Genomic DNA, 110,527 nt, shown 5'->3' with positions numbered 1-110,527 from the left:
TACGACCAGACGCAGGCGAACTCCGCCAAGGCGCGGGCCGAGATCGAGCGCATGCTCGACGACGCCCGCCACTACAACGACCTCCTCGAGTCCGGGGCCCTGTTCGCCGGTGGCAGCAACGTCGCGGCCGGGACCGGAGCGTCGACAGCCGAACTCGACTACGGGAGCTTGCTCAACCCGTCGCCGACGGGGATGCTGGCTCGACTGCGCATCCCGACGATCAACGTCGACCTGCCCGTGTATCACGGCACGAGCGACAAGACGCTGTTGAAAGGCGTCGGGCACCTCGAGGGCACGTCGCTGCCGGTGGGAGGCGAGGGGAAGCGGACCGTGTTGACCGGCCACCGCGGTCTCGCGACGGCCACGATGTTCACCGACCTCGACAAAGTGAGCAACGGCGACACGTTCAGCATCGAAGTCCTCGGTGAGGTCTTCACCTATCGCGTGTTCGAGATCAAGGTTGTGGAGCCGGACGCCACGGAGGAGATCCGCGCGGTGCCCGGCCGAGATCTGGCGACTCTCGTCACCTGCACACCGCTCGGTGTCAACACCCAGCGCATCCTCATCACGGGCGAACGCGTCGACCCCACGCCGCAGGGTGACCTGGACGCGGCGGGTAGCCGCCCGAGCGTGCCGGGGTTCCCCTGGTGGATCGTGCTGTACGCGGCCGCGACCGTCGCGCTCTGGGTCTGGTTCTGGCGTTCGGGCTATGCGCCGGTCGCACGCACAGGTGGACCGCGGTCAGGTGCGGCGCGGCCGCGGCGCCGGCGGCGGAGGCACCGGCTTGGCGGCGACGATGTCCGAGCGGCGGATGCGCTCGACGCCGCGCTTGCCGTCGACCACGACGATGTCGTCGTCCGCGCTCAGCAGTTCGCCGAGGGCGTCGGTCGCCTGGCCGTCGGGCAGCAGGTATCGCACGACGACGCGGTTCCCGGGCGCGGGCAGTCTCACCATGCGCCGGGGGAGTAGTCCTTGAGGAAGACGCCGAAGATGTCCTCACCGGCCTCGCCGCGGACGATCGGGTCGTAGACACGGGCGGCGCCGTCGACGAGGTCGAGCGGAGCGTGGAAGCCCTCTTCGGCCAGGCGCACCTTCGTCGGATGCGGGCGCTCGTCGGTGATCCAGCCGGTGTCGACGCTTGTCATGAGGATGCCGTCGGCCTCGAACATCTCGCGCGCGCTCGTGCGTGTCAGCATGTTCACCGCGGCTTTGGCCATGTTGGTGTGCGGGTGGCCCGGGCCCTTGTAGCCCCGGTTGAACACCCCCTCCATCGCGCTGACGTTGACGACGTAGGTCCGCCGCGCCGGGCTCGCGGCGAGCGAGGCGCGCAGCTTCGACACGAGCAGGAACGGCGCCGTCGTATTCGCCAGCTGCACCTCGAGCATCTCGAGGGGATCCACGTCGCCGACGCGCTGCGTCCACGAGTTGACGCCGTCGAGGTCGGGGATGAGCCCGCCCGCGTCGATCGCGGTGCCGGCGGCGAGGCGCTCGAGCGAGCTCGACCCCGCGGCCATCGCCTGCTCGGTCAGCTCGTCGGCGCGGGAGGCCGCGGCGGCGAGGATCGGGTGCGCGTTGACGGAGCGCTCGAGCGCCTGCGGATGCATGTCATTGGTGTGCCCGAACGTGACGAGCTCGGGCAACGGGCCGTCGGGCAGCGGTGACAGCTCGGCGTCGACGAGCGGCTGGTAGGCGCCGGGGGAGCGGCGGACGGTCTGCGTCGCGTTGTTGATGAGGATGTCGAGCGGTCCCGCCGCGGCGACGTCATCGGCGAGCCCGACGACCTGGGCGGGATCACGCAGGTCGATGCCCACGACCTTGAGGCGGTCGATCCACTCGGCCGAGTCGGGCAGGCTCCGGAACCGGCGCACCGCATCGCGCGGGAAGCGCGTCGTGATCGTCGTGTGAGCACCATCGCGCAGCAGTCGCAGCGCGATGTACATGCCGATCTTCGCGCGACCGCCCGTCAGCAGGGCGCGGCGGCCGGAGAGGTCGGTGCGGGCATCGCGCTTGGCGTGGCTCATCGCCGCGCAATCCGGGCAGAGCTGGTGATAAAAGGCGTCGACGATCGTGTACGGCTGCTTGCAGATGTAGCAGGCGCGCGCCTTGATCAGCGTGCCGGCGATCGGCGCCGTCGTCGACGACGAGATGGGGATGCCGCGGGTCTCATCATCGATACGGTCGGGGGCTCCCGTCGCCGTGGCGTGGACGACCGCGCGGTCGGCCGAGGCGACGGCATCCCGGATCTCGCGTCGGCGCACCTTCTTCGCCGCCTTGAACATGGCGGCGGTCGCCTGGCGGACGGTGGCGTAATCGGGATGCCGGTGGTCGACGTCGGCGAGCTGCGCCAGAACGCGCAGGGTCGCGTCGAGATCGGCGGGGTCGATGCCGCTGGGCGCGAGGGAAGACGGGGAGGCCGTGTCGGGGAGCACACGAGATTCTACGTCGACCCGCCCGGCAATCGTCACCGAGGAAAGGGGACGGCCCCGCTGGAGCGAATCACAGCGGGGCCGTCAGTGAGGTCTGGGAGAAAGTGACCCGAACACCGTCTCTACCGAGCCGCTCACGTACAACAGTGAAGCTACGCGGCCGGGACGGTTCTGCGCGGGTCGTTGACTACGTACCCGCGACTCTGATACGCACTCAGCGCATCGCGTCGCCGATGTAGGAGTACTTCACGAAGACCTCCGCCGCCCAGCCCGCTTCGTCGAGGACGCCCTGCACCGCGGTGAGCATGTAGCGGGAGTCCCAGCCCATGTAGAGGTAACTGCCCTCGCCGAGCTCGTCCCACTGGCCGTTCCAGGCCATCGCGGGGTAGACGGGGCCGCCGCGGCGCGCACTGAAGTCGATGACGCTCTGGCGGGAGTCGACCCACAGTCGCTTGAACACACGGTTGAAGAGGTAGCGGACGTCCGGGACCTCCCAGTGCTCGCCGCGGAACTCGACGTAATCGAACTCGCGCTGCCAGCCGCGGGGCCAGCCGCGGCGCAGCTTCGCGTCGAGGATCGGGGTCAGGTTGTCGTCGTCGATCCCGGTCAGCGGCGGGCGACGCCACACCTCGACGAATCGCTGGGCGAGACGCTCGGTGCGCGCTCCGATCGCGCGCGTGTCCCAGGTCTCGCTCTCGGCGACCTCGCGCGACATCGCGACGTCGCTCCGGCGCAGAACCGGTTGCAACTCGGGGTAGGTGGCGTCGAGGGCTCGCTCGGCGAGATCCTGCTCGAGCAGCGTGAGGTTGCCGAGCGTGTGGGCGAGCGCGCGGTGGCTGTTCTGCTCGTCCTCGCTGTAGTCGGCGAAGCGGCGATCGCCGTCGCCCGTCCAGTCGTCGCCGGCGGCGGCGGGGAACACCGGCGAGACGTCGAGCGGAGCCGCGGGATCGACGTCGGCCAGCCGGCCGAGCACGTAGCGCGGATGCGGCAGATCGCCGTACTTCACGCCGACGCGCACGCGCTCGTCCGAGGGGGTGATGCGCGCGATGGCGCGGGTGAGGGCGTCAGCGCCTTCGGCGTAGGCGCGGCACAGGCGCGCGACGAGCCGTTCGGTGGCGATTCCCACGACGGTGCGGCGCAGCAGCAGTGCCTGGACGTCCTCGATCCGCGAGACGAGCTCGGCGCGGGGGAGCAGCCCCGTTCGGGCGTCATGGACGAGGCGCATGACCAGCGGGTACATGTTGCGACCGAGCACATTGAGGTAGCCGAGCTGCCGGGCGAGGTCGGCATCCGTGCGCGTGGCGGGGTCGAGCATCTCGCGGTAGATCTCGGAGTATTCGCGCCAGGTGGCGGCGTGCGCGCGCAGCGTGTCGATGTCGAGTCGCGGGAACTGTTGGCGGAAGACGTCGTAGACCCCGCGCCCGCCGGTCACGAGGACCTCGCGGCCGGTGAGCATGACGAGATAGTGGTTCCAGAACGCGCCGATGGCCTCGCCGGTGTTGTGTTCGATGGGCAGCCAGAAGTCGTGCTCGATCTCGGTCTGCTCGTCGTGCGAGAGCCCCATGAGGACGTAGTTGTGGATGAGCTCGTGGTCGCGCAGCGGCTCACCGGTCGAGTTCAGGCTCTCGAAGATCTGCTGGGCGTTGGCCTGCTCACCGAGTGTGATCGCGACGTGCTCGAGCTTCTGCAGTCCCCGCCAGATCGCCGGAGCCTCGTCGGGGCGGATCTGGCTGCGGAAGAAGGAGTAGTTGTCGTCGAAACGCGACTCTCGATGCTCTTCTCCCGGCGCGCGACGGTCGAGCACGACGCTCTCGAACACCTCGGCCCACGCGCGGTGCGGACGCAGCTTGGTGCGCGCGGGATCATCGGCACGGGCCAGGACACGCTCGAGCTCGCGGGCGAGCCCGGGGTCGTCGTCCCGGAGGGTGTGATGCAGCGCGGCGACGAGCAGCATGAGCGTCGTGATGCGCTGCTGGCCGTCGATGAGCACGAGCTGCGCGTCGTCGTGGGCGCTCGTGCTGGCCGTCGAGAGGATCGAGCCGATGAAGTGGGTGTGCGCGTCGTCGGCGGCCGAGACGGACCGGATGTCGGCGAGCAGCTGCTCGCAGCCGCCGATGTCCCACCGGTACTGGCGCTGATAGACCGGGACCACGATCGTCGTGTCGGATGCCGACAGCCAGCTGATCGTGTTGACGGCGGTCGCTCCGACATTCGTGGCAGTGCTCATGTTCTCCGAAATCGCTCCTCGACAAGCCCGCTCGAGTCTACTGGCGCCCTCGGAAGCGCTCGATAGGCTGACCTTAGTCGGGCCTGTAAAAACTTCGCTTGTCCGACAGAAAGGTCATGATCCGTCATGGGTTACATCAAGTCCGCCGCCCTCGAGGAGACCGGTTACGTCGTCCTCGATCGCTACAACAACGAGATCGATCCGAAGGAATGGCTCGACGTCGAGTACGTCGACTGGAAGTCCTCCGGCGACACCCGGTTCGCCCCGCTCGCTTCGGCGAAGGGTGAGATCGAGTGCAACGGCTTCTGGAACCACAAGCCGCCGCGCACCGACAAAGACGGTGTGTGGATCGACTCGCAGACCGCCCTCGCCCCGACCCTGACCGCTCGCGCGCAGGAGCCGGGCGCCAACGTCGGTCGCTGCCGCATCATCGAGCTGCAGCCGAACACGTATGCCGACTGCCTGTACAACCTGCACCAGGACGACAACAACCGTCTGAACCCGGACGGCACCGGGTGGGTCGTCCGCGGCTTCTTCAACCTGACCGATGACCAGACGAGCTACTTCGTGCTGCGCGAGAACCGCACCGACCCCAGCGAGGAGACGCGCATCGCGCTCCCGGCCGGCGCTCAGCTCATCGTCGACACGCAGCGTCTGTGGCACGCCGCCGCCCACTACGGGGACGAGCCCCGTTACTGCCTCATCACGTCGTGGGAGTCGGGCCCCGAGCTCGACGCCTATATCGCCAAGTACAACGGCGTGAACAAGGTCGACAGCTACCCCGTCGACCAGGAGATCCTGGACGCCGGCCAGATCGAGCAGGAGCGCCGCATCGCCGCGCGCGCCGCCGCCCTCGCGGCGCGCGGTCAGCAGGAGGTCATCGCGATGAGCGAGGCCTGAGCCTCCTTCTCCGAAGGGCGTCGGCATGAGCCGGCGCCCTTCGTCGTTTCCGGCGTCGGCTGCCACCTTTGGCAGTACGTGCTGCGGAATGTTGTTTTCTGTTGATTTGGTTTTGATTGCGTTGTAACGTGTGGGGCATCCGAAGGAGGGTGTCGTGTACGCAACGGAGCGCCAGCAGCTCATCGAGCGGATGCTCGCCGACGACGGACGCGTCGCCGTGGTCGATCTCGCCGCGCGCTTCGACGTCACCACCGAGACCGTGCGGCGCGACCTCGCCGCGCTCGAAGAGGCCGGTGCTCTGCGACGCGTGCACGGCGGCGCGGTGTCGCCCGAGCGCACCAGCACAGCCGAGCCGTCGGTCGCCGAACGATCCCTGCGACGCTCCGAGGCGAAGGAGCGCATCGCCCGGCGAGCTCTGGCGGCGCTTCCCACGGGTGCCGGCTCGATCTACCTCGACGCCGGCACGACGACCGCCGCCCTCGCTGCCGCTCTCGTCGCGCGGACCTCGCCGTCCGGCTGCGAAGTCGTGACGCACTCGATGACGATCGCGCACTCGCTCGCGGGGGTGTCCGGCATCGGTCTCACGGCGATCGGCGGACGCGTCCGCGGGCTGACGGCCGCCGCCGTCGGGTCCGACACCGTCGCCGCGATCGGCCGGCTGCGGCCGGATGTCGCGTTCCTCGGCGCCAACGGCATCGCCGTCGGCGCGGGCCTGACGACGCCCGACCCCGAAGAGGCGGCCGTCAAGCGCGCCGTCGTCGCGGGAGCGCGGCGGGTGATCGTCCTCGCCGACGCCGACAAGTTCGAGGCCGAGCTCCTCGTCTCTTTCGCCGATCTCTCCGATCTCGACGTGGTCGTGACGGATCGGGACCCGGGAACTGCGCTCTCGCGAGCGCTGCGTGACGCTGACGTGGAGGTATGGATCGCATGATCGTGACCCTGACGGTGCATCCGTCGCTCGACCGCACCGTATCGCTCGGCGCGCCGCTGCGCGTGGGCGAGGTGCAGACCGCGAGCGGTGCCCGCGAGGATGCCGGTGGCAAGGGCATCAACGTCGCCCGGGTCATCCGGGCCGCGGGCGTCGACAGCCTCGCCGTGCTGCCCCTCGACCCCTCCGACCCCTTCGCCGCTGTGCTCGCCGATGCCGATGTCTCCGTGCGCCCGGTGCCGGTCGCCGGGCGCGCCCGAGCCAACATCACGGTGACGGATGCCGCCGGCGAGACCACGAAGATCAACCTCCCAGGCGTCGCTCTGAGCGATGACGACCTCGTCGCGCTCATCGACACGGTCGTCGCGGCGGCCCGCGGCGCGGACTGGCTCGTGCTGGCGGGGTCGCTCGCGCCGGGCCTCGCCCCGGACGCCTACGTCCAGGTCATCCGCGCCGTCCGCGACCGGCTGCGCGCCGAAGCACCGCGGATCGCCGTCGACACGTCGGGCCCGGCGCTGCGCGCCGTCGTGCGCGACGCTCGGCCGGATCTCATCAAGCCGAATGACGACGAGCTGGCCGACCTGCTCGGCGCGCCGCTGCCGGAGGCCGCCGACCTTGCCGAGGCGGTGCACGTCGCTGCACGCGGTCTCGTGCCCGAAGCCGTCGGCAGCGCCCTCGTGACCCTCGGGGGTGACGGTGCCGTCCTCGTGACCGGAGAGGGCGCGTGGGCGGCCGCCCCGCCGCCGACGCGCGTGCGCAGCACCGTCGGCGCGGGCGACAGCTCGCTCGCCGGCTACCTGCTCGCGGCGTCCCGGGGCACCGAGCCCGCGGCAGCCCTCGTGTCGGCCATCCGTTACGGCTCGGCCGCGGCGGCCCTCGACGGCACCCAGGCGCCGCGCGAATCCGACCTTCCCACCGCGGACATCCCCGTCCGCGCGCTCACCCGCTGAATCCGACCCTCGAAACACCCGAACCAGGAGGACACCGTGTCCGACACCATCACCCCGGAGCTCGTCAGCCTCGACGTGCCCCTCGGGACCGACAAGCAGGACGTCATCCGCGCCCTCGCCGGCCTCGTCGCCGCGCAGGGTCGCGCGACCGACGCCGACGCACTCGCGGCCGACGCGATCGCCCGCGAAGACAAGGACGAGACCGGCCTGCCGGGCGGCATCGCGATCCCGCACGCGAAGAGCGCCGCGGTGACGCAGGCCTCGCTCGCGTTCGCGCGGCTGCAGCCGGGCGTCGACTTCGGCGCGCCCGACGGTCCCGCCGATCTCGTCTTCCTCATCGCCGCTCCCGCCGACGCGGCCGAAGAGCACCTGGCCGTGCTGTCGCGGCTCGCGCGGAGCCTGATGCAAGACACCTTCACCGCCGACCTGCGTGCGGCCGCCGACGCCGACGGCGTCGTCCGGGTCGTGCGCGCGGCCATCGGAGAAGGGGATGCCGCTGCCGCGAGCGCGCCGCCCGCGGCATCCGCGCCCGCGTCGGCACCCGCGGCCGCGACGTCGACCGACCTGCAGATCGACGGCCGTCCCGCCCGCATCGTCGCCGTGACATCGTGTGCGACCGGCATCGCCCACACCTTCATGGCGGCCGACGCGCTCACCGCGGCCGGGAAGGACGCGGGCATCGACCTCGTCGTCGAGCCGCAGGGCTCGAGCGGCTATCAGGCGCTGCCGGCATCCGTCATCGACGACGCCGACGCCGTCATCTTCGCGACCGACGTCGATGTGCGCGAGATCTCGCGCTTCGCCGGCAAGCCCGTGATCCGCTCGGGCGTCAAGCGGGGCATCGAGCAGCCCACCCAGATGATCCGCGAGGCGGTCGCTGCGGCATCCGATCCGAATGCGGCGCGCGTCAGCGGCACCGCGGGGGCGTCGGCGGGGGAGACGAGCACGCAGAACCTGTCGTGGGGCGCGCGGATCCAGCGCATCCTGCTGACCGGCGTCAGCTACATGATCCCGTTCGTCGCCGGCGGTGGTCTGCTCATCGCCCTGGGCTTCGCGCTCGGCGGCTACGAGGTCACCGCGAACGCGTCGAAGGTCATCATCGACAACGCCCTGTGGAACCTGCCCACGACCGACATCACCTCGCCCTTCGGGCCGCTGGGCCAGTACCTCGGCTCCGTCGCGTTCATGATCGGGTCGACGTCGATGGGCTTCCTCGTCGCGGCTCTCGCGGGTTACATCGCCTATGCGATCGCCGACCGACCGGGCATCGCGCCCGGTTTCGTCGCCGGTGCCATCGCGGTGACCATGAGCGCGGGCTTCATCGGCGGTATCGTCGGCGGCTTCCTCGCGGGCTTCGTGGCCTGGTGGCTCGAGCGGCTGCCCGCGCCGCGATGGCTGCGCGGCCTCATGCCCGTCGTGATCATCCCGCTCGTCGGATCGATCGTCGCCTCGGGTCTGATGATCCTGTTCCTCGGGCGTCCGATCGCCGCGCTCATGGCGCTGCTCACCGACGGCCTCACCTCGCTCACCGCGAGCGGCGCCGGCCTCGTCGTCGTGGGCGTCATCCTCGGCCTCATGATGTGCTTCGACCTCGGCGGGCCGATCAACAAGGTCGCCTACGTCTTCGCCACGACGGGTCTGGCAGCCGCTTCGACCGACAACACCGCTCCGTACCTCATCATGGCCGCCGTCATGACCGCAGGCATGGTGCCCCCGTTGGCACTCGCTCTCGCATCGACCGTGCTCGCACGGCCGCTGTTCACGCCGGTGGAGCGCGAGAACGGCAAGGCGGCCTGGCTGCTGGGTGCGGCGTTCATCAGCGAGGGGGCGATCCCGTTCGCAGCCGCCGACCCGCTGCGCGTCATCCCCGCCTCCATGGTGGGCGGCGCGATCACCGGCGCCCTGAGCATGCTGTTCCAGGTGCAGAGCTATGCCCCCCATGGCGGCATCTTCGTCCTGTTCGCCATCAATCCGGTCTGGGGTTTCGTGGTCGCGCTTCTGGCGGGTACCGTCGTTTCTGCGCTGTTGCTCGTCGTGCTCAAGAAGTACGTCCGCAAGAGCTCCACCGCCCCGGCTCCGGTCGAGGCGACCGCGACCGTCTGAGGAGACACCACCATGGCAGAACGCACCGCCACCATCGCCAGCAGCTCGGGCCTGCACGCGCGCCCCGCGAAGCTTTTCGTGCAGGAGGTGCAGTCCAAGGGCGTGCCCGTGACCATCGCGGTCGAGGGTGGTCCCGACCTCAACGCCGGCAGCATCCTGAGCATCATGGGTCTCGGTGCGTCGAAGGGCGCCGTCGTCACGCTCAAGGCCGAGGGCGAGGGCGCTGAGAAGGCGCTCGACGAGCTCGCCGCCTTCCTCGAGATCGATCACGACGCGGCCTGACGCCGCTCGGAACACACGGATGCCGTGGACCTTCGGGTCCACGGCATCCGTCGTTTCGCGGGAGCGTTCAGAGGTCCACGGAGTCGCCCGGGTCGAGGGCGACGACATCGCCGCCGTGCTGAGCGGCGGCCCACGTCAGCCGCTCGCGCCCCATCGCCAGGCCTGCGGGCGAGAGGGTCATGTCGTGTGTCGCGAAGACGCGGCGGGGCTTGACGGCGAGCACGAAGTCCATGGCGTCGCCGATCTTCAGCCACGGAGCGCCGACCGGCGCCGCGAGCAGTTTCACGTCGGCGCCCTTCGGCACCGCGTACGAGTCGCCCGGGTAGTAGAACTCGTCGTCGACGAGGACGCCGACGTTGTCGATGACGGGGATCGACTCGTGGATCACGGCGTGGCGTCCGCCGAAGAACTCGAGGGTGAACGGGCCGGCCTCGAGCTTGTCGCCAGGAGAGACCTCACGGATGTCGAACCCTGCTGCCGCGCGCGCGACGCCCTCGGGCCCGTAGACGGGGATGCTGGGGAAGGCCTCGAGGATGCTCGACAGGTGCTGCGAGGTCCAGTGGTCGGGGTGCTCGTGGGTGATGACGACGGCGACCACATCGTGCAGATCGGCCAGCGGGGCGGTGAACGAGCCCGGATCGATGATCAGGGTCTTCCCGTCGCGCTCGAGGCGTACACAGGCGTGTTCGTGCTTGGTGACGTGCATGCTTCCAGTCAACGCTCGACACGCCCGAGAGGGCAATGGTGGCCTCGATTTTGCTCGATGTGCGCGGCCGTGGCATACTTTAACGGTTGCCTCCGGAGCCCCGGGGAAGACAAAAAGTACGGCCCCATCGTATAGCGGCCTAGTACGCCGCCCTCTCACGGCGGTAACGCGGGTTCGAATCCCGCTGGGGTCACCACTGCGAAACGCCCATCCGAACGGATGGGCGTTTCGCATTTCCGCGTTCGCTCGGGCTCAGTCCTCGGGCGGGGTGCGACGCGCGCGTCCGCGGCGGACCGTCGCGAGCACGAGCCGCACCAGCAGCCCCGCGATCGCGAGCACCGCGAGCCAGGGGAGGGCGAACCCGAGACCGACGATCACGCCGTTCATCGCTGCCACGAGGCCGTTCCACCCGGCGGCGAGTCCGTCGCCGAATCCCGCGGGGTCCGCGTCGACGGCCTCGGCCGGTGCCTCGAGCTGCACGCTGAGCGACGAGAGGGCGACCTGCGACTCCAGCGCCGCGAGCTGCTGCTGGAGGGACTCGAGGTCGGCCTGTCGATCCGCGAGCGCGGATTCGGCGGCGATGAGATCGGCTACCGACCCCGCCTGGCTCATCAACGCGGTCAGCCGGTCGACCGACGCGCGTCCAGCGGCGACGCGGGCGCGCAGGTCGGTGGTCTGCGTCGTGACGTCTTCGCGTGAGACCTGCGAACTCTCCACGTCGCCCACGTCGGCGAGCCCGGCGACGACGTCCTCGAGGTTGGCGGCGGGGACGCGCACCTGCACCCACGCCGTGCCTGCGGGTGCAGGTCGGGACGCGGCATCCGGTGCCGGCTGCGCGGCGGAGCCGTCCACGCTGAGCGACGCGACGTAGCCCCCCGCGGCGGTCGCGGCATCGGCGATCTGCTGTGCCGCTCGCTGCGTATCGGCCACGGCGACGGTCGCGGATGCCGTCGCGACGACCTCGCGTCCGGCGGGTGCGTCCACGGCGCCCTCGCGGCTCGTCGCCTCGGCTCCGCCCGCGTCCTGGGCGAACGGCGCGAGCTCTTCGGCGGTGATGCCACCATCGGCGGGTAGCGCGGGCGCTGCGGACCCCGCAGACCCCGCAGACCCCATGGAGGTCGTCAGGTGCGGGGCGACCGCGATCCCGGCGACGAGGACCGCCGCGGCGGCACCGGAGGTCAGCCAGGCGGTCCGGCGTCGCCGCCGGCGCCGAGCCGCGGCCGCGGCATCCCGCTCGGTGCGCTCGGCGCGCTCCCGTGCGATCTCGGCGAACAGCGCGTGCTCCATCTCATCGATGCGACGCTCTTCGAGGATCGGTAGATCGGTCATGACTCCTCCGGTTCGACGGCCGCGCGCACGTGGCTGCGGATGCGCGAGAGACGGTTGCGGACGGCGCCGTGGCTGACGCCGAGCCGGTCGGCGGCGGCCTGGTAGGCGTAGCCCTGAGCGGCGCACAGTCGGAAGATCTCCTGATCGAGTGCGTTCAACGCGCCGACGGCGACGAGGATGCGCTCGACGAGGTCGGCCTGCACGATCTGCCGCTCGACGTCGACCGTGTCGACGATGTCGGCGGCATCGTCGTCGGCGAGGTGCCGGCGCTCGAGGCCGCGCCGACGCACGCGGTTCGCGCTCTGGAACCGGCAGATGGTGGCGAGCCAGGGGAGCAGCGAGTCACTCACCAGCTCGAGCTCCGGCAGCTTCCGCCACGCGACGAGGAATGTCTCCTGCGTCACGTCCTCCGCGTCGCCGGGGTCGTGCAGCAGGCCGTGGGCGATCCAGTACACCGGTCGGACGTACGCGCGGTAGAGCGTGCGGAAGGCGTGCTCGCTTCCGCTCGCCGCCGCGGCGACGAGCTCGGCATCGTTGCGTCCGCCCGTGTCGGTCATCGGTCTGCGCCCTTCCCCTCACTCCTCAGTGTCGTGGCTGCGGGAACCGTCTCACCCCGTCGGCCGCGGCTGGGCGCGGGTGTAGTCTCGGGAGGCTTCCTCCCCGAAAGGCTCGCATGGACCTCCCCGTGCCGTTCCAGATCGTCGCGCTCGTCGTGCTGGTTCTCGTACTCATCGCCGACCTGCTCATCATCGTCAAGCGACCGCACATCCCGTCGCCGAAAGAGTCGACGCTGTGGGTGCTGTTCTACGTCGGTATGGCTCTCGCTTTCGCCGGCATCCTGTGGGCCGTCGCCGACATCGAGCACGCCGGCCAGTTCGTCGCGGGCTGGCTGACCGAGTACAGCCTGTCGATCGACAACTTGTTCGTCTTCGTGCTCATCATGAGCCAGTTCTCGGTGCCCCGCCGGTATCAGCAGAAGGTTCTGATGGTCGGCATCATCATCGCCCTCGTGCTGCGCGGTCTGTTCATCCTGGCCGGGGCGGCGATCATCGAGCAGTTCAGTTGGGTGTTCTACATCTTCGGCGCCTTCCTCATCTACACCGCGATCAAGCAGGCGTTCCCGGGCGGCGATCATGACGACGACGTCAAGCGTGAGAGCTTCCTCGTGCGCATCGTGCGGCGGACCGTCGACATCTCGGAGGAGTACGACGGCCCGAAGGTGCGTACCGTGGTGAACGGCAAGCGCATGTTCACGCCGATGATCATCGTGTTCGTGGCGATCGGTGTCACCGACCTGCTCTTCGCGCTGGACTCGATCCCCGCGATCTTCGGCATCACGCAGGACCCGTTCCTCGTCTTCACCGCGAACATCTTCGCCCTCATGGGTCTGCGCCAGCTCTACTTCCTGCTCGGCGATCTGCTCGACCGGCTCAAGTACCTGCACTACGGCATCGCGTTCATCCTCGCCTTCATCGGTGTCAAGCTCGTCCTGCACGCGATGCACGAGAACGAGCTGTTCTTCATCAACGGCGGCGAGCACATCGAGTGGGCTCCCGAGATCTCGACCTGGGTGTCGCTCGGCGTCATCATCGCCTCGATGGCCGTCGCCACGATCGCGAGCCTGATCGCCGCCCGTCGCGAGGGAGCTGCGGCGCAGGACCCGGATGCCGCTGCAGCGGCCGTCGCCGATGAGCAGGGCACGCCCGCGACGGTCGAGCAGCCCCCGGCTCCCGACGAGCGGTCATGACCGGACGGCGGCGCCGAGCCCGGTGGTATCGTGGCCCCATGCGGATCGCTCGCCTTCTCCTTAGCGGCCGCGGCGAGGCCTCGTTCTGAGCCCCTCCTCGCCGCGGAGTCCGTCGCGGGCTTGATCCGGTTCGCAAGGAGAACGACACTCATGAGCATTCCCACCCCGCCCGAGCGCCCGCGCACCCTCGCCGAGAAGGTCTGGGACGACCATCTCGTCGTCAAGGGCCAAAACGGTGAGCCCGACCTCATCTACATCGACCTTCACCTGGTCCACGAGGTGACGAGTCCCCAGGCCTTCGACGGTCTGCGCGCCGAGTCGCGGCCGCTGCGCCGCCTCGATCTGACGATCGCCACCGAGGACCACAACACCCCGACGCTCGACATCGACAAGCCGATCGCCGACCTGACGAGCCGCACGCAGATCGAGACGCTGCGACGCAACGCCGAGGAGTTCGGGGTCCGCCTGCACTCCCTCGGTGACGCCGAGCAGGGGATCGTGCACGTCGTCGGACCGCAGCTCGGCCTGACGATGCCCGGCATCACCGTCGTCTGCGGCGACAGCCACACCTCGACGCACGGCGCGTTCGGCGCGATGGCCTTCGGCATCGGCACGAGCGAGGTCGAGCACGTCATGGCCACGCAGACCTTGCCCCTCAAGCCCTTCAAGACCATGGCCATCACGGTCGAGGGCGAGCTGAAAGAGGGTGTGACCGCCAAGGACATCATCCTCGCCGTCATCGCGAAGATCGGAACGAACGGCGGTCAGGGCTATGTGCTCGAGTATCGCGGCAGCGCCATCCGATCGCTCTCGATGGAGGGCCGCATGACGATGTGCAACATGTCGATCGAGGCCGGTGCCCGCGCGGGCATGGTCGCACCCGACGACATCACCTTCGCGTACGTCCAGGGTCGTCCGCACGCCCCGAAGGGGCAGGACTGGGACGACGCCGTGGCGTACTGGCGCACGCTGCCCAGCGACGAGGGTGCGGTCTACGACGCCGAGATCTTCATCGATGCGGGTGAGCTCGAGCCGTTCGTGACGTGGGGCACGAACCCGGGGCAGGGTGTGTCGCTCAGCGCGTCGGTGCCCTCGCCCGACGATTTCACCGATCCCGACGAGAAGGCCGCGGCCGAGCGGGCGCTGGAGTACATGGACCTCCAGCCGGGCACACCGCTCAAGGACATCCCGGTCGACGCGGTCTTCATGGGATCGTGCACCAACAGCCGCATCGAGGACCTGCGGGCGTTCGCCTCGATCATCGAGGGACGCACGAAGGCGGACGGCGTCCGCGTCATGGTGGTTCCGGGCTCGGCGCGGGTCCGGCTCGAGGCCGAGGCCGAGGGACTCGACCGCGTGTTCACCGAGTTCGGCGCCGAATGGCGCTTCGCCGGCTGCTCGATGTGCCTCGGCATGAACCCCGACCAGCTCGCTCCCGGCGAACGATGCGCGTCGACGAGCAACCGCAACTTCGAAGGCCGCCAGGGCAAGGGCGGGCGCACTCACCTGGTGTCGCCGCTGGTCGCTGCGGCGACCGCCGTGCTCGGCCGCCTCGCGAGCCCGAGCGATCTGCCCGCGCACGAGAAGGTCGAGGCCTGAGCATGGACAAGTTCGAGACCCACACCGGAATCGTCGCGCCGCTGAAGCGCTCGGCGGTCGACACCGACCAGATCATCCCCGCCGTGTACCTCAAGCGGGTCACGAAGACCGGCTTCGAAGACGCCCTCTTCGCCAACTGGCGGCAGGATGCCGACTTCGTCCTGAACCAGCCGCACTACGCCCACGCGTCGATCCTCGTCGCCGGGCCCGACTTCGGTACGGGCTCGAGCCGCGAGCACGCCGTCTGGGCGTTGCGCGACTACGGCTTCCGCGTCGTGCTGGCGCCGAAGTTCGCCGACATCTTCCGCGGCAACGCGGGCAAGCAAGGCCTGCTCGCGGGCGTCATCTCCGAAGAGGATCGCGACGCCATCTGGGCGGCGATCGAGGCCCAGCCCGGCGTCACCATGACGGTCGACCTCGGGGCGCGCATCGCCTCGATCGGCGACCTCCGCGTCCCCTTCGAGATCGACGATTACACTCGATGGAGGCTCCTCGAGGGACTCGACGACATCGGGCTCACGCTGCGCAACGAAGAGGCGATCGCGCAGTTCGAGGCGCGCCGTGAGGCGTGGCGACCTCGGACACTCCCCGTCGCGTAGCCCCGGATCACGCCCTGCACCCGCGGGGAACCGGTCCGTCCCGCCCTCGATGATCAAGTGAGGAACCCCTGGATGAACACTCTTCCGAGTGAGTCGACGCCGCCCGCGAACGGCATCCGTCGAGAAGACGGCGAGATCCTCGAGATCCGCGGCGGACGCCCGCTGGTGGGCCGAGTCGACGTCAAGGGAGCGAAGAACTTCGCGACCAAGGCCATGGTCGCCTCGCTGCTGGGTGGGACCGAGAGCATCCTGCGCGATGTCCCCGAGATCAGCGACGTGGCCGTCGTGCGCTCACTCCTCGAGGTGCACGGTGTGACGGTCGTCGATGACGGCGCGGGCACGTACCGACTCGACCCGAGCGGCGCCGAGTCGGCCGGCTTCGAAGAGATCGACGCGCACGCGGGCGCGTCGCGCATCCCGATCCTCTTCTGCGGGCCGCTCCTGCACCTGCTCGGCCAGGCGTTCATCCCCGACCTGGGCGGATGCCGCATCGGGGACCGCCCGATCGACTTCCACCTCGACGCGCTCCGCAAGTTCGGCGCAATCGTCGACAAGCAGCCCAGCGGCATCCGTCTGTCGGCGCCCGAGGGCCTTCACGGTGCGGACATCGAGCTGCCCTACCCGAGCGTCGGGGCGACGGAGCAGGTCCTGCTGACCGCGGTGCGGGCCAAGGGGACGACGGAGCTGCGCAACGCGGCCATCGAGCCCGAGATCATGGACCTGATCGCCGTGCTGCAGAAGATGGGCGCGATCATCTCCTACGAGCCGAACCGCGTCATCTTCATCGAGGGCGTCGACAAGCTGCGCGGCTACGACCACCGGTCGATCTTCGACCGCAACGAAGCGGCGTCGTGGGCGTGCGCGGCCTTGGCGACCGACGGCGACATCTTCGTGGCCGGTGCCAAGCAGCAGGAGATGCTCACCTTCCTCAACGTCTTCCGCAAGGCCGGCGGCGACTTCGACATCCAGGAGGACGGCATCCGTTTCCGCCGCGACGGCGCGCTGCGCCCCGTCTCGGTCGAGACCGACGTCCACCCCGGGTTCATGACCGACTGGCAGCAGCCGCTCATCGTCGCCCTCACGCAGGCCGAAGGCGTCTCGACCGTGCATGAGACGGTCTACGAGAACCGTCTCGGCTTCACGCAGGCGCTCAACAAGATGGGCGCCCAGATCGTGGTGCACCCCGAGGGCATCGCCAGCCCGGAGCGCCGCGTCCCGCGTCGCGCCCTCGAGCAGGCCGCCGTCATCACCGGCCCCACCCCGCTGCACGGGGCGGACGTCGTCGTGCCGGACCTGCGCGGCGGTTACAGCTACGTCATCGCGGCTCTCGCCGCGGAGGGGACTTCGATCGTCCGCAACGTCGGGATCATCCGCCGGGGTTACGAGAAGTTCTTCGACAAGCTCGAGGCGCTCGGCGCCGACTTCGACGTCATCGGCTGAGCGGTGAGCGAGATGCGTCGTCGCGCTTCCGCCGAGAAGACGAAGCCGACCCCGTTCTGGCTTGCTGCCGCCGTCGTGGTGCCGGCCGTCGGTCTGCTCGCCAAGATAGAGATCGAGGGCGGCGAGCACCTGCCCGAGAACGGGCCCTACGTGCTGGCCCCCAACCACTACAGCGAGTTCGACCCGATCATCATCGCGGTCGCGACGTGGCGTCTGGGGCGCGCCCCTCGGTTCATGGCGAAGGAGAGCCTGTTCCGGGTACCTGTCGTCGGCACCGTGCTGCGCGGCCTCGGCATGATCCCCGTCTCGCGCACGACGTCCGCCTCCGCCGCGGGGCAGGCGATCGCCCAGGCGGCCGAGCTCGTCGCCGACGGTCGCGGTGTCATCGTCTACCCGGAGGGTTCGCTCACCCGGGAGCCCGACCTGTGGCCGATGCGCGGGAAGTCGGGCGCCGTGCGTGTCGCAGTCGCCGGCGACATCCCGATCATCCCCGTCGCCACCTGGGGAGTGCAGGCGATCCTGCCGCGCTACGGCAAGCTCAGCCTGTGGCCGCTGCGCAAGCGCGTGCGCGTTCGCTTCGGCCCGCGCGTCGAGCTGCCCTTCGTGGCCGGCCAGACGCCGGCCCCGGCGCAGCTGGTCGCGGGGACGGATGCCGTCATGGGGCGCATCGCGGGACTCCTCGGCGAACTGCGCGACGAGCAGCCGCCCGCGCAGCGCTGGAACCCCGGCGAGCACGGGCAGAGAGAGACGGGTCGCCTTGAGTCGTAAGCCCGACACCGCCGCTCCGCGCGTCGCCGTCATCGGCTCGGGCAGCTGGGGCACCACGTTCGGCAAGGTGCTCGCCGACGGCGGGGCCCACGTGACGATGTGGGCGCGCCGCGCCGAACTCGCCCACGAGATCCGTGAGGGCAAGCGCAACAGCCAGTACCTGCCCGGCATCAACCTGCCTCGGTCGATGACGGCGACGCACCAGCTGGCGGAGGCTCTCGACGGGGCCGAGCAGGTGTACCTCGCGGTGTCGAGCCAAGCCCTCCGCGAGAACCTGACGGCCATCCGACCCCTTCTCGCCGAGGGGTCGATGCCCGTCGTCTCGCTCATGAAGGGCGTCGAGAAGCGGTCGGGTCTGCGGATGAGCCAGGTCATCGAGCAGGAGCTCGGCTGCGATCCGAACCGCATCGCAGTCGCCTCAGGGCCGAACCTCGCGCTCGAGATCGCGCGGCAGCAGCCGACGGCGGCGGTCATCGCCTCTGCGAGCCAGGAGACGGCCGAGGCGGTGGCCCGGCGCTCGCGCAACGCGTACTTCCGTTCCTTCGTGAACACCGACGTCATCGGCACCGAGTTCGGCGGCGTGCTGAAGAACCTCATCGCCGTCGCCATCGGCATCGTCGACGGTGTCGGCTACGGCGAGAACACGAAAGCGTCCATCATCACGCGCGGACTCGTCGAGATGACCGACTTCGCCGTCGCGCAGGGCGCCCAGCCCGAGACGCTGCAGGGCCTCGCGGGCCTCGGCGATCTCATCGCGACGTGCCAGTCGCCACTCAGCCGCAACAACACCGCGGGTCGCCTGCTCGGACAGGGCTACTCGTTCCAGGATGTCGTCAAGCAGATGGATCAGACGGCCGAGGGCCTCGCGTCCGTCGCGCCCGTGCTGCAGCTGGCCCGCGCGGCCGGCATCCGCATGCCGATCGTCGAGCAGGTCAAGATGGTGCTCGACGGAACGATGAATCCCCGCGACATCGCGCCCCACCTGACCACCGACGACGACAAGCCGACCGGCGAGAGGACCCACCATGGCGACGACAGCAGTAGCGGTGCTTTTCGGCGGGCGTTCCAGCGAGCACTCGATCAGTTCCGCCACGGCCGCGGGGGTGCTGCGGGCGATCGACCGTGACCGCTACCGCGTGATCCCGATCGGCATCACGCGCACGGGTGCCTTCGTCCTCGAGGACGACGACCCCGAGAAGTTCGCGCTGGACCCCGAGCGCATGCCCGAGGTCGCCGACAACGGCACGCGGGTGCTGTGGCCGGAACCGGGCGGACGGCGTGAGCTGCGCGTCCGCCGGGCGGACGGCAGCATCGACACGCTCGGCGAGATTGACGTGGTGCTGCCCATCCTCCACGGCCCGCACGGCGAGGACGGCACCATCCAGGGCTTCTTCGACACTCTGCAGCTGCCCTACGCCGGCGGCGGGGTCCTCGACTCGGCCCTGTGCATGGACAAGCACTTCATGAAGGTCGTCCTGCAGGCGGCCGGCATCCCGGTCGCCCCGTGGGTCACGGTGGACGTGGCGCGCTGGCGGCGCGATCCCGAGGGCGTGCGTGCGGATGCCGCTGCGCTCGGGGTGCCGAGCTTCGTCAAGCCCGCCCGAGCGGGCTCGAGCGTGGGCGTGTCGAAGGTGCACGCGGCCGACGAGCTCGACGCGGCGCTGGAGCTCGCGTTCGCCGAGGATCGCAAGGTGCTGATCGAGCCCGCGATCGTCGGGCGCGAGGTCGAGGTGGCGGTGCTCGAGGGCCGCGGCGACGCACCCGCGCGTGCGTCACTGCCGGGCGAGATCGTGCTGACCACCCGCGAGTTCTACGATTTCGAGGGCAAGTACCTGGGCGGCGACGGCGCCGAGGTCGTGTGCCCGGCCGATGTGACGGCTGACGAGACCGACGCGCTGCAGCGGATGGCCGTCGCCGCGTTCGAGGCGGTCGACGGGCGCGGTCTCGCGCGCGTCGACTTCTTCCAGACCGCGGACGGCCCGCTCGTCAACGAGCTGAACACGATGCCCGGCTTCACGCCGATCTCGATGTTCCCCAAGTGCTGGATCGCATCGGGTGTCAGCTACGGCGAGCTCATCACCGAGCTGATCGAGGTGGCGCTGGCGCGCGAGGCGACCGTCGCCGGCTGAGCCCGCTTCGGCTCGGGCTTCGCCCGGCGCTCGTCAGGGCGTGACGGGCGTCGGGACCGGCGTCGCCTCGACACGATCGACGCAGGCGCCTCCGGTGCGCGGCAGGCGCGCGACGACGGGGGAGAGTGACTCGAGCACGTCGCGGCTCGACACGCCCTGGACGTCCTCCGAGATCTCGGTGTCGAAGAACAGCTCGACCGCGGGCTCGCGTCCGAAGGTCGTGACGCGGAATCGCGGCGCCTCGGACTCATCGATGACCCAGTCGACCCCCGCGACGGACTCGCACCGCAGCGTCGTCGGCCCGGGGGTCGCGACGCCGCACGAGAAGATCACGGTGGTGGGGTCGCCCCAGGCCGCGGTGGACTGGCTGTCGGTCCAGCGGCGTTCGGCGCCGGCCACGGCGTCGGGCAGTCGCACCATGACCTCGGCGCATTCCGGAGCGTTGGCCTGCGGCGCCGCGGGGACCGCCACCGTCCCGGCGCAACCGGCGAGCACGAGCGTCGCCGAAGCCAGGACGAGAGCGGGGATCGTGCGGCGGCGCGGCATCCCTCCAGCGTACTGCGCCGGCGGTGTCGACCCGCCCGCCGCCCAGCCGCACCGAGCCGGAGGGGTAGCGTGAGGGGATGCCCGACCTGCATCCCGCCGCGATCGTCGGCGACCTCTCCGAGGACGTGATCCTGGCGCGGATCCTCGAGCGACTCGGCCCGGCCGACGTCGCGGTCGGGCCAGGGGACGACGCCGCTGTGCTCGACCTCGCGGATGCCCGCGCGGTCGTCACCACCGACACCCTCGTGCACGGGCCGGACTTCCGGCTCGCCTGGTCCAGCGGCCGCGACCTCGGCGCCAAGTCGGCCGCCGTCAACCTCGCCGATATCGCCGCCATGGGGGCGCGGCCGGTCGCGCTGTTCGTGGCGCTCGCGATGCCGCCGAGCACCACTCTCGGCTTCGTCGAAGACCTCGCCGCGGGGCTGCGCGAGGCATGCGACGAGCTCGCGCCCGGATGCCGCGTCGCCGGGGGCGACCTGACGATCTCCGAGACCTTGACGATCGCGGTCACCGCGGTCGGCGAGCTGACGGCGGGGCGACGCCCGGTGCTGCGCTCGGGTGCGCGTGTCGGCGACGTGGTGGCCGTCGCCGGTGACGTCGGAGTCGCGGCCGCCGGTCTCGACATCCTCTTCGAGCGCTTCCGCGACGACGCGGGCGAACCGGTCGCGATCGACGCCTCGACACTCAGCGACGACGAACGCGCCGCCGTCGCGGGGCAGCTGCGGCCGCGGCCTCCGATCGGCGCGGGTGTCGACGCGGCTGCCGCCGGAGCCACCGCGATGATGGACGTCTCGGACGGCCTCGTCCGCGATGCGCGGCGCCTCGCCCGCGCCTCGGGGGTCACGCTCGATCTGCATCGCGCGGCGCTCGAGCCGGACAGTGCGCGTGCCCTGCGCGGCGGTGAGGACCACGCGCTCCTAGCCACGTTCCCGGCCGAGGTCGCGTTGCCGGCGCCGTTCCGCATGATCGGCGCCGTCCGCGACGCGGGCGAGGCGACCGTCACGGTCGACGGGGCCCCGGCAGACGGGCCGGGGGGATGGGATCCCTACCGCGACTGGGACGGCGCGGGCGGCTGAGCGCCGCGCTCGGCTCGCTCGTACCACCACAGCGCGGTGTCGCCGTAGCGCTTCGAGCGCAGCGCCTGCAGAGTCGGGGGGACCGCCGGCTCGGCGGAGCGCGCGGCGCGCTCGACGATGACGAGGGCGTCGTCCGCGGCCACGCCCGCGACGAGGGCGAGCGTCAGCGCGAGGGCCTCGTCGTCGAGGTCGTAGGGCGGGTCCAGGAAGATCAGATCGAATTGCGCCGATGTGGACTGCACGAATGCATCGGCGCTCGCCCGGTGCACACGCACGGCAGCCCCCGGCACCGCTCGGCCGACGGTGCGGGCGTTCCGCTCGGTGACCGCGGCGGCGGAAGGGGCCTTCTCGACGAGGTCGGCGGAGGCGGCGCCGCGGCTGACGGCCTCGAGCCCGAGCGCACCCGACCCGGCGTAGAGGTCGAGGACGCGAGCGCCGGGCAGGACGCCGGCGGCATCCAGTCCGCCGAACAACGATTCGCGGACCCGGTCGCTCGTCGGCCGCGTGCCGCGGTCGGGGACCGTGAGTGCGAGCGAGCCGGCCGCGCCCGAGATGATGCGCGTCACGGCGCGGCCTCCTCGGCGCGGCCCTCCTCGTCGCGCAGACGCGGCTCGCCGCGCAGCTCGGGCCGGAAGCCCGCCTTGTCGGCGTAGAAGGCGCGGATCACGGTCATGTCGGCCGCGACATCGCCCGTCAGCTCGATCGTCGGCCCGAGGCCCGCCGTCATGGTGGTGCGATCGACGTATCCGAGCGTCACCGGCATGCCGGCGGCGCGGGCGATGCGGTAAAAGCCGGACTTCCACCCCGACCGGGACGAGCGGGTGCCGTCGGGCGTGATCACGAGGCCGAACACCTCGCCTGCAGCGATCTTCTCGAGCACGTCGGCCACGACGCGCGAGGGATCATCGCGGTCGACCGGGATGCCGCCGAGCCGGCGCATGGGGCCGCCCCGCCAGCCGCGGAAGAGGCTCTTCTTGCCCAGCCACCGGAACGGGATCCCGAGCCGCCACGCGATGGCGAGCATGAGGACGAAGTCCCAGTTCGACGTGTGAGGCGCGCCGATGAGGACCGTCGGGCGGGTCGGTGCCGGCGTGGTGACCAAGCGCCAGCGGCTGAACGTCCAGAACAGGCCGGCGATCGCGCGTCGAAGCATCCTCTTACCGTAGAGCCTGCCGGGGGCGGCGTACTGTCGGCGGTCCTGCCTAGACTCGTCGACATGCCGCAGTTCGCCCTCGACACCCCTCTGGTGGATGCCGTCGGCGAGAAGGTCGCCGCCACCCTCGCGCGCGCTTTCGAGATGACGACCGTCGCCGACCTCCTGGCCCACTACCCGCGCCGGTACGCCCGGCGCGGCGAGCTGACCCCCATCTCCTCGCTGCCCGTCGGCGAGATGGCAACGATCGTTGCCGAGGTGCAATCCGTGTCGGAGCGCCCGATGCGTCAGCGAAAGGGCTCGCTCATCGAGGTCGTCATCAGTGACGGCGTCGGCACGGCGGCTCTCACCTTCTTCGGACAGAAGTGGCGGCTGCAGGAGCTGCGTCCCGGCCGCCAGGGGATCTTCTCGGGCAAGGTGGGCGTGTTCAAGGGCAAGCAGCAGTTCGCCCACCCCGACTACGAGCTCTTCGACGACGAGGTCGAGGCGCGCGTGACGGCGGTGGCCCGCAGCCTGGAGCCCATCCCGATCTACCCCGCGACCAGCACCGTCACGAGTTGGCAGCTCCGCAAGGTGATCGCCGATGTGATCGCCAAGCTCGGGCCGGTGCCCGACCCGTTGCCCGACGAGCTGCGGCAACGCGAGCAACTGCTCGACGCACGCACGGCGCTCGTGCAGGCGCACACGCCGGTCGTCCCCGAGCACGTCGCTCCCGCGTTCGCCACCCTGCGGATGCACGAGGCCTTCGTCCTGCAGGCGGCGCTGCTGCAGCATCGCGTCCAGGTGCGTCAGCTCGCCGCGACCGGGCGCCCGGCAGGCGAGCTGCTCGAGACCTTCGACGCCGCGCTGCCGTTCGAGCGCACGCCCGACCAGGTCTCCGTCGGCGAGGTGATCGCCGCCGACCTGCAGAACGAGTGGCCGATGAACCGCCTCGTGCAAGGAGAGGTGGGATCGGGCAAGACGCTCGTCGCGCTGCGCGCGATGCTGCAGGTCGCGCAGTCCGGCGGGCAGTCCGCGCTCATCGCCCCGACCGAGGTGCTCGCCGCCCAGCACGTCCGCTCGATCGCCCGAATGCTCGGCCCGCGCCTAGCGCCTGAACTGATGCCCACGCTGCTGACCGGCGCGCAGCCGGCGGCCGAGCGTCGCAAGGCGGCGCTCCGGGCGGCATCCGGTCAGGCGCGGATCGTCGTGGGCACGCACGCCCTCCTGAGCGCGTCGACCACCTTCGCCGACCTGGGCCTCGTCGTCGTCGACGAGCAGCACCGTTTCGGCGTGGAGCAGCGCGAGGCGCTGCGGGCCAAGGGCAGCTCGCCGCACGTCCTCGTGCTCACCGCGACCCCCATCCCGCGCACGGTGGCCATGACCGTCTTCGGAGACCTCGACGTGTCGACGATCCGCACGATGCCCACCGGCCGCGCCGGCATCAGCACCTTCGTCGCGCCGCTCGCCGAGAAGCCCGGCTGGTTCGGCCGCGTGTGGGAGCGTGTCGCCGAAGAGGTCGCGGCCGGGCGGCAGGCGTTCGTCGTCTGCGCGGCCATCGATGCCGAGAAAGCGGTCGTCGACGACACCGACGACCCGGGCATGCTCGAGGACGGTACCCGCACGCGTACGCGGTGGGGGGTTGTGCAGGCGCGGGCGATGCTCGACGAGCACCCCTCCTTCCGCGGGCTGCGTATCGCGACGCTGCACGGGAAGATGCCGGCGGACGAGAAGGATGCCGTCATGCAGGCCTTCGCGCGGGGCGAGATCGACGTGCTGGTGGCGACGACGGTCGTCGAGGTCGGCGTGGACGTGCCGAACGCCTCGACGATGGTCATCCTCGAGGCCGAGCGCTTCGGCGTCTCCCAGCTCCATCAGCTGCGCGGGCGGGTCGGCCGCGGCAGCGTGCCCGGGCTGTGCCTGCTCGTCACCGAGGCCGATCCCGACACCGCGGCCCGTTCCCGCGTCGAGGCGGTCGCCGCGACACTCGACGGCTTCGCGCTGGCCGAGGTGGATCTCGAGCTGCGCGGCGAGGGAGACGTCCTCGGAGACGCCCAGTCGGGGGCGCGGTCGTCGCTGCGCCTGCTGCGCGTCGTCGCGGATGCCGACCTCATCGCGCAGGCCCGCGACGAGGCGGCGCAGGTGCTGCGTGACGACCCCGACCTGTCGCGGCATCCCGGTCTCGCGAGCGCGATCGCCCGACGCCTGGGCGAGGATGAGCGCAGCGCGCTGCACAGGAACTAGGCTCGTGCCATGAGCAACCGGATCGCGGTCGTGCCCGGCTCCTTCGATCCGCCGACCCTCGGCCACTTGGACGTCATCCGCCGCGCTGCCGGTCTCTACGACCAGCTGCACGTCCTCGTCGTGCACAACCCCGGCAAAGAGGCGATGCTCCCCATCGCGCAGCGCCAGGCGCTCCTCGAGCAATCGATCGAAGACGCGGGGATCGAGGGCGAGATCATCGTCGCCGCCTGGAGCATGGGACTTCTCGTCGATTATGCGACGGACGTGGGCGCCGGGATCCTGGTCAAGGGCATCCGTTCCCAGGTCGATGTGGCCTACGAGACCCCGATGGCGATCGTGAACCGCCACCTCGCCCAGATTGAAACGGTGTTCCTGCTGCCCGACCCGGCGCACGCGCTCGTGTCGAGCTCGCTCGTGCGGCAGGTCGCCTCGCTCGGCGGTGACGTCTCGCCGTTCGTCCCCGGCCCCGTCGCCCGTTTCCTCGACACCGGATCGCGCGGTATCTGAGACCGTCTCCGCCGCGGCGACTACCATGGACGATCGTGGGTAGAAAGCACGTCACCGGACCATTCGTCATCCCTGTGCGCGACATCGTGCACCAGCCGGGGGAGATGCGCGAGTTCGCCTTCAGCGTGCCCGCGCCCGAGAAGTGGGGCGAAGGCCTCGTCTTCGTCGCCGCGGCGCAGCCGATCGACATGGCGGTGCGCCTGGAATCGGTCCATGAGGGCATTCTCGTGACCGCCGAGGCCGATACCGTCTACGAAGGTGTGTGCGGTCGATGCCTCACCGAGCTGACACGCCCCCTCCGAATCGAGTTTCAGGAGCTCTTCGGGTATTCTGGGGACGAAGCGTCCGACTTCGAGGTTCAAGACGACCACGTGGATCTTGAAACTCCGGTCAGGGATTCGATCGTCCTGGCGCTTCCGTTCCAGCCGGTGTGTCAGCCGGACTGCCCCGGGCTCGACCCGGATACGGGTGAGAAGTTGGCGCCGGGAACGCAGCCTGCCGAGCAGGAGATCGATCCGCGCTGGGCCGCGCTGACGGCCTACACCCCAGACCACGACGGCGCAGAGAACCGCGTCGCCCCCGACACAGAGAAGAGCTAGCCATGGCAGGTAACCCCCCGAAGCGGAAGGTCTCCCGCTCCAACACGCGTTCGCGTCGTGCGCAGTGGAAGGCTGAGGCGCCCGCCCTCGTCAAGACCATCGAGAACGGCAAGGTCGTTTACAGCCGCCCCCACCAGGCGAAGGTCGTCACCGACTCGCAGGGCACCGAGCTGTTCCTCGAGTACAAGGGTCGCAAGGTCGCCGACGTCTGACGTCGAGCGTCGTGACTGACACTCTGATGGAGCGCGCCGCGCTCACCGACAAGCTCGGGGTCGATATCGACCCCGAGCTTCTGTCGCTGGCGCTCACGCATCGCTCCTACGCGTACGAGAACGGCGGTACGCCGCACAACGAGCGGCTCGAGTTCCTCGGTGACTCGATCCTCGGCCAGGCGGTGACGGTGCACCTGTTCCGCACCCACCCCGACCTCGACGAAGGGTCGCTCGCCAAGCGTCGCGCCAGCGTCGTGTCGACCGTCGCTCTCGCGGAGGTCGCGCGCACGATCGGCCTCGGCCAGCACATCCTGCTCGGGCGCGGGGAGACTCAGACCGGTGGCCGCGACAAGGACTCGATCCTCGCCGATGCGATGGAAGCCGTGATCGGTGCGGCCTTCCTGTCGGCGGGACAGGAAGCGACGCAGGCGCTCGTGCTGCGGCTCGTGGCGCCGCTGCTGGCGGACCCGGCCCGCTACGGCGCGGCGATGGATCCCAAGACGTCGCTGCAGGAACTCGCCGCGCACCTCGAGCTCGCGCCGCCGGTCTACCGCGTCGACGCCTCCGGGCCCGACCACCACCGCGTGTTCACCGCGACCGTCACCGTCGGTGACGTCTCGCGCCAGGGCGTTGGCTCGAGCAAGAAGCAGGCCGAGATGGCCGCGGCGCTCGCGGTGTGGCGCGTGCTGTCGGACCGTGCCTGAACTCCCCGAAGTCGAAGTCGTCCGCGCCGGGCTCGCGCCCGCCGTCGTCGGCGCACGCATCGAGGCCTGCACGGTGCTCGACGCCCGTGCCCTCACCCGCCATGCGGGGTCGCCGGCGTCGTTCGAGCAGGAGCTGACGGGCGGCTCCATCGATGCCGCCGCGCGGCGCGGCAAGTTCCTCTGGTTTCCCCTGCGCGGTAGCGACCGTGCCGTCGTCGCGCACCTGGGGATGAGCGGGCAGATGCTGCTGCGCGAGCCCGGCGCGCCGACCGAACGCCACGAGCGCATCCGCTGGGACATCGTCCATCCCGAGCACGGCGAGCTCTCGGTGCTGTTCGTCGACCAGCGCACCTTCGGATCGCTCGCGGTCGACGACCTTGCGCCGACGCCCGACGGAGCGGCGGGCGGGCGGGGGACCGAGGCGGCGACCGTTCCCACGCAGGTGTCGCACATCGCGCGGGACCCGCTCGATCCCGCATTCGACCAGGGCCGGTTCCACGCGGAGCTGGCGCGCCGAACGTCGGCGATCAAGCGCATACTGCTCGACCAGGCGGTCGTGAGCGGCATCGGCAACATCTACGCCGACGAGGCGCTCTGGGCCGCCCGCATCCATCCCGAGACGTCCGCTGCGTCTCTGTCACGCGTGGCGCGGCAGCGTCTGCTCGACGCGGTCGTCGCCGTCATGACCAAGGCTCTCGCCGAGGGCGGGACGAGCTTCGATGCCCAGTACGTCAACGTCAACGGGCAGGCGGGCTACTTCGCGCATTCGCTCGAGGCGTACGGCCGCACCGGTTCCCCCTGCACCCGGTGCGGCACGCCGATCGTTCGGGTCGCGTTCACGAACCGCTCGTCGCACTACTGCCCGCGGTGCCAGCGCCGTCGGTGACGGCGTCGAGCACCTTCTGCCATGCTCCCTCGTAGGAGAGGGGAGCGAATCCGATGCGTTCGTTGATGTCGAGCATCGGCCGATTCTCCTCGGCGTTGTAGGTGATCACGCGGGGTGAGGCGGGCGCGATGTCGCGCCAGGCGACGAGTGCCGCGCACTTCACGAGGAGGCCGAGCCGGTGCCCGCGGTGGGCAGCCGACACCAGCGTGTCCTCCTGGAACGTCGCGCGGCTCCGGTCCGAGCCGATCATGAGTTCGTTGAACGCGACGAGTTCTCCCGTGGCGACGTGCTGCGCCGCGGTGACGAAGAGGGTCTGGCCGGCCTCAAGGTAGCGCGCATCGTGACGCTGCACGCGCGCGGCATCCCAGGCCTCCTCGTCGATCGCCATGCCTCCCGCGGGGGCGTCGGTCGACATGCGCGATTTGAGCCACGCGTAGCCGTCGACGTGTTCGGCGGGGGTCGGCGCCGTCCACTGCACGACGCGATACCCGCCGGATGCCGCGCGGGCCTCGTCGAGCAGGCGGTCCACCGTCGCCGATGCAGCCCGCAGATCGAGCGCGCTCTTGCGCTCGATCTGCTGCAGCTCGTACCCCTGACGCAGGAAGAAGCGCGCGCGCCGATCCAGCGGGATGTCGCCGAAACCGGTGGGCGCGGCGATCCGAGGGCCTGGCGCGTTCGGGTGTTCCGCATAGCTTTGCAGTGTGCGACGGCCGTGCTCGCGAGCGGCCCCTTCGATCACCGCGTACGCCGCCGTGCCGATGCCGTGCCCGTGGACTTCGGCGAGCAGCTCGATCAGCCACACTCCCGTGTCCGAACCCTGCTCGAGGGGCAGGTCCAGCGCGGCGCGGCCGACGATGCGGCCGTTCCACCGCGCGACCCAGATCAGGCGGATCTCGTCCGGCGCAGGGCGGTAATGGGGGAGCAGCTCGTCAGGCCGCAGGTCGTTGTCGTCCGATCCGGTGATCTCGCGGTAGACGATGTTGCGGACATGCGTCATCTCGCGGAAGTCAGCGGCGTCCGCATCGTCGACATGTGCCGGGATGTGCAGGGGATGCAGCTCGAGCTGCGGGGGCGGGGCGGTCATGATCTCTCTTTCGGAGGGTGCGGGGGCCCGCCGGCGGGCCCCCGCACGATCAACGGTGGGTGGTGAGCAAGAAGGAGCGTTGCCAGGCACGCTCCCGTGCTTCGCGAGCGGCGAGCTGTTCGCGGGCACGTGCCACGGCCGGGGCAGCCGTGGCACGGTGCCGTGCGCTCCAGACGATCAGGCGCAGGGCCAGTCGGAGGGCGAGGCGCTCGGTCAGGGTGAGGCGGCGCGCCGGCGGCACCGCATGGGCGGAGGCGACGGGCGCGACGGAGGGATGTCGTTCGACGACGGTGTTCATGGGGTCCTCGTTCGATGAGGGCGGAATCGCAAGCGACGCTGTGGTCGCGGAGTGCAGCAGAAGCTGCGTCCCGGCCGTGGAGACGGGCCGGGTGAGGGGCGGAACGGGGGCGGGAAGCCGCAGACCTACGCGTTCAGCGGGGCGCCGATGACGGTGGCTCCTCGGAGAACGCGGTCGAAACGGTCGCGGTGCTCGGAACGAGCGGTGACAGCGAACGCGGTGACAGTGATCAACATCGGGGAACCTCCTTCCATCGGGGATGCGGGTTGTGACGCTAGCGGTCCGCGCGGTGCGGCGTCAAGTCCGGGCCGGCATCCTCCGGTAGCGTGTGGACGTTCACCGACCCCCGGGAGGGCCCGACATGCACCTGAAGAGCGTCACGCTCAAGGGCTTCAAGTCGTTCGCCCAGCCGACAACCTTCGTCCTTGAGCCCGGGGTCACGTGCATCGTCGGCCCCAACGGCTCGGGCAAGTCGAATGTGGTGGACGCGCTCGCCTGGGTCATGGGTGAGCAGGGCGCGAAGACGTTGCGCGGCGGCAAGATGGAGGACGTCATCTTCGCCGGCACCGCGACCCGCGGACCGCTGGGGCGTGCCGAGGTGCAGCTGACGATCGACAACCACGACGGCGTGCTGCCCATCGAGTACTCCGAGGTCACGATCAGCCGCACCCTGTTCCGCAACGGCGCGAGCGAGTACGCCATCAACGGCGAGACGTGCCGTCTGCTCGACGTCCAGGAGCTGCTGAGCGACTCGGGTCTCGGCCGGGAGATGCACGTCATCGTCGGACAGGGCCGCCTCGACACGGTGCTGCAGGCCAGCGCCGAAGACCGCCGCGGCTTCATCGAGGAGGCCGCCGGCATCCTCAAGCATCGGCGCCGCAAAGAGAAGACCGTCCGCAAGCTCGAGGCGATGGAGGCGAACCTCACGCGGCTGAGCGATCTCGCAGGCGAGCTGCGGCGGCAGCTGAAGCCCCTCGGCAAGCAGGCGGAGGTCGCGCGCGAGGCCGCCACGATCGCGGCGGTGGTCCGCGACGCGAAAGCGCGTCTCTTCGCCGACGACCTCGTGTCGCTGCGGACGCAGTTGGCCGATCACGCGCGGGCCGAGCACGAACGGCACGCCGAACGTGTCGTCTTGCAGGATCAGCTCGACAGCGTCAAGCAGCGCATCGATGCGCTCGAGGCCGAGCAGCGCTCGGAGGCCGTCGATCGAGCTCGAGCGACCGCATTCGCGCTCGAACAGGTGCAGGAGCGCGTGCGTGGCCTGCACACTCTCACGGCGCAGCGCCGCGCGCTGCTCGAGGACGACGGACAGCTCGCCGTCGACGTCGCCACGGTCGGTCAGGCGACGATCGACGAGGCGCGGAACGAGGTCGACGAGATCGCGGCCGGCGTCGGGGATGCCCAGGATGTCGCCGCCGCGGCCTCCCGCGATGTCATCCGGTCGCGGGCAGAGCTCGACGCGCTCGACTCCGATATCGCCGCGCAGAGCGCCCTGGTGTCGGAGCACGATATGCGGCTGACGAAGCTGCGCGGCCGGGCCGACGCCGCGGCATCCCGGCTCGAAGCGCTGCGCGCCGCCGTGGAGCGGCAGCAGCGCGGGCTGGATGCCGCGCGGGCCCGGCGCGCTGAGGCCGAGGAGGCTCTCGCGGCGGTGCAGACCGAGGCGAGCCCGGAGGCGAGCTCGGCCGAGCACACGGCGGCGTACGAGCGCGCACAGCGCGACGCCGCCGACGCCGAAGCGGAAGTCTCGGGCATCCGCGAACGGCTGCACGCCGCCGAGCGCGAGGCGGAGTCGCTGACGGCTCAGACCGCGGCGCTCGGACGCGCCCTCGAGATCCGCAACGCTGCCGCCGACCTGCTCCACCGCGGGGCCGCGGGCGTGCGATCGCTGGTCTCGGACGCGGTCAAGGTCGAGCCGGGGTACGAGGCCGCCGTGGCGGCCGCCCTGGGTGCGCTGGCCGAGGGCGTCCTCGTGGACGACGTCGCTGCCGCCGTGTCCGCCGCGGACGTCGCGCGCGCCGACGACCTGGGAGTCGTCGACATCGTGCTCGCCGACGCGGCGGGGGGAGAGCCCATCGCCGTGTCGTCGGGCGCGGTCCGCGCCGTCGACGTCACGGCCGGACCCGCCGGCGTGCTCGGGCAGCTGTCGGCCGTCCTCATCGTCGACGACCTCGCCGCGGCCACCACCCTGCGCGAGCAGCTCGACGCCGCCGACCGCGACCGCGCCGTCATCGTCACGACGCAGGGCGAACTCGTCTCGTGGCGCACCCTGCGTGCGGGCTCCGGCGCCGGACGCTCGCGTCTCGAGCTCGCGGCGGAGCGGGATGCCGCTGCCGACCGGCTTTCGGAGCTGACCGTCGTCGTCGACGCCCTGCGCGAATCGCTGACCGACGCCCAGGCCGCGTGGAACGAGGCCCGCACCCGCACCCGGACGACGCTCGAGACCCTGCGCGCGCACGACGCCGCTCTCGCGGCCGACGCCGAGAAGTTCAATCGCGCGACGGTCCGGTTCGAGGCCGCGGTCGCCGAGTGCGACCGGCTCGAGGCCGGTCTCGCACCGGCGACGGCGGCCGTCGTCGACGCTGAGGCCGCGGCTCGCGAGGCCGACGACGCGCTTGCGGCAGCGACGGCGGCACCGCGGCCGATCCTCGATGCCTCAGCCCGGGACGGTCTGCTGGACGCGCTCGAACGTTCGCGTGAGCGCGAGATGCGGGCGCGGCTGGACGTCGAGACGCTGCGTGAGCGCGTGCGTGCCGGCGAAGCGCGCGTCGCGCAGCTCGAGCGGCAGCGCGAGCGCGAGAAGGCCGCCGCGGCCGAGGCCGCACGACGCGCCGTCATCCGCCGCCGGCAGCGCGAGATCGCGGATGCGGTCGCGAGTCAGCTGCCGCCGCTGATCGAGTCGATCGACCGTTCGGTCGCGCAGGCGCGCGTCGAACTGGGACGCGCCGAGCAGTCGCGCAGCGAGATCTCGGCCGAGCTGTCCGAGCTCCGGCAGCGGGACCAGGCTGCTCGCGGTCGCCTGGCGGCCCTGACCGAGTCCGTGCACGGCCTCGAGATGCAGATGCACGAGAAGAAGCTGCACGTGACCAGCCTGCTCGAGCGCGTCTCGTCCGAGCTCGGCCTCGACGAGAGCATCCTCGTCGCCGAATACGGCCCCGACCAGCCTGTTCCCGACGTTGACGGCGACCCCGTGCCGTTCGAGCGCGGCCAGCAGCGTCGACGCTTGGCCGAGGCGGAGCGCAAGCTCGCTCAGCTCGGCCGCGTGAACCCGCTCGCGCTTGAGGAGTTCTCCGCGCTCGAGCAACGCCACGCCTTCCTCACCGAGCAGCTCGCCGATCTGACGCAGACCCGCGCCGACCTCCTCACGATCATCGAGGAGCTCGACGAGCGGATGCAGACGATCTTCCTCGCCGCGTTCGAAGACACGAAGATCGCCTTCGGCGAGGTCTTCCCGATCCTGTTCCCGGGCGGCACCGGCAGCATCTCGCTGACGGATCCCGACCACCCGCTGACGACGGGCATCGAGGTCTCGGTGCGCCCGGTCGGGAAGAAGATCGAGCGGTTGTCGCTGCTTTCGGGTGGCGAGCGCTCGCTCGCGGCCGTCGCGTTGCTGACCGCCATATTCAAGGCACGCCCGAGCCCCTTCTACATCCTCGACGAGGTGGAGGCGGCCCTCGACGACGCGAACCTCGGGCGCCTGCTGGGCGTGTTCGAGCAACTGCGTACATCGAGCCAGCTCATCGTCATCACGCACCAGAAGCGCACGATGGAGATCGCCGACGCGCTCTACGGCGTCTCGATGCGGCAGGACGGCGTGTCGGCCGTCGTGGGTCAGCGCGTGCGCGAGCGCGCGAGCGCCGTAGGCTGAGAGCATGGCCGACAATCCCTGGTCGCTGTCGCGTGCCCTGCGCGGGCTCTTCGTCAAGCCGACCATCGACGAGAACACGTGGGACGACCTCGAGACCGCGCTGCTGACCGCGGACTTCGGTCCCGACATCACCGAGCGCCTCGTCGACGAGCTGCGCGGCAAGGTCGAGCGGTACCGCACGACGGATCCGCGTGACCTCCAGCGGATGCTCAAGGAAGCCCTCGAGGAGCGCTTCGCGGCGTTCGACTCCACGCTCCGCCTCACCGAACGACCCGCCGTCGTCCTCGTCGTCGGTGTCAACGGCGTCGGCAAGACCACGACCATCGGCAAGTTCGCGAAGTTCCTGCAGCGCTACGGCCGCTCCGTCGTGGTCGGCGCTGCCGACACGTTCCGCGCGGCCGCCGTCGATCAGCTCGCGACGTGGGCGGAGCGCGGCGGGGCGCACATCGTCCGTCCGCAGCAGGAGGGGCAGGACCCGGCATCGGTCGCGTTCCAGACGATCGACTACGCCAAGCGCACCGGCACAGAGATCGTCCTCGTCGACACCGCCGGCCGGCTGCACACCAAGGGCGGCTTGATGGACGAGCTGACCAAGATCCGACGCGTCATCGAGAAGCAGGCGCCGATCAGCGAGGTGCTGCTGGTGCTCGACGCCACCACCGGTCAGAACGGGGTCATGCAGGCCGAGGCTTTCCTGCAGCACGCCGGGGTCACCGGACTCGTGATCACGAAGCTCGACGGCTCGGCGCGCGGCGGGTTCGTGCTCGCCGTCCAGGAGCGCACCGGCATCCCCGTCAAACTCCTCGGACAGGGAGAGGGGATCGGCGATCTCACCGGTTTCACCCCCCACGTCTTCGCGTCGGCGCTCGTCGACTGAGTCCTGCGCCGCGCCGCGGCGCCACTTCCCCCGCACCCTCACGGCTGGTTTCATAAACACATGGCGATCGAGCACGACTACTTCGGACTCCTGGAGTCCGGTCCGGACGGATCGATCTTCTGGTCGGATCAGGTCGAGATCGGCGACCAGACGGTGACCGTCGACCTCACGGCACCCGACCAGGAGGATGTCTCCCCGGCTGCCCTCGACGTGGCCGCCGCGATGATCTCGTCGATCGAGACGATCGACCTCTCCGCCCGCAACGCGATGGTCTCCGAGATCAGCGACCGCACGAGCGAGGTGACGGAGTTCATCCTGCAGCAGCAGGAGGAGCTGGGAGAGGACATCGAGTCGTTCCTCGTCGACGTCTCGGGCGACACCCACATGGACGTCATCCGCTCGTTGCAGCTCATCAGCATGACGATTCTCGCCGACGAGCACGGGGGCTCCGACCCGTTCGCCGTGCTGGAATACGCGCTCGACCCCGACTCGACCGACGAGGTGCTCCTGGTCAACCTCACGAGCGACGGCAGCATCCAGTCGGTCACCAGCGCCGACTGATCGTGCAGACCTTCCTTCCCTACGCGTCGTTCGCGGACTCCGCCGCGGCGCTCGACTCGCCGCGGCTGGGTAAACAGCGCGTCGAGACCCTGCAGCTGCTGCGCGCCAACACGGTGCCGGACTACGGCTGGCGTCATCATCCCGCCGCGAAGATGTGGCGCGGCTACCTGCCGGCGCTCGTCTCGTACGGGCTCGCGATGACGGATGCCTGGATCGCGGCGGGTCACGCTGACACCGTCCGTCCCCAGCTCGTGGCGTTCGCCCCCGAGGTGGACGGCCTCGCGCAGGACGACCTCGAGCTGCCGCCGTGGCTCGGCGACGAGGCGTTGCACCTATCGCACCGCTCGAACCTCGTACGGAAGGATCCCGAGTTCTACCGGCCGCGGTTCGGCGACGTACCCGACGACCTGCCTTACGTCTGGCCGCCCGACCCGACCGCTGCCTGAGCTTCCGCGCCGGTTCAGACGGCCTGTGCGAAGCCGGCCGCGCCGGACTCCGACAGGTGCGCGAGGTGCGCGGGGATGGTCCGGCCCTTCGCCGTCATGGACTGCGCCCACAGGCGTCCGGCGCGATACGACGATCGCACGAGCGGGCCCGCGAGCACGCCGAGGAAACCGATGCGTTCGGCTTCCTCGCGGAAGGCCACGAACTCGTCGGGCTTGACCCACCGGTCCACCGGCAGATGGCGGGGCGTCGGCCGCAGGTACTGCGTGATCGTCACGATGTCGGTGCCCGCGTCATGGAGGTCCTGGAGTGCCTGCACGACCTCGTCGGGTGTCTCGCCCATGCCGAGGATGAGGTTCGATTTCGTGATGAGCCCCGCCGCGCGCGCCCGCGTCAGCACGCCGAGCGACCGCTCGTAACGGAACGCAGGGCGGATGCGCTTGAAGATGCGCGGCACCGTCTCGACGTTGTGAGCGAACACCTCCGGTCGTGACGCGAACACCTCGTCGAGCTGCGCCGGGTCGCCGTTGAAGTCGGTCGCCAGGATCTCGACCCCGGTCGTCGGGTTCTCGGCGTGGATGCGGCGGACCGTTTCGGCATGCAACCAGGCGCCGCCGTCGGGCAGATCGTCGCGAGCCACACCCGTGACGGTCGCGTAGCGCAGCTGCATCCGGGTGACGCTCTCGGCGACGCGACGCGGTTCGTCGGTGTCGTAGTCGGCCGGCTTGCCGGTGTCGATCTGGCAGAAGTCGCACCGGCGCGTGCACTGCGAGCCGCCGATCAGGAACGTCGCCTCGCGGTCTTCCCAGCATTCGTAGATGTTCGGGCACCCCGCCTCCTGGCAGACGGTGTGCAGGCCCTCCTCGCGGACCAGGTCGTGCAGGGCACGGTACTCCTGGCCCATGCTCGCCTTCGTCTTGATCCATTCGGGCTTGCGCTCGATGGGCGTCTGCGCGTTGCGGATCTCGAGGCGCAGGAGCTTGCGTCCGCCCGGTCCACCGGCGGCCGGGGTGCCCGCGGGTGCGGCGCAGCCGGTCATGCGGCGACCGCCGTCGCGAGATCTGCGGCGACATGCCGCCGGACGGCATCGACGGCGTCGACGGGCGTCAGCATGCGGCCGAGCACCTCTGAGACGGTCGTGACGTCGGCGTCCGGGATGCCGCAGGGGATGATCTGCGCGAAGGGCGCGAGGTCGTTGCTGCAGTTGAGCGCGAAGCCGTGCATCGTGACGCCCCGCTGCACCCGCACACCGATCGCGGCGATCTTCGCGTCGCGTCCGTCCGCGGCGACCCAGACGCCGCTGCGGCCGCGCACCTGGCGTCCCGTGACGCCGAGGTCGGCGAGAGCCGCGATGAGGAGCACCTCGAGACGACGCACGTGCTGGACGACATCCACCGGCTCAGGAAGGCGGACGATCGGGTAGCCGACGAGCTGACCGGGGCCGTGCCACGTGATCTTGCCCCCGCGGTCGACGTCGACGACGGGCGTGCCGTCGGCGGGACGCTCGTGCGGCGCCGTACGAGCGCCGGCCGTGAAGACCGCCGCGTGCTCGAGGAGGAGGAGGGCGTCGGGCGCGCCGGCCACGACCTCGTCGTGCACCCGCCGCTGCAGATCCCACCCCTCGCGGTAGGGGACGTAGTCAGGGCTCAGACCCACGATCCGCACATCGAGCACGGTGCCTCCTCAGTATCTGGACGGCGTCCAACAATACGCTACGCCTAGGCTGTCACGGTGACCTCCGAGAGTCGAGCCGGCCGTCCTCGCGTGTCGTCGCGCGAGACACTCGCCGAAGCCGCCTGCGAGCTCTTCCTCGAGCGCGGCTACGAAGCAACGACGGTCGCGGACATCACCACCCGGGCCGGTGTGAGTCGGTCGAGCTTCTTCAACTACTTCACCTCGAAGTCGGCCGTTCTGTGGTCCGGGCTCGATGAGCGCATCGCTCTCCTCGAGGGTGGGCTCGACGACGCCGCAGGCGCCGCGGCCGTCGAGGTCGCGGTCGCGGAGCTGGCGCGAGATTTCGCGCCGGACGCGCTGGCGCTCGCAATCGTCAACGACGCCGCGATGGGCGTCGCGGACGAGCTGGCCCGCGAGGCCGCGCTGCGCAGTGCGCGCATCGCCCGGGCGGTGTCGACGGCGCTGGTGCGCGGCGGCGCGGACCAGCTCGAGGCAGACGTCCGGGCCGCGGCGTGGGGCGGGGCGGTGCTTGCGGCGGTCGCGGCGTGGGCCCGGGACGGTGCCGGACGCTCCGAGCTGGCGTCGACGGTGGCACGGGCCGCGCGGATCGCGCGGGACGCCTGAGATCCCGGGCGCTGGGGCAGCCGGTCGCTCGCATAGAATCGAGGGATCATGGCAACTTTCGGCACGCTCTCCGACCGTCTTACCGAGACCTTCCGGAATCTCCGCACCAAGGGAAAGCTCAGCGCGGCTGACGTCGACCAGACGGTCCGCGAGATCCGCCGGGCGCTGCTCGACGCCGACGTCGCGCTCGTGGTCGTCAAGGAGTTCACGGCGAAGGTGCGCGAACGCGCCCTCGGCGACGAGGTCAACCGAGCACTGAACCCGGCGCAGCAGGTCGTGCAGATCGTCAACGAGGAGCTCGTGGGCATCCTCGGCGGTGAGCAGCGCCGCCTGCAGTTCGCGAAGAACCCGCCGACGGTCATCATGCTCGCCGGCCTGCAGGGATCGGGTAAGACGACGTTCGCCGGCAAGCTCGCGAAGCAGCTCGAGAAGGACGGCCACACGCCGATCCTCGTCGCGTGCGACCTGCAGCGCCCGAACGCCGTGAACCAGCTCCAGGTCGTGGCCGAGCGTGCCGGCGCGGCCGTGTTCGCGCCCGAGCCGGGCAACGGCGTCGGCGACCCGGTTCGGGTCGCGCGCGACGGCGTGGAGTACGCGCGCCGTCAGCAGCACGACATCGTCATCATCGACACCGCCGGACGCCTCGGCGTCGACGCCGAGCTGATGAAGCAGGCTGCCGACATCCGCAAGGCGACCGATCCCGATGAGGTCTTGTTCGTCATCGACGCGATGGTCGGACAGGATGCCGTCAACACGGCCAAGGCGTTCCAGGAGGGTGTCGACTTCACCGGCGTTGTCCTGTCGAAGCTCGACGGCGACGCCCGCGGCGGTGCCGCGCTGTCGGTGGCTTCGGTCACGCAGCGCCCGATCATCTTCGCGTCGACGGGTGAGGGCCTCGAAGACCTCGAGCCCTTCTACCCGGACCGCATGGCGAGCCGGATCCTCGACCTCGGCGACATCCTGACCCTCATCGAACAGGCTCAGCAGGCCTTCGACGAGGAGGAGGCCCTCGCGGTCGCGGAGAAGCTCGCGAACGAGCAGTTCACACTCGAGGACTTCCTCGGCCAGCTTCAGCAGATGAAGAAGATGGGCTCGATGAAGAAGATGCTCGGCATGCTGCCGGGCATGGGCCAGATGAAGCAGCAGCTCGAGCAGTTCGACGAACGCGAGATCGACCGCACCGAGGCGATCATCCGCTCGATGACGCCGGCCGAGCGGCGCAACCCGAAGGTCCTCAACGGCTCGCGGCGCCTGCGCATCGCCCGGGGGTCGGGCATGACCGTGACCGATGTGAACCAGCTCGTGCAGCGCTTCGACCAGGCGGCCAAGATGATGAAGACCGTCGCGCGCGGCGGTGTGCCCAACATCCCCGGCATGGGGCCGGTGGGCGGCAAGCCCGGCGCCTCGAGCAAGCGGGGCAAGCAGGCCAAGAGCACGAGCGGTTCGCGATCGGGCAACCCGGCGAAGCGCGCCGCGGAGAACGCGGGGATCGCGACGGCCACCGCGCCGACGGGCTCCGGGTTCGGTCTCGGTGGCGCTCAGGCGCAGCCGAGCGAAGCCGACCTCGCTGAGATCCAGAAGCTCTTCGGTAAGCGCTGATCCCGCGGCGCGGGCTCCGGCTCAGCGCCCGGTGTCGGGCTGGGCGAGATGCTCTCGCAGCGTCGGGCCGTCGCGGAACTCGCGGATGAGGTGCTGCACGACCTCGCGCAGATCGCCGTCCGCGGCGTCGGCGACGCGCGTCTGCCGCAGGTAGCTCGCGCCCTGGTCGAGGATGGTGCGCAGGCCACGGAACTCGCGCCCGCAGTGGAGTTCGACGGCGATGGGCTCGAGCATCTCCATCGTCTCGCGCAGATGCTCGGTGACCGGGCGTTGGGTGCCGTCGGCATCGACGATGACGCGCGCGTCGAGCCCGTAACGCGCCGCACGCCACTTGTTCTCTCGGACGAACCACGGCGGGATGACCGGCAGCGGACGGCCCGCGTCGAGCTCGCGGGAGAGGTATTCGGTGAGCACCTGAACGAGCGCGGCCACGGCCGCGAGCTCCGGGAGGGTCGACATGCCGTCGCACGCGCGGATCTCGATCGTGCCCCACTTCGGCGCGGGGCGGATGTCCCAGCGCACCTCGGAGGCGTCCTCCATGACGCCGGTGCCGACCATGCCGTCGAGGTAGTTCTCGAAGTCGCGCCACTCCGTGAAGCTCCACGGCAATCCCGCCGTCGGCAACTGCTGGAACACCAGGGCGCGGTTCGAGGCGTAGCCCGTGCGTTCGCCTGCCCAGAACGGGCTCGACGCCGACAGCGCCTGCAGGTGGGGGAGGTAGAGCGAGAGCGCGTTGATGAGCGGGAACACCTTATTGACGTCCTCGACGCCGACGTGGATGTGGATGCCCCAGATCATCATGTTGCGGCCCCACCACTGCGTGCGCTCGATGAGCTTGTGGTAGCGGGTCTTGTCGGTGATCTGCTGCTCGTACCAGCGCGCGAACGGGTGGCTGCCCGCGCACAGCATCTCCAGACCCCGCGGTGCGGCGAACTCCCGGACGCGCTGGATGGCGTCGTCGATGTCATCGACGGCTGCCGCGACCGTGTCGCCGACGCCGCTGGTGACCTCGATGGTGTTCGTGAGCAGCTCGCCGGTGATCGTGTACCGCTCGAGGGCCGAGGCTTCCTCGACCGCCGCCAGCACTTCCGGAGCACGGGGGGCCAGATCGCCGCTCTCGCGGTCGGCGAGCATCAGCTCCCACTCGATGCCTACGGACGAGCGGGCAGACGTGGCGAAGGGGACCGTCATGGCCACAGTCTGACATGCGGCGCGGCGCGGTTCGCGACAGCCCGGTTCATCTGGCAAAATAGACCGTTGGACCGCCTGCTCGACCCTCTATCCGGCGGGAAGGTCCGCCCTCAGAGCTCCCGCCGGGTGTGCACCCCACGCTCCAGGCGACGTTCACTTCACATCACACCACTCAGGAGAATTGTGGCTGTCAAGATCCGTCTCAAGCGCCTCGGAAAGATCCGCGCGCCCTACTACCGCATCGTCGTCGCCGACTCGCGCACCAAGCGCGACGGCCGCGTGATCGAAGAGATCGGCCAGTACCACCCGACCGAGGAGCCCTCGGTCATCAAGGTCGACTCCGAGCGTGCCCAGTACTGGCTCTCGGTCGGCGCTCAGCCCACCGAGCAGGTCGCCGCGCTGCTGAAGCTCACGGGCGACTGGGGCAAGTTCAAGGGCGACAAGAACGCCGTCTCGACCGTTCGCACGGCCGAGGCCAAGGGTGACTTCGTCGCCGACGCGTCCAAGAAGTCGGTCATCAAGCCGCAGGCCGCCAAGAAGGCCGACGAGCCCGCCGCCGAGGCTCCGGCCGACGAGGCGCCGGCCGCCGACGCGACCGACTCGGAGTAATCCGTTGCTGTCCGCCGCGCTCGAGCACGTCGTCAAGGGGATCGTCGATCACCCCGACGACGTCGTCATCCGTTCCTCCACGTCGCCTCGCGGCGAGGTCCTCGAGGTGCGCGTGCACCCCGACGACCGAGGACGGGTGATCGGGCGCGGCGGGCGCACCGCCAAGGCCCTGCGCACCCTCATCACCGCGCTGGCCGACGGCACCCGTGTCCGCGTCGATGTCGCGGACGACTGACGTGGGGACCAATCCCGCGGGCACGCAGCTCCGTGTCGGGCGTCTTGTCAAGGCGCATGGCCTCAAGGGAGCCCTCAAGCTCGAGCTCTACACCGACGATCCCGACGGGCGTTTCGTCCCCGGCGCCACCTTCACTCTGCAGGTGCCCGAGGAATCGCCGTGGCACGGCAAGACCGTGACCGTCCGGGAGTTCCGGTGGATGAACTCGCACCCCGTCCTCTTCGTCGAGGACGTCAACGACCGTGACGCAGCCGAAACCCTCGTGAAGGCGATCCTCTGGATCGACCAGGATGCGGAGTCCCCGGCCGAGGACGACGCCTGGTTCGACCACCAGCTCGTGGGCCTGGACGTGGTGCGCGACGGCGAGCGTGTCGGCCGGATCGCCCGCGTCGATCATCTGCCGGCTCAGGACCTGCTGATCGTCCAGCGCGACGGCGACGACGCCGAGATCCTCGTTCCGTTCGTGAAGGCGATCGTGCCCGAGGTCGACGTCGCGGGCGGTCGGGTCATCGTGACCCCGCCCGCCGGGCTCTTCGAAGAGCTGCCGTCGGACGAAGAGGCGACCGGCGACATCGCGGCGCAGCAGGACGGCGACGCCGCGACGACCGAGGACTGACGTGCGCGTCGACGTCGTCACGATCTTCCCCGCATTCTTCGACGTCCTCGAGGTCTCCCTTCTCGGCAAGGCGCGCGGAGCCGGCCTCCTCGACGTGCGCGTCCACGACCTGCGCGAGTACACCACCGACCGCCATCGCACCGTCGATGACACCCCGTACGGCGGGGGAGCGGGCATGGTGATGAAGCCTGAGCCGTGGGGCGCCGCGCTCGACGCGATCGTGGCGGATGCGGCATCCCGTCCGACCTTCATCTTCCCGTCGCCGGCGGGTGAGCTGTTCACGCAGGCGACTGCGCGCGAGCTGAGCGTCGCCCCGCACCTGGTGTTCGGATGCGGGCGCTACGAGGGCATCGACGAGCGCGTGTTCGCGTATGCCGCCACACTCGGCGACGTTCGGCTGATGAGCCTCGGCGATTACGTGCTCAACGGCGGGGAGGTCGCCTCGATGGCGATGATCGAAGCGATCGGCCGGCTCATCCCCGGGGTGGTCGGCAATCCCGAGAGCCTCGTCGAGGAGTCGCACGAGGACGGTCTGCTCGAGTACCCCTCGTACACCAAGCCCGCCGCGTGGCGCGGGTACGACGTTCCCGATGTCCTGCTGAGCGGACACCACGGGCGCGTGGCGGACTGGCGTCGAGACCAGCGGGTCGCACGCACCCGTGAACGCCGCCCGGACCTGTTGCCGTCCGACCCGAGCGCCTGACCGGCCTCAGTCGACGCCGAGGAACGACCGGTCGGTGAGGATGATCGGTCCGGCCTCGGTGACCGCGACCGTGTGCTCGGAGTGGGCTCCGCGCGAACCGTCGGCGCTCCGCAGCGTCCAGCCGTCGGCATCGGTGACGAGCTTGTCGGTGCTCTGCAGGAACCACGGCTCGAGCGCGACGACGAGGCCGGCACGCAGCGGGTACCCGCGCCCCGGCTTGCCGTCGTTGGGGACGTGCGGGTCGCCGTGCATCTCGCGCCCGACCCCGTGCCCGCCGAAGTCGGTGTTGATCGACAGGCCCTCGGCCCGCGCGACCTGAGCCACGGCGTGCGAGATGTCGCCGATCTTGTTGCCGACTACCGCGGCGCCGATCGCCGCGTCGAGAGCCCGCTCGGACGTGTCGATGAGTGCGAGGTCCTCGTCCCGCGGCGTACCGACGACGAATGACACGGCGGAGTCGGCGACCCAGCCGTCGACCGCGACGGCGAAGTCGAGGGTGACGAGGTCGCCGTCGCGCAGAGCGTAGTCGTGGGGGAGGCCGTGGAGCACGGCGTCGTTGATCGAGGTGCAGATGACCTTGCCGAACGGGCTCGCTCCGAAGGAGGGGTGGTAGTCGATGTAGCAGGACTCGGCGCCCGCCTTGCGGATCATCTCGTGCGCCCGCCGATCGATGGACAGCAGGTTCGTACCGACCTTCGTCTCGTCGCGGAGGGTGGCCAGAACCTCGGCGACGAACCGCCCGGCGGGACGCATCGCTTCGATCTCGGCAGGGGTACGCAGCTCGATCATCGTGATCCTCTCTTCAGCTTCTATCCTGCCGGACCGGCGTAGCATCGGGAGCATGTGGCTGCGACGCGCGCTCTTCTCTTGGCTCCTGCCGGCAGCGCTGGTGCTTCCGCTCTGGCTCGTCGTGGGCTGGGCGGTCTCGGGCGCGAGCGGCTGGGTCTTCCTCTGGGTGCTCTTCATCGCGGTCCCCGCCGTGCTGATCGGTCAGCTGATCGTGACCTTCCTCGTGCGGGCCCGCGGCACCGTTCGCCACTCCCGCGCCCTGTCGTGGTGGGACGTCCTGGTGTTCGCGGTCTGGCACGGTCTGATCATCGCGACCGGCTTCTACCCGGCCGGCGCGTTCTGGCCGCTCCTGTTCGCGGCGACCGCCGCCTTCCTCGGGGTGTTCTGGGTCTCGCTCTGGCAGCTCTTCCGCGAGGCCCGTCCGGTGTCGCTGTTCCGGATGCCGATGGACTCGGCGTTCCTCGACGGCGGTCGGGCGCGTCGCGAGCCCGACTCGACCGAGGTCTTCGTCGTCGAGGAAGCGCCGCACCGGGAGCGGTGACGGTTTGGCGGGACTCCGCAGCCATGGCAGAATGAACACTTGTGCCCTGACAGATCTCTGCCTCAGGGGAGCGGCGCCCGGCGGGCGCCCGGGGCACCGCATCCTTATTCAACTCTCTCGTGGTCGACCTGAGGCGGTCGCAGGAAGAAAAGATCATGCAGATCCTCGACTCCGTCGACGCAGCATCGCTGCGTAACGACATCCCCGCTTTCGCCCCCGGCGACACCGTCAAGGTGCACGTCAACATCACCGAGGGCAACCGCTCGCGTATCCAGGTGTTCCAGGGCGTCGTCATCGGCCGCTCCGGCGACGGTGTGCGCGAGACCTTCACCGTCCGGAAGATCAGCTTCCAGGTCGGCGTCGAGCGCACCTTCCCGGTCCACAGCCCCGCGATCGACCACATCGAGGTCGTCACCCGCGGTGACGTCCGTCGCGCGAAGCTCTACTACCTGCGCAACCTCCGCGGCAAGAAGGCGAAGATCAAGGAGAAGCGCGACCGCTGACCCAGCGACGTGTTCTCTGGATGCCCCGGGCTCAGGCTCGGGGCATCCGTCGTTCCGTCGCGCGGCGGACGGTGAAACGCACGGAATGTGCGACCCTGGGATGGGCTCCCCGGCGGGTGAGTCGGATGAGAGGCGAGTATGACCACCGATGACCTTGCCGCGTCGGCACCGGCGCCCGCGCGTTCGCGTTCGCGTCGGCTGTGGCTGCTGGTCCGCGACGTGCTCGTCATCGTCGCGATCGCGCTCGTCGTGTCGTTCCTGGTCAAAACGTTCCTCGTCCGATCGTTCTACATCCCCTCCGGCTCGATGGAACAGACTCTGCGCGAGGACGACCGGATCCTCGTCGATCAGCTCACCCCGCGATTCGGCGGCTACGAGCGGGGCGACGTGGTCGTCTTCCGCGATCCGGGCGGGTGGCTTCCGCCGACCGTCGAGCCGGTCCGTCCGCCCGTCGTCGAGGGCGTGGACTGGGTACTGTCGGTGGTCGGGCTGTCGGCGCCCGATAGCAAGGACCACCTGATCAAGCGCATCATCGGGATGCCGGGTGACCACGTCGTCTGCTGCAACGCGGTCGGGCAGATCACCGTCAACGGCGTCCCCGTCGACGAGCGGCCCTACGTCGCTCTCGCCGATGGACAGTCGGCGCCGCAGGAAGTCCCTTTCGACGTCGTGGTGCCCGACGACTCGCTGTGGGTCCTCGGCGACAACCGCGATCACTCGCGTGACTCGCGCTACAACCAGGACCAGCCCTCGCAAGGGTTCGTGCCCCTCGACAACGTCGTCGGCCGTGCGTTCCTCATCACATGGCCCCTCGACCGTTTCGGCGGCATCGATTTCCATCACGACGTGTTCGCCGGCGTTCCGGCCCCCGACGCCCGATGACCGTCGTCGCTCCTCGGCTGACCGTCGAGCGACGGCTGCTGCGTGAGCACGCGTTCGTCATCGCCCTCGACGAGGTCGGCCGCGGAGCACTGGCCGGGCCGGTCGCGGTGGGTGCCGCGGTGCTGGACGCGCGTTGTGCGCGACGCCGCATCCCCGACGGGTTGCGCGACTCGAAACTGGTGACCGAGCTGCGTCGCCCGGCGCTGGCGGAGCGTGCGGCGGGCTGGGTCGTGGACTCCGCGGTGGGGTGGGCCACCCCGGCGGAGATCGACGAGCGCGGGATCATCCGGGCTCTCGGGCTCGCCGCCGTTCGCGCGCTCGCGGGACTCACCGGCGTCGACCCGATGGCCTCGGACGCCGTGGTCATCCTCGACGGCAACCACGACTACGTCTCACCGGTCGCCGGACCCGGCCTGACGATCCAGACGATCGTGAAGGCCGACCGCGACTGCGCGAGCGCGGCGGCTGCCTCGGTCATCGCGAAGGTGGCTCGCGACGCGCACATGACCGCGCTCCACGACGAGACCCCCGTGTACGAATGGGCCCGCAACAAGGGCTACGCCAGCGCGGTGCACCGCGAGGCGATCCGTTCGCACGGGCTGAGCGGTCATCACCGTGCGTCGTGGGCGATCGCTGATGCTCCGACGCTGTTCTGAGGCTCGTCCGCCCTCCGGCGCCGCCTAGGATGGAGGGACCATGGATGACGAAGTCTTCGAAGACTACGACCGCGAACTGGAGCTGGCGCTCTACAAGGAGTATCGCGACGTCGTGTCGCAGTTCCAGTACGTGATCGAGACCGAGCGCCGCTTCTACCTCGCCAACGACGTCAATGTCGTCCGCCGCGACACCGAGCACGACTTCTACTTCGAGCTCACCATGAAGGACGTGTGGGTGTGGGACATCTACCGCGCCGATCGCTTCGTGAAGTCCGTCCGTGTGCTGACCTTCAAGGACGTGAACGTCGAAGAGCTGCAGCGGCGCGATTTCGAGCTGCCCGACGAGCTGTCGCTCGACAGCTGAGCGCGGCTCCTCCCCAGTGACGTCCCGCGGCGATCGCTCCCCGATCGGCTGAGGACGACACAGGCGCCGACCGTCGGCACGCCAGAGTGCTGGCATGGCAGCGAAGGACGAACGGGGCCGCGCGGGCGAGGAACGCGCCGCGCGCCATCTGACCGACCGCGGGTACGACATCCTCGATCGCAACTGGCGACATCGGCAGGGTGAGATCGACATCGTCGCGGGAACGCGTGATGAGCTGGTGATCGTCGAGGTGAAGACCCGGCGCAGCGACGGCTTCGGTCACCCGTTCGAGGCGGTGGATGACCGCAAGAAGGACCGGCTGTGGCGGCTGGCATGCGCGTGGATCGCGGCGTATCCGGAGCGCGTCCGAGGGCGCCGGGTGCGACTGGACGTCATCGGCATCACCGGCGAAGACGTCGCGACGGCCCGTGTGGAGCATCTCGAGGACCTCCGATGAGCGTCGGACGCACCTGGGCGGTCGCGTTGACCGGCCTGGTCGGCGATCTCGTCGAGGTGGAGGCCGACCTGTCCAACCAGACGCCCGCGTTCCGCATCGTCGGGCTCGCCGACCGCGCCCTCGCCGAGGCGCAGCAGCGCGTGCACAACGCGTGTGCGAACAGCGGTCTGCCGCTGTCGCGTCGGCGCGTGACGGTGAACCTGTCGCCTGCCAGCCTGCCCAAGCAGGGATCGGGATTCGACCTCGCCATCGCGATCGCCGCGCTCGCGACCGAACTGCCCCTGGATGCCGCATCCCTGGCCGGCACGGTCCACATCGGCGAGCTCGCGCTGGATGGACGGCTGCGCCCCGTGCCGGGAGTGCTGCCCGCCGTCATCGCGGCGGCCCGTGCGGGCCACCGGACGGTCATCGTTCCCGAGGCCTGCCGCCGCGAAGCCGCGCTGGTCGACGGCATCCGCGTGGTCGGATGCCGGTCCCTCGGCGCGGTCGCGCGCTGGCACGGGCTCGACATCGACGTCGACGACGTAGCCGAGAGCAGCGACACCGCCGTCCCGCCGCCGCCGGAAGAGGAGCCTCCGGCCGCGGACCTCGCGGACATCCGCGGTCAGGAGGAAGCGGTCGCGGCCGTCGTGGTCGCGGCGGCCGGCGGGCACCACCTGCTCATGACCGGGCCTCCCGGCGCCGGCAAGACGATGCTCGCGCGTCGTCTGCCGGGCATCCTGCCGCCGCTCGACGACGAGACCGCGCTGCAGGTGGCGTCGATCCGCTCGTTGTCGGGCTCGGCCGTCGATCACCTCAGCCGCGTGCCCCCGTTCGAGGCGCCGCACCACAGCGTCAGTGTTGCCGCGCTCGTCGGGGGCGGAAGCCGCATGCTGCGCCCGGGAGCGATCGCCCGCGCGAGTGGCGGTGTGCTCTTCCTCGATGAGGCGGGAGAGTACGGCGCTCACGCGCTCGACTCGTTGCGGCAACCGCTCGAGTCGGGTGCGATCGAGATCCATCGGGCGGGGTTCCGCGCGACGCTTCCGGCGCGATTCCAGCTGGTGCTCGCCACGAACCCGTGCCCGTGCGGACAGTACGGTGTTCGAGGCGGAAGCTGCTCGTGCCCGTCGCTCGCGATCCGCCGATACCTCGGGCGTCTTTCCGGCCCGCTCCTCGACCGCATCGACATCGAACTCGCGCTGAACCGGGTCTCGCTGGCCGACCTCGCCACCGCCGGAACCGGCGGGCTGTCCTCCTCCGCAGCCCGCGAACAGGTCGCAGGTGCGCGACTCCGCGCCGCCGAGCGGTTGCGCGCCACCCCATGGCGCACGAACGCGCAGGTCGCCGGATCGTGGTTGCGCGACGGACCGCTCGCACCCGCACGCGACGTTCGAGCGCCGCTGGATGCCGCCTTGCATCGCGGTGCACTGACATTGCGCGGCTACGACCGGGTGCTACGGGTTGCATGGTCGGTCGCCGACCTCGCCGGTCACGATCGGCTCACCCTCGACGATGTCGGCCGTGCGCTGTTCCTCAAGAAGGGGGTCGATCGATGACCTCGTCTCTGGGGCAGCGGGCGCGCGAGGTGGTGGCTGCCCTCGCGCCGGCATCAGGAGCCGGCGCCGACGAGGTGGAGCGGTATGCGCGTGCGCGATGGTCGGTGCTCACCGAACCGGGAGACGGCGTGGCGGGGCTGGTGATTGCTCGACGGGGCGCGGCGGCGGCCCTCGACCTCGCGCTCAGCGACGGCTCCGTGCCGGACATCCCCGAGCTGTCCGAACGGGACTGGCGTCGAGCGCGTGCGCGGTGGCTACCGCGGCGCGACGACCACCCGTACCCGCTCGAACTCGCGCGCCGTATCGGGGCGCAGTTGGTGGTGCCCGGCGACGAGGCGTGGCCGGTCCGGCTCGATGACCTCGGGGTGCACGCTCCACCCGCGCTGTGGGTCCGCGGCCGGCTCGACGCACTACCGGAGGCAGCCGCGGCGGTGGCGCTCGTGGGCGCCCGAGCCGCCACGGCGTACGGCGTGCGCGTCGCGGCCGAACTGGCGGGAGAGCTTGCCGCCGGGGGAGCGACCATCGTGTCGGGTGCCGCGGTGGGCATCGACGCGGCCGCGCACCGCGCGTGCGTCGCGGTGGAGGGCCGCGGTATCGCGGTACTCGCGGGCGGGGTCGAGAAGTCCTACCCCGCCGGTCACGCCGATCTGCTGGCGAACCTGTCGCGGCAGGGCGTCGTCCTGAGCGAGGTGCCCTGCGGCACGGCCCCCACGAAGTGGCGGTTCTTGCAGCGCAACCGGCTGATCGCCGCCCTCGCAGACGCCACGGTCGTGGTCGAGGCGGGGTGGCGCTCGGGGTCGCTGAACACGGCGGGACATGCTGCAGCGCTCGGCCGGCCGCTCGGCGCCGTGCCGGGTCCGGTGACGTCGGCCGCATCGGCGGGATGCCACCGGATCCTGCGCGACTACGACGGCCGCTGCATCACCAGCGCCGACGACGTCCGAGAGCTCGTGGGGTGGGATGTCGCAGCAAAGACGATGGAAACTCCGATGGACCGGACCGACGACACCACGCGGGTCATCGACGCGCTCAGCCCGCGCTCACCCCGCGACGTCGCCGAGGTGGCTCGTCGCTCGGGCGTCGAAGCCGACCGGGTGAGCTCCCTGCTCGGTCTGCTTGCGCTTGACGGCCGCGTCGTCTCCGATGCGCGCGGCTGGCGACGCGGGATGCCCTGAGCGACGGCGCACCGCACCATTCCGGCGTCGCGATCGAGCCTTCCGTCATGCTGGTGGCATGCGCATCTCCGCGGCGGCGTCGGCCTACGGCGAGCACCTCTCGCGTGTGCGTCGCCTGTCCGAGCACACGGTGCGCGCGTATCTGTCGGACCTCGCCGATCTCTCGGATGCGGCGGGTGATATCGATCTCGCCGAGGTGGACATCGACACTCTGCGCGACTGGATCTGGCGGGCGAGCGAACGGGGCGACGCGCGCTCGACGTTGGCACGCCGGACGGCGACTGCCCGCGGCTTCTTCGCCTGGGCGACCGAGCGCGGCATGCTCGGCGCCGACCCCGCCCTGCGGTTGGCATCGCCCAAGAAGGGGCGGACGCTTCCCCGGGTCGCCACCGCCGATGCCCTCGCCGGCGTCCTCGACGCCCTCCGGGCGGGCGCGGCGAACGGCGACCCGATCCTGCTCCGAGACCATGCAGTCCTCGAGGTGCTCTATGCCAGCGGCATCCGGGTGTCGGAGCTGTGCGGGCTCGATGTCGACGACGTCGACGACGGCCGGCGCACGGCCCGGGTGACGGGGAAGGGCGACCGGGAACGCATCGTTCCCGTCGGCGGGCCGGCGTTCGCCGCCCTGCAGGCATACCTCGTCCGCGGGCGCCCGGTGCTGGCGGCACGCGCGCCCGAGCGCCCGATATCCGAGGCGGCCGCCCTCTTCCTCGGTGCTCGAGGCGGCCGCCTCGGGCCCCGCGCGGTCTACGCGGTCGTCGCCGAACGCGTCGCGCCCGCCTTAGGGGCAGAGACCGCGGGGCCGCACACGCTGCGGCATTCGGCCGCCACTCACCTGCTCGACGGCGGCGCGGACCTCCGCGCCGTTCAGGAGATCCTGGGACACGCCAGTCTCGGCACCACCCAGATCTACACCCACGTCTCGGGCGAGCGTCTCGCCGCCGCATACCGTCAAGCGCACCCGCGAGCCTGATGTGGCCAGCGCCGGATGGCGCGACGTGTCGCCGCGGGCCTAGCGTGGAGGCATGAGAAGAGCGCTCGTCTGGTTCGGCGCCGTCGGCGTCGTGTTCGCCCTGACCGCCTGCGTCCCGGCGGATGATGCACCGGACCGCGTGGTCCGGCCGAGTGCACCGTCGGACGCGTCGGCGACGGCGCCAGCCCCGGTGAGCCCGCAACCGGCAACGCCGTCCTCCTCGCCGTCGACAGGCGGGTCCGACCTGTCCATGTGCATCGCCGGCGTCGTGGCCCTGCGCGGCTCCGACATCGATCTTTCGTTCACCGGCGAGTGCGATCGGGTGGAGATCGAGGGCGCGGGTCTCGATGTCGATCTGTCGGACGCCCGAGTCACGACGGTGGTCGTGCGCGGCGACCGGGTCGAGGTCGATCTCGCCGACGTGAACACCCTCGAGATCACGGGCCAAGCCGCCGACATCGACGCCGACGTGATCGGCTCGCTCAGCGTGGCGGGCGACCGCAACGCCATCGATGGGGACGAGATCAGCGCGGTGTCGGTGGCGGGCAACGACAACCGGGTGCACGCCGACCGGCTGGGCTCGGTCGAACAGGCCGGCGATCGCAACGACATCCGTCCCGACTGACGTCAGCAGCACGGCAGGAGGATCGGGCGCGGCACCTCGGCGAGCAGCAGCAGCGGGTTGATGTAGGCGCCGTCGAGGCGCGCGCCGAGGTGGAGCGTGCCGGGACCGGTGTGACCCTCGGGTGAAAGCGTGCCGATCGGGTCGCCGGTGGCGACTGCACTGCCCGGCGTGAGCGTCGTCTCGACCGGCTCGAGGCTGGAGACCAGCCCACCGCCGTGATCGATCGTCACAACCGGGCGTCCGGCGACGGGGCCCGCGAATGCGATCGTCCCGGCTGCGGGAGCGATGACGACGTCGCCGCCGCCGGAACGCAGATCGATTCCGCGGTGACCGGGTCCGTACTCGTGAGCCGGCGCTTCGAACCCTCGGATGAGCGCCGCGCCGGCGAGCGGATACTCCCAGCGAGCGGATGTGTGGACGCCGTCGCCCGCGTCATCCCGAGCCTCGGCGGCGGGTGGGCCCGCGCTCAGCGTCAGCAGCAGGACGCCGAGAGCGACGAGGCGGCGGCGAAGGGAGGTCACGGGGCGAGTCTGGCCGCGGCGCCGAGATGGTGTTCTGCGCAGCGGAGATCGGTGGACGACTGAGGCTTCGCCCTCGCCGGGGGAGGAGGGTCGTGACTGCTACACTGGGACGGCACCTCGCTCGTCGGGGTGACTACGCGTGCCCACAGTGACCGGCTCACCGGATCATGGCGCATCTTCCCCAGGTCTCCCGCTCCGGCGGCGAGCGGAAGTGCGTCGGGCGCCAGGACACCGGGCCGTCGGCCCGGACAGCAACCGAAACAGAAGGAGAACGGCCATGGCCGTCGTCACCATTCGCCAGCTGCTCGACAGCGGCGTCCACTTCGGGCACCAGACCCGCCGTTGGAACCCGAAAGTCAAGCGCTTCATCCTGACCGAGCGCTCGGGCATCCACATCATCGACCTGCAGCAGTCGCTGTCGTACATCGACCGTGCCTACGAGTACGTCAAGGAGACGGTCGCCCACGGCGGCACCATCCTCTTCGTCGGCACCAAGAAGCAGGCCCAGGAAGTCATCGCCGAGCAGGCGACGCGCGTCGGCCAGCCCTACGTGAACCAGCGCTGGCTCGGTGGTCTGCTGACCAACTTCCAGACGGTGTCGAAGCGACTCGCCCGCATGAAGGAGCTCGAGGAACTCGACTTCGAGAACCCCGCTGCGAGCGGCTTCACGAAGAAGGAGCTGCTGCTCAAGAAGCGCGAGCTCGACAAGCTGCACAAGTCGCTCGGCGGCATCCGCAACCTCCAGAAGACGCCCTCGGCTATCTGGGTCGTCGACGCCAAGCGCGAGCACCTCGCCATCGACGAGGCCAAGAAGCTCGGCATCCCCGTGATCGGCATCCTCGACACGAACGCCGACCCCGACGAGTTCCAGTACCCGATCCCCGGCAACGACGACGCCATCCGCTCGGTGAGCCTGCTCACGCGCATCGTCGCCGACGCCGCCGCTGAGGGCCTGATCCAGCGCCACCAGCCGTCCGACGAGTCGGCCGAGGCCGAGCCGCTGGCGGACTGGGAGCGCGAGCTGCTCGAGACCGCTCCCGCCGAGGGTGCTGCCGCCGAGGTCGCTGCTGTCGAGGGTGCTGCCGCCGAGGTGGCCGCCACCGAGACGCCCGCCGACGAGGCCGGTGCCGAGGCTCAGGCCGAGACCGAGGCTCCGGCCGAGGCCGACGCCGCCGAGGCGACCGAGAAGTAATCAGCGCGTCTTCTTGACCCGCTACGATCGGCGCGGCCGCGGCTGAGCCCGGCCGCGCCGATCGGCATCCACGAGATTTCCCAGAGACAGAAGGAGCCGCCACTCATGGCAAACTTCACCATCGCCGACATCAAGGCTCTGCGCGAGCAGCTCGGCACCGGAATGGTCGACACCAAGAAGGCTCTCGAAGAGGCCGACGGCGACGTCGAGAAGGCCGTCGAGATCCTGCGCCTGAAGGGTGCGAAGGGCAACGCCAAGCGCGCCGACCGCTCCACGAGCGAGGGCCTCATCGTCGCCCGCGAGCAGGACGGAAAGGTCACCCTCGTCGAGCTCGCGTGCGAGACCGACTTCGTCGCGAAGAACGACCGTTTCATCGCGCTGGCCGACAAGGTCGCCGACGCCGCCGCTGCGGCATCCGCCGACTCGGTCGAGGCCGCTCTCGCCGCTGACGCGTCGGGCCAGACCATCGAGCAGCTCATCAACGATGAGGCCGCCATCATCGGCGAGAAGGTCGAGCTCCGCCGCGTGCGCACGCTCACCGGCGACGCGTTCGAGATCTACCTCCACAAGACCAGCAAGGACCTGCCCCCGCAGATCGGTGTCGTGGTGGCGTACTCGGGCTCGGACGCCGAGACCGCTCGCTCGATCGCGCAGCACATCTCGTTCGCGAACCCGAGCTACCTCTCGCGCGAGGACGTGCCCGAGGCCGACGTCGAGAAGGAGCGCGAGATCGTCACGGAGATCTCCCGCAACGAGGGCAAGCCCGAGGCCGCGCTCCCGAAGATCGTCGAAGGCCGCGTCGGCGCGTTCTTCAAGCAGGTCGCTCTGCTCGACCAGGACTACGCGAAGGACAACAAGCAGTCCGTCGCCCAGGTCGCGAAGGACGCCGGCATCACGATCACCGATTTCGCCCGCTTCAAGGTCGGCGCGTAATCACCGAAAAGGCCCGCATCCACGGATGCGGGCCTTTTCCATGCCCGAGCGGGCGATACTCTGCAACACAGCGACGAGAGGGACACGATGAACAACGAGAAGACCGGGCGCCGTCGCGTCCTGCTGAAGCTGTCGGGCGAGGCGTTCGGCGCGGGCCAGCTCGGGGTGAACCCCGACGTCGTCGGCCAGATCGCCCGTGAGATCGCTGAGGCCGTCGATCGTGTCGAGATCGCGATCGTCGTCGGCGGCGGCAACTTCTTCCGCGGCGCCGAGCTCAGCCAGCGCGGAATGGACCGTGGGCGCGCCGACTACATGGGCATGCTCGGCACCGTCATGAACGCTCTGGCTCTACAGGACTTCCTGGAGCAGGCCGGTGCCGCCACGCGCGTGCAGTCCGCCATCTCGATGACGCAGGTCGCCGAGCCCTACATCCCGCGGCGCGCCGAGCGCCACATGGAGAAGGGCCGCGTCGTCATCTTCGGTGCCGGTGCCGGCCTGCCCTACTTCTCCACCGACACTGTCGCCGCGCAGCGCGCCCTCGAGATCAAGGCCGACGAGGTGCTGGTGGCCAAGAACGGCGTCGACGCCGTCTACACCGCCGACCCGAAGATCGACCCGACCGCCGAGCGCATCGACGCGATCACCTACGGCGAAGCGCTGCAGCGCGGCCTCAAGGTGGTCGACTCGACCGCGTTCAGCCTGTGCATGGACAACGGCATCGACATGCGGGTGTTCGGCATGGAGCCGCGCGGCAACGTGACGCGCGCGCTGCTGGGGGATTCCATCGGCACGCTCGTGAGCGTCTGAGCTCCGACGCACCGCAGACTAGACTTGACCGGACGTACCGACGAATTGGAGTGACGGTGATCCCCGAGATCCTCGCTGACACGAAAACCCGCATGCAGCGCGCTGTCGAGGCGGCGAAGGAGGACTTCTCCACCGTTCGCACCGGACGCGCGAACACGGCGCTGTTTCAGAAGATCCTCGTCGACTACTACGGCTCGCCGACGCCGCTCGCGCAGCTGGCGTCGCTGAACAACCCGGAGGCGCGCACGATCATCGTGACGCCCTACGACAAGTCGGCGCTGAAGGCGATCGAGCAGGCCATCCGCGACACCCCGAACCTGGGCGTGAACCCCACCAACGACGGCAACCTCGTGCGCGTCACGATGCCCGAGCTGACGGAGGAGCGCCGCAAGGAGTACGTCAAGCTCGTGCGGTCGAAGGGGGAGGACCACAAGGTCCACCTGCGCGGCATCCGTCGGAAGTCCAAGGACGAGCTCGACGCGCTCAAGAGCGACGTCGGCGAGGACGAGCTGGTGCGCGCCGAGAAGGAGCTCGACGTTCTCACGCGAGCACACGTCGACCTGATCGACGAGGCTCTCAAGCGCAAAGAGGCCGAGCTTCTCGAGGTCTGAGCCGCATGAGCGTACCGGGTGACGACGTCCCGCCGGCTTCCGAACGCGAGCGACACCGCTCGCGGGAGCACGGCGATTCGGCGTTCCACAACCAGGTGCGCGCGGCGCGCTCCGAGTTCGAGCAGCAGATCGGTCGTGCCCGCGCCGACTTCGAGCAGGCGAACGAGCGCATCAACGCGCGGACGGGCCGCAACCTGTTCCTCGCGATCCTCATCGGGCTCGCGATCGGCGCCGTTGTGGTGGGGTCGCTCATCTTCGTGAAGTGGGTGTTCCTGCTTTTCGCGGTGCCGGTGGCGTTGCTGGCCGTCTTCGAGTTCGTCCGTGCGTTGCAGGCGGCTGGGCGCCGCGTAGACGTCGTGCCGCAGCTCGTGGCGGGCGCGGCGGTGCTGGCCACCGGATATTTCCTCGACCCCGGCACGCACTGGGTGGTCGTCTTCGCCGCCGTCGTCGTCGTCATCGTGTGGCGTCTGCTCGCGCAGATGGCCTCGGCGGAGTCGCGCCGCTACGGCGATGTGCTGAGCGACGTGCTCATCAGCGGATTCGTGCAGCTCTACGTGCCGTTCCTCGGAAGTCTGCTGCTGATCCTGCTCCGCCAAGATGGCGGCGAGTTCTGGGTGCTTGCGATGATCGCGATCGTCGTGGGCGCCGACACCGGCGCTTACGCCGCCGGGCTCGCTTTCGGAAAGCACCCGATGGCGCCGCGCATCAGCCCGAAGAAGACCTGGGAAGGCCTCGTCGGTGCCGCGGTCGTGGCGGTGGCCGTCGCGGTCGGTTTCGCCTGGCTGCTTCTCGACCTGCCCATCTGGACCGGCGTCGTGATGGGCCTCTTGATCCTCGGGTCGGCGACCGTCGGCGATCTCGCCGAATCCATGATCAAGCGCGATCTGGGCATCAAGGACATGAGCTCGTGGCTGCCGGGGCATGGCGGCGTGCTCGATCGGCTCGATTCGATTCTGCCTTCCTCCGTCGTCGCGCTCATCCTGTTCCACGTGCTCTCTCCCTGGGTGGTGTCATGACCTCGACCGAGACGGCTGTCGCCTCGACTCCTTTCCCGGACGCTCCGGGACGCAGCAAGGGCTACGACCGCGAGGCCGTGGATGCCTTCCTGGAGCGCGCCCGCGGCGCCTTCGAGGCCTCGCCCGATGACAGCGACCTCGACTCGGCCGAGATCCGGCGCACCGCCTTTCCCGTGGTTCGCGGTGGGTACGCGATCTCCGCGGTCGACGCCGCCGTCGGCCGTATCGAGGATGCCTTCGCTGCCCGGGAACGCGAGTATGCGCTGTCGCGTGCCGGTGCGCGCGCCTGGGTCGGTCGCTCGCGCAATCTGGCGCAAGAAGTCCTCGACCGGCTGTCGCGCCCCGAGCGAGAGCGGTTCGACCGCGTCGGTGCTCTGTCGTACGGATACCGGATCGACGAGGTCGACAAGGTGGCCGACCGCATCGCGCGCTACCTGGAATCCGGTGAGACCCTGACGGTCGAGCAGGTGCGCACAGTGGCTTTCCGCATGCAGCGCGGCGGCTACCGCGAGGCGCAGGTGGATGCCGTTCTGGACGCCGTCGTGTCGGTCATCCTCGCCATCGGGTGATGCCGGATGGAGACAACGCGACCCGGTCGCTAAACTCGAGGACATTGTGACTCCGGGCTCCGAACTGACTCAGCGCACCTCGACCGAGGTCGCCCGTCAGAGCGCCCGTGCCGCCGGTGCCGGTCCGCGCTGGTCGCGCCGCCGGGGCGTCGTGGCGGTCTTCGCCGCTCTCGCCGCGGCCGGCATGGCGGGCGGAGCGCTCGCGCCGCTCGGGTCGAGCCTGGCAGTCGCGCAGGAGAAGCCGGCGGAGGTGGTCTCGCTCTGGGCCGCGTCGCGCGGCGACGCGCAGGCGCTTCCGAACGCCGCGCAACCGGATGCCGCCGTCGCCCTCGACCGCAGCGGGTTCACCGTCTACGTCACCCCGAAGCCGACGCCGACACCGACCCCGACGCCCACCCCGGAGGGTGAGAGCGACGGTGCCGGCGCGGCGCCCTCAGCCTCCGTGCGGTACTCGGGTGGCGGCTCGTCGACCGAATGGCTGACTGCCGCCGGCATCCCTGAGAGCGACTGGGGCTACGTCGACTACATCGTCTCGCGCGAGAGCGGCTGGAATCCCAACGCGACGAACGCGTCATCCGGGGCATGCGGTCTCGTGCAGGCATATCCCTGCAGCAAGGTCCCGGGCAGCGGCTACAACCCGGTCGACAACCTGCAGTGGGCGAACGGCTACGCGGTCGGGCGGTACGGGAGCTGGGCGGCCGCCCACGCGTTCTGGACCAGCAATCACTGGTGGTGACCCGGCTTCTCATGCCCCGGTCCCACCGCCGCCGTCCCGACCCGCCGGACGACTCGCTCGAGCGCCTGCTCAGTGGCTGGAAGCGCAGCGAGACGCGCCGCGGCGCCGAGTGGACGGTCCAGCCGATCTCGGCGGTTCAGGCTCAGAAGACGTACGTATGCCCCGGATGCGGTCGGCAGATCGGCGTGGGTGTCGCGCACCTGGTGGCCTGGCGCGCCGATGGCGTCCTCGGAGATGCCGCCGACCTGGCGGCTCGCCGACACTGGCACTCAGCATGTTGGAGGATCGCATGACGATCGAGATCCGCGGGCCCGTGCAACTGCCCGCTCACCGTGAAGACATCGAACTGCGCACGAGAGACGGCTTGCGCCTCGTGGGCGAGCTCGCGCTCCCCGAGGGTGTGGCTCCGGCTGCGACGCTGGTGACGCTGCATCCGCTTCCGACCGCGGGCGGCTTCATGGACTCGCACATCCTGCGCAAGGCCGCGGGGCGGCTTCCCGCCCTCGCCGACCTCGCCGTGCTGCGGTTCAACACCCGGGGCACGACCTCGCCGCGCGGCACGAGCGACGGCGCGTTCGACGGGGGAGTCGCGGAAGCGTTCGACGTCGCCGCCGCAATGGACTTCGTCCGTGAGCGCGGCCTGCCGCGTCCGTGGCTGGTGGGGTGGTCCTTCGGCACCGAGCTGGCGCTGAAGTACGGCCGCGACCACGACGTGGTGGGCATCATCCTCCTGTCGCCGCCGCTGCACCGCGCGAGCGCGGCCGAGGTTGCCGCGTGGGCGGGCGACGCACGCCGAGTGGTCATCGTCGTGCCCGAGTTCGACGACTACCTGCGCCCCGCCGAGGCGCGCGAGCGATTCGCGTCGATCCCGCAGGCCACTCTCATCGCCGTGGAGGGCGGCAAGCACCTGTGGGTGGGCGAGAACCAGACGCGACGCGTGCTGACCGAGATCGTCGCGGCGGTGAACCCCGACGCCCTGCCGCTCGCCGACGAGTGGCCGAGCGCCTGATCACCGCTCGTTCTGCCGGGGGATGACCACCTGGCGGTAGATGATCAGGATGCTCGCGGCGACGGGGATCGCCACGAGAGCGCCGAGCAGCTGCCCGAGCGCCGCTCCGGCGAGTGCCGCGATCACGACGACGGCGCCGGGGATCGAGACGGCGCGGTTCATGATGCGCGGCGAGATGAAGTACGCCTCGACCTGCATGTACACGATGTACCAGATCGCCGCCCACAGGGCCGTCTGCGGTTCGGACAGTCCGGGGATCAGGCACGTGAGCACGATGATCGCCGAGCCGGTCAACGTTCCGACCAACGGGATCAGCGAGAAGAAGAACGCGATCACAGCGAGGACCGCCGGGAACGGTGCACCGATCACGCTGAGGAAGACGGCGCTGAGGACACCGTTGATGACGCCCAGCGAGACCTGCCCCATGACGTAGAAGCCCACCGACGCGGTGATCTGCTCGGACAACCCGATGAAGCGGGGGCGACGCGACGCCGGCACGAGCTGGTAGACGGCGGCCTTGAGGCTCGGCGTCGACGCGGTGAAGTAGATCGTGAGGATCAGGACGATGACCGCCCCGGTGAAGCCGCTGATGATCGTTCCGCCGATGGTGATGAGCGACTCGGTGATCGAGCCGCCGATCGCGCCGATGTCGAGTGAGGCGTACCAGTCGGAGAGGTACTGGAACAGCTCGTCGACGTCGAGCTGCGGGAACGTCGTGGTCAGCCAGTCCTTGATCGCGGTGACGGGATCCCACTGGCCGCCGGTCACGAGATCCTGGATAGCGGCGACCAGCTGCGAGATCTGCGTCACGATGATCGGGATCACCATGAGGATGATGCCCGCGAAGGCGGCGAGCAGCGCGGCGAAGGTGATCAGGAGCGCCGCCCAGCGGGGAAGCTTGCGTCGCTCGAGCCACGACACCACCGGGTCGAGTCCGAGCGCCAGGAAGAGCGCGGTGCCGACATAGAGCAGGATCGTCGACAGCGTCTGGATGCCGCCGATGATCAGGATTCCGACGCCGACGCCGAGCGTGGCGATGAGCGCCGTGCGGAACGGGTTCTGCAACTTCACGGACGCCTCCCGGGGTCGGATCATCTCACCCTACGATCAGAAGCGGATGTTGCCCGCCAGGCGCCCCTCTCACGACGCTTTCAGGTCATTTTCGATAGTCTGAAACGTCGATCAAGCGTTCGGTGGTCCCGTTCCGGATGTGGAGAGGTGTTTCTTCGTGCGTTTCGTGTGGGCTGTCGTCGCGTTCGTGTTGGCGACCGTCATGATCGGGGCGGGCATCGCCCAGCGGACGATCCTCCGCGGACCGGAGACGGTGAGCGAGTCCGTTGCCGTCGCCGGGGACGCGCCGTTCACGCTGCTGGAAGGCGATGTGCTCACGTCGCGTGCGGGGTCGCAGACCCTCAGCATCCGCGGCGAGGGCACCGTCTTCGCCGCCTACGGCCGGACCGCGGACGTCGAGGCGTGGCTCTCGCGCACCGAGCACAACCGGATCTCGGTCGGCGAGGACGGCGAGGCCACGGTCTCGGAAGTTGCGGCGACGGCGACTCCGGCCCCGAACGAAGACGGCACGGCCGCCCCGATGCCCTCACCGGTCGGATCGGACCTGTGGCTCGAGGAGTTCCAGCAGGAGGACGCCCTGCAGACGTCGTTTCAGCTGCCCGAAGAGATGAGCCTCGTCATCGCATCGGACGGCGCGGCGCCCGCTCCTGCCGACATCGAGGTGACCTGGCCCATCGAGTCGAACACGCCGTGGGCCGGTCCGCTGATCGTCCTCGGCGGTGTGCTCCTGCTGTTCGGCATCGTCATGTACGCGCTCGGGTGGCGGCACCTCCGCCGTTCGCGCGGTCCCCGCCGCAAGGGCATCCCGATGACCGAGACCCAGCCGATCGACATCTCCATCGAGAACGAGGCCAAGGGTGTCATCTCCGCGCGTCCGCCGCGTCGGAAGCTAACCCGCGGGCGGCAGGCGCTCGTCGCTCTTCCGCTCGTCTCGATCGTCGCGCTGTCCGGGTGCTCCGCAGACGCGTGGCCGCAGCTCGCGCCCACGGCGACCCCGTCGCCGACGGCGACGGTCGTCGCGGACCCCGACCAGGCTCCGCCCGCCGTGACCGAGAAGCAGGCCGAACGCATCCTCACACGCATCGCCGAGGACGTCTCGACGGCCGACGGTTCGGCGGATGCCGCCCTCGCGGCGACCCGGCTGAGCGGGCCTGCCCTCGCGGAGCGCGAGACCAACTACACCCTTCGCTCGAAGATCACGGATCGGGCCCCGCTGCCGCCGATCCCGGCCGAGCCGCTCGAGATCCTGCTTCCCGAGACGTTCGAGCAGTGGCCCCGGACGTTCCTCGCGGTGGTCGAAGGCAGCGACGGCGCGGCCGACACCATCATGACCGTCAGCCAGCAGGATCCGTGGTCCAACTACAAGCTCGGCTACATCGCCGAGTTGGCGACCAACACGTTCCCCGAGCTCGCCCCGTCCTACCTCGGCGCGGCGCAGGTCGCCCCGGATTCGCCGTTCCTGGTGCTGGCTCCTCAGGACCTGGCGGCCGCGTACGCGGACCTGCTGACCAACGGCGATGCGAGCCCGTATGCGCAGCTGTTCGAGGCGGAGGGCGACGCATTCCGTGACGGCGTGACGGCGAACCGCGAGCAGATCACGAACGACTTCAATCAGACCGGCGCCGAGACCGGCTCGGTGTCGTTCACGACGCAAGCCGGCAATCAGGCGCCGATCGCGTTGCAGACCCTCGAGAGCGGCGCCATCGTCGCCGTCACGATCACCGAGGATCACACGTTCACGCCGAGCAACCCCGACGCGGTGATCAACGTGCCCGACACGAACCCGGTGGCGAGCGCGCTCACCGGCGTCTCGCAGTCCTCGACCGGCTTCACCACGACGTACGCCGACCAGCTGTTCTTCTTCGTCCCCGGTGCCGGATCCTCCGAGCCGATCCAGTTCCTCGGGTACCGGTCCAACGTCCTCTCCGCGAAGGTTGTCTGAATGAGCGATCCCACCTCCAGCGCTGTGCTCCGCGGCGCCGTCGACCTCTCGACGCTGCGTAACCGTCCGGCTCCGGCCGCCGGCGCTGCACCGGCAGCTTCCCCGGCCGCCGATGGCGCCGGTGCACCGTCGCGACTCATCTTCGATGTGACGGATGAGAGCTTCGGCGAGGTTCTCGAACTGTCGCGCACGGTGCCGATCGTCGTCGATCTCTGGGCCGAGTGGTGCGGGCCGTGCAAGCAGCTCAGCCCCGTGCTGGAGAAGGTCGTGACCGAACTGGCCGGTCGCGTCGTGCTCGCCAAGGTCGATGTCGACGCCAACCCGCAGCTCGCACAGGGGTTCCGTGCGCAGTCGATCCCGATGGTCGTCGCGCTCGTCGCCGGCCAGCCGGTCCCGCTGTTCACCGGCGCCGTGCCCGAGCAGCAGGTGCGCGATGTGTTCGCGCAGCTGCTGCAACTGGCGGCGCAGCACGGTGTCACCGGCACCGTGCCTGTGGGCGAGGACGCCGCCGGTGGCGAGGCGGAGCCGGAAGAGTCGCCTCTGCCGCCGCTGCACGCCGAGGCGTTCGCGGCGATCGAGGCGGGCGATTACCCCCGCGCCGTCGCGGCCTACGAGCAGGCCCTCGCCGAGAATCCACGCGATGCGGACGCGGCCGCCGGTCTCGGCCAGGTCAAGCTGCTCGCCCGGGTGCAGGATGTCGATCTGACCGCTGCCCGCGCGGCGGCCGCCGGCGCGCCGACCGATATCGCGGCGCAGCTCCTCGTCGCCGATCTCGACATCGCCGGTGGACATGTCGAGGACGCCTTCGGGCGTCTGCTCGACCTGTTCTCGGCGACGCAGGATGACGATCGTGCGACGGTCCGCGCTCGTCTGCTGGAGCTGTTCGGTCTCGTCGGCGACACCGACCCGCGCGTCATCGCGGCGCGCGGACGTCTCGCGTCGCTGCTCTTCTGAGCAACGACGAAGGGCCGGCACCCGGAGGTACCGGCCCTTCGTCGTTCCCGTGTGTCAGCGGGCCGGGTTCCGCAGCCAGAGCACGCCGAGCGGCGGCAGCACCATGGTCGCGCGTCCGTCGATCGCCTCGACGGTGCCGAAGTTCCCGACTCCCGAGCCGCCGTAGGCCTCGGCGTCGCTGTTGAGCACCTCGAGCCACGCGCCGTCCTCGGGCAGCTCGAGCGTGAAATCGTGCAACGGAGCGCCCGAGAAGTTGCAGATGACGGCGACCGTGTTGCCATGGTTGTCACGGCGGGCGAACGCCATCACGTTGGTGTTCCAGTGCGGCGCACCGAAGCGGGTGAACGCCTCACCCTCGGAGTCGCGTGACCACAGCGCCGACTCGTCGCGGTAGACGCGGTTCATGTCGGCGACGAAGTCGTGCAGTCCTCGATGAGCGGGCTGGTCCAGTATCCACCAGTCCAGTTCGCGAGCTTCGGACCACTCCGACATCTGACCGAACTCCTGCCCCATGAACAGCAGCTGCTTGCCCGGGTGCCCCCACATGTAGGCGAGGTAGGCGCGCATGTTCGCCAGCTTCTGCCAGTGGTCGCCCGGCATGCGTGTGAAGAGACTGCCCTTGCCGTGCACGACCTCGTCGTGGCTGATCGGCAGGACGAAGTTCTCGCTGAAGGCGTACACGAAGGAGAACGCCAGCTCGCCCTCGTGGTGGCTCCGGTACATCGGGTCGCGCTGGATGTACTGCAGCGAGTCGTTCATCCAGCCCATGTTCCACTTGAACCCGAAGCCCAGGCCACCGTGCTCCGTCGGTGCCGTGACACCGGGGAAGCTCGTGGACTCCTCAGCGATCATCGCGATGCCGGGGTACCGCTTGTAGGCGGTCGCGTTGACCTCCTGCAGGAACGACACCGCTTCGAGGTTCTCGCGTCCGCCGTGGATGTTCGGCTCCCACTGGCCTTCCTCGCGCGAGTAGTCGAGGTAGAGCATCGAGGCGACGGCGTCGACGCGCAGCCCGTCGACGTGGAACTCCTCGAACCAGTAGAGCGCGTTGGCGACGAGGAAGTTGCGCACTTCATTGCGGCCGTAGTCGAAGATGAGCGTGCCCCAGTCGCGGTGCTCGCCGCGACGGGGGTCGGGGTGCTCGTACAGGGGGCGGCCGTCGAACTGAGCCAGCGCGAACGCGTCCTTGGGGAAGTGCCCCGGTACCCAGTCCATGATGACGCCGATGTCGGCTTGATGCAGGCGGTCGATCAGGTAGCGCAGGTCGTCGGGCGAGCCGAACCGGCTGGTCGGCGAGTAGTAGCCCGAGACCTGGTAACCCCATGAGCCGCCGAACGGATGCTCGGCGAGCGGCAGGAATTCGACGTGCGTGAATCCCTGCGCAGCGACGTAGTCGATCAGCTGGTCAGCGGCCTCGCGATAGCCGAGCCCCGCGCGCCACGAGCCGAGATGCACCTCGTAGACCGACATCGGCTGCGAGACCGGGGTCGACGTGCCGCGGTGCTCGAGCCACGCGGCATCCTGCCACTCGTACGAGCTCTCGGTGACGATGGATGCCGTCGCCGGCGGCACCTCGGAGCGGCGGGCCATCGGGTCGGCCTTGTCGATCCACGCTCCGTCGGCGGTGAGGATCTGGAACTTGTAGACGGCACCGGCGGTCAGGCCGGGGACGAACAGCTCCCACACTCCGGAGTCGCCCATCGAGCGCAGTGCGTGGCCCTGGCCGTCCCAGCCGTTGAAGTCCCCGATCACGCGAACGGCCCGCGCATTCGGTGCCCACACCGCGAACGACACGCCGGGCACCCCGCTGTGCACACGAACGTGGGCGCCGAGGACGCGCCACAGCTCCTCGTGGCGTCCCTCGCGGATCAGGTGCAGGTCGACCTCGCCGATCGTCGGCAGGTGGCGGTAGGGATCGTCGGCGACCCACGCGGGCGCGCCGTCGTACGTCGCGACGATGCGGTAGGCCTCGGGACGGGCCTCGAGCGCCGCCTCCCACACGCCGCTGCGCAGGTGTCGGAACGACGCCTCGGGCTGATTCGCGAACACGGCGGTGACCGCGCTAGCGAGGGGGCGCCGTGCGCGGAGGACCCACCCGTCGGCGGTCTCGTGCACGCCGAGCACGTCGTGCGGCGCGTGGTACGAGCCGGTGGCGACCGAGTCGAGGACGTGGTCTGCGAGGGCGTTCATCGGCGTTCCTTCACGTGCAGGATGTGCACCGGTTCGACGAAGGCGTCGAGGCGCACATAGTTGTGGTCGTTCCAGGTCCAGACCGCTCCGCTGAGGAGATCCTCGACCTCGTACGCGTCTCCGGGCGCGACGCCCCAGACCGTGGTGTCGAGGTGGACGGTCGTCTCACGGGCGGAGTGGGCGTCGACGTTCACGACGACCAGGATCGTGTCGGCGATGCCGTCGGCGGTCAGCTCCGCGGGCAGGTGCTTCGAGAACACGACGATGGCCTCGTCGTCCGACCAGTGGAACGAGAGGTTCCGGAGCTGACGCAGCGCAGGGTGGGCGCGTCGGATCTCGTTGAGCCGAGTGAGGAACGGTGCGAGGGACTCGCCCCGTTCCTCGGCGCCGGCCCAGTCGCGCAGCTTGTACTCGTACTTCTCGTTGTCGATGTTCTCTTCGGAGCCCGGACGTGCGACGTTCTCGACGAGCTCGTATCCGGCGTACACACCGTACGACGCGCCAGCCGTTGCGGCGATCGCAGCGCGGATCTTGTAGGCGGGGCGGCCGCCGTACTGCAGGTACTCCGTGAGGATGTCGGGGGTGTTCACGAAGAGGTTCGGACGCATAAAGTCCGCCGTGTCGTGAGCGACCGAGGTGAGGAACTCCTCGAGCTCGTCCTTCGTGTTGCGCCAGGTGAAGTACGAGTAGCTCTGCTGGAAACCGGCCATGGCCAGACCCTGCATGGGGGCGGGGCGGGTGAACGCTTCGGCGAGGAAGACGACGCCCGGCGTTTCGTCCGCGATCGTCGCGATCAGCCACTCCCAGAACTGCAGCGGCTTGGTGTGAGGGTTGTCGACTCGGAAGATCCGCACCCCCTGCGTGATCCAGTGGCGGACGACCCGCAGCACCTCGGCGCGGATCCCGGCGGGATCGTTGTCGAAGTTAATGGGGTAGATGTCCTGGTACTTCTTCGGCGGGTTCTCTGCATAGGCGATGGAGCCGTCCGGGAGCGTCGTGAACCATTCCGGGTGCTCCGCGACCCAGGGGTGGTCGGGGGAGGCCTGCAGGGCGAGGTCGAGCGCGACCTCCAGTCCGGCGTCGGATGCCGCCGCCAGGAAGTCTCGGAAATCTTGGAGTGTGCCGAGGTCGGGGTGGACCGCGTCGTGGCCGCCCTCGGGGCTGCCGATCGCCCACGGCGAGCCCGGGTCGTTCGGTCCGGCTGTGAGGGTGTTGTTGGGGCCCTTGCGGTGGGCGCGTCCGATCGGGTGGATCGGCGGCAGATAGAGCACGTCGAAGCCCATGGCTGCGACACCGGCGAGGCGGTCGCGAGCGGTCACGAAGGTGCCGCTGCGGACGGTGCCGTCGGAAAGCAACTCGGCCCCCTCGGACCGGGGGAAGAACTCGTACCAGGCGCCGACGCCCGCGCGCTCGCGCTCGACGAGCAGCTCGCGCTCGTCGCCGAGGGTGAGCAGCGACTGCAACGGCCGCTCCGCGAAGATGCGCGCCAGGTCGGCGTCGCGCACCACCTCGAGTGCGTCGACGGCGTCGGCTGCCGCATCGCGCAGACGCGCCGCCGCGGCATCCAGGAGCTTGCGCTCGGCCGCGGGGCGAGCCTTGTCGCCGGCCGCCTGCTTCAGCAGCAGCGCGCCGGACTCGCGCATGAGGTCGACGTCGATGCCGGCGGCGATCTTGATGGCAGCGGCGTGCTGCCACGTCGCGAAGTCGTCTCCGAACGCCTCGTAGCGGAACCGCCAGACCCCCTCGGTGAGGGGTGCCACGAGAACCGACCACCGGTCGAACCCGTCGTTCAGGGGCGTGAGGCGATGCAGCGACTCGGCACCGGCGGGGGAGGTCAGCCGCAGGTGCACGCCGATAACGTCGTGCCCCTCGCGGAAGGCCGTCACCCGGAACGGCACGGCCTCACCGGCGAACGCCGAGGGCCGGAAGAGGTCGCCGGGTACCGACGGGGCTGGTCGCTGCAACGGGATGCGTCCCGTCACGGTGTCTCCCGCCCAGGAGGCGGGCTCGGCGGACCGGGCCGGGATCTCGGCGGTGCTGCGGAACGGGACGGATGCGGTCGTGCGCGTCAGTGATGCCACGGCTCGAACCTATCGCGGAGGCCCGGTTCGAAAAACGGGCTTGCGCCTCAGTCCGCTCTGAGCAAATGGAGCGTCGGACCCGAGACGGGGATCCGGTCGCCGGAGGCGAAGCGTGCACCGCCGGCGCGCGGCCGTTCGTCCTCGCTCGACCAGAGCGAGACGAAGGAGCGCACCCCGGCGACGACGGGGAGCGTGACCTCCGTGTCGTCTTCCCGACCGTGCACGACGAGCAGGACGCGGTTCGGCGCCTCGTGAGCCGGGGTGGATGTCGCGAGGTACTGCAGGGTGCGCTGCTCCGGGTCGGTCCACTGCGCCTGCGTCATCCCCTCACCGTTCCCGTCGAACCAGTGCATGACCGAGGCCTCGGGCACGTCATCAGCGGGGTCGGCGTACCGGACGGGCCGGAGGGCGGGGTTCTCGGCGCGCAGGCGCGTCAGCGTCCGGATGTGCTCGAGGATGTCGACCTGCCAATCGGCCAGCTGCCAGTCCATCCAGGTGAGGGCGCTGTCGTGGCAGTAGGCGTTGTTGTTGCCGAGCTGCGTGCGGCCGAGCTCGTCTCCGGCGGTCAGCATCGGGGTGCCGGCGGAGAGCAGCAGCGTGCCCGCGAGGTTGCGGATCGATCGGCGCCGGGACGACGCGATGTGCTCGAGGTCGGTCTCGCCTTCCGCCCCGTGGTTGAACGAACGATTCGTGTCGGCGCCGTCCCGGCCGTGCTCACCGTTGGCATCGTTGTGCTTGACGTCGTACGACACGAGATCGCGCAGGGTGAAACCGTCGTGCGCGGTGATGAAGTTGACGCTCGCCACCGGCCCGCGCTCGGATCCGAACAACGGCGCCGAGCCCGCGAGGTTCGTCGCGAGGCCGCCGACGCCCGCGGGCGAGGTGCCCGCCCGGCGCAGGTAATCGATGTCGCTCAGCCAGAAGTTGCGGATGCCGTCGCGGTAGCGATCGTTCCACTCCTGCCATCCGTCGCCGAAGCCGCCGGTGTGCCAGCCCCCGAGCCCGATGTCCCACGGCTCGGCGATCATCTTGTCGCCCTGCAGGACCGGGTCGTCGATGATCGCGCGCAACAGCGGGTGCTCCGGGTCGAATGCGTGATGGGCGCCGCGCCCGAGGGTGACGGCGAGGTCGAAGCGGAAACCGTCGATCTGCACCTCGGTGCTCCAGTAGCGCAGCGAGTCGAGCACGAGCCGTGCAACGCCTTCCTGGGAGGTGTCGACCGCGTTGCCGCATCCCGTCACGTCGACGTAGGCGCCGTCGTCCTGCTGGCGGTAGTACGCACGGTTGTCGATGCCCCGGAAGCTCGAGCGCGGACCGCCCAGCTCGAGCTCGGCGGTGTGGTTGTACACGACGTCGAGGAGCACCTCGAGCCCCGCTGCGTGCAGGGCGCGAACAGCCGTCTTCAGCTCGTTCAGCACCGCCGTCGGCCCGGCGCGGCGGGCCTCCTCGGTCGCGTAGGCGGGGTGCGGCGCGAAGAACCCGAGGGAGTTGTACCCCCAGTAGTTCGTGAGTCCGAGGGCGAGCAGGCGCGGCTCGCTGTCGAACGCGTGGATCGGCAGCAGCTCGACGCTGGTGACCCCGAGCGAGACGAGGTGCTCGATCATCGCGGGGTCCCCGAGGCCGGCGTAGGTGCCGTGCAGCGCGGGCGGGATGTCGGGATGCCGTTTGGTCAGGCCCTTGAGATGCGCCTCGTAGATGACGGTGCGGTCCTGCGCCACGCGGGGCTTGCGCACGCCGCGCCAATCGAAGGCGGTGTCGACGACGACGGACCGGTGGTCGCCGGGCCCGCCCGAGACGAGGCCGCGGGCGTATGGGTCGAGCAGGAGAGTCTGCGGGTTGAAGACGTTGCCGGGCCCCGGGGGGCCGTCCACGCGCAGGGCGTAGCGGACACCGGGGCGCAGCGCGTCGATCCGCGCCTCCCAGATGCCATCGCCGACGAGGGCGAGGGAACGCTCGTCCACGGCCCAGTCCAGGTCGTCGTCGTCGAAGAGGACGACCGAGATCGCGTCGGCTCGATCGGACCAGACCCGCAGCGTGCCGCCGCCGTCGTGGAGCGTCACGCCGAGGTCGGCGAAACGGGCGTCGTGCAGTCCGGCCGGGCGCGTGCTGTCGGGCATGCGATCTACAGTAATGAGCGACGGTGAACGCTTCGGGAGGATCGAATGGTCGTCTACCTCGATCACGCAGCGACGACGCCCCTTCGCCCCGAGGCTCGCGACGCCTGGCTGGCCGCTCAGGAGGTCGTCGGCAACGCGTCCTCGGTCCACGGCGCCGGGCAGGCCGCACGGCGACTGCTCGAGGATGCGCGAGACGTCGTCGCGCTGAGCCTGGGGTGCGAGCCGATCGAGGTCGTCTTCACCTCGGGCGGGACCGAAGCGATCAATCTCGCCGTGAAGGGACTGTGGCTTGCCGGCAAGGAGGGGGCACCGATCGTGCTGCCCGACGGCGAGCACCACGCCACGATGGACGCCGTGGCCTGGCTCGCCTCGCGATGGCACGCCGCCGTGCGGCCCGTCCCGCTCGACGGGCTCGGCCGGATCGACGCCGACGCCTTCGCTGCGGCGCTCCCCGGCGCAGGGCTCGCCACCGCCCTTGTAGCGAACAACGAGGTCGGCACGCGTAACGACCCGACGACGCTGGCAGCCGCGGCGCGGGATGCCGGGGTGCCGCTGCACCTCGACGCGGTCGCGGCGCTCGGGTCCGTCCCGCTCGACTTCGCCGGCTGGCGCGGCGCGGGTGCGAGCGCCGGGGGCTTGGCCGCTCTGTCGGTCTCGGGCCACAAAGTGGGTGCGCCCGTCGGCACCGGAGCGCTGGTCGTCTCGCGTCACGCGCAACTCACTCCGCTCGCGCACGGCGGCGGGCAGCAGCGCGGCCTGCGCGCGGGCACACCGGATGTCGCCGGGGCCGCCGCCTTCGCCGCGGCGCTCGCCGCCGCCGAGACCGAACGCGAGGTCGAGAGCGCGCGACAGGAGGCTTTGCGCGACCGGCTCGTCAGCGGCATCCGGTCGATCGTTCCCTCCGCCGTCATCCTCGGCGACCCGCGCGACCGATTGCCGGGCAACGTCCATGTGCTTTTTCCGGGCACGATCGGCGAGACGCTGTTGTTCCTCTTCGACACGGCGGGGATCGCAGTCTCGACCGGCTCGGCGTGTCAGGCCGGGGTCACCGAGCCCTCCCACGTCGTGCTCGCCCTGGGACGCGACGCCGACGACGCCCGCGCCGTTCTGCGCCTGACCCTGGGACGCACGAGCACGGTCGACGATGTCGACGCGTTCCTTGCGGCCCTGCCCGAGGTGCACCGCCGCGGGCTCGCGGCCCGAGCCGCCCGTCTCGGCCGCCCGTAGACTGAAGCGATGCGAGTATTGGCGGCGATGAGCGGCGGCGTCGACTCGGCGGTCGCCGCGGCGCGGGCCGTCGATGCCGGACACGACGTCGTCGGAGTGCACCTCGCCCTCTCGCGCGCCGGCGGCACGCTGCGCGCGGGAAGCCGTGGCTGCTGCACGATCGAGGATGCGATGGATGCGCGTCGTGCCGCCGACCGGCTCGGCATCCCGTTCTACGTGTGGGACTTCTCAGAGCGTTTCCGCGACGACGTCATCGACGATTTCGTGTCGGAGTACCGCGCCGGACGGACACCCAACCCGTGCATGCGCTGCAACGAGAAGATCAAGTTCGCGGCACTTCTCGAGCGCGCGCTCGAGCTCGGGTTCGACGCGGTATGCACCGGACACTACGCGCTGCTGGTCGATGGCCCCGACGGGCGCGAGCTGCACCGCGCCTCGGATGCGGCGAAGGATCAGTCGTACGTCCTCGGTGTGCTGACGGCCCAGCAGCTGGCGCACACGTACTTCCCGCTCGGCGCGACGCCGTCGAAGGCCCAGGTTCGCGCCGAGGCAGCCGAACGCGGACTGACGGTGGCGCAGAAGCCCGACAGTCACGACATCTGCTTCATTCCGGATGGGGACACCCGCGGGTGGCTCGCCGACAAGGTCGGCGCGGAGACGGGCGAGATCGTCGACCGAACCGGGGCGGTCGTCGGCCGCCACGAGGGCGCCCACGCTTTCACCGTGGGGCAGCGCCGTGGCCTGCAGTTGGGCGTCCCCGCTCCCGACGGGAAGCCCCGGTTCGTGCTCGAGGTGCGCCCCGTCGACAATCGGGTCGTCGTGGGCCCGAAGGAAGCGTTGGCCACGGCGGAGATCGCCGGCGGTCGCTTCACGTGGGCGGGTCGGGCCCCGCGCGAGGGCGTCTTCGCCTGCGAGGCGCAGATCCGCGCCCACGCCGACCCCGTGCCGGCGCGCGCCGTGCTCGCCGACGACGAGATCGTCGTCATCCCCGAGACACCCTTCGACGGTGTTGCTCCGGGGCAGACCGCGGTCATCTACGACGGCACCCGGGTCATCGGCCAGTTCACGATCGACCGGACCGTCTCGGCCGTTCCGGTCGACGCCTGATAGCCGCGTCCGCGGCTTCGAGCGCGTCCCGCAGGTCGGTGTAGCGGAAACGGTACCCCGCCTCGAGAAGGCGTCCGGGAGCGACCCAACGGCTCTTCAGAATCAGTTCCGGCTCCGTCCGCAGCAGCCACATCGCCGGTTCGAGCATCCAGCGCCAGGACGGCATCCCGACCGGCATGCGTGCGATCGAACGAAGCGTGCGCATGAGCGTTCGGTTGTCGGACGCGCTCGGCGCCGCGACGTTCACGACTCCGGCGATGTCGTCGTGGTCGCGCACGAACCGCAGCACGCCGACCACGTCGTCGACGTGCACCCAGCTGAAGCGCTGCCGGCCGCGGGTGCGGTGCCACGCGGGTCCGCTCGGGGTCGGATGCGCGCCGATGCCGCGATAGCGGCGGTGGGGGATGATGGGGCCGTCGATCTGCGGGCCGCCCAGTCCGATGCGCGCGAGCGTCAGCAGCATCGCCGTGGCGGGCCCGGCGCCGAACACGATCGCCATGCGCAGCGCGACGCGGCGGGTGGCCGGCAGATCGTCGGCGAAGAACGCCTCCTCCCACGCCCGCGCGACGTCTACCGAGAAGCCGGTGCCCAGATCCCCGTCCGTCTCCGTGTGCGGTCGGTCGGTGGTGTGCCGGTAGATGGTCCCGGTCGACGCGTTGACCCAGAGTCGCGGCGGATGCTGCGAGCGGGCGACGGATGCCGCGAGGGTGCGGGTGGTCTCCACACGCGACCGGAGGATCTCGTCCCGGTTGCGATCGGTGTAGCGGCAGTCGACCGACTTGCCGGCCAGGTTGACCAGCAGAGCGGCGCCGTCGACGGCGGCATCGATCGCGGCGTGGTCGTGCCACCGGGTGGCCGTTCGTCGCCCGATCGTGGTCACGGCATAGCCGTCCGTGGTGAGCGCCTCGACGACGGCCGCCCCGATGAGCCCGGACGCGCCGGCGACGACAGCGCGAGGTGGTGTTCCGTCCATGACGTCATCGTAGTAGTTTCTGAACATGTTCAGTAAGCGCGCGCAGGAGGGGGACGGGCTATCGGTCTATCAGCGCGCGCTGGGTGCGCGGTTCGTGCTGCTCGACCCGCTCCTGCAGCGCTACTTCGGCCCCGTGCCGCCCGGATCGACCGGGGTCGGGCACGGCGTCTTCGAGCACGCGGGCTACCGCGGTCCGCGGTGGCTGCGACCCCTGATGGTCATCTTCGCCGCAGCGGAGGTGATGTTCCCGGACGCCGCGTCGAACGTGCCGTTCACGGTGGAGAACACGCCCGGGCCGGGCACGAGCCTGCGCGGCGTGCGCCTCTTTCGCTTCCCGAATCGGGCGCGGCGCATGGTCGACGCCATGACGGCGTCGCGCGGGGGCGAGGTGGTCGACCGCGTCGGGCGGGGCGGCCTGCTCGAGGTGCGGCTGCGGCCGGAGGTCACGCGAGGCGGAATGCGGCTCCGTTCGGTCGCGCTCGCCCTCCGCGCGGGCCGGCTCCGGCTCCCGCTTCCCCCGATGGCCTCCGTGGTGGTGGATGAGCGGGTCGACCGCGTCGACCCGGCCCGGCAACGCGTCGATGGGCGGGTGAGCATGTGGCCGGTGGGCGAGATCTTCCGTTACCGGGGCTCGTTCACGTACCGCATCCAGTCGGCCGTCGGAAACCCCTCTGCCGGCGTCGTACCCCCTGCCTAGACTGACGAGGTGGCACACGGAGAACTCCCCGAGATCACGCTCGACGAGGCCCGCGAAGAGGCCGGCGGCCTGATCGATCGCATCACGGCGGCCCGCGACGCCTATTACGGACGCGACGCCGAGGTCGTCGACGATGCGACCTACGACGCGTGGATGCGCCGCCTCGACGAGCTCGAACGGCGGCATCCCGAACTGCAGACGCAGGATTCGCCGACGCAGACGGTCGGCGCAGCCGAGTCGACGCTGTTCGCGCCGGTCGAGCACGCCGAACGCATGCTCAGCCTCGACAACGTCTTCTCGTCCGACGAGCTCACTGAGTGGTGCGCGAAGGCGGCAGCCTCTGCGGGACGACCCGTGCGGTGGCTGTCGGAGCTCAAGATCGACGGACTCGCGATCAGCCTGCGCTACGAGAACGGCGCGTTGACCTCGGCTGCGACGCGCGGTGACGGCCGTGTGGGCGAGGACGTGACGATCAACGCCCTCCGCGTGACGGGCATCCCGCAGCGCCTCGCGGGCGAAGGACATCCGCCCATCGTCGAGGTGCGGGGCGAGATCTTCATCCCGGTGAAGGAGTTCGCCGCGCTGAACGCGCTGCAAGCCGAGATGCGCGACCGTGTCATCGACGAGGCCCGCGCCCGGTCGCGCGGTTTCGACGAGGAACGCGCGCGGATCAGCGCGGAGCGGCGGTTCCCGGCGTTCGCGAACCCGCGCAACGCCGCCAGCGGCGGCCTGCGCCAGCAGCTCGACAAGAAGAGCGGCCTCGAGCTCGAGGCCGCCGAGGCCCGCGTCCGCTCCCTGCGGCTGTACGTCCACGGCATCGGCGCGTGGCAGAGTCCGCCGGTGGACTCGCAGAGCGAGATCTACACGCTGCTCGCCGAGTGGGGATTGCCGACCAGCCCGCACTCGCAGACCCACGACACCATCGAGGGGGTGCTGGCCTACGTCGAGCACTACGGCGAGAACCGCCACAGCGTCGAGCACGAGATCGACGGCGTCGTCGTCAAGATCGACGAGCTGGCGCTGCACGACGAGCTCGGAGCCACCAGTCGCGCTCCGCGCTGGGCGATCGCGTACAAGTACCCGCCCGAACAGGTGAACACGAAGCTGCTCGACATCGTCGTTTCGGTCGGACGCACCGGCCGGGCGACGCCGTTCGCGGTCATGGCGCCCGCGCGTGTGGCCGGCAGTGTCGTGCGCCAGGCGACCCTGCACAACCAGGACGTCGTCCGCGCCAAGGGCGTCCTCATCGGCGACACCGTCGTTCTGCGCAAGGCCGGCGACGTGATCCCCGAAGTGCTCGGACCCGTCGTCGAACTGCGCGACGGCACCGAACGCGCCTTCGTCATGCCCACCGACTGCCCCGAATGCGGCTCGACACTGCGCCCAGCGAAGGAAGGCGACATCGACCTCCGGTGTCCGAACGCCCGATCCTGCCCGGCGCAGGTCCGCGGACGTGTCGAGCACGTCGGATCACGTGGCGCCCTCGACATCGAGGCGCTGGGCGAGGTGACGGCAGCCGCGCTGACGCAGCCACTCGGAGACGCGATTCCGCCGCTCGTGACCGAGGCCGCGCTCTTCGAGCTCACCCTCGACCAGCTCGTGCCCATCGAAGTGATCGTCCGTGATTCCGAGACCGGGGAACCCCGCGTCGACGAGAAGACCGGCGAGGTCGTCCGTCGCGCGCCGTTCCGACGTAACGCCTCCGCGGCCGAGAAGAGAGAGGGCCTCACCGGCCCGCAACCGTCCGCTCAGGCGCTCAAGCTGCTCGAGGAGCTCGAGAAGGCGAAGACGAAGGAGCTGTGGCGATACCTCGTCGCGCTCAGCATCCGTCATGTCGGTCCGGTCGCCGCGCGCGCGCTCGCGCAGTGGTTCGGGTCGATCGCGGCGATCCGCGCGGCCAGCCGCGACGAGCTGGCGTCCGTCGAGGGCGTCGGCGGCATCATCGCCGATTCGCTGATCGACTGGTTCGACGTGGACTGGCACCGCGAGATCGTGGAGCGCTGGGAAGCCGCCGGCGCGCGCCTCGAGGTCCCGGGGCACCCCGGGCCCGGCGCGGCGGTCGTGGAAGGCGGCGTTCTCGACGGCCTCACCGTCGTCGCGACGGGCTCGCTCGAGGGGTACTCGCGCGAAGGCGCGCAGGAGGCGATCCTCGCCGCGGGAGGCAAAGCAGGTTCCTCGGTGTCGAAGAAGACCGACTTCGTCGCGGCCGGTCCCGGCGCGGGGTCGAAGCTGGCGAAGGCGGAACAGTTGGGTGTCCGCATCATCGATGCCGCGCAGTTCCGAATCCTCGTCGAGCAGGGACCCGCCGCCCTCGATGCATGAAACCTCTCGCGCAGCACCGTGGGTGCGTCAGGCGGGCCCAGCTGGGGACAACTCCTGTCCGGTGCCCGTGACGTGATCTCGGGTGCCGACCGTCACGAGAAGGTCGCGCGTCGGATCAGCTCACCCGCAGGAGATCGCCTGGCTCGACCAGGAGCGCCGTCGGGTTGCCGAGACGATTCGGCGGTGCGTAATCGCCGCCGAGAATGTGATCGGCGACCCGGAGCGGCGTGAACCGAGCTTCGCCTCCTCGATCGGCTTGTTCGGCCTCGCCATCCCGAGGTCCTCGTGTCCGGGCTCAGCGATGGCAACGCCGGCGCTCTCATCACCGACGTCGTCGCGCACGTGCGGGCTGCAGTCGGAGCCGGGCAGCTTCCGGGCCTGAGCGGGCGGCCGGGTCAGTCGGCGAGCAGCCGGTCGCGCACCTGGCGGCGCAGAACCTTGCCGATCATCGACTTCGGCAGCTCGTCCACGACGACGATCCGGCGCGGCACCTTGTAGGCGGTGAGGATGCCGCGGCAGAAATCGCGGACGTCGCCTTCGTCGATCGTCGCGCCGGGTGCGGGCACCACGGCAGCGACGACATCCTCGCCGGAGTGCTCGCTCGGCAGGCCGACGACGGCCGCATCCGCGATCTGCGGGTGTTGCCGCAGCGCGATCTCGACCTCCGTGGGGGCCACGTTGAATCCGCCGGTGATGATGAGCTCTTTGATGCGGTCGACGATGCGCACGAATCCGCCCTCATCGATCTTGACGATGTCGCCGGTGCGGAACCATCCGTCGACGAAGACCTTCTCGGTCTCCTCCGGCTTGCCGTAGTAGCCGCCGAAGACCTGCGGTCCGCGCACGAGCAGCTCGCCGCGGGCGCCGGGCTCGACGTCGCGGGTCGGCTCGTCGGGATCCACGACGCGGCACTCGGTCCCGGGAAGAGGCAGGCCGACGGTCCCCGGTACGCGGTTCTCCGCGACCGGGTTGGCCATCAGCACCGGCGAGCATTCCGACAGTCCGTAGCCCTCGACGAGGTAGCCTCCGGTCGACGCCTCGAACGGCACGACCAGCTCGTGGGGCAGCGCCATCGCACCCGAGATCGCGACCTGCGTTCCGGCGAGCGAGACGCCCGCCGCGTCCGCGGCGGCGAGGAGGCGCTCCGCGATCGGCGGGACGAGGGGCAGCAGGGTCGCCGGGTGACGCTTGTGAACCGCCAGCACGAGGTCCGGGTCGAACTTCGGGAAGAGCACGAGTCGTGCGCCCATCGACATCGCGAAGGTGAGGCACAGCGTGAGTCCGTAGGCGTGGAACATCGGGAGGACGGCGTAGACGACGCATCCCGCGCCGCGCTCGATCGTGGGGACCCACGCCTGAGCCTGGGCGGCATTGGCGAGCAGATTGCGGTGCGTGAGTGCCGCGCCCTTGGGGTTGCCGGTGGTGCCGCTGGTGTATTGGATGAGTGCCAGATCGCCCGTGGTCGGCCCGACGTGACTCGCCGGTAGCGGGTCGTGGCGCTCGGCATCGGACCACAATCCGTGCACGCGGTTGCGGGGGACAGGAGCCGTGAGTGCGTCGCGCGAGGCGCGTGCCTTCGCGATCGGCAGGCGCAGCGCGGCGCGCATGCGCACGGGCATGGCTGTGGTGATGTCGACGGCGATGACGGCACTGAGCGCGAGGTCGTCGGGGAAGTCGAGGAGCACCGAGACGAGCTTGCTCCACACGATGGCGACCTTCGCCCCGTGATCCTCGAACTGCTTGCGCATCTCGCGCGGGGTGTAGAGCGGGTTGTGCTCGATCACGACCGCGCCCAGGCGCAGCACGGCGTAGAAGGCGACGATGTGCTGCGGACAGTTGGGCAGCACGATCGCAACGCGGTCGCCGCGCCGCACGCCGGCGTCACGCAGATACGCCGCGGCACGGTCGATGCGCTCCTGCATCTGCCGGTACGACATCGTGCGTCCGAAGAACTCGAGAGCCGGTGCGTCGGGATGCTCGCGGGCCGAGGTCGCGACGATGTCGACGAGCGAGCCTTCGATGGGTGGCAGGTCCTGGGGGACCCCTTCGGCGTAGCTGGCGATCCAGGGACGCGGCGGGTCGTAGGTCGTCACGGCAACACCCTACGGGTCTCGGGGTTCCGCCTGCCCCAACTAGAATCGACGGGTGTCTGAAATCACCCCCGATCTCGTGCGCCATCTCGGCGTGCTCGCCCGGATCCAGCTGAGCGACGAGGAGGTCGAGCGCCTCACCGGTCAGCTCGACGCGATCGTCGACAACATCGCGAAGGTTGCGGAGGTGGCCACGCCCGACGTGCCCGCGACCAGCCACCCGATCCCGCTCGAGAACGTCTTCCGCGAGGACGTTCCCGGCGACATGCTCAGCCTCGAGCAGGTGCTCCAGAACGCTCCCGAGCGCACCGAGGACCGGTTCCGTGTCACCGCGATCCTGGGGGAGGAGCAGTGAGCGATCTCACCCGCCTGACCGCCGCCGAACTGGCGGCCCGCCTGACTGATGGCAGCATCACGAGCGTCGAGGCCACGCGTGCGCACCTCGATCGCATCGCCGCCGTCGACGGCGACGTTCATGCGTTCCTGCATGTGTCCGACCATGCCCTCGACGTCGCGGCCGACGTGGACGCCCGCCGTGCCGCCGGTGAGCAGCTCGGCGAGCTGGCGGGCGTGCCGCTCGCCATCAAGGACGTCCTGGTCACGACCGACATGCCCTCGACCAGCGGGTCGAAGATCCTCGAGGGCTTCATGTCGCCGTACGACGCGACAGTGGTCGCCCGCGCCCGTGCGGCGGGGCTCGTGCCGCTGGGCAAGACGAACATGGACGAGTTCGCCATGGGCTCCTCCACCGAGCACTCCGCTTACGGGCCCACGCGCAACCCGTGGGACCTCGACCGGATCCCGGGCGGCTCCGGCGGCGGATCCGCCGCCGCCGTCGCGGCCTTCGAAGCCCCGATCGCCCTCGGCTCCGACACCGGTGGATCGATTCGCCAGCCCGCCCACGTCACGGGCACGGTGGGGGTCAAGCCCACCTACGGCGGCGTGAGCCGCTACGGATCGATCGCGCTCGCCTCGAGCCTCGATCAGGTCGGTCCGGTCTCGCGCACGGTCCTCGACTCCGCGCTGCTCCACGACGTCATCGGCGGGCACGACCCGCACGACTCGACGTCGCTGGCCGAGCAGTGGCCGTCGTTCGCGGCCGCTGCTCGCGAGGGCGCGCGCGGTGATGTCCTGCGCGGGCTCAAGGTCGGCGTCATCCGCGAGCTCGCCGACGTGGGCTTCCAGCCCGGCGTGAGCGCGTCGTTCCGCGCGTCGCTCGCCGCGATGGAGGCGCAGGGCGCCGAGATCGTCGAGATCAGTGCCCCCCACTTCGAGTATGGGGTCGCTGCCTACTACCTCATCCTGCCGGCCGAGGCGTCGAGCAACCTCGCGAAGTTCGACTCGGTGCGGTTCGGCATGCGCCTGGACGTGCCCGGCGGCACCGTCGAGGACGTGATGTCGGCAACGCGCGACGCGGGATTCGGCGACGAGGTCAAGCGCCGCATCATCCTCGGCACGTACGCGCTGTCGGCGGGTTACTACGACGCCTACTACGGCAGTGCCCAGAAGGTGCGCACGCTCATCCAGCGGGACTTCGACGAGGCGTTCGCTCAGGTCGACGTCATCGCGACGCCGTCCGCACCGACGACGGCCTTCCGTCTCGGCGAGCAGATCGACGATCCGCTGCAGATGTACCTGAACGACGTGACGACCATTCCGGTCAACCTCGCGGGTGTGCCGGGCATCTCGATCCCGTCCGGGCTGTCCGACGACGACGGTCTGCCCGTCGGCATCCAGTTCATCGCTCCGGCCCGCCAGGACGCGCAGCTGTACCGCGTCGGCGCGGCGCTCGAGGCGATTCTGGTCGACGGCTGGGGCGGCCCGCTGCTCGACCGCGCACCGATCCTGGGAGGGGCACGCTGATGGCTGCCAAGGTCGCACTGATGGACTTCGACAAGGCTCTCGAGCTGTTCGAGCCGGTGCTCGGCTTCGAGGTGCATGTCGAGCTGAACACGCGCACCAAGATGTTCTCGCCGGCGGCGAACCCCGCCCACCCCGACAACCACGGCGCGGCGCCCAACACTCTGGTCGCCCCGGTGGACATGGGTCTGCCGGGAGCACTGCCCGTCGTGAACGCGACGGCGATCCGTTCGTCGATCAGCCTCGGGCTCGCCCTGGGCTGCTCGATCGCGCCGTCGAGCCGCTTCGCGCGCAAGAACTACTTCTACCCCGACCTCGGCAAGAACTATCAGATCTCGCAGTACGACGAGCCGATCGCATTCGAGGGCGAGGTCGAGGTCGAGCTGGCCGACGGCACGACCGTGACCGTCGACATCGAGCGCGCGCATATGGAAGAGGACGCGGGCAAGCTCACCCACATGGGTGGTGCCACCGGCCGCATCCAGGGCGCCGAGTTCTCGCTCGTCGACTACAACCGGGCCGGGGTGCCCCTCGTCGAGATCGTCACGAAGCCGATCTTCGGCGCCGAGCACCGTGCGCCCGAGATCGCCAAGGCGTACGTGCGCACGATCCGCGACATCGTGATCGGCCTCGGTATCTCCGAGGCGCGCCTCGAGCGCGGCAACCTGCGGTGTGACGCAAACGTCTCGCTGCGCCCCCGGGGTCAGCAGAAGCTCGGCACCCGCACCGAGACGAAGAACGTCAATTCCATGCGTTCGGTCGAGCGCGCGGTGCGCTACGAGATCCAGCGTCAAGCGGCGATCCTCGCCGAGGGCGGGACGATCATCCAGGAGACACGCCACTGGCACGAGGACACCGGCACGACCTCGCCGGGACGCCCGAAGTCGGATGCGGACGACTACCGCTATTTCCCCGAGCCCGATCTGCTCCCCGTGGCCCCGTCGATCGAGCTGATCGAAGAGCTGCGCGCGGCTCTGCCCGAGCCGCCGGCCGTGCGTCGTCGTCGCCTGCAGGGCGACTGGGGCTTCACGGATCTCGAGTTCCAGGATGTCGTCAACGGCGGGCTCCTCGCCGAGGTCGAGGCCACGGTGGCCGCCGGTGCAGCGCCGACGGCTGCACGCAAGTGGTGGACGGGTGAGATCACCCGCATCGCGAACACCCGCGGCGCGGAACCGCAGGCTCTGGTCGCGCCGGCGGATGTCGCGGCGCTGCAGCGGCTCGTCGACGCCGGCACCCTGACCGACAAGCTCGCGCGTCAGGTGCTCGAAGGCGTGATCGATGGCGAGGGCACCCCGCAGGAGGTCGTCGACGCCCGGGGGCTCGCGGTCGTCTCGGACGACGGCGCGCTGATCGCGGCGATCGATGAGGCGCTCGCCTCGCAGCCCGATGTCCTCGCCAAGATCCGCGACGGCAAGGTGCAGGCCGCCGGTGCCGTGATCGGTGCGGTCATGAAGGCGATGAAGGGTCAGGCCGACGCAGCACGCGTCCGCGAACTGATCCTCGAACGCGCCGCTCAGTAGCGACAGACGCCCGCGAACCGCGGACCGGCTGCCCAGCCGTTCCGCGGTTCGTCGTCGGGCCGGATGTCGGCGGTCCGGGGGAGAATGGACGCATGGGACGCGGCGACGGATCGGGGCGGCTGGTGTCGGCACCGGATGCCGACGACACCGGCACCCGCATCCTCCACGTCGACATGGACGCGTTCTACGCGGCGGTGGCCGTCCTCGACGACCCGTCGCTGGCCGGCAAGCCGATCATCGTCGGCGGGGTCGAGCGGCGAGGGGTGGTCTCGAGCGCCTCGTACGAGGCGCGCCGCTTCGGCGTCCGATCCGCGATGCCCGTGGGCCGGGCGCTGCAGCTGTGCCCCCACGCGATCGTGGTACCGACGACGTTCGAGCGCTACGCCGAGCTCTCACGCCGCGTCATGGACGTCTTCCGGTCCGTCACGCCGCTCGTCGAACCCCTCTCGATCGACGAGGCTTTCCTCGACGTGAGCGGCGCTCGGCGACTCTGGGGGAGCCCGCGCCAGATCGCTCAGCTGATCCGAGCCCGCGTGCTCGACGAGACCGGCCTCACCTGCAGCGTCGGTGTCGCGGCGACCAAGCATGTCGCGAAGATGGCGTCCACCATCTCCAAGCCCGACGGATTGCTCGTCGTGGCCGAAGCCGACACGCTCCGTTTCCTCGGGGCGCGACCGGTCGGCGCCCTGTGGGGGGTCGGACCGAAAGCGACGGAGGCGCTGCTGGCCCGCGGCATCCGGACCGTTGCCGACGTGTGGGACACCCCTCGTTCGGTGCTGGAGCGGGCGCTCGGTCCTGCGATGGGCGAGCGGGTGTGGCACCTGTCGCGCGGGCTCGACGCCCGTGAAGTGCAGACCGAACGCGTCGAGAAGAGCATCTCGCACGAAGAGACCTTCTCGCACGACGTCGTCGACACGACGGTGCTGCGGTCGGAGCTGCGCCACCTCGCCGACCGGGTGGGTGCGCGCCTGCGCGCCGGCGGCTGGGAGGCCGCGACCGTGTCGATCAAGGTGCGCCTCACCGACTTCTCGACCTACAGCCGGTCGCAGACCCTGCCGCTGCCGACCAACGTCGGCCAGCGCATCGGCTCAGCCGCGATCGATCTGCTGGACAGTGTCGACCTGACGCAAGCGGTGCGCCTCATCGGTGTGCGGGCCGAGAAGCTGCGCCCCGACGGCACGGGCGGCCTGACCCTGTGGGACGACGACGCGGAATGGCGTCGCATAGACGACGCCCTCGACGACGCGCGGGCGCGGTTCGGCCGTGGCGCCGTGACCCGGGCCAGTGTGCTCGGTCCGCGCCGCGATGTGGGAGCGATGCCGACCAACCCGCGCGTCGATCACGAACGGTGACGCCTGTACCCCGGCGGGTGGCGCGGGGTACGGTGGGACCATGCCCAACCTCGCACTCGAACTCGGCAAGCAGACCGCCAACATCGGCGTCACCAGCGTCTACGGTGAGCAGCAGGACGTCGACGGCATCCGCCTCATCCCCGTCGCGCTCAGCTGGAGCGGTTTCGGCGCCGGCGAGGACGGCGACGGCAGCACGGGTGGCGGGGGCGGCGGCTACGCGATCCCCGTCGGTGCGTACGTCCGCAAGGGCGACGACCTGCGATTCGAGCCGAATCTCGTCTCGCTCGTCGCGGTGGCGATCCCCTTCGTGTGGGTCGTCGGTCGCGCGCTCAGCCGTGTCATCCGCGCCCTCAAGAAGTAACCCGCTCCCACGCGCGATCGAGGACGCCGTCGACACGGTCCTCGGGCTCGTGGTGCCCGGCATGGTGATCGTCGTCGACGGTCGCAGCGGGGCCGGCAAGACGACGTTCGCTCGTGAGGTGCTGAGGCGATGGCCGGCGGATGTCGATGTGGAACCCGTCGCCCTCGATGACCTGTACCCCGGGTGGGACGGGTTGGTCGCGGGGTCGGCTTACGCGTATGCACGCGTCCTGGCTCCTCGTCTCGAACGACGCGCGGGGACCTGGCAGCGATGGGACTGGAACGCGGACCGCTACGGCGACGTCCGCGCGTGCCCGCCCGAGCGCGCCGTCATCCTGGAGGGGAGCGGAGCGCTCACCCCGGCATCGGCGGCGCTCTCGTCCGTGCGCGTATGGCTGGATGCTCCCGCGTCGGTGCGCCGCGAACGGGCGCTGGCGCGAGACGGGGAGACGTACCGGCCCCACTGGGAGCGCTGGGCGCTTCAGGAGGACGAGCACGTCGCCCGGCACGATCCGCGTGCGCTCGCGACGCATATCGTCGAGCTCGCCTGATCAGGCCGCCATCGACTGCAGGAGCATCTCCTGGCGGTAACCGAGCCACTCGTAGACGTCGTACCGCGGATCGTCGGGTTTCACCACGCTGTCGTCGTCGACGATGCCCAGCCTCGTCGCGAGGACGATGCGCAGTCCGGCGAGAGTGCGCAGCCACGCCGTCTGCGCCGGCCCATCGAGGATCAGGTCAGGGCGCTCCCGGGATCCCGGCTCCCGTGCGGCTAGCGTCGCGATCACCCGCTCCGCGTCGGCAGCACGCGTCGCCGCGAGATCGTCGCGGGTGAGCGACCGGAACTCCGCGGACGCCTCGGCCTCGTCGGGGTAGGCGTCGGGCGACAGTCGCCGGGTCGCCGGATCACGGTCATCGTCGGGTGCCCGAACGAGCTCGAGGTACTGCTCCACGAGCTCGCGGAGATACTGCCCTTCAGCCTGCGGCAGGGTGAACGTCACCGAGTCCGTCATGACGCCGCCCGCCGGACGGTCGCCCAGAGTCCGAACTCGTGCATGGCGCGCGCATGCGCCTCCATCGCTTCTCGCGGACCTTCGGCGACGACGGCGTGACCGTCGTTGTGCACCGCGAGCATGAGCTCGTTCGCGCGCTCGCGAGGGAAGCCGAAGTACGTGCGGAAGACGTGGACGACGTACGACATCAGGTTCACCGGGTCGTTCCAGACCACGGTCTGCCAGGGGGTGTTCGGGGCGGCGGTGAGTCGCGGCTCTCGATCCAGATCGGGCATCGCGGTGCTCATCAGGCCCATCCCAGTTCGTGCAGGCGCGTGTCGTCGATGCCGTAGAAGTGCGCGATCTCGTGCACCAGCGTCGTATGGATCTCGTCCCGCAGCGCGTCGATGTCGTCGCACGCGTGCAGGTGAGGCTCGCGGTACACGATGATGCGGTCGGGCAGCTCGCCCTGACCGTACCGGTCTCGCTCGGTCAGGGCGAAGCCGTCGTACAGTCCCAGCAGATCGAGGCTGCCGTCCTCGGGCCGGTCCTCGACCACGAAGATGACGTTGTCGAGGCCATCGACCATGTCGTCGGGAAGACGATCGAGCTCGTCCGTGACGAGGGTCTCGAATGCCACGGCATCCATCTCGATCATGTTCACTCCCGAAGCGGGGTGCTTCTTGGGGTGGCTAACGGGACTTGAACCCGCGACCCCCGCGACCACAACGCGGTGCTCTACCAACTGAGCTATAGCCACCATGTCTCCCGGAAACCGGGCAACCAGACGATTGTATTACACGGATGGGGTGTACGACGACACGACGGCCTCGGCGGTCGCGCGCGCCTGGTCGCTGGTGGGTCCGGGCTCCGGCACGAAGACCGCGGCCCGGTAGTAGGCCAGTTCGCGGATGGACTCGCGGATGTCGGCGAGCGCCCGGTGTCCGCCGTCCTTGGCGGGTGCCTGGAAGTAGGCGCGGGGGAACCAGCGGCGCGACAGCTCCTTGATGCTCGAGACGTCGACATTGCGGTAATGCAGCCACGAGTCCACGCGCGGCATGTACTTCGCGAGGAACATCCGGTCGGTGCCGATGGTGTTGCCGGCGAGCGCGGCCTTGCCCTCGGGGACGAAGCGCTGGATGTACGCCAGCACAGACTCCTCGGCCTCGGCGAGCGTGACGCCGCCGTCCAGTTCGTGCAGCAGCCCCGAGCTCTCGTGCATCGCGGTCACGAACTCGCCCATGTTCGCTCGAGCGGCCTCGCTCGGCGCGATGACCAGCTGGAAGCCGTCGTCGAGGGGACGCAACTCGTAGTCGGTCACGATGACCGCGACCTCGACGAGCTCGTCGATGCGGAGGTCGAGCCCCGTCATCTCGCAATCGATCCATACGAGACGGTCGTTCTCGGCTGTTCCCACCATGCGGCCCATCCTAATGACCGCGTGCGACGCGTGAGCCCGGGTAGCCTGGAGGCGACGGTCCGCTGCGTGCGGACCCGGCCTCCGTAGCTCAGTGGATAGAGCAGCGGCCTTCTAATCCGTTGGTCACAGGTTCGAATCCTGTCGGGGGCACCGTCACGACACTCGTTGCCGCCGTCGAACGCGGCGATGGGATTCGCGTGCGCTCGTGCCCTTGGTGACACAGCTGTGCTAAAAAGGAGGCGGTCGTCAACTCGGCGATCGTCGACACGAGGGAGCACCGTGATTCTGCTGGCCATCATCGCCTGCGAGGTGGGCTTCTGGGTCGCCATCATCGCGGGGCTGCTCGTACGCTACGTCGCTCGCAAACCGCGCTTGGGCGCGGCCCTGCTGATCGCCGCGCCGGTCATCGACGTCGTGCTGCTGATCCTGGTCGCGACCGACCTCATCGGCGGCGCCACCGCGTCGTGGCATCACGGCCTCGCCGCGCTGTACATCGGCATCTCGGTGGCGTACGGGCACCGCATGATCGCGTGGGCCGACCGCGCCTTCGCCGTACGTTTCCGCGGCGCGTCGCCCCGGCCTCGCGTCACGGGCTGGGCTTATACCCGGAAGTGCTGGATCGACGTACTGCGCACGCTCCTGGCGGCCGTGATCGCCGCGGGCATCATCCTGGGCCTGACCTTGGTGGTCGATGCGCCCGCCCGCACGGAGGAGTTGCAGGGGTTCCTGCCCGTGCTGGGGCTCATCGTCGCGATCGATCTGCTGTGGGCGGTCAGCTACACGCTCTGGCCGAAGAAGGCCCCGACGCCGACGCCGGTGAGAGGATGACAGGATGCCGCGCCTGATCGATCACGACGAACGGGACCGGCAGATCGGCGATGCGGCGATCCGCGTCTTGGCGGCAGAGGGACTCGCGGCGCTCTCCGTCCGCAAGGTCGCCGACGAGGCGGGGATCGCGACCGCGTCGCTGCGCCGAGCATTCCCGACCCAGGAGGCGCTGCGGCGCTTCTGCGTCGGACGCATCCGCGATGACGTCGCGGCGCGCATCGCCGGATTGCAGGGGGAGGGGCGACCGCTCGTCCTGCGACTGCTGGCGGAGCTGCTGCCGCTCGACGACGCCCGCCGGCGCGAGCTCGCGGCACAACTGCAGCTCGCCGTGCTCGCCCTGACGGATCCGGACCTCGGCGACAGCGTCGCCCAGATGCACGACGCCGTCCATAGCGTGTGCGCGTCGGCGCTGCACGAGCTCGTGCGCACCGGAGGGATGTCGCCCGATGCCGACCTGCCCCGCGAGGCGGCCCGGCTGCACGCGCTGCTCGACGGGCTGGCACTGCAGCTTCTCAGCACCCGCCCGGCGGATCCGCGGCAGGTCGCGGACGCGGTGCTGGAGCACCATATCGACGCACTGCCCGGAGGCGCTGCTCGGATGTGAGCGGGGCGGTGGTGCCGCGCCGGGGTGCGGAGTAGCCTGCGGGTGTCGGAAGGGGTTCGATGATGAACACGCAGACACGTCCGTCAGCACTGTGGGTCGCGTACGGCGGCCGCGGGGTGGTCGGCATGGTCCGTCACACCGACGGACGGTACATCGTGACGATGGCGGGAGCCGACGCCGAACTCGGCGCCTACCCGACGATGGAGATCGCCAAGGCCGCGCTCCATGCGCACCTCGGGCCGGGCGCAGACTGGCCTACGTTCCGGGAGCACTGAGCCCCACAGGCGGGGCTTCGCTGTCGGCCGAAGCCTTCCCGGGTGTTCGGGCGCGGCCCGCCGCGCGGCGCCGGTCGAAGAGGGCCACGCTGACGTGCACGATCGGGCCGATCAGCACGGCGAACAGGACGGTGCCGAGCCCGACGGTGCCGCCCAGCAGCCATCCGGCCAGCAGAACCGTCGCCTCGACGCCGAGCCGGCTCGCCCAGATGGGCCATCCGAAGCGCTCGTGCAGGCCGGTCATGAGCCCGTCTCGCGGCCCGGCGCCCCAGCGAGCGCCGAGGTAGATGCCCGAGGCGATCCCCACCAGCAGGGTTCCGGCGAGGAACATGGCCACGCGCGCGAGCCACGGTTCCGGCGTCGAGAGGAGCGGAAGCGTCAACTGGATCGCGGTGCCCACGAGCAGGATGTTCGCGACGGTGCCGAAACCGGGACGCTGCCGCAGGGGGATCCAGGCGAGCAGCACGACGAAGCCGGTGAGGTTCACGACCCACCCGATGCCCAGGCCCGTGCGATTGCTGATGCCTTCGGCGAACACGGTCCACGGATCGAGGCCGATTCCGGCCTCGATCATGATGGCGCAGCCGACTCCGAAGAGGGCGAGGCCGACGATGAGCTGAGCGATGCGAACGAACACCGTCTCATTCCACCCGACGATTGGCTTCTGCGGAAGAGGCCAATTCCGTTACGGTGGCTGCATGCACTCCCGCATCTCGGCTCGTGCGCTCGATGTCGCGCTCGGCGGCTGGCGGACACGCGAGCCCGCCTACGAGGCGCTTGCCGACGGCATCCGGCTGTTGTGCCTCGACAACCGCATCGCGGCCCGTACCCTGCTTCCCGCCGAACGCGTGCTCGCCGAGACGCTCGGCGTCAGCCGGACGACGGTCGCGAGTGCGTACGCGAGTCTGCGCGCCTCCGGGCACATCGACAGCGTCCGCGGCTCGGGCAGTGTGACGACCGCGCAGCCGGTCCGGGGCGAGGGAACGGTTTTCGCCGCCCCCGGTTCGGTCGACCTGCAGCAGGCGAGTCCCAGCGCCTGGCCCGGCCTCGCGGGCGTCATCGCTGAGACGGCGGCGGACGCGGCCACCCTCGTCAGCCGCACCGGATACGACACGCTCGGCTCGCGGCGCCTGCGCGCGGCCATCGCGGATCGTTACACCGCCCGCGGGCTTCCGACCACGGTCGAGCAGGTGCTGGTGACCGCCGGCGCACAGTCGGCGATCCACCTGGTGGCGGAGGTCCTGCTCGCACGCGGCGACCGTGTCCTCATCGAAACGCCGACGTACCCGCACGCCGCCGAAGCGCTGCGCGAGGCGGGAGCGCGACTGGTCGCGGTGCCCGTCACCACCGACGGCGGATGGGACGTCGATCGGCTGCGCGAGGCGGCGCGGCGCACGCGCCCGGCGATGGCCTACCTGATGCCCACGTTCCAGAACCCGACCGGCCGGTCGATGGACGAGGCGGAACAGAACGCGGTGCGCGCCGTCGCGGCATCCGGCTGCGCGATCGTCGTCGACGAGACGACCGCCGAGCTGCATTTCGGCGACGGGATGCCGCTGGCCCTCGCGGACGCCGAGGTCGTCCGGCTCGGGTCGTTGGGTAAGACCGTGTGGGGCGGCCTGCGCGTGGGGTGGGTGCGCGCACAGCCGGAGATCATCCGTCGCCTGCACGCCGGACGCCCGGCGCGCGACCTCGGGACGCCGGAGTTCGAGCAGGCCGTGGCCACGCGCTTGCTCGCTCGTATGCCGGAGATCCTTCCGCAGCGCGGCGAGCTGCTCTCGGCGGGTCACGACACCCTGATCGGGGCTCTGCGTCGCGCGCTGCCCGAGTGGCACGTGCCGCACGTCGCCGGGGGAGTGTCGCTGTGGGTCGGGCTGCCGGCGCCGCTGAGCGCGCCCGTCGTCCTGGGTGCCCGCGCCGCGGGGGTGTATCTGAGCCCGGGACCGAGGTTCGCGGTCGGAGGCGGACACGAGAACCGCTTGCGCATCCCGTTCACCGCACCGCCGCCGGCCCTCGAGCGCGCGGTCGCGGTGCTGGCGGACGTCTGGAGCCAGGTGAATGCGGGGATTGCGCCCTCGGGGCCGCCGCCCGTCGACGCCCTCGTCTGACGGCCCGATCGTCGCGCTCGGGTCAGCGGGACAGGCGGAGGGTTTCGGACGCCTCAGCGATGGTCCAGAAGTCCCCGACGGCTCGGAAGCCGCGGGACGCGGGGTGGAACCGCGAGGCGCGGAATCGGGTACCCGCGGGTGTGACGACCGTCTCGACGAGACCGCGCACGCTGCCGTCGCGATCGAGGACCCGCCATCGGTCAGCTCCGAGGCGAACGAGGTGAGGGGTGGGCGACGCGAGGGTGATCATGAGCTGCTCCTTTCGCCGCTGACGTTACGCGGGGCCTCCGACATCGCCGGGAACACTCGGCCGGCTCCTGCGTTGGCTAAGGTGAGACCTCGCGAAAGCGGGAGAACGGAGCTTTCCATGACCACCACCTTCATCCTCGCCGGCGGCTGCTTCTGGTGCCTCGACGCGGCGTACCGCGCGCTCAACGGGGTCACCGAGGTCGTGTCCGGATACATCGGCGGCCAGAGCCCGCACCCCAGCTACGAGGCGGTCTGCACCGGGACGACCGGGCATGCCGAGGCGGTGTCGGTGACGTTCGACCCGGACGTGATCCCCGCGGACGTCATCCTCGACGCCTACTTCACGATGCACGACCCCCGTCAGCTCAACCGTCAGGGTGCGGACGTAGGTACCCAGTACCGCTCCGCGATGTTCCCGCTCGACGACGCGCAGGCCGAGCTTTTCGAGACCGCGCGGACGCGGGCCGACGAGCTCTGGGGTGGCGGAGTCGTCACGACGATCGAGCGCGCCGAGACCTTCTACCCCGCCGAGGAGTACCACCAGGACTTCTTCGCGAAGAACCCCGGCCAGGGCTACTGCCTGGCCGTCGCGGTTCCCAAGGTCAACAAGGTGCGCGCGCGGTTCGCGGAGTACGCCCGCAGCTGACGGCTCCTCCCCACCCTCGCGGCGACGGCGGTTCCCCACATTCGTGCGGGACCGCCGTCGCCGCGCGCGGGGCCGCCGCGATGCTGGATGTGCTCCGGCGTCCGACGGGCACTCGGGCGCCGGAGCATTCGTCACCGCGTACCTTCAGTTGAGGAGCACACATGTCCGACCGCATCACCGTCATCGGCAACATCGCGACCGAGCCCGAGCAGCGCCGCACCGGTAGCGGCATCCCCGTGACCACGTTCCGGCTCGCGAGCAGCCAGCGCTATCGCGACCCCCAGTCGGGCGAGTGGGTCGACGGCACCACGAACTGGTACCGCATCTGCGTCTTCCGCTCCCTCGGCGAGAACGCCTTCGCGTCGCTGCGCAAGGGCCAGCGCATCATCGTCGACGGCAAGCTGCGCGTGAAGGAGTGGGAGGCGGGCGGCAAGAAGGGGATCGAGGTCGAGGTCGAGGCCGATGCCATCGGGCCGGACCTCAAGTGGGGTACTGCTGTGTTCCACAAGCGCGCCGCCGGCGAGCCGACGTCGTCCGGTGCGGCTCCGACCGTCGAGGGGACCGCCGATGCAGACGTGTGGTCCCTCCCCGGCGGCGTCCCGACTGCGGGGCTGCGCGAGCAGACGGATGCCGCGACGGCGACGGCCGAGGGGCAGTGGGCTCCAGCAGAGCCTGAGCCCGCGCCGTTCTGAGGCCGGACATCGGGCGTTCGGGCGCGCGCCCCTAGACTGCACGGGTGCGCCCCCTCCGCTTCGCATCGCCCCGACCGAGACACGCCGTGGCCGCGGTGATCGTCGCCGCGACCCTGGCCGTGGCGGGGTGTACCCCGACCAATCCCGAGCCGGCCCCCAGCACACCCAGCCCGGTCGAGACCACGGCGGCACCGACACCTCAGGCTCCCGTCCTGATGCCCGACGGTACGGCCGCGGACAACCTGCCGTTCTTCACGGCGATCATGCAGCAGGTGGCGGCCACCCCGGACAACGTGGCCGGGCGCGCGTACATCGATGCCCTCGTGGCCGCCGGTTTCGACAAAGCGGCCATGCAGGTCACCGCCGATCGGACGTCGGTGGACGACCCCGTCGACAGCCTCCAGTTCTCGGTGCTGTGGAAGGGGGAGTGCCTCGTGGGGCAGGTGGGGCCGTCGACGCCGGCGCCGACCGCGCTCGTGCTTCCGGAGCTGCCCAGCGGAGGCTGCCTCATCGGACTCACGCGACCCATCGACTGGTGAACGGCGAGGGGCGGATGATCGAGCTCCCGGCCGTCTAGAATCGATCTGTTATGGCTGAGTACATCTACTCCATGGTCCGTGCCCGCAAGGCTGTCGGCGAGAAGCTCATTCTCGACGACGTCACGATGTCGTTCCTCCCGGGGGCGAAGATCGGCATGGTCGGCCCCAACGGTGCCGGAAAGTCGACCATCCTCAAGATCATGGCCGGCCTCGACCAGCCGTCCAACGGCGAGGCGAAGCTGACACCGGGGTTCACGGTCGGCATCCTCATGCAGGAGCCCGAGCTCGACGACACCAAGACGGTGCTCGAGAACATCGAGGCGGGCGTGGCGATCAAGGCCAAGCTCGACCGCTTCAACGAGATCTCGGCGTTGATGGCCGACCCCGACGCGGACTTCGACGCCCTGCTGGCCGAGATGGGCACGCTTCAGGAGGAGATCGACGCAGCCGACGGTTGGGACCTCGATTCGCAGCTGCACCAGGCCATGGAGGCGCTGCGCACGCCGCCCGCCGACGCATCGGTGGCGCCCCTGTCCGGTGGTGAGCGTCGCCGGGTCGCGCTCGCTCGTCTGCTGCTGCAGAAGCCCGACCTGCTGCTCCTCGACGAGCCCACCAACCACCTCGACGCCGAGAGCGTGCTCTGGCTCGAGCAGCACCTGCAGTCCTACAAGGGCGCCGTCATCGCGATCACGCACGACCGGTACTTCCTCGACAACGTCGCCGAATGGATCGCCGAGGTCGACCGCGGTCGCCTGATCGGATACGAGGGCAACTACTCGACCTACCTCGAGAAGAAGGCCGAACGCCTCGACATCCAGGGCAAGAAGGACGCCAAGCTGGCCAAGCGCCTCAAGGACGAGCTCGAGTGGGTCCGCAGCTCGGCCAAGGGACGTCAGACGAAGTCGAAGGCGCGTCTCGCTCGCTACGAGGAGATGGCAGCCGAGGCGGAGCGCACGCGCAAGCTGGACTTCGAAGAGATCCAGATCCCCGCGGGTCCCCGTCTGGGCAACGTCGTCATCGACGCGAAGAAGCTCCACAAGGCGTTCGGCGACCGCGTGCTCATCGACAACCTGAGCTTCAACCTGCCGCCCAACGGCATCGTCGGCGTCATCGGCCCCAACGGCGTCGGCAAGACGACGCTGTTCAAGACCATCGTCGGCCTCGAGCCGCTCGACGGCGGCGACCTGAAGATCGGTGAAACGGTCAAGATCAGCTACGTCGACCAGTCGCGCGGCAACATCGACCCCGAGAAGACCCTCTGGGAGGTCGTCTCGGACGGGCTCGACATCATCACGGTCGGCAAGATCGAGATCCCGTCGCGCGCGTACGTGTCGAAGTTCGGTTTCAAGGGCCCCGACCAGCAGAAGAAGGCCGGCGTGCTCTCCGGTGGTGAGCGCAACCGCCTGAACCTCGCGCTGACGCTCAAGGAGGGTGGCAACCTGCTCCTTCTCGACGAGCCGACCAACGACCTCGACGTCGAGACGCTGAGCTCGCTCGAGAACGCACTGCTCGAATTCCCCGGCTGCGCCGTCGTCATCACCCACGACCGGTGGTTCCTCGACCGCATCGCCACGCACATCCTCGCGTACGAGGGCACGGACGAGGACCCCGCGAAGTGGTACTGGTTCGAGGGCAACTTCGAGGCCTACGAGGCCAACAAGATCGAGCGCCTCGGAGCGGATGCTGCGAACCCCGCGAAGTCCACGTACCGCAAGCTCACGCGTGACTGACGTCTCGTTGTCCCCGGCGATGCCCGCCGGGGACGCCCGCGTCCACGTCCCGATCCACTTGCGCTGGGGTGACCTCGACGCGCTCGGGCACGTGAACAACACGTCGATGCTGAAGCTGCTCGAGGAAGCGCGGCTGCGGGCTTTCTGGAAGCCGGAGGAGGGCCTCGAAGGGCCGCCCACCGCAATCCTCGGCGCCCTCAGCGCCACCGGTGAGACGATGACCCTGATCGCCCGTCAGGAGATCGAGTACCTCGCCCCGGTTCCCTACGGTCAGCGGCCGCTCGACGTGCAGCTGTGGATCGGCCGCATGGGCGGCTCGAGCATCGACGTCTGCTACGAGGTCTTCAGTCCGCGCGGCGACGAACCGCAGGTCTGCTACGCGCGGTCCACCGCCGTCGTGGTGATGGTCTCCACCGCCACCGGACGCCCGGTGCGTCTGACCGACGAGATGCGCGCCGCGTGGGCGCCCGTCGTGGGCGAGCCGATCGTCTACGGACGCCGGCGCTGACCCGCGGCGTCGTCCCCGTCGGGAACGCGCACCATGATCTCCTGCGCCACACTCGCGACGAGGGTGCCCGCGCGGTCATAGATGCGTCCGGTCGACAGTCCGCGCCCCCCGCGCGCGCTCGGTGACTCCTGCACGTACAGCAGCCACTCATCGACGCGCGCGAAGCGGTGCCACCACATGGCATGATCGAGGCTCGCCACCTTCAAGCCCGGCGTCGCCCACGCGAGTCCGTGCGCCCGCAGCACTGGTTCCTGGATCGTGAGGTCGCTGAGGAACGCGAGAGCAGCGCGGTGGATCGTCGGGTCGTCGGGAAGCGCCGACCGGGTGCGCGCCCACACCGCCTGCCGCGAGGTCGCCGGATCACTGGGCTCGAGATAGATCGGTGCGGTCACATGACGCAGCTCGATCGGGTTCGCCGAGAAGATGCGCCGGCTGAGCGGGTGCAGGCCGCTCAGCTGCTGCTCGAGGCCCGGCAGGTCTTCGGGCTGCGGGATGCCGTCCGGCATGGGTTCGGCGTGCTCGACCCCCGGATCCTCGTCCTCGAAGGACGCGATCATCGAGAAGATCGGCGACCCGTTCTGGAAGGCCTGCGTGCGCCGCGTGGAGAACGACCGCCCGTCGTGGATGCGGTCGACCGAGAAGGTGATGTTGCGCGACGAGTCACCCGGCCGCAGGAAGTACCCGTGCATGGAGTGCGGCACACGCTCGGCGGGCACGGTACGCATCGCCGCCATGGTCGCCTGAGCCAGCACTTGACCGCCGAAGACGCGGCCCTGCGGCATCACCTGCGACTCACCGGTGAAGATGTCCTCGGTGGTGCGGGCGTCGCTCGACGACAGGTCGAGGACGCGCAGCAGCGCGGCAACGGGGTCGACTTCTTCGGCGGGGGTCTCGGGCGCGGTCTCTCCGCTTGTCTCAGCCATCGGTCGGTAGTCTAGGACGGATGTCTGCACGCCTCCTGTTCCCCGAACCCGAGGTGGCTCGCGACGTCCTCACCTTCGCCGCCCGCGCCGCCCGCCTCGGTGACGGCGTCATCCGGCTGCAGGGCGGCAGCGGGATCCTCGTCATGACGTGTGCGCCGCTGGCGCCCCGTTCGCTCGCCGATGGCACGCCGTTCGTGCTGGGCATGCGAACCGCGCCGGTCGATCCCGAGCTCGAGTGCGACCTCGCGGTCGACGCGGCTGCGCTGGCTGCGGACGCCGATGCCCGCGCCGTGCGTCTGCCCGACAGTGCGGTCACCGCTTCGTGGGCGGGCGTCTCGCCGCCCCGTTCCGGCTGGCGTGAGGCGGGCGAGCTCGATTCGGCCCGCGTCTCACTGCGCGCGCAGTGGGGGATCGCTGCCGTCGCGCGTCAGCTGCCGACGGGAGCCGGCGACGATGTCGTCCACCTGGTGCGCTCGTCGATCTGGGGCGCCGCCGACGACGATCTGGCCGGCTTGCCGCTGGGCGTCGCCTTCGCCGCCGTGGGGCTCGGCTTCATCGGCGGTGCGGAGCAGCCGGTCGTCCGCCGGACGGACGTCTGGACGCGGATCTCGTTCGCGCGCGGGCATGTGCTGACGCGGGGCCCGGTCGCGATGGGACTCACCCCGGTGCGGTCCACGGGGCGCGGGAACTGACCGAGCCGGCGGATCCACGGCGCTCTCCGCTGCCCCGCCGAGCCTGTCAGCGGTCGTCGGCACCCGTTCGGGGGTGCACGGGCAGCACGGTGGCGCCGACGCTCGGGCCCGGGCCGATGCCCGACGGCTCGAAGGTGTTGACCATCGCGTGGGCGGCGCGTTCGAGGTAGTCCCAGAGCGTCGCCTCGTGGAGGGGGGACAGGTCGAGCTCGTCGACGGCCGTGCGCATGTGACGCAGCCATCGATCCCGCGCGTCGGGGTCGACGTGGAACGGGCGATGCCGCATGCGCAGGCGCGGGTGACCGCGGGTCTCGCCGTACGTCGTCGGGCCGCCCCAGTACTGCTCGAGAAAGAGCGTGAGGCGCTCGGCGGCGGGTCCGAGGTCTTCTTCGGGGTACATGGGACGCAGGACATCGTCGGCAGCCACCTCGCGGTAGAACACGTCGACGAGCCGGACGAAGGTGTCATGACCACCGACCTCGTCGTAGAAGCTCGGGCTGTCGGTCACGGGGTGTCCTTCGGTTCGTCGGTGGGGGAGCCCGGGCGCTCGGACGACGAGTCGGTGGCCGGTGCGTTCTTGCGTCGCGGCCGCCACTGCGGTCGCGGGCGTGTCGCGACAGGCGCCACCGGCTGCGGTTTCGTCTTCGGCGGATTGGCGCCACGGACGCTCTGTGCGCCCTCCAGACCGGTGAGGATCGTGGAGTTCAGCTGCGGGATCTTCACCCCGAGTTCGTCGATCGCGCGCTTGAGGCGCAGGCGCAGCGCCCGCGCGACGTCGTCCTTTGCGTTGGGACGCGTCTTCACGACCAGGCGGATGACGAGTGCCTCGCCGGTGACCGATTCCAGTCCCCAGATCTCGGGCTTCTCGATGATGCGTCCGCGCCACTTCGACTCGCGGGCCATGTCTTTCGCGGCGTCGAGCATCGCGTGCTCGACAGCGTCGATGTCGGCGTCGGCGGGCACGGAGAGGTCGACGATGACGCGGGCCCATCCCTGTGACAGGTTGCCGATGCGGGTGATCTCGCCGTTGCGCACGAACCAGAGCGCACCGTTGACGTCGCGGACGTGCGTCACCCGCACACTCACGTACTCGACGATCCCGGTCGCGAGCCCCAGGTCGACCACGTCGCCGATGCCGATCTGGTCTTCGGCGACGATGAACATGCCGTTGAGGACGTCCTTGACGATGTTCTGCGCACCGAAACCCAGCCCGGCGCCGATCGCCGCCGACAGCAGGGTGAACGACCCGAGGATGTCGGGGTTGAGCACCCCGACGACCATCAGGAGGGCGACGATGACGATCGTCACGTTCACGATGTTCGACAGGATCGATCCGAGCGTGCGCGTCCGCTGCACGATGCGCACCTCCGCCAGGGGCGAGATGTCGATCGCGCGGGTGTCCTCGGCGTCGGCGCGCGTCTTCGCGCCGCGGACGATCCGCTCGACGATCCGTCCGATGAGACGGCGCATGAGCCACGAGAGCGCGAAAGCTCCGAGGATGATCGCCGCGACCTTCACGATGTTCCACCCGGCGACGGTGAGGAACGCCACGAAGTCGGTCATGGAGATGTTCCAGTCCACGGGGGCGGGGGCGGGGGAGGCATCGAACGGCGTCATCGATCCGATCCTAACGACGGCTCCTGCGTCGCAGCCGCGAGCGCGCCGGGGACCTCGCTCAGGTGTCGAGGCCCGGCTGCGCGAGGCCGTGCGCGATCAGGACCGCGTGCACGCGATCCCGGGCGGGGAGCTTCGTGAGGATGCGACCGACGTGCGTCTTCACCGTCGATTCGCTGAGGAACAGCGTCGCGGCGATCTCGGCGTTCGTCAGCCCGTGAGCCATCGCCTCGAGCACCTCCGCCTCGCGTGCGGTCAGCGTGCTCGGCCGCGCCGGCTGCGGTGCGGGGAGGCCCGCCGCTGTGACGAGGTCGATCATCCGACGCGTCACGCGGGGCGACAGAGTCGCCTCGCCCGCCGCGACCGCGCGCACCGCGGCGATGAGCTCGTCGCGGCGGGCATCCTTGAGCAGGAACCCGCCCGCCCCCGCGCGCAGCGCGCCGAAGGCGTATTCGTCGAGGTCGAAGGTGGTCAGCACCAGCACGCGCACGTCCGGGTGGGCCCGACGGACGCGCGCGGTCGCCTCGATGCCGTCGACGCCGGGCATCCGGACATCCATCAGGACGACATCGGGGGCGAGCTCGCGGACGGCCGCCAGCGCCTCGGCGCCGTCGGAGGCCTCGCCGACCACGTCGATGTCGCCGGCCGACTCGAGCACCATCCGGAACCCGAGCCGGATGAGCGTCTGATCGTCGACGATGAGCACGCGGATCGGCGCGTCACGAGGACTCGTCATGGTTCTCCTGTTCGAGGGGGAGGACGGCGCGCACGCGCCACCCGCGGCCGGGGGCCGGCCCGGCTTCGACGGCGCCGCCGGTGAGTTCGACGCGCTCTCGGAGACCCCGCAGGCCGTAGCCGCCGGTGGCGACCGGGGGTGCGTCGAGGGGCTCGCCGTCATCGGTCACGGTGATCGTGACGGACGCCGGCTCGTACGCGATGCGCAGATCGATCCGGGTCGCGCCGCGAGCGTGCCGGATGGCGTTCGTGACGGCCTCCTGCGCGATGCGCGAGATGGCCAGCTGTACGGCGCTGCTGAGCTCGGGCCGCTCGCCCGCCACCGTCAGCGTCGCATCGAACCCGGCCGCGCGTGCCGACGCGATCGTCTCGGCGGCGGTGTCTCGGGCCAGCGGCGCCAGCGGGGCGGCATCCGGGTCGCGCAGCATGCCGAGCGTCGCGCGCATGTCGCGGAGCGCCTCACGGCCCGTCGTCGCGATCGCCGCGGCGCCGGGGCGAGCGCGGTCCATCTCGGTCGACGCGGCCACGCCTTCGGCGAGGGCCACCATGACGGTGAGCGAGTGCGCGACGATGTCGTGGAGCTCGCGGGCGATCCGCTCACGCTCGGAGGCGGCTGCCAGCTGCGTCTGCTGGTCGCGCTCGACGACCAGCTGGCGTGAGCGATCGATGAGCGCCGCGACGTAGCGCTTGCGATTGCCGACGTTGGTGCCGATGAGAGCGCCGATGGTCGTGACGACGGCCTCGCCGATCACGGCGTTCCAGGCGATCGCGGGGCCGATGACGCCGGTCAAGCCCAGAACGGCAGCGCTCGTCGCGAGCGAGCCGAGGGCGATCCCCACACCGATCAGGCACGCGCGGGTGCTGCGATACACCGCCAGCGAGTACGCGCTCATGCACAGCAGGAGTCCGCCGACAGCCACAGGGGCGAGCAGGTACGCGTGCGCGACGACCACGGCGAGCACGAAGACGGCCCGCGGGAATCGACGGCGCAGCAGCAGTGACGCGCAGCCGAGGATGACGAGGCCGACGACGACCGGACCCGTCATCGGCCAGTACCGGGCGATCCCGACGGCATCGCCGTCGCCGCGGAACGAGGTGGCCGGTACCAGTGAGACCAGCAGGCACACACCGGCGACGAGTACGTCGGCGATCCGCGGGTGCCGCGCCCAGAACCGCCGCATGACTCCCGGGGGACGCGGAAGCCGCAGCTCGTCGTCCGGGGACGTCGAGCTGCGGCTTCCTGAGGTCACTCCTGGCACCCTACGCGTCGCGCGTGCGCAGGACGGCCCAGCCGCCCAGCAGCGTCGCCGCGGGCCACGCGAGCAGCGTGATGAGCGCCGGCCAGAAGTCGTCCGGTGCGGGCGAGGTTACGACCTGGGCGGCCGAGGCCGGCAGATACTGCCCGAGGTCGACGATCCATGCCCACGACTCGCCGCCGAGCGCGAACAGGCTGAGCACGATCGGCAGGACGAACAGGATGCCGACCGTGGCGGCGATCGCTCCGGCTCCGCTGCGGATGATGAAGCCCCAACCCAGGCCGAGCAGGGCGAAGGTCGCCATCGCAAGCACACCGAGCGCCAGCGGGATGACCGACTGCTCGGGCGAGCCCCAGTCCAGCGTCCGGTCGCCGAAGATGGGTGCGGAGGCCAGCAGGGCGACGGTCGAGGTGAGCACGGTCGTGACGGCGAGAAGCACCGCGACGACGACCGCCTTCGCGACGAGCACAGCGCCGCGCCGCGGTTCGGCGGCGAACGTCGACCGGATCATGCCGGTGGAGTACTCGCCCGTGATGGCCAGAGCGCCGAGGATGCCGGCGACGAGCATCGTGAACTGCATCGGGGCCGTGATCGCCAGGACGGGGTTGAAGTCGCCGCCGAAATCGGTGGACGCCCAGGCCATGAGCAGCGAGATGCCGATCGCGAGAGCCGCGGTCACCCCGAGCGACCACCAGGTCGAGCGCAGGGTGAGCAGCTTGATGAATTCGCTGCGCACGAGCCGCGCCGCCGACAGGCGGTATGGGGCGGACGCGGAGCGCGCGGGCGCCGGAGTGTGGACGGTCGTCGTGCTCATCGCACGGCCCCCTTTGTCTGGTACTCGACGGAACCTTCGGTCAAGGCGAGGTACGCATCCTCCAGCGACCCGACGCGCGGGGTCAGCTCGTGGAGCGGGATGCCGTTCGCCGCGGCAGCGTCGCCGATCGCCGGAGCGCCGAGCCCCGCGATCTGCAGCACGCCGGGCTCGCCGCTCGTCACGGAGACGTCCGGACCGGCCAGCAGCCGCGCGAGGTCGTCCGCGCGGGGGCTGCGAACGGTGACGGTGTTGCTGGTCCAGGACCGGACGAGGTCGTCGATGCTCGCATCGGCGAGGACCCGGCCGCGCCCGAGCACGATGACGTGGTCGGCGGTGAGGGCCATCTCGCTCATCAGGTGGCTCGACAGCAGCACGGTGCGACCCTGTGCGGCCTGGCCGCGGACGAACTGTCGCACCCAGCGCACGCCCTCGGGGTCGAGGCCGTTGACCGGTTCGTCGAGGATGAGCGTCTGCGGGTCGCCGAGCAGCGCGGCCGCGATCCCGAGTCGCTGGCCCATGCCGAGCGAGAACTTGCCGGCACGCTTGCCGGCGACCGAACCGAGCCCGGTGATGTCGATGACGTCGTCCACGCGGGAACGGGGGATGCCGTGCGTTGCGGCCATCGCACGCAGGTGGGAGCGGGCGCTCCGACCGGTGTGCACCGCTTTCGCATCCAGCAGGATCCCGACCTCGGTGAGCGGGGAGCGCAGCGTCCGATAGTCCTGCCCGTTGATGGTGACGCGCCCGGAGGACGGGCGGTCGAGGCCGACGATCATGCGCATCGTGGTGGACTTCCCGGCGCCGTTCGGCCCGAGGAAGCCGGTCACCCTGCCCGACGGGACGGTGAAGCTGACACCGTCGACCGCGGTCTTGTCTCCGTACCTCTTGGTGAGGCCTTCTGCAACGATCATGCGCCCACGCTATCGACGCGGTCCGTGGCGCGTCGTCGGCTTGTCGTACCGCAACGCAAGGCGGGCGTCATACCGGAGTATGACGCCCGCTGTACCGACGGGTGACTCAGTCCTGAGCGTCGCGTTCCTGCACCGACAGCGCGCGCTCGACGCCGGCGAGGTTCTCGGCGACGAGGCGGCGCAGCGCCGCCGGCGCGTCGCCGTGCTGCGCGAGCCACGCGCGCGTCGCATCGCGCAATTCGGTGTTCGCGAGGGCGGCGGGGTAGAGCCCGACGATGAGGTACTGCGCGATCTGGTACGTGCGCGACTCCCAGATCGGCAGCAGCATCGTGAAGTACTCGTCGATGAACGGCGTGAGGAGCGGAACTCCGGCGGGGTGGGTGAAGCCCACGGCGGCGGAGCGCACGACCGTGTTCGGCAGGTCGGCCTGCTCGACGAGCGAGGCCCACGCGGCGCGCTTGGCCTCGGCCGAGGGCAGCGCGGCACGCGCCTGGGCAGCGAACTCGCCGCCCTTGGCGGTGTTGTCGGATGCGAGCGCGGCATCGATCTCGTCCGCCGACACCGCACCGGATGCCGCCAGCGACACCAGCAGCGCCCACGAGAGGTCGGCGTCGATCTCGAGCCCGGTGAGGGTCGTCTCGCCGGAGCGGAGGCTGCGCACCACCTCGGAGTGCTCGGCGGTCGAGGCGGCGGAGGCGAACGCCGTGACGAACTGCAGCTGGCTGTCGCTTCCCGCTTCGGCCTGCTGAGCGAGCGCCCACAGGCCGTCCGCCACCCGCGCACGGGCGGCGTCGCGGGTGTCGGGCGCCACGTAGGAGTTCGCGGCGAGCTGCAGCTGGCCGAGTGTCGTACGAACCGTCGTCGATTCCGTCTCGCTGCCGATGTTGCGCAGGACGAGGTCGATGTAGTCGGTCGCCGACGCTTCCGCGTCGCGCGTCTGGTCCCAGGCGGCGCCCCACACCAGTGAGCGGGCGAGCGGGTCGCTGATTTTCGCGAGGTGCTCGATCGCCGTGCGGAGCGAGCGGTCGTCGAGGCGGATCTTCGCGTAGGCGAGGTCTTCGTCGTTGAGCAGCACGAGGTCGGGCTGCGTCCGGCCCTTCAGCTCGGGGACCTCGGTGAGGTCGCCGTCGACGTCGAGCTCGATGTGGTGCGTGCGCACCAGGGCGCCGTCGCGGAGCGAGTAGAAGCCGACGCCGAGGCGGTGCGGACGGATCGTCGGGTAGTCCGCCGGCGCCGTCTGGACGACGGCGAAGCGGGTGATGGTGCCGTCGGCATCCGTCGTGATCTCGGGCTCGAGGGTGTTGACCCCCGCGGTCTCGAGCCACTTCTTCGACCAGGTGCCGAGCTCGCGGCCGCTCGTGGCCTCGAGCTCGGTGAGCAGGTCGCTCAGCTCGGTGTTGCCCCAGGAGTGCTTGCGGAAGTACGCCGACACGCCGGCGAAGAACGCTTCCACGCCGACCCAGGCCGCGAGCTGCTTGAGCACCGACCCGCCCTTGGCGTAGGTGATGCCGTCGAAGTTGACCTGGACGTCCTCGAGGTCGTTGATCTCGGCGACGACAGGGTGGGTCGACGGCAGCTGGTCCTGGCGGTACGCCCAGGTCTTCTCCATCGCGTTGAACGTGGTCCACGCCTCGGTCCACTCGGTGGCCTCGGCGGTCGCGATCGTCGACGCCCATTCGGCGAACGACTCGTTCAGCCAGAGGTCGTTCCACCACTTCATGGTGACGAGGTCGCCGAACCACATGTGGGCCAGCTCGTGGAGGATCGTGACGACGCGGCGTTCCTTGACGGCGTCGGTGACCTTCGAGCGGAACACGTACGTCTCGGTGAACGTCACGGCACCGGCGTTCTCCATGGCGCCCGCGTTGAACTCGGGGACGAAGAGCTGGTCGTACTTGGCGAACGGATAGGGCACGCCGAACTTGTCCTCGAAGTACGCGAAGCCCTGGCGGGTCTTCTCGAAGACGTAATCGGCATCGAGGTACTGCCACAGGCTCTTGCGCGCGTACACGCCCAAGGGGATGACGCGGCCGTCGGCGCTCGTGAGCTCCGAGAAGACCTGCTCGTACGGGCCGGCGACGAGCGCGGTGATGTACGAGGAGATCCGCGGCGTGGGCTCGAACGCCCACGTGGCGGCGCCGTCGTCGCCGGGCACGGGCTCGGGGGTGGGGGAGTTCGAGACGACCTTCCACTCCGCCGGAGCGGTCACGGTGAAGCGGAACTGGGCCTTGAGATCGGGCTGCTCGAACACCGCGAACACGCGGCGCGAGTCGGGTACCTCGAACTGGGAGTAGAGGTAGACCTCGCCGTCGACCGGGTCGACGAAGCGGTGCAGGCCCTCGCCCGTGTTCGTGTACAGGCAGTCGGCGTCGACGATGAGCTCGTTCTGCGCGGCCAAGCCGTCGAGGGCGATGCGCGAATCGGCGAACGCGCTGGCGTCGATGGCGCGACCGTTGAGCGTGATCTCGCGGACATCGCGTGCGATGAGGTCGATGAAGGTCGACGCGCCCTCGGTCGCGGCGAAACGGACGACGACGCGGGAGCGGAACACCTCCGCGCCGACGGTCAGGTCGAGGGCGATGTCATACGACTGCGTGTCGACGATCGCGCGGCGCTCCTGCGCCTCGATGCGGGTGAGGTTCTCTCCAGGCACGTGCGTTCTGCTCCCAGGGTCGGGGTGAGGGTTCGTGGCCGCGCGCTGCTGGCGCCGACGGCAACCGTGCCAGCCTACGCTTCCGCGGCCCGCACGTTCATAGGATGGTGCCATGCGCATCCATATCGCGACCGACCACGCCGGTCTCGAGTTCTCGACCCAGCTCCAGCACCACCTCGCCGAAGGCGGTCACGACGTCGTCGACCACGGACCCATCGAGTACGACGCCCTCGACGACTACCCGTCGTTCTGCATCCGCGCGGCGCAGGCCGTCGTGCGCGATCAGCAGGCCGGCGTGGAGGCGCTCGGTGTGGTGTTCGGCGGTTCCGGCAACGGCGAGCAGATGGCGGCGAACAAGGTGCACGGCGTGCGCGCGGCATTGGTGTGGAATCTCGCCACCGCCGAGCTCGCGCGGGAGCACAACGACGCCAACGTGATCTCGATCGGCGCCCGCCAGCACACCTTCGACGAGGCCGTCGCCTTCATCGACCGCTTCATCGCGACGCCGTTCAGCGGTGAGGAGCGGCACGCTCGCCGCATCGCCCAGCTCGCCGCGTACGAGGCCGACGGCAGCCTGCTGCCCGATCCGCGCGAGGAGGGCCGCGAGGCGACCTCCCCGCTCCCGGCCGGCGACTCGTTCGACCCGGAAGTGGGCTGATGCCCGAGGGCCATTCCGTCCACCGCATCGCCCGGCAATTCGACCGGAACATCGTGGGGCGCACGGTCGCGGCATCCAGCCCGCAGGGGCGCTTCGCCGAGGGCGCGGCCGTGCTCGACGGTCGTGAGGCGGTCGCGGTACGCGCGGTCGGCAAGCAGATGTTCCTCAACTTCGAGGGCGATGTCTGGCTGCGGGTGCACCTCGGGATGTACGGGGCGTGGGACTTCGCGGGCGAGGTGCTCGCCGATGCGACGATCGCCTCGGCCAACGGCCGGATGGGCCACACGAACCAGCGCGGAACGGACGTGGACCGCATCTTCGACGCGGCGGGCGAGAACTCGCTGACGTCGATCGGCGCCCCGCGGCGCACCCGCGTCCGGGTGCGGATGAGCGAGCAGACGACCGGTCTCGGCGACGACGGGCTCGACGAGGCTGAGTGGCCGCCGCCCGTGGTGGGTCAGGTGCGGCTCCGCCTGCTCACCGACGTCACGTGCGCCGACCTGCGCGGGCCCACCGCCTGTCAGCTGCAGACCCCGGATGAGGTGCAAGCCACCATCGCGAAGCTCGGCCCCGACCCGCTGGTCGATGAACCTGCCGCAGGCGAGGAGCGGTTCACCTCGGTCGTCCGGCGCAAGCCGACCCCGATCGGGCTGCTGCTGATGGATCAGAACGTCGTGAGCGGCATCGGCAACGTGTACCGCGCCGAGATGCTGTTCCGCGCGCGCCTGAACCCGCACGCCCCAGGCCGTGACGTCCCGGAGGAAACCGTGCGCGAGCTCTGGCGGGACTGGGTACGCCTGCTGGCCATCGGCGTCGAGACCGGTCAGATGATGACGATGGACGACCTCGACGCCGAGGCATGGCGCCGAGCGATGGCGCATCGCGACGACCGTCACTGGGTCTACCATCGCGCCGGCCTGCCCTGCCGCGTGTGCGGCACCGCGATCGTGCTCGAGGAGATGGCCGCGCGGAAGCTGTACTGGTGCCCGAACTGCCAGAGGTGATGCGATGAGACAGAACCCGAGCTTCGCGATGACGGATGTCGCCGAGCTGCGCCGCACGATCGATGAGAACCCCTGGGCCACCCTCGTGAGCTCGACCTCCGAGGGGCTCGTCGCGTCGCACTACGCCGTGCTGCTCGACGAGGACCGCGACGACCTGACCATCGTCGGGCACGTCGGCCGCCCGGACGACCTCGTCCATGGGCTCGGCGAGCGCGAGCTGCTCGTCGTGTTCGCCGGGCCGCACGGCTACATCTCACCGAGCTGGTACGGCGATGTGCCGGCCGTCCCGACGTGGAACTTCGTCACGGTCCACCTCGCCGGTGTGCCGGAGATCCTCGACACCGACGAGAACCTGCGGGTACTCGACCGGCTCGTCGAGCGTTTCGAGTCCCAGACTCCCGATCCGCGCCCGATGCTGTCGCATCCGAACGACGAAGAGTACGTGCGCCGCCTCGAACGCGGGACGGTCGGGTTCCGACTGACGCCCGAGCGCGTGAGCGCCAAGCGAAAGCTCAGCCAGAACCGCTCGGACGATGTCGTCGACGCGATCATCGACCGGCTCGAATCGGGAGAGACCCCGTACGCCGACCCGCGCTTGGCGGGCGAGATGCGCCGAGCGCACGCGCCGCTGCGGGCTGCCCGAGGCGGAGCCCGATGAGCGTCGAGCCCGGCGCGACGGTCGATGTCGTCGCGAACGTCCGCCTCACCGGCCCCGGCCGCACCGATCCGTTCGGGACGGATCTGGTCGATGTCCATCTCGGCGGCGGCCTCGTCGCCGACATCGCCCCGGCCGGCGCGCTGCCGCGGACGGGCGTCGTCCTCGACGGTGAGGGCGGCTGGTTGCTACCGGGACTGTGGGATCACCACATCCACACCGTGCAGTGGGCGCTCGCCTCGCGCCGTGTCGTGCTCGACGGGGTGGGGTCTGCCGCGCAGGCCGCGTCGCTCATGGGGGCGGCACCGGTCGGCGACGACGGACGTCGCGTCGGTTCGGGTTTCCGCGACGCCCTGTGGCGCGACGCCCCCACCCGGGAACTCCTGGATGCCGCGACCGGTGATGTCCCGACGTACCTCATCAACTCCGACGTCCACAGTGTCTGGCTCAACTCCGCTGCCCTGCGCCGAGAGGGGATGGCCGCCGACGACGGCATCCTGCGCGAGGAGCCGGCGTTCGAGATCTCTCGGCGGCTCAACGCCCTCGACGTCGACGTCGCCGACGCGGCGGTGATCGATGCGATGACCGCCGCGGCCGCGCGCGGCGTCGTCGGGATCGTCGACCTCGACATGGCCTGGAACCCGGAGGCGTGGGAGCGTCGTCTCGCCCGGGGGTTCGACGCGGTGCGCGTCTCATTCGGTGTGTACGCGAGTTCGCTCGACCGCGCGATCGCCGCAGGACTGGCTACCGGCGATGCGATCGATCCGGCCGGGCTCGTCCGGATGGGCTCGTTCAAGGTCATCACCGACGGTTCGCTGGGAACGCGCACGGCTGCCTGCTCGCACCGTTACCCGGGAACGACGAGCGATTTCGGCGTCATGACCGTGCCCCCGGACGAGCTGGTGCCGCTGATGCGCCGCGCCACCGGCGCCGGGATCTCGTGCGCGGTCCACGCGATCGGCGACGTGGCGAACACATATGCGCTCGACGCCTTCGCCGCGACGGGCGCCACGGGAACGATCGAGCACGCGCAATTGGTCGCCCATGCCGACATCCCGCGATTCGCACGGCTCGGCGTCGCCGCGAGCCTGCAACCCGCCCACGCCGTGGACGACCGGGACATGGCCGAGGAGTACTGGGCTGAGCAGACCTCGATCGCCTATCCCATGCGCGAACTGGCGGATGCCGGCGCCACCCTCCTCTTCGGATCCGATGCGCCGGTCGCGGCCCTCGATCCCTGGTCGACGATGGCGGCGGCGGTGTTCCGCACCGCCGACGACCGGGAGGCGTGGCGGCCGCATCAGCGGGTGGACGCTGCGACCGCCCTGGCGGCGTCGACCACCGGTGGCTCGGCGACCGGCTCGGCGATCGCACCCGGGGGTGTGGCCGATCTCGTGGTGGTGGATCGCGACCCGATGGCGGCGACGGCGGCCGAGATGCGGGCAACGGTGGTGCAAGCGACGCTGCTCGCCGGTCGGGCGACTCACGTCGGTTGACCCGGCGCGCTGCGAGCGACGTGCCGACGCATGACGAAGGCCCCGTCCCTGTACAGGGCCCGGGGCCTTCGAGGCGTGATCAGCGGCGCGTCACTCGGCGAGGTGCGCGAGCAGGAACCAGCGGTCCTTGTCGACGCCGCGCTTGATCTCGATGGCGACGTCCTGGCTCGACAGGTCTACCTCGTCGAGACCGTCGATCGCGTCCTGCAGATCGATGAGGGCCGCGTCGATGTCAGACACGATGGCTTTGATCTCGTCACGCCACTGAGCGAAGCCGGCGGGCACGGCCGTGGTGGTCTTGTCGGCGAGCGTCGACACGCGAGAGTCGACCGGAAGGCCGAGGGCGACGATGCGCTCCGCGGCGGTGTCGGCGTACTCCTGGGCGTGCGCCACGACGGTGTCGAGCAGCTCGTGGATGGCGATGAAGTTCGAGCCGCGGACGTTCCAGTGCGCCTGCTTGCCGTTGACGACGAGCGCCTGCATCTTGTGGACGACGGGCGTCAGGAACTGCGCCGTCGCTGCCGCGACCTCCGGGTCGGCGGTGAGAGCGGGGGTGGTGATGTTGGTGTCGGTCATGTTCGCGCCTCCTTCTCGGCAGGTCGGAGCCTGCTTCTGATGAAACGCTACTCAGCCCGGAACATTCCGCAAGCAAGAGAAGGCTCGGCTCACCAGGGCTAACCTGATGCCGTGTCCGTCTCCGCCGCCGCATCCGTCGTCGCGGTGGGGGAGTCGCGGCCGCAGCTTCATCCCACCGCGTTCGTGGCGGACGGCGCCCGCATCGTCGGCGCCGTCACCCTGGGGCGTGAGTCGAGCGTCTGGTACAACGCCGTCATCCGAGCGGACCGGGCGCGCGTCGTGGTGGGAGCGCGTAGCAACGTGCAGGACGGCGTCGTGATCCACGTGGATGCCGCGTCGCCGACGACCATCGGTGACGACGTCTCGATCGGCCACAACGCCGTCGTCCATGGCTGCACCGTCGGCGACGGGTGTCTGATCGGCATGAACAGCACGGTGCTCAGCGGTGCTGTCATCGGCGCGGGCTCGCTCGTCGCGGGCGGCGCGGTCGTGCTCGAAGGGACCGTCGTGCCGCCGGGCTCGCTCGTCGCCGGCGTGCCCGCGAGAGTCCGCCGAGCGCTGACGGACCAGGAGCGGGCGGGGCTGCGACGCAACGCCGACAGCTACGTGGCTCTGCGCGCCGAGCACGACGCAGCGCGGGCGGAATGACAAAGCTCCGACGAGCGAACGGCGCGCGTCGGAGCAGTGGAGGGGATGACGGGAATCGAACCCGCACCATCAGTTTGGAAGACTGAGGCTCTACCATTGAGCTACATCCCCGGAGCCGTGCGAACGGCGACCCGATCAGTCTAGCGGACTCGGTCGGCTAGACTGACCACGGCCGTTTCCCGACGCACGTCGCGGCGCGCCCGGGGCGTAGCTCAGCTTGGTAGAGCGCCCGCTTTGGGAGCGGGAGGCCGCAGGTTCAAATCCTGTCGCCCCGACTACGGCCCCACGAACCCAGACCACCGAACGGACGCGCAGCTGCGCGGCCGGATAAAGGAGAACGACAGGCATGGTCACCAGCACCGTCGAGACGCTCAGCCCCACCCGGGTGAAGCTCCACATCACGGTCAGCCCGGACGAGCTCAAGCCGAGCATCAGCCACGCATACGAGCACATCGCTCAGGACGTGCAGATCCCCGGCTTCCGCAAGGGCAAGGTGCCCGCTCCGATCATCGACCAGCGTGTCGGCCGCGGCGCGGTCATCGAGCACGCTGTCAGCGAAGGCCTCGACGGCTTCTACCGCGAAGCGGTCACCGCCAACGAGCTGCGCGTGCTCGGCCGCCCGTCGGCCGAGGTCATCGACTGGCCGAGCGAGAAGGACTTCTCGGGCGACCTCAAGGTCGAGGTCGAGGTCGACGTCCGGCCCGAGTTCGAGCTGCCCGCCTACGACGACATCACGATCGAGGTCGACGCCGTCGCCACCGACGACGCCGCCATCGACGAGGAGCTCGACCGCCTGCGCGGCCGCTTCGGCACCCTCGTCACCGTGGACCGTCCCGCCACCAAGGGTGACTTCGTCGAGCTCGATCTCGTCGCCACGATCGACGGCAACGAGATCGACCGCGCCGAGGGCGTGTCGTACGAGGTCGGCTCGGGCGAACTGCTCGAGGGCATCGACGAAGCGATCGACTCCCTCACCGCGGGTGAGGCGACGACCTTCCGCTCGAAGCTCGTCGGCGGTGACCACGCCGGCGAAGAGGCCGAGGTGGCCGTGACGGTCACGGCCGTCAAGGAGCGCGAGCTGCCCGAGGCCGACGACGACTTCGCGCAGATGGCGAGCGAGTTCGACACCATCGCCGAGCTCCGCGAGAGCCTCGTCGAGCGGGTGTCGCAGCAGAGCGTCTTCACCCAGGGGGCGGCAGCTCGCGACAAGCTCGTCGACGCGCTGCTCGAGAAGGCCGACATCCCCGTCCCGGCTGCTCTCGTCGAGGCCGAGGTGCACGCGCACCTCGAGGGCGAGGGACGCCTCGAGGACGACGAGCACCGTGCCGAGGTCGCCGAGGCGAGCGAGAAGCAGTTCCGCACGCAGATGATCCTCGACAAGATCGCCGAGACGCACGAGGTGCAGGTCTCGCAGGACGAGCTCACGCAGTACCTGATCCAGGCGTCGGCGCAGTACGGCATGGCTCCGCAGGAGTTCGTGAACGCGCTGCAGGAGAACGGCCAGCTGCCCGTCATGGTCGGCGAGGTCGCCCGTAACAAGGCACTCGCGATCGCGCTGGGCAAGGTCTCCGTCGTCGACACCGACGGCAAGCCCGTCGACCTCGCCGGCTTCGTCGCTGTCGAAGGCGAGGAGGCAGCCGGCGATGACGTCGTCGCCGAGGCCGAGGAGATCGCCGACGCCGCGGCCGACGCCGACGCCGTGATCGAGGCCGAGGAGGCCCCGAAGAAGAAGGCTCCGGCAAAGAAGGCTCCCGCCAAGAAGAAGGCCGACGCCGACGCCGCGGACGCGGACGAGAAGGCTCCCGCCAAGAAGGCTCCCGCCAAGAAGGCCCCGACCAAGAAGAAGGCTGCCGACGAGGCTGCGGCCGAGTGATCGCGCCCGCCGGTTGAACGGCGCGAGGGGGACGGATGCTGCGGCATCCGTCCCCCTCGTCGTTGCGGCGCGACACGGCTATGCCCACGGCGAACACGGTCGGGGGCCGACTCCCGCCTCGGTAGATTCGACACGTCACGAAACTTCGGATCAGGAGCACACATGGCTGACCCCCTCATCGCAACCAGCGTCTTCGACAGACTGCTGAAGGACCGCATCATCTGGCTCGGGTCGGAGGTGCGCGACGAGAACGCGAACGAGATCTGCGCGAAGATCCTCCTGCTCGCAGCCGAGGACTCTGAGAAGGACATCTACCTCTACATCAACTCGCCGGGCGGCTCCATCACCGCCGGTATGGCGATCTACGACACGATGCAGTTCGTGCCGAACGACATCGTCACCGTCGGCATCGGCATGGCCGCGTCGATGGGTCAGCTGCTGCTGACCGCGGGGACGAAGGGCAAGCGTTACATCACGCCCAACGCGCGCGTGCTGCTGCACCAGCCGCACGGTGGCTTCGGCGGAACGTCGAGCGACATCCAGACGCAGGCGCAGCTCATCCTCGACATGAAGCGTCGCCTCGCCGAGATCACGGCCGCCCAGACCGGGAAGTCGGTCGAGCAGGTCAACGCCGATGGCGACCGGGACCGCTGGTTCACCGCCGCGGAGGCGCTGGAGTACGGCTTCGTCGACCACATCCGCGAATCGGCCACCGACGTCGTCGGCGGCGGCGGCACCGAGAACTGATCGACCGAAGGAGACACAGAACGATGAACACACCCGCCTTCGGCCTTCCCCACGGCGCAGCACTGCCCTCGAGCCGCTACATCCTGCCGCAGTTCGAGGAGCGCACCGCCTACGGCTACAAGCGCCAGGACCCGTACAACAAGCTTTTCGAGGATCGCGTCATCTTCCTCGGTGTGCAGGTCGACGACGCGTCCGCCGACGACGTCATGGCTCAGCTGCTCGTGCTCGAGTCGCAGGACCCGGACCGCGACATCATCATGTACATCAACTCGCCCGGTGGCTCGTTCACCGCGATGACCGCGATCTACGACACGATGCAGTACGTGTCGCCCCAGATCCAGACGGTCGTGCTCGGCCAGGCGGCTTCCGCCGCCTCCGTGCTGCTCGCCGCCGGCGCGCCGGGCAAGCGGCTCGCGCTTCCCAACGCCCGCATCCTGATCCACCAGCCCGCCGTCGGCGAGGCCGGTCACGGTCAGGCGTCGGACATCGAGATCCAGGCGGC

Annotated in this window: 115 protein-coding genes, 5 tRNA genes and 1 pseudogene (2 of these 121 running past the window's edge); 82 read left to right on the top strand and 39 right to left on the bottom strand. The window is 70.2% G+C overall.

Annotation, left to right across the window (positions count from 1 at the left end; translation table 11 throughout):
- A pseudogene (locus PUW82_RS15125) lies at positions 1-585 on the top strand (class C sortase) (its annotated part extends 177 nt beyond the left edge of the window); the annotation flags it as partial.
- A 156-nt stretch (positions 586-741) separates the two neighbouring features.
- Here PUW82_RS15125 and PUW82_RS15120 read toward each other — a convergent pair.
- The 3 genes from PUW82_RS15120 to PUW82_RS10030 form a co-directional block, all read right to left on the bottom strand.
- Positions 742-954 (bottom strand): putative acetyltransferase, encoded by a 213-nt coding sequence (locus PUW82_RS15120; protein WP_420792765.1) that lies wholly within the window; start codon positions 952-954, stop codon positions 742-744.
- The gene (locus PUW82_RS10035; RefSeq protein WP_274222151.1) at positions 948-2,429 is read right to left on the bottom strand and encodes an SDR family NAD(P)-dependent oxidoreductase; all 1,482 of its coding nucleotides are present in this window, start codon (positions 2,427-2,429) and stop codon (positions 948-950) included. The genes PUW82_RS15120 and PUW82_RS10035 overlap by 7 nt, the downstream gene beginning before the upstream one ends.
- A gap of 211 nt (positions 2,430-2,640) precedes the next feature.
- On the bottom strand, positions 2,641-4,653 hold the full coding sequence (locus PUW82_RS10030) for a DUF262 domain-containing protein (RefSeq protein ID WP_274222150.1): 2,013 nt from the start codon (positions 4,651-4,653) through the stop codon (positions 2,641-2,643).
- A 126-nt stretch (positions 4,654-4,779) separates the two neighbouring features.
- On the opposite strand from PUW82_RS10030, the gene PUW82_RS10025 reads away from it, so the two are divergent.
- The 5 genes from PUW82_RS10025 (at position 4,780) to PUW82_RS10005 (ending at position 9,816) form a co-directional block, all read left to right on the top strand.
- The gene (locus PUW82_RS10025) at positions 4,780-5,553 is read left to right on the top strand and encodes a hypothetical protein (protein ID WP_274222149.1); all 774 of its coding nucleotides are present in this window, start codon (positions 4,780-4,782) and stop codon (positions 5,551-5,553) included.
- A gap of 154 nt (positions 5,554-5,707) precedes the next feature.
- Entirely contained in the window at positions 5,708-6,484 is a 777-nt protein-coding gene (locus PUW82_RS10020) for a DeoR/GlpR family DNA-binding transcription regulator (RefSeq protein WP_274222148.1), read from the top strand.
- The gene (locus tag PUW82_RS10015) at positions 6,481-7,431 is read left to right on the top strand and encodes a 1-phosphofructokinase family hexose kinase (protein WP_274222946.1); all 951 of its coding nucleotides are present in this window, start codon (positions 6,481-6,483) and stop codon (positions 7,429-7,431) included. The genes PUW82_RS10020 and PUW82_RS10015 overlap by 4 nt, the downstream gene beginning before the upstream one ends.
- Positions 7,432-7,467: 36 nt before the next feature.
- Positions 7,468-9,534, top strand: coding sequence for a PTS fructose transporter subunit IIABC (locus tag PUW82_RS10010; protein WP_274222147.1), 2,067 nt, complete (start codon positions 7,468-7,470; stop codon positions 9,532-9,534).
- A 12-nt stretch (positions 9,535-9,546) separates the two neighbouring features.
- Entirely contained in the window at positions 9,547-9,816 is a 270-nt protein-coding gene (locus tag PUW82_RS10005) for an HPr family phosphocarrier protein (protein WP_274222146.1), read from the top strand.
- Positions 9,817-9,883: 67 nt separating this feature from the next.
- Here the strand turns inward: PUW82_RS10005 and PUW82_RS10000 are convergent, their stop codons facing one another.
- A complete protein-coding gene (locus PUW82_RS10000; protein ID WP_274222145.1) occupies positions 9,884-10,522 on the bottom strand; it encodes an MBL fold metallo-hydrolase in 639 nt (212 codons plus the stop codon).
- A 120-nt stretch (positions 10,523-10,642) separates the two neighbouring features.
- Here PUW82_RS10000 and PUW82_RS09995 point away from each other — a divergent pair.
- A tRNA-Glu gene (locus tag PUW82_RS09995) sits at positions 10,643-10,718 on the top strand.
- A 56-nt stretch (positions 10,719-10,774) separates the two neighbouring features.
- Here the strand turns inward: PUW82_RS09995 and PUW82_RS09990 are convergent.
- Together PUW82_RS09990 and PUW82_RS09985 are read right to left on the bottom strand one after the other, a co-directional pair.
- Complete coding sequence (locus PUW82_RS09990; RefSeq protein WP_274222144.1) at positions 10,775-11,851, bottom strand: DUF4349 domain-containing protein; 1,077 nt, start codon at positions 11,849-11,851, stop codon at positions 10,775-10,777.
- The gene (locus PUW82_RS09985) at positions 11,848-12,408 is read right to left on the bottom strand and encodes an RNA polymerase sigma factor (protein ID WP_274222143.1); all 561 of its coding nucleotides are present in this window, start codon (positions 12,406-12,408) and stop codon (positions 11,848-11,850) included. The genes PUW82_RS09990 and PUW82_RS09985 overlap by 4 nt, the downstream gene beginning before the upstream one ends.
- Before the next feature lie 116 nt (positions 12,409-12,524).
- Here PUW82_RS09985 and PUW82_RS09980 point away from each other — a divergent pair, with 116 nt between their 5' ends.
- The 7 genes from PUW82_RS09980 to PUW82_RS09950 all read left to right on the top strand — a co-directional run bounded on the left by PUW82_RS09980 (position 12,525) and on the right by PUW82_RS09950 (position 20,133).
- Complete coding sequence (locus PUW82_RS09980) at positions 12,525-13,598, top strand: TerC family protein (protein ID WP_274222142.1); 1,074 nt, start codon at positions 12,525-12,527, stop codon at positions 13,596-13,598.
- 150 nt (positions 13,599-13,748) lie between these two features.
- A complete protein-coding gene (leuC, locus tag PUW82_RS09975; RefSeq protein ID WP_274222141.1) occupies positions 13,749-15,197 on the top strand; it encodes a 3-isopropylmalate dehydratase large subunit in 1,449 nt (482 codons plus the stop codon).
- A 2-nt stretch (positions 15,198-15,199) separates the two neighbouring features.
- Entirely contained in the window at positions 15,200-15,796 is a 597-nt protein-coding gene (gene leuD / locus PUW82_RS09970; protein ID WP_274222140.1) for a 3-isopropylmalate dehydratase small subunit, read from the top strand.
- Positions 15,797-15,868: 72 nt separating this feature from the next.
- On the top strand, positions 15,869-17,236 hold the full coding sequence (gene murA, locus PUW82_RS09965; protein WP_274222139.1) for a UDP-N-acetylglucosamine 1-carboxyvinyltransferase: 1,368 nt from the start codon (positions 15,869-15,871) through the stop codon (positions 17,234-17,236).
- Positions 17,237-17,248: 12 nt separating this feature from the next.
- Positions 17,249-18,004 (top strand): lysophospholipid acyltransferase family protein, encoded by a 756-nt coding sequence (locus PUW82_RS09960; RefSeq protein WP_274222945.1) that lies wholly within the window; start codon positions 17,249-17,251, stop codon positions 18,002-18,004.
- The gene (locus tag PUW82_RS09955) at positions 17,994-19,130 is read left to right on the top strand and encodes an NAD(P)H-dependent glycerol-3-phosphate dehydrogenase (RefSeq protein ID WP_274222138.1); all 1,137 of its coding nucleotides are present in this window, start codon (positions 17,994-17,996) and stop codon (positions 19,128-19,130) included. The genes PUW82_RS09960 and PUW82_RS09955 overlap by 11 nt, the downstream gene beginning before the upstream one ends.
- Positions 19,030-20,133, top strand: coding sequence for a D-alanine--D-alanine ligase family protein (locus PUW82_RS09950; protein ID WP_274222137.1), 1,104 nt, complete (start codon positions 19,030-19,032; stop codon positions 20,131-20,133). The genes PUW82_RS09955 and PUW82_RS09950 overlap by 101 nt, the downstream gene beginning before the upstream one ends.
- 33 nt (positions 20,134-20,166) lie before the next feature.
- Here the strand turns inward: PUW82_RS09950 and PUW82_RS09945 are convergent, their stop codons facing one another.
- Positions 20,167-20,679 (bottom strand): DUF3515 family protein, encoded by a 513-nt coding sequence (locus tag PUW82_RS09945; protein WP_274222136.1) that lies wholly within the window; start codon positions 20,677-20,679, stop codon positions 20,167-20,169.
- A gap of 77 nt (positions 20,680-20,756) precedes the next feature.
- On the opposite strand from PUW82_RS09945, the gene thiL reads away from it, so the two are divergent.
- A complete protein-coding gene (gene thiL, locus PUW82_RS09940) occupies positions 20,757-21,755 on the top strand; it encodes a thiamine-phosphate kinase (protein WP_274222135.1) in 999 nt (332 codons plus the stop codon).
- On the opposite strand, the gene rsmD is transcribed toward thiL, so the two are convergent.
- Both rsmD and PUW82_RS09930 read right to left on the bottom strand, forming a co-directional pair.
- The gene (gene rsmD / locus PUW82_RS09935) at positions 21,725-22,321 is read right to left on the bottom strand and encodes a 16S rRNA (guanine(966)-N(2))-methyltransferase RsmD (RefSeq protein WP_274222134.1); all 597 of its coding nucleotides are present in this window, start codon (positions 22,319-22,321) and stop codon (positions 21,725-21,727) included. The genes thiL and rsmD overlap by 31 nt on opposite strands.
- Entirely contained in the window at positions 22,318-22,908 is a 591-nt protein-coding gene (locus tag PUW82_RS09930) for a 1-acyl-sn-glycerol-3-phosphate acyltransferase (protein WP_274222133.1), read from the bottom strand. Before PUW82_RS09930 ends, rsmD begins: the two co-directional genes overlap by 4 nt.
- 63 nt (positions 22,909-22,971) lie before the next feature.
- On the opposite strand from PUW82_RS09930, the gene PUW82_RS09925 reads away from it, so the two are divergent.
- From PUW82_RS09925 to mutM, 6 genes are all read left to right on the top strand, one after another.
- Positions 22,972-25,131 (top strand): ATP-dependent DNA helicase RecG, encoded by a 2,160-nt coding sequence (locus PUW82_RS09925; RefSeq protein WP_274222132.1) that lies wholly within the window; start codon positions 22,972-22,974, stop codon positions 25,129-25,131.
- Between the two features lie 9 nt (positions 25,132-25,140).
- The gene (gene coaD, locus PUW82_RS09920; RefSeq protein WP_274222131.1) at positions 25,141-25,638 is read left to right on the top strand and encodes a pantetheine-phosphate adenylyltransferase; all 498 of its coding nucleotides are present in this window, start codon (positions 25,141-25,143) and stop codon (positions 25,636-25,638) included.
- Between the two features lie 104 nt (positions 25,639-25,742).
- A complete protein-coding gene (locus PUW82_RS09915) occupies positions 25,743-26,237 on the top strand; it encodes a YceD family protein (RefSeq protein ID WP_274222944.1) in 495 nt (164 codons plus the stop codon).
- A 2-nt stretch (positions 26,238-26,239) separates the two neighbouring features.
- Positions 26,240-26,449: a 50S ribosomal protein L32 gene (rpmF, locus tag PUW82_RS09910; protein ID WP_013586329.1), complete on the top strand. Its 210-nt coding sequence runs from the start codon at positions 26,240-26,242 to the stop codon at positions 26,447-26,449.
- A gap of 26 nt (positions 26,450-26,475) precedes the next feature.
- Positions 26,476-27,153: a ribonuclease III gene (rnc, locus tag PUW82_RS09905; protein ID WP_420792764.1), complete on the top strand. Its 678-nt coding sequence runs from the start codon at positions 26,476-26,478 to the stop codon at positions 27,151-27,153.
- Entirely contained in the window at positions 27,146-28,039 is an 894-nt protein-coding gene (mutM, locus tag PUW82_RS09900) for a bifunctional DNA-formamidopyrimidine glycosylase/DNA-(apurinic or apyrimidinic site) lyase (protein WP_274222129.1), read from the top strand. Before rnc ends, mutM begins: the two co-directional genes overlap by 8 nt.
- Here the strand turns inward: mutM and PUW82_RS09895 are convergent.
- Together PUW82_RS09895 and PUW82_RS09890 are read right to left on the bottom strand one after the other, a co-directional pair.
- Positions 27,990-29,123 carry a GNAT family N-acetyltransferase gene (locus PUW82_RS09895; protein WP_274222128.1) on the bottom strand — a complete coding sequence of 378 codons (1,134 nt, stop codon included), beginning with the start codon at positions 29,121-29,123 and terminating at the stop codon, positions 27,990-27,992. The two genes, mutM and PUW82_RS09895, sit on opposite strands and share 50 nt — an antisense overlap.
- A 49-nt stretch (positions 29,124-29,172) precedes the next feature.
- Positions 29,173-29,421, bottom strand: coding sequence for a hypothetical protein (locus tag PUW82_RS09890; RefSeq protein WP_274222127.1), 249 nt, complete (start codon positions 29,419-29,421; stop codon positions 29,173-29,175).
- 361 nt (positions 29,422-29,782) lie between these two features.
- Here PUW82_RS09890 and smc point away from each other — a divergent pair, with 361 nt between their 5' ends.
- The 4 genes from smc to PUW82_RS09870 are packed head-to-tail and all read left to right on the top strand — an operon-like array spanning position 29,783 to position 35,173.
- Complete coding sequence (smc, locus tag PUW82_RS09885) at positions 29,783-33,289, top strand: chromosome segregation protein SMC (RefSeq protein ID WP_274222126.1); 3,507 nt, start codon at positions 29,783-29,785, stop codon at positions 33,287-33,289.
- Between the two features lie 4 nt (positions 33,290-33,293).
- Positions 33,294-34,166 (top strand): signal recognition particle-docking protein FtsY, encoded by an 873-nt coding sequence (ftsY, locus tag PUW82_RS09880; RefSeq protein ID WP_274222125.1) that lies wholly within the window; start codon positions 33,294-33,296, stop codon positions 34,164-34,166.
- Positions 34,167-34,226: 60 nt separating this feature from the next.
- On the top strand, positions 34,227-34,727 hold the full coding sequence (locus PUW82_RS09875) for a DUF2004 domain-containing protein (RefSeq protein ID WP_274222124.1): 501 nt from the start codon (positions 34,227-34,229) through the stop codon (positions 34,725-34,727).
- A 2-nt stretch (positions 34,728-34,729) separates the two neighbouring features.
- Positions 34,730-35,173 (top strand): MSMEG_6728 family protein, encoded by a 444-nt coding sequence (locus PUW82_RS09870; RefSeq protein ID WP_274222123.1) that lies wholly within the window; start codon positions 34,730-34,732, stop codon positions 35,171-35,173.
- A 14-nt stretch (positions 35,174-35,187) separates the two neighbouring features.
- On the opposite strand, the gene lipA is transcribed toward PUW82_RS09870, so the two are convergent.
- Complete coding sequence (gene lipA, locus PUW82_RS09865; protein WP_274222122.1) at positions 35,188-36,210, bottom strand: lipoyl synthase; 1,023 nt, start codon at positions 36,208-36,210, stop codon at positions 35,188-35,190.
- Entirely contained in the window at positions 36,207-36,845 is a 639-nt protein-coding gene (gene lipB / locus PUW82_RS09860) for a lipoyl(octanoyl) transferase LipB (protein WP_274222121.1), read from the bottom strand. Before lipB ends, lipA begins: the two co-directional genes overlap by 4 nt.
- A 57-nt stretch (positions 36,846-36,902) precedes the next feature.
- On the opposite strand from lipB, the gene PUW82_RS09855 reads away from it, so the two are divergent.
- Together PUW82_RS09855 and ffh are read left to right on the top strand one after the other, a co-directional pair.
- On the top strand, positions 36,903-37,469 hold the full coding sequence (locus PUW82_RS09855) for a TetR/AcrR family transcriptional regulator (protein WP_274222120.1): 567 nt from the start codon (positions 36,903-36,905) through the stop codon (positions 37,467-37,469).
- Between the two features lie 48 nt (positions 37,470-37,517).
- Positions 37,518-39,068 (top strand): signal recognition particle protein, encoded by a 1,551-nt coding sequence (gene ffh, locus PUW82_RS09850; RefSeq protein WP_274222119.1) that lies wholly within the window; start codon positions 37,518-37,520, stop codon positions 39,066-39,068.
- Between the two features lie 21 nt (positions 39,069-39,089).
- Here the strand turns inward: ffh and PUW82_RS09845 are convergent, their stop codons facing one another.
- The gene (locus tag PUW82_RS09845; protein WP_274222118.1) at positions 39,090-40,259 is read right to left on the bottom strand and encodes a glutamate--cysteine ligase; all 1,170 of its coding nucleotides are present in this window, start codon (positions 40,257-40,259) and stop codon (positions 39,090-39,092) included.
- Positions 40,260-40,442: 183 nt separating this feature from the next.
- On the opposite strand from PUW82_RS09845, the gene rpsP reads away from it, so the two are divergent.
- The 4 genes from rpsP to trmD are packed head-to-tail and all read left to right on the top strand — an operon-like array spanning position 40,443 to position 42,422.
- A complete protein-coding gene (gene rpsP / locus PUW82_RS09840) occupies positions 40,443-40,868 on the top strand; it encodes a 30S ribosomal protein S16 (protein ID WP_274222117.1) in 426 nt (141 codons plus the stop codon).
- A gap of 4 nt (positions 40,869-40,872) precedes the next feature.
- Entirely contained in the window at positions 40,873-41,103 is a 231-nt protein-coding gene (locus tag PUW82_RS09835; protein WP_274222116.1) for an RNA-binding protein, read from the top strand.
- On the top strand, positions 41,087-41,719 hold the full coding sequence (gene rimM / locus PUW82_RS09830; protein ID WP_420792745.1) for a ribosome maturation factor RimM: 633 nt from the start codon (positions 41,087-41,089) through the stop codon (positions 41,717-41,719). The genes PUW82_RS09835 and rimM overlap by 17 nt, the downstream gene beginning before the upstream one ends.
- Position 41,720: 1 nt before the next feature.
- Positions 41,721-42,422, top strand: a complete 702-nt coding sequence (gene trmD / locus PUW82_RS09825; protein WP_274222114.1) for a tRNA (guanosine(37)-N1)-methyltransferase TrmD — start codon at positions 41,721-41,723, stop codon at positions 42,420-42,422.
- 6 nt (positions 42,423-42,428) lie between these two features.
- Here the strand turns inward: trmD and map are convergent, their stop codons facing one another.
- The gene (gene map, locus PUW82_RS09820) at positions 42,429-43,211 is read right to left on the bottom strand and encodes a type I methionyl aminopeptidase (protein WP_274222113.1); all 783 of its coding nucleotides are present in this window, start codon (positions 43,209-43,211) and stop codon (positions 42,429-42,431) included.
- Between the two features lie 52 nt (positions 43,212-43,263).
- On the opposite strand from map, the gene PUW82_RS09815 reads away from it, so the two are divergent.
- The 10 genes from PUW82_RS09815 to PUW82_RS09770 all read left to right on the top strand — a co-directional run bounded on the left by PUW82_RS09815 (position 43,264) and on the right by PUW82_RS09770 (position 50,922).
- Positions 43,264-43,752, top strand: coding sequence for an MFS transporter permease (locus PUW82_RS09815; protein WP_274222112.1), 489 nt, complete (start codon positions 43,264-43,266; stop codon positions 43,750-43,752).
- Positions 43,753-43,907: 155 nt separating this feature from the next.
- Entirely contained in the window at positions 43,908-44,255 is a 348-nt protein-coding gene (gene rplS, locus PUW82_RS09810; protein ID WP_274222111.1) for a 50S ribosomal protein L19, read from the top strand.
- A 138-nt stretch (positions 44,256-44,393) separates the two neighbouring features.
- Positions 44,394-45,137 (top strand): signal peptidase I, encoded by a 744-nt coding sequence (gene lepB, locus PUW82_RS09805; RefSeq protein WP_274222110.1) that lies wholly within the window; start codon positions 44,394-44,396, stop codon positions 45,135-45,137.
- Positions 45,134-45,793: a ribonuclease HII gene (rnhB, locus tag PUW82_RS09800; RefSeq protein ID WP_274222109.1), complete on the top strand. Its 660-nt coding sequence runs from the start codon at positions 45,134-45,136 to the stop codon at positions 45,791-45,793. Before lepB ends, rnhB begins: the two co-directional genes overlap by 4 nt.
- Positions 45,794-45,833: 40 nt before the next feature.
- The gene (locus PUW82_RS09795; RefSeq protein WP_178009393.1) at positions 45,834-46,157 is read left to right on the top strand and encodes a DUF2469 family protein; all 324 of its coding nucleotides are present in this window, start codon (positions 45,834-45,836) and stop codon (positions 46,155-46,157) included.
- A 94-nt stretch (positions 46,158-46,251) separates the two neighbouring features.
- Positions 46,252-46,614 (top strand): YraN family protein, encoded by a 363-nt coding sequence (locus PUW82_RS09790; RefSeq protein WP_274222108.1) that lies wholly within the window; start codon positions 46,252-46,254, stop codon positions 46,612-46,614.
- Positions 46,611-48,149 (top strand): YifB family Mg chelatase-like AAA ATPase, encoded by a 1,539-nt coding sequence (locus tag PUW82_RS09785; RefSeq protein ID WP_274222107.1) that lies wholly within the window; start codon positions 46,611-46,613, stop codon positions 48,147-48,149. The genes PUW82_RS09790 and PUW82_RS09785 overlap by 4 nt, the downstream gene beginning before the upstream one ends.
- Positions 48,146-49,324: a DNA-processing protein DprA gene (gene dprA, locus PUW82_RS09780; RefSeq protein ID WP_274222106.1), complete on the top strand. Its 1,179-nt coding sequence runs from the start codon at positions 48,146-48,148 to the stop codon at positions 49,322-49,324. Before PUW82_RS09785 ends, dprA begins: the two co-directional genes overlap by 4 nt.
- 58 nt (positions 49,325-49,382) lie before the next feature.
- Positions 49,383-50,297 (top strand): tyrosine recombinase XerC, encoded by a 915-nt coding sequence (locus PUW82_RS09775; RefSeq protein ID WP_274222105.1) that lies wholly within the window; start codon positions 49,383-49,385, stop codon positions 50,295-50,297.
- Between the two features lie 52 nt (positions 50,298-50,349).
- A complete protein-coding gene (locus PUW82_RS09770) occupies positions 50,350-50,922 on the top strand; it encodes a DUF3060 domain-containing protein (protein ID WP_274222104.1) in 573 nt (190 codons plus the stop codon).
- Positions 50,923-50,924: 2 nt separating this feature from the next.
- Here PUW82_RS09770 and PUW82_RS09765 read toward each other — a convergent pair whose 3' ends face one another.
- Positions 50,925-51,443: a murein hydrolase activator EnvC family protein gene (locus PUW82_RS09765; RefSeq protein WP_274222103.1), complete on the bottom strand. Its 519-nt coding sequence runs from the start codon at positions 51,441-51,443 to the stop codon at positions 50,925-50,927.
- Positions 51,444-51,720: 277 nt separating this feature from the next.
- Here PUW82_RS09765 and rpsB point away from each other — a divergent pair, with 277 nt between their 5' ends.
- The 9 genes from rpsB (at position 51,721) to PUW82_RS09720 (ending at position 58,316) form a co-directional block, all read left to right on the top strand.
- On the top strand, positions 51,721-52,635 hold the full coding sequence (rpsB, locus tag PUW82_RS09760; protein WP_274222102.1) for a 30S ribosomal protein S2: 915 nt from the start codon (positions 51,721-51,723) through the stop codon (positions 52,633-52,635).
- A 105-nt stretch (positions 52,636-52,740) separates the two neighbouring features.
- The gene (gene tsf, locus PUW82_RS09755) at positions 52,741-53,568 is read left to right on the top strand and encodes a translation elongation factor Ts (RefSeq protein WP_274222101.1); all 828 of its coding nucleotides are present in this window, start codon (positions 52,741-52,743) and stop codon (positions 53,566-53,568) included.
- Positions 53,569-53,655: 87 nt separating this feature from the next.
- A complete protein-coding gene (gene pyrH / locus PUW82_RS09750) occupies positions 53,656-54,375 on the top strand; it encodes a UMP kinase (protein WP_274222100.1) in 720 nt (239 codons plus the stop codon).
- A gap of 56 nt (positions 54,376-54,431) precedes the next feature.
- Positions 54,432-54,986: a ribosome recycling factor gene (gene frr / locus PUW82_RS09745; protein ID WP_274222943.1), complete on the top strand. Its 555-nt coding sequence runs from the start codon at positions 54,432-54,434 to the stop codon at positions 54,984-54,986.
- Between the two features lie 5 nt (positions 54,987-54,991).
- Positions 54,992-56,002 (top strand): phosphatidate cytidylyltransferase, encoded by a 1,011-nt coding sequence (locus tag PUW82_RS09740; protein ID WP_274222099.1) that lies wholly within the window; start codon positions 54,992-54,994, stop codon positions 56,000-56,002.
- On the top strand, positions 55,999-56,571 hold the full coding sequence (locus tag PUW82_RS09735) for a DivIVA domain-containing protein (protein WP_274222098.1): 573 nt from the start codon (positions 55,999-56,001) through the stop codon (positions 56,569-56,571). Before PUW82_RS09740 ends, PUW82_RS09735 begins: the two co-directional genes overlap by 4 nt.
- Before the next feature lie 46 nt (positions 56,572-56,617).
- Positions 56,618-57,307, top strand: coding sequence for an aggregation-promoting factor C-terminal-like domain-containing protein (locus PUW82_RS09730; RefSeq protein ID WP_274222097.1), 690 nt, complete (start codon positions 56,618-56,620; stop codon positions 57,305-57,307).
- A gap of 11 nt (positions 57,308-57,318) precedes the next feature.
- On the top strand, positions 57,319-57,600 hold the full coding sequence (locus PUW82_RS09725; protein ID WP_274222096.1) for an Rv1322 family protein: 282 nt from the start codon (positions 57,319-57,321) through the stop codon (positions 57,598-57,600).
- Positions 57,597-58,316: an alpha/beta hydrolase gene (locus PUW82_RS09720; RefSeq protein ID WP_274222095.1), complete on the top strand. Its 720-nt coding sequence runs from the start codon at positions 57,597-57,599 to the stop codon at positions 58,314-58,316. The genes PUW82_RS09725 and PUW82_RS09720 overlap by 4 nt, the downstream gene beginning before the upstream one ends.
- On the opposite strand, the gene PUW82_RS09715 is transcribed toward PUW82_RS09720, so the two are convergent.
- The gene (locus tag PUW82_RS09715; RefSeq protein ID WP_274222094.1) at positions 58,317-59,387 is read right to left on the bottom strand and encodes an AI-2E family transporter; all 1,071 of its coding nucleotides are present in this window, start codon (positions 59,385-59,387) and stop codon (positions 58,317-58,319) included.
- A gap of 157 nt (positions 59,388-59,544) precedes the next feature.
- Here PUW82_RS09715 and PUW82_RS09710 point away from each other — a divergent pair, with 157 nt between their 5' ends.
- On the top strand, positions 59,545-61,329 hold the full coding sequence (locus tag PUW82_RS09710) for a DUF8094 domain-containing protein (protein ID WP_274222093.1): 1,785 nt from the start codon (positions 59,545-59,547) through the stop codon (positions 61,327-61,329).
- Complete coding sequence (locus tag PUW82_RS09705; protein ID WP_274222092.1) at positions 61,330-62,283, top strand: tetratricopeptide repeat protein; 954 nt, start codon at positions 61,330-61,332, stop codon at positions 62,281-62,283.
- A gap of 54 nt (positions 62,284-62,337) precedes the next feature.
- Here PUW82_RS09705 and glgB read toward each other — a convergent pair whose 3' ends face one another.
- The 3 genes from glgB to glgX are packed head-to-tail and all read right to left on the bottom strand — an operon-like array spanning position 62,338 to position 68,671.
- Entirely contained in the window at positions 62,338-64,473 is a 2,136-nt protein-coding gene (glgB, locus tag PUW82_RS09700; protein ID WP_274222091.1) for a 1,4-alpha-glucan branching protein GlgB, read from the bottom strand.
- The gene (locus PUW82_RS09695) at positions 64,470-66,554 is read right to left on the bottom strand and encodes an alpha-1,4-glucan--maltose-1-phosphate maltosyltransferase (RefSeq protein WP_420792744.1); all 2,085 of its coding nucleotides are present in this window, start codon (positions 66,552-66,554) and stop codon (positions 64,470-64,472) included. Before PUW82_RS09695 ends, glgB begins: the two co-directional genes overlap by 4 nt.
- A gap of 47 nt (positions 66,555-66,601) precedes the next feature.
- Positions 66,602-68,671: a glycogen debranching protein GlgX gene (glgX, locus tag PUW82_RS09690; protein WP_274222090.1), complete on the bottom strand. Its 2,070-nt coding sequence runs from the start codon at positions 68,669-68,671 to the stop codon at positions 66,602-66,604.
- Positions 68,672-68,716: 45 nt separating this feature from the next.
- Between glgX and PUW82_RS09685 the strand changes: the two genes are divergently transcribed.
- Positions 68,717-69,898, top strand: a complete 1,182-nt coding sequence (locus tag PUW82_RS09685; protein WP_274222089.1) for a cysteine desulfurase family protein — start codon at positions 68,717-68,719, stop codon at positions 69,896-69,898.
- Positions 69,899-69,907: 9 nt separating this feature from the next.
- The gene (gene mnmA, locus PUW82_RS09680; protein ID WP_274222088.1) at positions 69,908-71,005 is read left to right on the top strand and encodes a tRNA 2-thiouridine(34) synthase MnmA; all 1,098 of its coding nucleotides are present in this window, start codon (positions 69,908-69,910) and stop codon (positions 71,003-71,005) included.
- Here the strand turns inward: mnmA and PUW82_RS09675 are convergent.
- Positions 70,962-71,978, bottom strand: a complete 1,017-nt coding sequence (locus PUW82_RS09675; RefSeq protein ID WP_274222087.1) for an epimerase — start codon at positions 71,976-71,978, stop codon at positions 70,962-70,964. The genes mnmA and PUW82_RS09675 overlap by 44 nt on opposite strands.
- 25 nt (positions 71,979-72,003) lie before the next feature.
- On the opposite strand from PUW82_RS09675, the gene PUW82_RS09670 reads away from it, so the two are divergent.
- Entirely contained in the window at positions 72,004-72,675 is a 672-nt protein-coding gene (locus PUW82_RS09670) for a DUF4166 domain-containing protein (RefSeq protein WP_274222086.1), read from the top strand.
- A 9-nt stretch (positions 72,676-72,684) separates the two neighbouring features.
- A complete protein-coding gene (gene ligA, locus PUW82_RS09665; RefSeq protein ID WP_274222085.1) occupies positions 72,685-74,997 on the top strand; it encodes an NAD-dependent DNA ligase LigA in 2,313 nt (770 codons plus the stop codon).
- Between the two features lie 395 nt (positions 74,998-75,392).
- On the opposite strand, the gene PUW82_RS09660 is transcribed toward ligA, so the two are convergent.
- Positions 75,393-77,090 (bottom strand): long-chain-fatty-acid--CoA ligase, encoded by a 1,698-nt coding sequence (locus tag PUW82_RS09660; protein ID WP_274222084.1) that lies wholly within the window; start codon positions 77,088-77,090, stop codon positions 75,393-75,395.
- 52 nt (positions 77,091-77,142) lie between these two features.
- Here PUW82_RS09660 and gatC point away from each other — a divergent pair, with 52 nt between their 5' ends.
- The 6 genes from gatC to PUW82_RS09630 all read left to right on the top strand — a co-directional run bounded on the left by gatC (position 77,143) and on the right by PUW82_RS09630 (position 82,730).
- Positions 77,143-77,442: an Asp-tRNA(Asn)/Glu-tRNA(Gln) amidotransferase subunit GatC gene (gatC, locus tag PUW82_RS09655; RefSeq protein ID WP_274222083.1), complete on the top strand. Its 300-nt coding sequence runs from the start codon at positions 77,143-77,145 to the stop codon at positions 77,440-77,442.
- Complete coding sequence (gene gatA / locus PUW82_RS09650; protein WP_274222082.1) at positions 77,439-78,950, top strand: Asp-tRNA(Asn)/Glu-tRNA(Gln) amidotransferase subunit GatA; 1,512 nt, start codon at positions 77,439-77,441, stop codon at positions 78,948-78,950. The genes gatC and gatA overlap by 4 nt, the downstream gene beginning before the upstream one ends.
- Positions 78,950-80,467 (top strand): Asp-tRNA(Asn)/Glu-tRNA(Gln) amidotransferase subunit GatB, encoded by a 1,518-nt coding sequence (gene gatB / locus PUW82_RS09645; RefSeq protein ID WP_274222081.1) that lies wholly within the window; start codon positions 78,950-78,952, stop codon positions 80,465-80,467. Before gatA ends, gatB begins: the two co-directional genes overlap by 1 nt.
- 92 nt (positions 80,468-80,559) lie before the next feature.
- A complete protein-coding gene (gene dinB / locus PUW82_RS09640) occupies positions 80,560-81,819 on the top strand; it encodes a DNA polymerase IV (protein WP_274222080.1) in 1,260 nt (419 codons plus the stop codon).
- A 40-nt stretch (positions 81,820-81,859) separates the two neighbouring features.
- Positions 81,860-82,180 (top strand): hypothetical protein, encoded by a 321-nt coding sequence (locus tag PUW82_RS09635; protein WP_274222079.1) that lies wholly within the window; start codon positions 81,860-81,862, stop codon positions 82,178-82,180.
- Complete coding sequence (locus PUW82_RS09630) at positions 82,155-82,730, top strand: nucleoside/nucleotide kinase family protein (RefSeq protein ID WP_274222078.1); 576 nt, start codon at positions 82,155-82,157, stop codon at positions 82,728-82,730. The genes PUW82_RS09635 and PUW82_RS09630 overlap by 26 nt, the downstream gene beginning before the upstream one ends.
- Here the strand turns inward: PUW82_RS09630 and PUW82_RS09625 are convergent, their stop codons facing one another.
- From PUW82_RS09625 to orn, 5 genes are all read right to left on the bottom strand, one after another.
- A complete protein-coding gene (locus PUW82_RS09625) occupies positions 82,731-83,192 on the bottom strand; it encodes a DUF2017 family protein (protein ID WP_274222077.1) in 462 nt (153 codons plus the stop codon).
- The gene (gene clpS / locus PUW82_RS09620) at positions 83,189-83,488 is read right to left on the bottom strand and encodes an ATP-dependent Clp protease adapter ClpS (RefSeq protein WP_274222076.1); all 300 of its coding nucleotides are present in this window, start codon (positions 83,486-83,488) and stop codon (positions 83,189-83,191) included. The genes PUW82_RS09625 and clpS overlap by 4 nt, the downstream gene beginning before the upstream one ends.
- On the bottom strand, positions 83,479-83,811 hold the full coding sequence (locus PUW82_RS09615) for a metallopeptidase family protein (RefSeq protein ID WP_274222075.1): 333 nt from the start codon (positions 83,809-83,811) through the stop codon (positions 83,479-83,481). Before PUW82_RS09615 ends, clpS begins: the two co-directional genes overlap by 10 nt.
- Before the next feature lie 44 nt (positions 83,812-83,855).
- A tRNA-His gene (locus PUW82_RS09610) sits at positions 83,856-83,931 on the bottom strand.
- A 36-nt stretch (positions 83,932-83,967) separates the two neighbouring features.
- Positions 83,968-84,591, bottom strand: coding sequence for an oligoribonuclease (gene orn / locus PUW82_RS09605; protein ID WP_274222074.1), 624 nt, complete (start codon positions 84,589-84,591; stop codon positions 83,968-83,970).
- Between the two features lie 77 nt (positions 84,592-84,668).
- Here orn and PUW82_RS09600 point away from each other — a divergent pair.
- The 4 genes from PUW82_RS09600 (at position 84,669) to PUW82_RS09585 (ending at position 86,298) form a co-directional block, all read left to right on the top strand.
- Positions 84,669-84,741, top strand: a tRNA-Arg gene (locus PUW82_RS09600).
- Between the two features lie 129 nt (positions 84,742-84,870).
- A complete protein-coding gene (locus PUW82_RS09595) occupies positions 84,871-85,419 on the top strand; it encodes a hypothetical protein (RefSeq protein WP_274222073.1) in 549 nt (182 codons plus the stop codon).
- A gap of 4 nt (positions 85,420-85,423) precedes the next feature.
- Complete coding sequence (locus PUW82_RS09590) at positions 85,424-86,023, top strand: TetR/AcrR family transcriptional regulator (protein WP_274222072.1); 600 nt, start codon at positions 85,424-85,426, stop codon at positions 86,021-86,023.
- Positions 86,024-86,085: 62 nt separating this feature from the next.
- Positions 86,086-86,298 carry a methyltransferase gene (locus tag PUW82_RS09585; RefSeq protein WP_274222071.1) on the top strand — a complete coding sequence of 71 codons (213 nt, stop codon included), beginning with the start codon at positions 86,086-86,088 and terminating at the stop codon, positions 86,296-86,298.
- Here PUW82_RS09585 and yczE read toward each other — a convergent pair.
- Entirely contained in the window at positions 86,279-86,935 is a 657-nt protein-coding gene (gene yczE / locus PUW82_RS09580) for a membrane protein YczE (protein ID WP_274222070.1), read from the bottom strand. The two genes, PUW82_RS09585 and yczE, sit on opposite strands and share 20 nt — an antisense overlap.
- A 61-nt stretch (positions 86,936-86,996) precedes the next feature.
- On the opposite strand from yczE, the gene yczR reads away from it, so the two are divergent.
- On the top strand, positions 86,997-88,406 hold the full coding sequence (gene yczR / locus PUW82_RS09575) for a MocR-like transcription factor YczR (RefSeq protein WP_274222069.1): 1,410 nt from the start codon (positions 86,997-86,999) through the stop codon (positions 88,404-88,406).
- Positions 88,407-88,428: 22 nt separating this feature from the next.
- Here the strand turns inward: yczR and PUW82_RS09570 are convergent, their stop codons facing one another.
- Positions 88,429-88,656 carry a hypothetical protein gene (locus PUW82_RS09570; RefSeq protein ID WP_274222068.1) on the bottom strand — a complete coding sequence of 76 codons (228 nt, stop codon included), beginning with the start codon at positions 88,654-88,656 and terminating at the stop codon, positions 88,429-88,431.
- A gap of 117 nt (positions 88,657-88,773) precedes the next feature.
- On the opposite strand from PUW82_RS09570, the gene msrA reads away from it, so the two are divergent.
- The 5 genes from msrA to PUW82_RS09545 all read left to right on the top strand — a co-directional run bounded on the left by msrA (position 88,774) and on the right by PUW82_RS09545 (position 92,770).
- Positions 88,774-89,301: a peptide-methionine (S)-S-oxide reductase MsrA gene (msrA, locus tag PUW82_RS09565; RefSeq protein WP_274222067.1), complete on the top strand. Its 528-nt coding sequence runs from the start codon at positions 88,774-88,776 to the stop codon at positions 89,299-89,301.
- Between the two features lie 161 nt (positions 89,302-89,462).
- On the top strand, positions 89,463-89,993 hold the full coding sequence (locus PUW82_RS09560) for a single-stranded DNA-binding protein (protein WP_274222066.1): 531 nt from the start codon (positions 89,463-89,465) through the stop codon (positions 89,991-89,993).
- A 44-nt stretch (positions 89,994-90,037) separates the two neighbouring features.
- Positions 90,038-90,532: a DUF6993 domain-containing protein gene (locus PUW82_RS09555; RefSeq protein ID WP_274222065.1), complete on the top strand. Its 495-nt coding sequence runs from the start codon at positions 90,038-90,040 to the stop codon at positions 90,530-90,532.
- Between the two features lie 50 nt (positions 90,533-90,582).
- The gene (ettA, locus tag PUW82_RS09550; protein ID WP_274222064.1) at positions 90,583-92,262 is read left to right on the top strand and encodes an energy-dependent translational throttle protein EttA; all 1,680 of its coding nucleotides are present in this window, start codon (positions 90,583-90,585) and stop codon (positions 92,260-92,262) included.
- A 19-nt stretch (positions 92,263-92,281) separates the two neighbouring features.
- Entirely contained in the window at positions 92,282-92,770 is a 489-nt protein-coding gene (locus PUW82_RS09545) for an acyl-CoA thioesterase (protein WP_274222941.1), read from the top strand.
- Here the strand turns inward: PUW82_RS09545 and PUW82_RS09540 are convergent.
- Complete coding sequence (locus PUW82_RS09540; RefSeq protein WP_274222063.1) at positions 92,752-93,693, bottom strand: acyl-CoA thioesterase; 942 nt, start codon at positions 93,691-93,693, stop codon at positions 92,752-92,754. The two genes, PUW82_RS09545 and PUW82_RS09540, sit on opposite strands and share 19 nt — an antisense overlap.
- Before the next feature lie 20 nt (positions 93,694-93,713).
- On the opposite strand from PUW82_RS09540, the gene PUW82_RS09535 reads away from it, so the two are divergent.
- Complete coding sequence (locus PUW82_RS09535) at positions 93,714-94,385, top strand: DUF8185 domain-containing protein (protein WP_274222062.1); 672 nt, start codon at positions 93,714-93,716, stop codon at positions 94,383-94,385.
- 46 nt (positions 94,386-94,431) lie between these two features.
- Here the strand turns inward: PUW82_RS09535 and PUW82_RS09530 are convergent, their stop codons facing one another.
- From PUW82_RS09530 to pepN, 7 genes are all read right to left on the bottom strand, one after another.
- Entirely contained in the window at positions 94,432-94,893 is a 462-nt protein-coding gene (locus PUW82_RS09530) for a globin (protein WP_274222061.1), read from the bottom strand.
- The gene (locus PUW82_RS09525) at positions 94,890-96,002 is read right to left on the bottom strand and encodes a mechanosensitive ion channel family protein (RefSeq protein ID WP_420792743.1); all 1,113 of its coding nucleotides are present in this window, start codon (positions 96,000-96,002) and stop codon (positions 94,890-94,892) included. Before PUW82_RS09525 ends, PUW82_RS09530 begins: the two co-directional genes overlap by 4 nt.
- Before the next feature lie 58 nt (positions 96,003-96,060).
- Positions 96,061-96,735, bottom strand: coding sequence for a response regulator transcription factor (locus PUW82_RS09520; RefSeq protein WP_274222060.1), 675 nt, complete (start codon positions 96,733-96,735; stop codon positions 96,061-96,063).
- The gene (locus PUW82_RS09515; RefSeq protein ID WP_274222059.1) at positions 96,719-97,984 is read right to left on the bottom strand and encodes a sensor histidine kinase; all 1,266 of its coding nucleotides are present in this window, start codon (positions 97,982-97,984) and stop codon (positions 96,719-96,721) included. The genes PUW82_RS09520 and PUW82_RS09515 overlap by 17 nt, the downstream gene beginning before the upstream one ends.
- A 10-nt stretch (positions 97,985-97,994) precedes the next feature.
- Positions 97,995-98,804, bottom strand: coding sequence for an ABC transporter permease subunit (locus PUW82_RS09510; protein WP_274222058.1), 810 nt, complete (start codon positions 98,802-98,804; stop codon positions 97,995-97,997).
- Positions 98,801-99,715 carry an ABC transporter ATP-binding protein gene (locus tag PUW82_RS09505; RefSeq protein ID WP_274222057.1) on the bottom strand — a complete coding sequence of 305 codons (915 nt, stop codon included), beginning with the start codon at positions 99,713-99,715 and terminating at the stop codon, positions 98,801-98,803. Before PUW82_RS09505 ends, PUW82_RS09510 begins: the two co-directional genes overlap by 4 nt.
- Positions 99,716-99,821: 106 nt before the next feature.
- Positions 99,822-102,368: an aminopeptidase N gene (gene pepN / locus PUW82_RS09500; protein ID WP_274222056.1), complete on the bottom strand. Its 2,547-nt coding sequence runs from the start codon at positions 102,366-102,368 to the stop codon at positions 99,822-99,824.
- Positions 102,369-102,480: 112 nt separating this feature from the next.
- On the opposite strand from pepN, the gene PUW82_RS09495 reads away from it, so the two are divergent.
- From PUW82_RS09495 to PUW82_RS09480, 4 genes are read left to right on the top strand one after another with little or no spacing between them, the layout of a single operon-like run.
- Entirely contained in the window at positions 102,481-103,026 is a 546-nt protein-coding gene (locus PUW82_RS09495; protein ID WP_274222055.1) for a ribose-5-phosphate isomerase, read from the top strand.
- On the top strand, positions 103,026-104,030 hold the full coding sequence (locus PUW82_RS09490) for an Fpg/Nei family DNA glycosylase (protein WP_274222054.1): 1,005 nt from the start codon (positions 103,026-103,028) through the stop codon (positions 104,028-104,030). The genes PUW82_RS09495 and PUW82_RS09490 overlap by 1 nt, the downstream gene beginning before the upstream one ends.
- 4 nt (positions 104,031-104,034) lie before the next feature.
- Entirely contained in the window at positions 104,035-104,688 is a 654-nt protein-coding gene (locus PUW82_RS09485; protein WP_274222053.1) for an FMN-binding negative transcriptional regulator, read from the top strand.
- Positions 104,685-106,181: an amidohydrolase gene (locus PUW82_RS09480; RefSeq protein WP_274222052.1), complete on the top strand. Its 1,497-nt coding sequence runs from the start codon at positions 104,685-104,687 to the stop codon at positions 106,179-106,181. Before PUW82_RS09485 ends, PUW82_RS09480 begins: the two co-directional genes overlap by 4 nt.
- A 90-nt stretch (positions 106,182-106,271) precedes the next feature.
- Here the strand turns inward: PUW82_RS09480 and PUW82_RS09475 are convergent, their stop codons facing one another.
- Positions 106,272-106,757: a Dps family protein gene (locus PUW82_RS09475; RefSeq protein WP_210004555.1), complete on the bottom strand. Its 486-nt coding sequence runs from the start codon at positions 106,755-106,757 to the stop codon at positions 106,272-106,274.
- A 111-nt stretch (positions 106,758-106,868) separates the two neighbouring features.
- Here PUW82_RS09475 and PUW82_RS09470 point away from each other — a divergent pair, with 111 nt between their 5' ends.
- On the top strand, positions 106,869-107,405 hold the full coding sequence (locus tag PUW82_RS09470; protein ID WP_274222051.1) for a gamma carbonic anhydrase family protein: 537 nt from the start codon (positions 106,869-106,871) through the stop codon (positions 107,403-107,405).
- Between the two features lie 37 nt (positions 107,406-107,442).
- Here PUW82_RS09470 and PUW82_RS09465 read toward each other — a convergent pair.
- Positions 107,443-107,516 (bottom strand) — tRNA-Gly (locus PUW82_RS09465).
- 90 nt (positions 107,517-107,606) lie between these two features.
- Here PUW82_RS09465 and PUW82_RS09460 point away from each other — a divergent pair.
- The 4 genes from PUW82_RS09460 to PUW82_RS09445 form a co-directional block, all read left to right on the top strand.
- Positions 107,607-107,680 (top strand) — tRNA-Pro (locus PUW82_RS09460).
- Positions 107,681-107,751: 71 nt separating this feature from the next.
- Positions 107,752-109,278, top strand: coding sequence for a trigger factor (gene tig / locus PUW82_RS09455; RefSeq protein ID WP_274222050.1), 1,527 nt, complete (start codon positions 107,752-107,754; stop codon positions 109,276-109,278).
- A 162-nt stretch (positions 109,279-109,440) separates the two neighbouring features.
- Positions 109,441-110,025, top strand: coding sequence for an ATP-dependent Clp protease proteolytic subunit (locus PUW82_RS09450; protein WP_274222049.1), 585 nt, complete (start codon positions 109,441-109,443; stop codon positions 110,023-110,025).
- Positions 110,026-110,048: 23 nt separating this feature from the next.
- On the top strand, positions 110,049-110,527 hold the 5' portion of the coding sequence (locus tag PUW82_RS09445) for an ATP-dependent Clp protease proteolytic subunit (protein WP_274222048.1). The gene runs 187 nt beyond the window's last position; only the first 479 of its 666 coding nucleotides appear in the window; the start codon lies at positions 110,049-110,051; the stop codon falls past the right edge of the window.

This window comes from Microbacterium thalli, from assembly GCF_028737325.1.
GTDB classification, from domain to species: Bacteria; Actinomycetota; Actinomycetes; order Actinomycetales; family Microbacteriaceae; genus Microbacterium; species Microbacterium thalli.
The sequence above is the reverse complement of the archived record's forward strand: the minus strand, read 5'-3'. Positions and strand labels throughout refer to the sequence as shown.

What these genes read in the sequence shown, in the direction of transcription:
- PUW82_RS09890 (WP_274222127.1), bottom strand. Translation starts at nt 29,421, where the DNA reads ATGAACACCGTCGTCGAACGACATCCCTCCGTCGCGCCCGTCGCCTCC.
- PUW82_RS09585 (WP_274222071.1), top strand. Translation starts at nt 86,086, where the DNA reads ATGAACACGCAGACACGTCCGTCAGCACTGTGGGTCGCGTACGGCGGC.
- coaD (WP_274222131.1), top strand. Translation starts at nt 25,141, where the DNA reads ATGAGCAACCGGATCGCGGTCGTGCCCGGCTCCTTCGATCCGCCGACC.
- PUW82_RS09670 (WP_274222086.1), top strand. Translation starts at nt 72,004, where the DNA reads ATGTTCAGTAAGCGCGCGCAGGAGGGGGACGGGCTATCGGTCTATCAG.
- PUW82_RS09795 (WP_178009393.1), top strand. Translation starts at nt 45,834, where the DNA reads ATGGATGACGAAGTCTTCGAAGACTACGACCGCGAACTGGAGCTGGCG.
- PUW82_RS09815 (WP_274222112.1), top strand. Translation starts at nt 43,264, where the DNA reads ATGTGGCTGCGACGCGCGCTCTTCTCTTGGCTCCTGCCGGCAGCGCTG.
- murA (WP_274222139.1), top strand. Translation starts at nt 15,869, where the DNA reads ATGAACACTCTTCCGAGTGAGTCGACGCCGCCCGCGAACGGCATCCGT.
- PUW82_RS09785 (WP_274222107.1), top strand. Translation starts at nt 46,611, where the DNA reads ATGAGCGTCGGACGCACCTGGGCGGTCGCGTTGACCGGCCTGGTCGGC.
- tig (WP_274222050.1), top strand. Translation starts at nt 107,752, where the DNA reads ATGGTCACCAGCACCGTCGAGACGCTCAGCCCCACCCGGGTGAAGCTC.
- PUW82_RS09675 (WP_274222087.1), bottom strand. Translation starts at nt 71,978, where the DNA reads ATGGACGGAACACCACCTCGCGCTGTCGTCGCCGGCGCGTCCGGGCTC.
- PUW82_RS09560 (WP_274222066.1), top strand. Translation starts at nt 89,463, where the DNA reads ATGTCCGACCGCATCACCGTCATCGGCAACATCGCGACCGAGCCCGAG.
- PUW82_RS09520 (WP_274222060.1), bottom strand. Translation starts at nt 96,735, where the DNA reads ATGACGAGTCCTCGTGACGCGCCGATCCGCGTGCTCATCGTCGACGAT.
- PUW82_RS09915 (WP_274222944.1), top strand. Translation starts at nt 25,743, where the DNA reads ATGCGCGAGTTCGCCTTCAGCGTGCCCGCGCCCGAGAAGTGGGGCGAA.
- leuC (WP_274222141.1), top strand. Translation starts at nt 13,749, where the DNA reads ATGAGCATTCCCACCCCGCCCGAGCGCCCGCGCACCCTCGCCGAGAAG.
- PUW82_RS09625 (WP_274222077.1), bottom strand. Translation starts at nt 83,192, where the DNA reads ATGACGGACTCGGTGACGTTCACCCTGCCGCAGGCTGAAGGGCAGTAT.
- PUW82_RS09770 (WP_274222104.1), top strand. Translation starts at nt 50,350, where the DNA reads ATGAGAAGAGCGCTCGTCTGGTTCGGCGCCGTCGGCGTCGTGTTCGCC.
- PUW82_RS09505 (WP_274222057.1), bottom strand. Translation starts at nt 99,715, where the DNA reads ATGATCGTTGCAGAAGGCCTCACCAAGAGGTACGGAGACAAGACCGCG.
- PUW82_RS09960 (WP_274222945.1), top strand. Translation starts at nt 17,249, where the DNA reads ATGCGTCGTCGCGCTTCCGCCGAGAAGACGAAGCCGACCCCGTTCTGG.
- PUW82_RS09725 (WP_274222096.1), top strand. Translation starts at nt 57,319, where the DNA reads ATGCCCCGGTCCCACCGCCGCCGTCCCGACCCGCCGGACGACTCGCTC.
- dinB (WP_274222080.1), top strand. Translation starts at nt 80,560, where the DNA reads ATGGGACGCGGCGACGGATCGGGGCGGCTGGTGTCGGCACCGGATGCC.
- PUW82_RS09720 (WP_274222095.1), top strand. Translation starts at nt 57,597, where the DNA reads ATGACGATCGAGATCCGCGGGCCCGTGCAACTGCCCGCTCACCGTGAA.
- gatB (WP_274222081.1), top strand. Translation starts at nt 78,950, where the DNA reads ATGGCTGCCAAGGTCGCACTGATGGACTTCGACAAGGCTCTCGAGCTG.
- PUW82_RS09535 (WP_274222062.1), top strand. Translation starts at nt 93,714, where the DNA reads ATGTCTGCACGCCTCCTGTTCCCCGAACCCGAGGTGGCTCGCGACGTC.
- PUW82_RS09540 (WP_274222063.1), bottom strand. Translation starts at nt 93,693, where the DNA reads ATGGCTGAGACAAGCGGAGAGACCGCGCCCGAGACCCCCGCCGAAGAA.
- PUW82_RS09735 (WP_274222098.1), top strand. Translation starts at nt 55,999, where the DNA reads ATGACCTCGACCGAGACGGCTGTCGCCTCGACTCCTTTCCCGGACGCT.
- glgB (WP_274222091.1), bottom strand. Translation starts at nt 64,473, where the DNA reads ATGAACGCCCTCGCAGACCACGTCCTCGACTCGGTCGCCACCGGCTCG.
- ffh (WP_274222119.1), top strand. Translation starts at nt 37,518, where the DNA reads ATGGCAACTTTCGGCACGCTCTCCGACCGTCTTACCGAGACCTTCCGG.
- PUW82_RS09635 (WP_274222079.1), top strand. Translation starts at nt 81,860, where the DNA reads ATGCCCAACCTCGCACTCGAACTCGGCAAGCAGACCGCCAACATCGGC.
- clpS (WP_274222076.1), bottom strand. Translation starts at nt 83,488, where the DNA reads ATGGGCCTGATGAGCACCGCGATGCCCGATCTGGATCGAGAGCCGCGA.
- PUW82_RS15120 (WP_420792765.1), bottom strand. Translation starts at nt 954, where the DNA reads ATGGTGAGACTGCCCGCGCCCGGGAACCGCGTCGTCGTGCGATACCTG.
- orn (WP_274222074.1), bottom strand. Translation starts at nt 84,591, where the DNA reads ATGGTGGGAACAGCCGAGAACGACCGTCTCGTATGGATCGATTGCGAG.
- PUW82_RS09875 (WP_274222124.1), top strand. Translation starts at nt 34,227, where the DNA reads ATGGCGATCGAGCACGACTACTTCGGACTCCTGGAGTCCGGTCCGGAC.
- dprA (WP_274222106.1), top strand. Translation starts at nt 48,146, where the DNA reads ATGACCTCGTCTCTGGGGCAGCGGGCGCGCGAGGTGGTGGCTGCCCTC.
- PUW82_RS09925 (WP_274222132.1), top strand. Translation starts at nt 22,972, where the DNA reads ATGCCGCAGTTCGCCCTCGACACCCCTCTGGTGGATGCCGTCGGCGAG.
- PUW82_RS09990 (WP_274222144.1), bottom strand. Translation starts at nt 11,851, where the DNA reads ATGACCGATCTACCGATCCTCGAAGAGCGTCGCATCGATGAGATGGAG.
- PUW82_RS09980 (WP_274222142.1), top strand. Translation starts at nt 12,525, where the DNA reads ATGGACCTCCCCGTGCCGTTCCAGATCGTCGCGCTCGTCGTGCTGGTT.
- PUW82_RS09545 (WP_274222941.1), top strand. Translation starts at nt 92,282, where the DNA reads ATGCCCGCCGGGGACGCCCGCGTCCACGTCCCGATCCACTTGCGCTGG.
- PUW82_RS09480 (WP_274222052.1), top strand. Translation starts at nt 104,685, where the DNA reads ATGAGCGTCGAGCCCGGCGCGACGGTCGATGTCGTCGCGAACGTCCGC.
- PUW82_RS09945 (WP_274222136.1), bottom strand. Translation starts at nt 20,679, where the DNA reads ATGCCGCGCCGCCGCACGATCCCCGCTCTCGTCCTGGCTTCGGCGACG.
- PUW82_RS09775 (WP_274222105.1), top strand. Translation starts at nt 49,383, where the DNA reads ATGCGCATCTCCGCGGCGGCGTCGGCCTACGGCGAGCACCTCTCGCGT.
- rpsB (WP_274222102.1), top strand. Translation starts at nt 51,721, where the DNA reads ATGGCCGTCGTCACCATTCGCCAGCTGCTCGACAGCGGCGTCCACTTC.
- PUW82_RS09985 (WP_274222143.1), bottom strand. Translation starts at nt 12,408, where the DNA reads ATGACCGACACGGGCGGACGCAACGATGCCGAGCTCGTCGCCGCGGCG.
- PUW82_RS09705 (WP_274222092.1), top strand. Translation starts at nt 61,330, where the DNA reads ATGAGCGATCCCACCTCCAGCGCTGTGCTCCGCGGCGCCGTCGACCTC.
- map (WP_274222113.1), bottom strand. Translation starts at nt 43,211, where the DNA reads ATGATCGAGCTGCGTACCCCTGCCGAGATCGAAGCGATGCGTCCCGCC.
- msrA (WP_274222067.1), top strand. Translation starts at nt 88,774, where the DNA reads ATGACCACCACCTTCATCCTCGCCGGCGGCTGCTTCTGGTGCCTCGAC.
- PUW82_RS09570 (WP_274222068.1), bottom strand. Translation starts at nt 88,656, where the DNA reads ATGATCACCCTCGCGTCGCCCACCCCTCACCTCGTTCGCCTCGGAGCT.
- lepB (WP_274222110.1), top strand. Translation starts at nt 44,394, where the DNA reads ATGACCACCGATGACCTTGCCGCGTCGGCACCGGCGCCCGCGCGTTCG.
- PUW82_RS09490 (WP_274222054.1), top strand. Translation starts at nt 103,026, where the DNA reads ATGCCCGAGGGCCATTCCGTCCACCGCATCGCCCGGCAATTCGACCGG.
- PUW82_RS09685 (WP_274222089.1), top strand. Translation starts at nt 68,717, where the DNA reads ATGGTCGTCTACCTCGATCACGCAGCGACGACGCCCCTTCGCCCCGAG.
- leuD (WP_274222140.1), top strand. Translation starts at nt 15,200, where the DNA reads ATGGACAAGTTCGAGACCCACACCGGAATCGTCGCGCCGCTGAAGCGC.
- rplS (WP_274222111.1), top strand. Translation starts at nt 43,908, where the DNA reads ATGCAGATCCTCGACTCCGTCGACGCAGCATCGCTGCGTAACGACATC.
- PUW82_RS10030 (WP_274222150.1), bottom strand. Translation starts at nt 4,653, where the DNA reads ATGAGCACTGCCACGAATGTCGGAGCGACCGCCGTCAACACGATCAGC.
- PUW82_RS09950 (WP_274222137.1), top strand. Translation starts at nt 19,030, where the DNA reads ATGGCGACGACAGCAGTAGCGGTGCTTTTCGGCGGGCGTTCCAGCGAG.
- PUW82_RS10015 (WP_274222946.1), top strand. Translation starts at nt 6,481, where the DNA reads ATGATCGTGACCCTGACGGTGCATCCGTCGCTCGACCGCACCGTATCG.
- ettA (WP_274222064.1), top strand. Translation starts at nt 90,583, where the DNA reads ATGGCTGAGTACATCTACTCCATGGTCCGTGCCCGCAAGGCTGTCGGC.
- lipA (WP_274222122.1), bottom strand. Translation starts at nt 36,210, where the DNA reads ATGACCGGCTGCGCCGCACCCGCGGGCACCCCGGCCGCCGGTGGACCG.
- rimM (WP_420792745.1), top strand. Translation starts at nt 41,087, where the DNA reads ATGTCGCGGACGACTGACGTGGGGACCAATCCCGCGGGCACGCAGCTC.
- rpmF (WP_013586329.1), top strand. Translation starts at nt 26,240, where the DNA reads ATGGCAGGTAACCCCCCGAAGCGGAAGGTCTCCCGCTCCAACACGCGT.
- PUW82_RS09485 (WP_274222053.1), top strand. Translation starts at nt 104,035, where the DNA reads ATGAGACAGAACCCGAGCTTCGCGATGACGGATGTCGCCGAGCTGCGC.
- PUW82_RS09930 (WP_274222133.1), bottom strand. Translation starts at nt 22,908, where the DNA reads ATGCTTCGACGCGCGATCGCCGGCCTGTTCTGGACGTTCAGCCGCTGG.
- pyrH (WP_274222100.1), top strand. Translation starts at nt 53,656, where the DNA reads ATGAACAACGAGAAGACCGGGCGCCGTCGCGTCCTGCTGAAGCTGTCG.
- PUW82_RS10000 (WP_274222145.1), bottom strand. Translation starts at nt 10,522, where the DNA reads ATGCACGTCACCAAGCACGAACACGCCTGTGTACGCCTCGAGCGCGAC.
- PUW82_RS09495 (WP_274222055.1), top strand. Translation starts at nt 102,481, where the DNA reads ATGCGCATCCATATCGCGACCGACCACGCCGGTCTCGAGTTCTCGACC.
- PUW82_RS09845 (WP_274222118.1), bottom strand. Translation starts at nt 40,259, where the DNA reads ATGACGGTCCCCTTCGCCACGTCTGCCCGCTCGTCCGTAGGCATCGAG.
- smc (WP_274222126.1), top strand. Translation starts at nt 29,783, where the DNA reads ATGCACCTGAAGAGCGTCACGCTCAAGGGCTTCAAGTCGTTCGCCCAG.
- thiL (WP_274222135.1), top strand. Translation starts at nt 20,757, where the DNA reads ATGCCCGACCTGCATCCCGCCGCGATCGTCGGCGACCTCTCCGAGGAC.
- PUW82_RS09450 (WP_274222049.1), top strand. Translation starts at nt 109,441, where the DNA reads ATGGCTGACCCCCTCATCGCAACCAGCGTCTTCGACAGACTGCTGAAG.
- PUW82_RS09475 (WP_210004555.1), bottom strand. Translation starts at nt 106,757, where the DNA reads ATGACCGACACCAACATCACCACCCCCGCTCTCACCGCCGACCCGGAG.
- PUW82_RS09790 (WP_274222108.1), top strand. Translation starts at nt 46,252, where the DNA reads ATGGCAGCGAAGGACGAACGGGGCCGCGCGGGCGAGGAACGCGCCGCG.
- PUW82_RS10005 (WP_274222146.1), top strand. Translation starts at nt 9,547, where the DNA reads ATGGCAGAACGCACCGCCACCATCGCCAGCAGCTCGGGCCTGCACGCG.
- rnc (WP_420792764.1), top strand. Translation starts at nt 26,476, where the DNA reads ATGGAGCGCGCCGCGCTCACCGACAAGCTCGGGGTCGATATCGACCCC.
- PUW82_RS09895 (WP_274222128.1), bottom strand. Translation starts at nt 29,123, where the DNA reads ATGACCGCCCCGCCCCCGCAGCTCGAGCTGCATCCCCTGCACATCCCG.
- PUW82_RS09525 (WP_420792743.1), bottom strand. Translation starts at nt 96,002, where the DNA reads ATGACGCCGTTCGATGCCTCCCCCGCCCCCGCCCCCGTGGACTGGAAC.
- rnhB (WP_274222109.1), top strand. Translation starts at nt 45,134, where the DNA reads ATGACCGTCGTCGCTCCTCGGCTGACCGTCGAGCGACGGCTGCTGCGT.
- PUW82_RS09510 (WP_274222058.1), bottom strand. Translation starts at nt 98,804, where the DNA reads ATGAGCACGACGACCGTCCACACTCCGGCGCCCGCGCGCTCCGCGTCC.
- mnmA (WP_274222088.1), top strand. Translation starts at nt 69,908, where the DNA reads ATGCGAGTATTGGCGGCGATGAGCGGCGGCGTCGACTCGGCGGTCGCC.
- PUW82_RS10025 (WP_274222149.1), top strand. Translation starts at nt 4,780, where the DNA reads ATGGGTTACATCAAGTCCGCCGCCCTCGAGGAGACCGGTTACGTCGTC.
- tsf (WP_274222101.1), top strand. Translation starts at nt 52,741, where the DNA reads ATGGCAAACTTCACCATCGCCGACATCAAGGCTCTGCGCGAGCAGCTC.
- PUW82_RS09740 (WP_274222099.1), top strand. Translation starts at nt 54,992, where the DNA reads ATGAGCGTACCGGGTGACGACGTCCCGCCGGCTTCCGAACGCGAGCGA.
- PUW82_RS09590 (WP_274222072.1), top strand. Translation starts at nt 85,424, where the DNA reads ATGCCGCGCCTGATCGATCACGACGAACGGGACCGGCAGATCGGCGAT.
- ftsY (WP_274222125.1), top strand. Translation starts at nt 33,294, where the DNA reads ATGGCCGACAATCCCTGGTCGCTGTCGCGTGCCCTGCGCGGGCTCTTC.
- yczR (WP_274222069.1), top strand. Translation starts at nt 86,997, where the DNA reads ATGCACTCCCGCATCTCGGCTCGTGCGCTCGATGTCGCGCTCGGCGGC.
- glgX (WP_274222090.1), bottom strand. Translation starts at nt 68,671, where the DNA reads ATGCCCGACAGCACGCGCCCGGCCGGACTGCACGACGCCCGTTTCGCC.